Origin of the sequence: Streptomyces sp. NPDC048479 (assembly GCF_040651435.1) — a bacterium.
GTDB lineage: Bacteria > Actinomycetota > Actinomycetes > Streptomycetales > Streptomycetaceae > Streptomyces.
Genome location: NZ_JBEZKA010000004.1, coordinates 1 through 113886 on the forward strand (window position 1 = coordinate 1; position 113886 = coordinate 113886).

Consider the following 113886-nt stretch of genomic DNA (forward strand, 5'->3'; position numbering starts at 1 on the left):
GTTGATAGGCCAGATGTGGAAGCCGGGCAACCGGTGAAGCTGACTGGTACTAATAGGCCGAGGGCTTGTCCTCAGTTGCTCGCGTCCACTGTGTTAGTTCTGAAGCAACGAACTGTCGAGTCCCCCAGGGGGATTCCGGGTCGTACATCTTCATAGAGTTTCGGTGGTCATAGCGTTAGGGAAACGCCCGGTTACATTCCGAACCCGGAAGCTAAGCCTTTCAGCGCCGATGGTACTGCAGGGGGGACCCTGTGGGAGAGTAGGACGCCGCCGAACAATCATTGTGGGAAAGCCCCGCACCGTCATGGTGCGGGGCTTTTCTGCGTTTAGGGTCAAGGTATGCGCTATGACCTCGTCATCTTTGACAACGACGGTGTGCTCGTCGACAGCGAGCCGATCTCCAACACCATCCTGGCCGGCTATCTCACCGAGCTCGGGCATCCCACCTCGTACGAGGACTCCCTCCGTGACTACATGGGCGCCGCTGTGCACCGTGTGCACGACCTTGTGCGGGAGCGGACCGGGCAGGCGTTGCCCGCGGACTTCGACGAGACCTTGCACGCTCGCGTATTTGCCGCTTTCGAGCGGGAGTTGGTCGCCGTCGACGGTGTGACCGAGGTGCTGGAAAAGCTGGTCGCGGACGGGGTGCCGTACTGCGTTGCCTCCTCCGGGAGTCATGAGCGGATCCGAGTCGGGCATCGGAAGACCGGGCTGGACCGGTGGTTCGAGGACGCCACCGTCTTCAGCGCGCAGGATGTGGGGCGCGGGAAGCCGGCGCCGGATCTGTTCCTCCACGCCGCCGAGCGGATGGGGGTGGCGCCGGAGCGTTGCGTCGTCGTGGAGGACAGTCCCCTCGGGGTGGCGGCGGCCAGGGCGGCCGGGATAGATGTGTACGGGTTCACGGCGATGACGGCTGCCGAGAAGCTCGATGGGGCCAAGTGGTACTTCGACGGGATGGCGGAGTTGTCTGCATTGCTCGCGTGATCGATCTACCCATGGGTAGATCGGCGGCCTACGCTGTGCGGCCATGACAGATGCGCGTTTGCGGTACGGGCGGGCCTCCTTGGCGTTGAGCTTCTTCGCGCAGGGGGTGGCCTTCGCCCTGCTCGTGACGCGTATCCCCGCCATCCAGGACCGGTACGGGATATCCGACGGCCTGCTGCCCGCCTTCCTGGCCGCAGTACCGATCCTCGCCGGTGTGGCGAGCGTGATCACCGAGCGGCTGGTGAAGCGGGTCGCGCCGAGTGCGGTGCTGCGATGGGCTCAGCCCTTGGTTCTGCTGGCGCTCCTCGGAGTGGCGGCCGGTGGCGAGATATGGCAGGTGGCCGTCGCGTTGGGCGGGTTCGGGCTGGCGGTGGGGGCGCTGGACGCGTCCATGAACATGCTCGGGGTCAGCCTGCAGCGGGCGTACGGGCGCAGCATCATGCTCGGCTTCCACGCCGCGTACAGCCTCGGCGGGATCGCGGGTGCCTCGCTCGCCTGGGTCGGCGCGCACTGGGACCTGTCGCTGCTCATGTCGTATCTGCCGGTGGTGCTGGTGCTGTTGCCGACGGCGCTGGTCGGGAGTCGGTGGTACGCGGACGGGGAACGGGCCGAGCGGAACGCGGAGAAGGGTCGGGACGCGGAGACGGGTGCGGGGGAGTGGCAGGCGGGCGCTTTCAAGCTGCTGCTGCCGCTCTGTCTGGTGATGACCTTCGCTTACATCGGGGACTCGACCGTCTCGAATTGGAGCGCGAAGTACCTGCAGGACGTGCTGGGGAGCTCGGAGGAGCTCGCGACCGTTCCGTACAACGCCTATATGGTCACCACGCTGCTGGGCCGGGCCGTCGGGGATCTCGGCGTGCGGCGGTTCGGGGCGGTGGCGGTCGTGCGGTGCGGGACGGTGCTGGCCGCGGCCGGGTTCGGAGTGGTGGCCGTGGCACCGGGGGCCTGGGTGGGGATGCTCGGGTTCACCATGCTGGGGCTCGGGCTGTGTGTGATCGTGCCGCAGACATTCGCGGCGGCGGGGCGGTTGTTCCCGGGGGCGAGTGACGCGGCGGTGGCGCGGCTGAACGTCTTCAACTATGTGGGGTTCTTGATCGGGTCACCGTTGGTGGGCGCGCTCGGCGATGCGTGGAGCTATCGGTGGGCGATGGTCGTGCCGATGGTGTTGGTGCTGGTGACGTTGCGGTACGCCAGATCGTTCGGGGCGGATACCGCCCGGTACGGTGGCGTGCATGAGCGGCCGCGGGTTGTTGATGTGGGACGAGGCGGTAACGAAGTATGACTTCGGGGACGGCCATCCGATGGATCCGGTGCGGCTTGCGCTGACCATGGGGTTGGTGCGGGCGTACGGACTGGATCGTGCGGTGGATGTGGTGGCCGCGAAGCCGGCCGGGGACTCGACGCTCAGACTCGTACACCGCGAGGACTATGTGGCGGCGGTTCGGGCCGCGTCTCTCAACCCTCGGGCGGCCGATCAGTCGTACGGGTTGGGGACGATGGATGATCCGGCCTTCGCAGGAATGCATGAGGCGTCGGCGCTGATCGCCGGGCAGTCGGTGGGGGCCGCGGAGGCGGTGTGGCGGGGTGAGGCCGAGCATGCGGTGAACTTCGCGGGCGGGCTGCACCATGCGATGCCGGGGTCGGCTTCCGGGTTCTGTATTTACAACGACGCGGCGCTGGCCATTGCCCGGTTGCTGGAGCTGGGCGCGGAGCGGGTCGCGTACGTGGATGTCGATGTGCATCACGGGGACGGGGTCCAGGCGGCGTTCTGGGAGGATCCGCGGGTGCTGACGGTGTCGCTGCACGAGCATCCGTCCACGCTGTTTCCGCAGACGGGGTGGCCGCAGGAGACCGGGGCCGCCGGGGCGGGTGAGGGCAGTGCGGTGAATGTGGCGCTGCCGGCCGGGACGGGCGACGCGGGCTGGCTGCGGGCCTTTCATGCGGTGGTGCCGGAGCTGCTGGCGGACTTCCGGCCGCAGGTGCTGGTGACGCAGCACGGGGCGGATACGCACTTCGAGGATCCGCTGGCGCATCTGGCGGTGTCGCTGGACGCGCAGCGGGCGGTACAGGCGTCATGTCATGCCCTGGCGCACCAGTACGTGGAGGGCGGTCGCTGGGTGGCGCTGGGGGGCGGGGGTTACGAGGTGGTGGATGTCGTACCGAGGTCGTGGACGCATCTGGTGGGGATCGCGGCGCATGCTCCGGTGGAGCCGGAGTCGGTGATTCCGTCGTCGTGGCGGGATGAGGTGTATGCGCGGACGCGACGGGTGGCGCCGGGGCGGATGACGGACGGGCGGGAGCCGGTGTGGCGGGAGTGGGAGGAGGGGTACGACCCGGCGGATCGGCTGGACCAGGCGGTGCTGGCTACGCGGCGGGCGGCGTTTCCGTTGCGGGGCTTGTTGGCGTAGGCGGCGAGGCGTCTCGGGTACCGGGCCGGGGTGTTGGGGCAGCACCGGGGCGCAGGTCATAGCACCGCGCCGTGCGGCCATGCGGCTGTTACGCCAACTGTGGGTGGTATCCGGGCTTTTGGTCCGGGACCAGTACCGGTGCGGGAGCATCGACAGAGTGTTGAGCACCGGAGCGCTGCGGGCGCATCTGCTGGCGGCCCGGTTGGCCGGGACCGTGGCCACATCGCGGGAAGCGAGTCTGCGCAGCTATCGGCTCTTCGCCGCCAGAGATCCCCGGGTGACTCTCGGGCTTGATCCCGAATGGGCCTGGAGCGAGCGGGATTTGATCGCGCTGATGGCTGACAAGTGTGGGGTTTCCGGTGATCCCGAGCATGTCACCGGGCCCGATGTCATCGATCCGGAGCGGACGTTGGGCGGGCTCGCCGCGTTTGCCGAACGGCTCGGGGAGGTGGCCGCGCGTCGGGCGCCCGTGATGTTCGGAACAGGGCATCCGCATCGGCTCCTCGGGTTCTACGCAGGGCTGGCAGACGCTTTGTCGGCGGCAGGTTGCCTGGTACTCACCCCCGCGCAGGGGCGATGTGTCGACATAACGACCCGGTTCGGGGTACGCACGTACAACCTTGACTACGTACGAGGAGTCGCGCTGGTGCGGGAACCCGGCGCTCGGGGCGCCGGGAGTGCGACCGGCGCGCATACCCATTCACCGCTCCCGGTTCGGGTCGCCCTGGAGGGTGCGATGGAGGGTGGCGGGCCGCTGCCCGAGCTGGTGGTCGGGGACCACGGCTGGGTCTGCGGGGCAGGTCAGCTGGGGATTGAGGCGATCGGCCTGGCAGATACGGACGACCCCGCCCTCTTTGTCGGCGAGGCCGAGGGGCGCGTGTCCGTCGTCGTTCCGCTTGATGACGCAGTGCGGTCTGATTACTACCGACCGCTTACTCGCTATGTACTCAATCGAGCGTGTCTGTCACAGTAGGCGGCCGATGGCTGCTCCTCTTCCCCACTCGCACCACACGCCCCTAGTCTGGGGAGTGAGCGCACAGCGACGAAGAGTCACCGGAGGGGAAGCCGGTGCGCGTCGGGTGCGGAAGGTACAGGTGGGTCATGGCTGCTGGCAGCGAGAGGCCTCTCAACGAGGTCAAGTTTCTCACCGTGGCGGAAGTCGCCTCGGTGATGCGAGTGTCGAAGATGACCGTGTATCGATTGGTACACAGTGGTCATCTGCCGGCGATCCGGGTGGGCAGGTCCTTCCGGGTGCCGGAGCAAGCGGTTCACGAGTATCTCCGCGAATCATTCGTGGGGGTGGAATCCGCGTAGCCGGAGCCGGGCGAATCCCCTCGGATTACGTCCCTCACTCGGCGGCAGGTAGGCTAGGCCGACGTAGGTCGTGTGGGCCCAGACGCCCCGCACCGAGTGAAGAGAAGTGAGCGAGGGTAGTCGTGGGCTCTGTTATCAAGAAGCGGCGTAAGCGGATGGCCAAGAAGAAGCACCGCAAGCTGCTCAAGCGCACCCGCGTTCAGCGTCGCAACAAGAAGTAAGCGATCGCTGCACGTGTCTCTGCGGCCCTTCCACCTGCACGGTGGGAGGGCCGCGGTGCGTTTCCGGGTGGCCAAAGGAGCGGTCGTGGCAAAAGTGCGCCGTGCGGTCATCACAGCGCAACACGTAACCGCTACGGTGACGCTTAGGAGTGGACCTAGGCGGACCTGCGGACCTAAGGAAGGCGCTGATCTTGGGGAAGGTCGTGCTCGTCACCGGAGTGGCCCGGCAGCTCGGAGGCCGACTCGTTCGGCGTATCCAGCGGGATCCCGAGGTGGACCGGGTGATCGGGGTCGATGCGGTGGGGCCCGAGCATCATCTTGGCGGGGCCGATTTCGTCCGTGCTGATATCCGCCAGCCCGCCATCGCGCGCGTGCTTGCCGAGCATGCCGTCGACACCGTCGTGCACATGGATGTCACCGGTACGCCGCTGGGCACCGGCGGCCGTGCGACGGTGAAGGAAACCAATGTCATCGGCACCATGCAGCTGCTGGGTGCCTGCCAGAAGTCGCCGACCGTGAAGCGGCTGGTCATCAAATCCAGTACGAGTGTGTACGGCTCCGCGCCCCGGGACCCGGCGGTCTTCAACGAGACCACGCCGCCCAAGTCGCTGCCGAGCGGTGGGTTCGCCAAGGACACGGTCGAGGTCGAGGGGTACGTACGGGGCTTCGCACGGCGGCGGCCGGATGTGGCCGTGTGCGTACTGCGCTTCGCGAACATCCTCGGGCCGTGCGCCGACTCTCCGCTCGCCGAGTTCTTCTCGCTGCCCGTCATGCCGACTGTCTTCGGCTACGACCCGCGGCTGCAGTTCGTCCACGAGGACGATGTGATCGATGTGCTGCGGATCGCCCTGCACGAGCCGCGGCGCGGCACGCTCAACAGCGGCACGTTCAATGTCGCGGGTGATGGTGTGCTGCTGCTCTCGCAGTGTTCTCGGCGGCTGGGGCGGCCGACGATGCCGATTCTGCTGCCTGCGGTCACCTGGGTCGGCTCCGCGCTGCGTACGATCGGCATCACGGACTTCTCGCCCGAACAGATCCGGCTGCTCACGCACGGCCGGGTGGTGAGCACCACTCAGATGCGCGACACACTCGGGTTCGTGCCGAAGTACACAACAGCGGAGACCTTCGCGGACTTCGCACGCAGCCGCGGGCCGGGGCTGCTGCCGCCGGACGCGCTCGCCAGGGCTGTGGACCAGGTGGCCGCGGTACTGCCGTTGGCAGGCAGTACGAGCACGACGGCCGCGGGCAAGGCGCGGGACTAGGGCGATCGATCAACTCGATCGAGTAGGACGACCATGAAGACGACTCAGAGCGACGCCGAATAAGGAGCGCAGCCAACGATGGCGGACGCCAAGGTCATTCCGTTCGACGACGACCGTTCGCGCGGCAGCGCGCAGCGCTCGGCGCGGCGGCGCCCCGCGGGGGGCAAGCGCCGGAAGGCCGAGCCCGCGGCGGTGCGGGAGGTTCCGGTCAGCCCGCTGCCGGGGCAGCAGAAGGACGGGGAGCGCCGGGGATCGGCGCGGGCCGCCGAGGCGGGCCAGGAGCCTCTCACGAGCCAAGAGCCGGCGGCCGGAGGCGGCTGGGAGCGGCGGATCGCCGGCGGCCTGGCGTTTCTGCGGCGGCGTGTCACCGGTGACTACGAGGTCGACGAGTTCGGTTACGACAAGGAGCTCACCGACCAGGTCCTGATGTCGATGGTCCGGCCGCTGTACGAGAAGTACTTCCGGGTCGAGGTGAAGGGCATCGAGAACATCCCGTCCGAGGGCGGGGCGCTGGTGGTGGCCAACCACTCCGGAACGCTTCCGCTGGACGGGCTGATGATGCAGGTCGCCGTCCACGACAACCATCCGGCCAACCGGCATCTGCGGCTGCTCGCCGCGGATCTGGTCTTCATGCTGCCGGTGGTCAACGAACTGGCTCGCAAGGCCGGGCACACCCTGGCGTGCGCGGAGGACGCGGAACGGCTGCTGCAGCGCGGCGAGGTCGTCGGCGTGATGCCGGAGGGCTTCAAGGGCATCGGCAAGCCGTTCAGCGACCGTTACAAGCTTCAGCGGTTCGGGCGGGGCGGGTTCGTGTCGACGGCGCTGCGGGCAGGGGCGCCGATTGTGCCGTGCTCGATCGTCGGGGCCGAGGAGATATACCCGATGATCGGCAACGCGAAGACGCTGGCGCGGCTGCTCGGGTTCCCGTACTTCCCGATCACGCCGACGTTTCCGTGGCTGGGGCCGCTGGGCGCGGTGCCGTTGCCGACGAAGTGGACGATCCAGTTCGGCGAGCCGATCCCGACGGACGGGTTTCCGCCGGAGGCGGCGGAGGACCCGATGCTGATGTTCAATCTGACGGATCAGGTACGGGAGCAGATTCAGCACACGCTGTACAAGCTGCTGGTGCAGCGCCGGTCTGTGTTCTTCTGACGTGGTTTTTCTGACGCGGTTCTTCTGAAGATACGTATCAGCTGATTGAACAGACGTACGAAGGTGGGCACCCCTTCCCAGGGGTGCCCACCTTCGTACGTGCCGACCTGCTAATCGTCCTCGCTGTTGAGTCCGAGGCCCGGCAGGATCCCCGGCAGCAGCGGTGGGATCGTGACGTCCGGCGTCGGCTGTGTGGAGTTGTTGCCCGTCGGGGACGGTGTGGTGCCGCTCGACGGGTGCTCGAACAGGCCACCCGTGTTCCCACCGAGCAGGCCGTCGTCCGCCGTGCTGCCCGAACCGGACGGACGAGGATTGCCGCTGTCTCCCGCACGGCCGTCGCCGGTCGCCGGTGAGGACGGTGTCGTACGGCCCGGGCCCCAGCTGTTGCTGGAGCCCTGGGTGGCGCCGGGGCGCTGGGAGCCGCGGCCGCCCTTTTCCGGGACGCGTGGCAGCAGCGTCTCCAGCGGGCCGACCTCCTGGTCTATGGCGTCGAAGACAGAGCTCACTTCGTCGCCGACGTCGGTCAGCTGGGCGGGCAGCCGGTCGCGGAGCCCGTTCCAGGCGTCGCGGTGGGACCGGGAGAACGAATCGAGCCTCGCCATCGGGCCGAGGGAGCCGTCTCTCTCGTACGCCTCGTGGAGCAGGCGGTGGCCCTCGGTGGCGTCGTGTCTCATGCCGTTGAGCGCGCGGCGGACCTCGCCCAGCGACTCGTGGTCCATGGCGCCCGCCCGGCCGCGTTCCATCAGTCGGCGAGCCTCGCTGAGTCGGGTGGAGGCATGGTCGAGGTAGAGCCCGCCGCGGTCGGAGTCGTCGTCCGCCATGTCGAGCTTGAAATCTTCCATGCCACGCTTCAGCCCGTACAGCGAGTCACCGGGAAGGGCGTCGGAGCTGGCAGCGGCCACTCCGCTGAAGGCTCCCGCGGCCACACCGACGGTGAGACCACCGGCTGCGAGGCCCTTGGACCAGCGGGAGCGTGGTCGCATTTTCCGGAGCGGGGAGGCCCGATGGGCGCCGCGGCCGGCTGTCCGCTGCTCGGGCACCGTAGGGCCCGCGGACGCACCCCCCGCGGCGAACATCGCTTCCATGGCGGCCACGAGCTGTGCTCGCTGCACCACTTTGACCTCGGGGTCCATCTCCGGTTTCGGCAGCTCGCCGAGTCCGTTCGCCAGAGCCAACAGCCGTCCGTGCTCGGTCGGTTCGACCGACTCTTCGGGCTGCTCGGCCGCCTGATCTTCCAAAGCCTGGGCGAAGGCGTTCGCCCGCCGGCGCGCCGAAACGTTCGCGATCACTGGCGGCACCTCCTCTCGTCATGACGATCGACTCCCCTGGGGGTCCGGATGGTTGCACGCCTTGAACACATCCACACGATCGAGTGAGTGGCTGTGGGCGTGGCGTGACCACAGGGAGCCTGCATCCCGAACAACGAGCGTCGCGGCACTTGGGTTACGCACGAAGGATGATGTGACCAGTGCGTCATCAAGGCGTCACCGATGGTGAGTTGGGGGTCGGTCAGCGGGCGTCGTCGGGGAGGAGCCGGGCCAGTGTGCGCACCGCCCGGTACTGGAGGGTCTTGATCGCGCCCTCGTTCTTGCCCATCACCCTGGCCGTCTCGGCGACCGAGAGGCCCTGCAGGAAGCGCAGGGTCACGCATTCCTGCTGCTGAGGGTTGAGCTTGCGGACCGCGTCCAGCAGTGCGGCGTTCGACAGGGACTCGAGGACCGAGTCCTCCGGGCTGCGCTCGACCTCATTGGCGTCGAGCATCTCTCCGGTGGTGACTTCCAGCCGGAAGCGGCTGGACTTGAAATGGTCGGCCACCAGATTGCGGGCGATCGTGACCAGCCAGGCGCCGAAGTCGCGGCCCTGCCAGGTGAAGGTGGAGATACGGCGCAGGGCGCGCAGGAAGGTCTCGCTGGTGAGGTCCTCCGCCGTCGCCTTTCCGCCCACGCGGTAATAGATGTAGCGGTAGACGGTGTCGCTGTACTGGTCGTAGAGGCGGCCGAAGGCGTCGGCCTCGCCCGCCTGGGCGCGCTCGACCAGGTCCATCATGCGGGCGCTGTCGCTGTCGGCGCTGGGCCGACGGGCGGTGGTCGAGGAGCCGGTGGCGCCCCGACTGCCCCGTCTGCCGACCTCGCGCCCGTCGCCCGACCTCCGCCCCTCAACGACGGCGCTGCGCCCCGGCATCTTCTCGATGCCGTCGGCCAGGGCATAGCAGGGGGCGGCCGGGCCGCTTGTGGCAAGGCGGGGCATGGCGAATGCGGGGACGGCGTACGCGGTGGGGACGAAGCCGCGCAAGTGGTCGAGGACCGCTGCGCGCAGCGTAGCCAGGCCCGAGGCGTCAACCCCGACGTGTGGGTACACGGGACTCCCAGAGGCAGAGCTTGCATCACGTGCAGTGCGGGACCTTTCACCCGTCGTGGGGACTGGTGGGGTCCGTCATGCGTCTGAGGAGAATAACGCTTCGTACAGGCGTTGCTACACCCAGTTGCTCAAATCGTCGTTTCCGTCGCTTCTGTTACGCCTAGGCGACGGATCAAGTCGCATATTGTGAGCACTTGTTGATCGAATTGCTTCGTGATCTGTCGTGTCGCGCGGTGGATTGTGCCCGACACGCGGCAACAGGACTGGCGGGAGCGCCCAGGGGTAAGAGGCAGGATTGCCCGCGGAAAGGGCTGTCGTCGCCGTACGGGTCAGCGTCGCTGTACGTGTCGGCGCCGTGCAGGAGTCGCAGGATCGCAGGAGTCGGTGTCGGCGTCGGAGCGGCGGCGGCGTGCGAGCCCTGCGTCAACGGCGGCGGCGGTGCAGGGCGACCGCGGCCGCGGTGCCGCCCGCGATGGCGCCCACACCGGCTGCCGCCGGGATGCCGACCTTGGCGGCCTTGCGGCCCGTCCGGTAGTCGCGCAGCCGCCACTCACGCGCTCGCGCGTACTTGCGGAGCTTGGTGTCCGGGTTGATGGCGTACGGATGCCCCACCAGTGACAGCATCGGGATGTCGTTGTGCGAGTCGCTGTACGCCGCGCAGTGGGTCAGGTCCAGGCCCTCGGCGGCGGCCAGTGCGCGTACGGCCTCGGCCTTTGCGGGGCCGTGCAGCGGCTCGCCCACGAGCTTTCCGGTGTACACGCCGTCGAGGGACTCGGCGACAGTGCCCAGCGCGCCGGTCAGGCCGAGGCGGCGGGCGATGATCGTCGCGGTCTCGACGGGGGCGGCGGTCACCAGCCAGACCTTCTGCCCGGCGTCGAGGTGGGCCTGGGCGAGAGCGCGGGTTCCGGGCCAGATGCGGTCGGCCATGTACTCGTCGTAGATCTCCTCCCCGATCGACATCAGCTCGGAGACGCGGTGGCCCTTCACGATGGACAGGGCGGATTCGCGGACGTCCTGCATATGTTCCGGATCCTCGACTCCGGCGAGCCGGAACCAGGTCTGCTGCCAGGCGAACCGGGCCAGTTCACGGCGCTGGAAGAACTTCCGCTTGTACAGGCCGCGGCCGAAGTGGAAGATCGCGGCGCCCTGCATCACGGTGTTGTCGAGGTCGAAGAAGGCGGCGGCCCGGTCGTCCCCGGCGACGGGGAAATCCGGTTCGGCGGCCGGGGCAGTGTCGTCCTGCGCTTCGAGTGCCTCGAGTGCCTCGAACTGCTGCGACGACTTGCGCGCTGCCTCGGCTGCTGCCTCGCCTGCGAGCACGCTCCGCGCGGTGGCGGAGCGCCTACGGGGGGTGAGCCATCCCAGTGCGGCCATGTCGTGAGCATAGCCAGTCTGTTCGGTACTTCCCGACCCCCCGGGATGCGTTGACGTGAACTCTCCGCGACCAGCCCGTTAAACAGGCGATTCGGGCGTACGGGACGCGTGCCGTATCTCTCCGGTGCGGGCGGAGAATGGGCACATGAGTCCTGTGCTGCGACGAACGAAGAAGAAGGCCGGCGAGCGGGTGGTGACGCTGATCGGGAAGCCCGGGTGTCACCTCTGTGACGACGCGCGGGCCGTGGTCCAGGAGGTGTGTACCGAGACCGGTGCGTCCTGGGAGGAGAAGGACATCACCCAGGACGAGGCGCTGCACCGGGCGTACTGGGAGCAGATTCCGGTCGTACTGGTCGACGGCGAGCAGCACACGTTCTGGCGCGTGGATGCAGGACGACTGCGCCGCGCACTGGGGGCGTAACTGCGACGCCGGAAACCATCGGGGTCGTTTTGCTCGGGCTTTCCGACGCGGTCCGGGCTCTATCGGGACGCGATGCGGACAGGGCACAGTAAGCGGTCTCGGGGGCGTATTCGTGAGGAGTGTGTACGGCTTTGCCCCCTTCGGGTCTCCAATGGACCGGTGCGGTCCGCGGTTCCAGGGTCGCGCGATCGGATGGCGTGACCCCGGTCACTTTGCACGGACAAAACGGACACCATCTTTGTGCACGCGTTCACAAAGACATAGCCTGCATTCGACGGGGCGGTCCTGTGTCATACGGCCGCCTGCAGCCTCGCTCATCCCGCAGGAGCACCGTGGCAACTGGCCGAAATCACCGACCGGCGACCCGTAGCCGAGGAATCCCCGAGGCCACCGTCGCCCGACTTCCGCTGTACCTGCGCGCCCTGACCGCGCTGTCCGAGCGGTCCGTCCCCACGGTCTCGTCGGAGGAACTCGCCGCCGCCGCCGGAGTCAACTCCGCGAAGCTGCGCAAGGACTTCTCCTACCTGGGCTCCTACGGGACACGCGGTGTCGGCTACGACGTCGAGTACCTCGTCTACCAGATCTCGCGCGAGCTCGGTCTGACGCAGGACTGGCCCGTGGTCATCGTCGGTATCGGTAACCTCGGCGCCGCGCTCGCCAACTACGGCGGTTTCGCCTCCCGGGGTTTCCGGGTCGCCGCGCTGATCGACGCGGACCCGGAGATGGCCGGGAAGCCGGTCGCCGGGATGCCCGTCCAGCACACGGACGAACTCGAGAAGATCATCAGCGACAACGGAGTGTCGATCGGTGTCATCTCGACGCCCGCCGGCGCCGCGCAGCAGGTGTGCGAGCGGCTGATCGCGGCCGGTGTCACCTCGATCCTCAACTTCGCCCCCACCGTCCTCTCGGTGCCCGACGGCGTCGATGTGCGCAAGGTCGATCTCTCGATCGAGCTGCAGATCCTCGCCTTCCACGAGCAGCGGAAGGCCGGCGAGGAAGCCGAGGCCGCAGGCCGGAAGGGACCCGACGGGGACATGCCCGCCGTGATGCCGGCATGAGTCTCCTGGTCGTCGGGCTGAGCCATCGCAGTGCGCCGGTGAGCGTGCTGGAGCGGGCCTCGCTGTCCGCTGATGCGCAGGTCAAGCTGTTGCAGGACACCCTCGCCGCGGAGCCCGCGGCCGAGGCGGCGGTGCTGGCCACCTGTAACCGCATCGAGCTGTACGCGGACGTGGACAAGTTCCACGCCGGTGTCGCCGAGCTCTCGACCCTGCTCGCACAGCACAGCGGGGTGGGGCTCGAGGAGCTCACTCCGTATCTGTATGTGCACTACGAGGACCGGGCCGTGCACCACCTCTTCTCGGTGGCCTGCGGTCTGGACTCCATGGTCGTCGGCGAGGGTCAGATCCTCGGGCAGATCAAGGACGCTCTCGCGCTCGGGCAGGACCTGCACACCGCGGGCCGGCTGATCAACGACCTGTTCCAGCAGGCCCTTCGCGTCGGCAAGCGCGCGCACAGCGAGACCGGGATCGACCGGGCCGGGCAGTCGCTCGTCACCTTCGGTCTCGAGCAGCTGGCTGCGGGCGCCACCGTCGAGGCATGGGCGGCGGACAAGCGGGTGCTGGTCATCGGCGCCGGCTCGATGTCCTCGCTCGCCGCGACGACGCTGGCGCGCCTGGGTGTCCGTGAACTCGTCATCGCCAACCGGACGCTGGAGCGCGCGGAGCGACTGGCCGCGGTGCTGACGGAGCCGGGCGGGGTGAGCGTGCACGCCGTGTCCATGGCCGATGTTGCCGACGAGCTGACACGTGCCGATGTGGCGGTGTCCTGCACCGGTGCGACGGGTCTGGTCCTGACGGCCGAGTCCGTTGCCGCGGCGCTCGCGGAGCACGTGGTGCCGGTGGCGTTCCCGGTGGCGGGTAGCGATCTGCGGGCGCCGGACGGCAGTCTGGTGGCCCGTCTTGCCGCGGCCGCGGCGCGCGACGGCCGCGTGGCCGACAAGTCGGCTGCGGGGGGCTCGGACGCGGCGGACCGCGAACCGTCCGCCCGGATCACGGACCCGGCCGGCCCGGTCGGCGCGGATGCGCCGGGCGTGGGTGGTCCGGCCGGCCTCGGCGCCGCGGTGGACCTCGACGAAGCCGCCGGGGCGTGCCCCGTCGGGCTCGGCGACGGGCCCGGGCCCGATGCGCTTGCGCAGCACCAGGCGTGGGTCGACAACGCGCCCCGGGACACCCGGGTCGCCGGAGCCGTGCACGCGCGGGGCGCCACAGCCACCGCGCCCGTCCGGCTCGCGCTGCTCGACCTCGCCATGCCCCGTGACATCGACGGTGCCGTCCACCGGCTCGCCGGCGTACGGCTCGTCGACATCGAGTCGCTCGCCGAGGCCTCCGCCGACGCCCCGATGGCCGCCGACGTGGACCAGGTGCGCGGCATCGTCTCCGACGAGGTGGCCGCCTTCGGCGCCGCCCAGCGCGCCGCGCACATCACTCCGACCGTCGTCGCTCTGCGCACCATGGCCGCCGATGTCGTCGCCGGCGAGGTCGCTCGGCTCGAGGGCCGCCTACCCGACCTGGACGACAAGGAGCGCGCCGAGATCACCCAGACCGTGCGCCGCGTCGTCGACAAGCTCCTGCACGCGCCCACCGTGCGGGTGAAGCAGCTGGCCAGCGAGCCCGGTGGCGCCGGGTACGCGGACGCGCTGCGGACACTCTTCGACCTCGACCCGGAGACGGTCGCCTCCGTCAGCCGGGCCGACCTGAATGACGCCGACGTCAAGAACCGAGGGCGAGTATGACCGAGAGGGCACTGAGGCTCGGGACCAGGCGCAGCAAGCTGGCCATGGCCCAGTCCGGGCAAGTGGCTCAGGCGGTGCGCCAGTTGACCGGCCGTGCCGTCGAGCTTGTCGAGATCACCACGTACGGGGACACCTCCCGTGAGCATCTCGCGCAGATCGGCGGTACGGGGGTCTTCGTCACCGCATTGCGGGACGCCCTGCTGCGGGGTGACGTCGACTTCGCCGTTCACTCGCTGAAGGACCTGCCGACCGCGCAGCCCGACGACCTGGCGCTGGCGGCCGTGCCGCTGCGCGAGGACCCGCGGGACGTGCTGGTCGCGCGCGACGGACTGACGTTGGACCGGCTGCCGAACGGCGCCCGGATCGGCACCGGTTCGCCGCGCCGGATGGCGCAGCTCAACGCGTACGCGCGCAGCCATGGCATGGCGATCGAGACTGTGCCGATCCGCGGCAATGTCGATACGCGGATCGGATATGTACGGAGCGGGGAGCTCGACGCCGTGGTTCTTGCCGCGGCCGGGCTCAACCGCATCGGCAGGATCGACGAGGTCACCGACTTCCTGGCGGTCGACTTCGTCCTGCCCGCCCCCGGCCAGGGGGCATTGGCGATCGAGTGCGCCGCGGTCAACGCGGACCTCACCGCCGCACTCGCCGAGCTCGACGACCCGTACACCCGGGCCGCCGTGACCGCCGAGCGTTCCCTGCTCGCCGCCCTGGAGGCCGGCTGCACCGCACCTGTGGGTGCGCTGGCCGACCTGCTGGCCGACGGACAGGTTGTCACCGAAATGCGCCTGCGCGGCGTCGTCGGCACGACCGACGGCTCGACGCTGGTGCAGTTGTCCACCACCGGTCCTGTACCCACGTCGCACAGCGACGCCGTCGCGCTCGGTCGCGAACTCGCGTCCGAGATGCTCGCCAAGGGTGCGGCCGGTCTTATGGGGGAGCGAGCACGTTGAGCCCCACCAACCTTCCGGCCCTTCCTGCACACGGACACGGGCACGTCACCTTCCTCGGCGCCGGACCCGGCGACCCCGGACTGCTGACACTGCGCGCCGTCGAGGCGCTCGCGGGTGCGGACGTACTGATCGCCGAGCCAGATGTGCTCGACGTGGTACGCAGCCATGCGCGAGCGAGCGTAAGCACGCCTGAACTGACGGTTGTTGACGACGCGTCAACAGCCGCCGGGATCCCCGTCCTCAGGGATGCGGCCAATCTTGTCATGGAGGCCGCAAGGGTCGGCAAGCGGGTCGTCCGCGCAGTCTCCGGCGACCCTGGCCTCGACGGAAACGCAGGTCAGGAGATGCTCGCGTGCGCCGCGGAGGGGATTCCCTTCGAGGTCGTGCCGGGTGTCGCCACGGCGGTGGGCGTGCCCGCTTACGCCGGTGTGCCGCTGCGCGACGCGCAGGGCGCCGACGTCCGTTTCGTCGACGCCCGTAGCGCGAGTGAGCGGTGCTGGACCGAGGTCGGCGCGAGCGACGGCACGGTCGTCGTCTCCGCGACGCTGGAGACGGTTGCCGCGGCGGCGGCCGAGCTGGTGGCCGCGGGCCGCAAGCCGGACACCCCGCTGACCGTGACTGTCGCCGGTACGACGACGCGGCAGCGGACCTGGTCCGCGACGCTGGGGACGATTGCGCAGGTCCTGAAGCAGGCGAAGGTACTGCCCTCCCCGCAGGGTCACCGGCCGGTCATAGCGGTGGTCGGTGAGCGCAGCTCCGCCGCCCAGCGGGACCAGCTCTCGTGGTTCGAGTCCAAGCCGCTCTTCGGCTGGAAGGTGCTCGTGCCGCGGACCAAGGAGCAGTCGGCTTCGCTCTCCGACCAGCTGCGGAGCTATGGAGCCGTGCCGCACGAGGTGCCGACGATCGCCGTCGAGCCGCCGCGGACGCCCCAGCAGATGGAGCGTGCGGTCAAGGGCCTGGTGACGGGCCGCTATGAGTGGATCGCTTTCACGAGCGTGAACGCCGTGAAGGCGGTGCGGGAGAAGTTCGAGGAGTACGGGCTCGACGCGCGCGCTTTCGCGGGGATAAAGGTCGCCGCGGTGGGCGAGCAGACCGCTGCCGCGCTGGTTGATTTCGGTGTCAAGCCTGATCTGGTGCCGAGCGGGGAGCAGTCGGCCGCCGGTCTGCTGGAGGACTGGCCGCCGTACGACCCGGTCTTCGACCCGATCGACCGGGTCTTCCTGCCGCGTGCGGACATCGCCACCGAGACGCTGGTGGCGGGCCTCATCGAGCTGGGCTGGGAGGTCGACGACGTGACCGCGTACCGGACGGTGCGGGCGTCGCCTCCGCCGGCGGATACGCGCGAGGCCATCAAGGGCGGTGGGTTCGACGCGGTGCTGTTCACGTCGTCGAGCACCGTGCGGAATCTGGTGGGCATAGCCGGCAAGCCGCACAACGTGACCGTGATCGCATGCATCGGTCCGGCGACCGCCAAGACGGCGGAGGAGCACGGGCTGCGGGTGGACGTGCTGTCGCCGGAGCCGTCGGTGCACAAGCTGGCGGAGGCGCTGGCGGAGTTCGGCGCGCAGCGTCGGGCGGCGGCGGTGGAGGCGGGCGAGCAGGTGACGCGTCCGAGCGAGCGGCGTCCTGGCGGTCGCAGGCGCCGTACGACGTAGTTCGGTGCGGGGGCGGGGTGCGGATCGCCTTCGGGGCGTTTCCCCACCCCGCCCCTTCCCGTAACCGGGGGCAGCCCCCATACCCCGGTACGGCCTTCGGCCGTGTCCTCAATCGCCGGACGGGCCGGGTTTCCCGGACATCCCAGCCCCTCCGGCGTTTGAGGAGCGGGGCTTGGGGCGGAGCCCCAACAAGGAGCCCCGCCGGTGTTTGAGGCCCGGGGGCCGGGGCGGAGCTCCGGCAGGGCCCGGGCGGGCCCGACACCCTGTCGGCAATCGCGCGCCCCCACCCGGCGTAGCGTTGCCCCTATGACTGCGTACGGATCCTTTCCCGGCGCGCGGCCGCGGCGGCTGCGCACGACCCCCGCGATGCGGCGCATGGTTGCCGAGACGCGGCTCCACCCCGCCGATCTGATCCTGCCCGCCTTCGTGCGGGAAGGGATCAGTGAGCCCGTGCCCATCTCCGCGATGCCCGGCGTCGTGCAGCACACCCGCGACACCCTGCGGAAGGCGGCCGTCGAGGCGCTTGAGGCCGGGGTGGCCGGGATCATGCTGTTCGGGGTGCCTGAGGACGTGAAGAAGGACGCCGCGGGGACCGCGGGGACGGATCCGGACGGGATTCTGCAGGTCGCGATCCGGGATGTGAAGGCCGAGGTCGGTGACGAGCTCGTGATCATGTCCGATCTCTGTCTGGACGAGTACACCGATCATGGGCACTGCGGGGTGCTGGACGCCGAAGGGCGCGTCGACAATGACGCGACGCTCGAGCGGTACGCCGAGATGGCGCAGGTCCAGGCGGACGCGGGCGTCCATGTCGTCGGGCCCAGCGGGATGATGGACGGCCAGGTCGGCGTCATCCGTGATGCGCTGGACCAGACGGGACACGAGGACGTCTCGATCCTCGCGTACACCGTCAAGTACTCCTCCGCCTTCTTCGGGCCGTTCCGGGAGGCCGTCGGGTCCTCGCTGCGCGGCGACCGCAAGACGTATCAGCAGGACCCGGCCAACCTCCGGGAGTCCCTGCGGGAGTTGGCGCTGGACCTGGCCGAGGGCGCCGACATGGTGATGGTCAAGCCCGCTGGTCCGTATCTCGATGTGCTGGCGAAGGTCGCGGACGCCGTGGACGTGCCGGTCGCCGCGTACCAGATCAGCGGTGAATACGCGATGGTCGAGGCCGCCGCCGAGAAGGGCTGGATCGACCGGGACAAGGCGATTCTGGAGACCCTGACCGGTATCCGGCGGGCCGGTGCGCAGATGATCCTGACCTACTGGGCGACGGAGGTCGCGCGCACGCTCTGAGCCGGAAAATGGTGCGGCTGCGGGCCGGGGGACTGTTCTCCCCGGCCCGCAGCCCGTTTCCGGGGTTGTCAGCAGTACAGGTTGCCGCCGGGGGCGACGCCGAGGATCTGGGTGAACGACTGGTAGCTGTTGACGCGGCTCTGGACCTGCGCCGGGTTCTTGCCGTCGCACTCCAGGGAGCCGTTGATGGAGCGGATGGTCTGGCCGAAGCCCGCCTGGTTGACCATGGCGTTGTGGGGGGTCATCGTGCCCGGGCCGTTCTGGGTGTTCCAGTACCAGAGGCCGGTCTTCCAGGCCACCGCCGCGTCGTTCTGCACAAGCCAGGGGTTGTTGAGCAGATCGATGCCGAGTGCGTCGCCCGCCGCCTTGTAGTTGAAGTTCCAGCTGAGCTGGATCGGCCCGCGGCCGTAGTACGCCGCCTGGCCGGCCGGGCAGCCGTAGGACTGGCTCCAGTCACAGTAGTGCGGGTAGTTGGCCTGGTTCTGCTCCACGACGTAGACCAGGCCGCCGGTCTCGTGGCTGACGTTCGCGAGGAAGGCCGCGGCCTCCTGCTTCTTGACGGTGTCGCTGCCGGTGTTCGCGAAGCCCGGGTATGCGCTCAGTGCGGCCTTCAGTCCGCTGTAGGTGTAGAACGAATTCCGGCTCGGGAACATCTGGTTGAACTGCGCCTCGCTCACGACGAAGCCGGTCGGGGACGGGTCCCCGCCGCCGCTACAGGTGTACGGGTCCCAGAACCAGGTGCTGATGGTGGGGTCGTATCCCGGGTTGTCGTGCTCGGCTATGTAGTACTTGCCGTCCGTGTACTTGACAACGTTGCCAGTGACGTACGAAGTACCGGCGGACCAGTTCGGCGCGGACGTGCAGGCATCCGCGGAGGCGGCAGACGCGGCGGGCATGAAGGCTGCCGCCACTCCGCTTCCGACGAGGATCGCGACGAGCAACGCCATGATGCGGTGTCTCAGCACTCGCTGACTCCTTTACGCGGCAACGGCCTTGTCCGGAGCGACAGTTGCCGTCCGGACAGGCCGCGGTGGGGGGCTGTGCCGCACACTCAAGCGCGTTGTCGTGATCGAGTCAAGGTATAGACCAATGTGACGGAAGTTCAGCTGAAAATGTCCGTCAGTCCCACCAGAAGGTCCAGTGCTGTCGGCCGAGGAGAGCCTCCGCCGCGTACTCGCGGATCGTGTCGTACCCCTGCCATACGTTGTCCGGGCAGAACGCGTGGTGCTCGGCGGCGACGGCGAGGGCCTCCGTCATCGTGCGGGGCGGTGCCGCGACGGAGACGTCCAGGCGGTCGAAGTGGAGCGCGACGACCCGTATGCCGAAGCGGTCCTCCCACGAGCGCAGCACGGCGGACAGCAGGCCGATGTCCGCGTGATTGCGGGCGCCGGTCCAGCCCAGCGCCGCGGGTATGTCCGCGCTGCGGCGCACGGGGATCAACCCTGCCCGGGCGTCCCCGAGTTGCCCGGCCTCCAGCAGCCCGGCGGCGACGCGGGCGGCCGTGACGTCCGGGTCGGCCTCCGGCTCGCCTGCCGGGGCGAGGCCGGGCCACTCGGTCGTGAAGGGCGCGATGGTGTCCGCGTCGTCCTCGTCGCCGTCCTCGGCCTGGACGTAGTCCCACAGGGCCGGCAGAACCTCGGCGGCGTCGTGGTCGTCCGGATCCGACACTTGGCCGAGTCCGAGATCCCGGTCCCAGGTGTGGTCCTTGCCGTTCACAAGCAGCACAGGGTGCATGCCCGACGCCTCCCGTGCGGGCAGGAGTTGCGCCCAAGTGTTGTCCTGCGCGGGCTCGTTCGCGTACCAGAGGGACGGCTGGACGCGCATGGCACCGGGCGGCAGATCGAGGCCGAGTGCGTTCGGGTTGATCACCATGCAGGCGACTTTAGGGGCGGCCACTGACAATCGGCTCAGAGCAAGGATCGTGTGGTGCGAGTTCGCCGTCACTTCCTGAGCAGGTCGGCGATGCGGGACAGGCCGTCGGCTTCGTAGCCCTCCGCCATCGCGCGGTCCAGGATCGCCTGGAAGGGCTCGAAAAGATCAGTTCTGACGCCCTGCTCGCGGAAGGCGGCGAGGAAGTTGGGGAAGGCCGCGTGGTTCACGGCGAGGCTGGAGACGTCCGTGAGGTGCCGGCCCGAGTCGATCGCTTTGGCCCACTGGGGCGCGCCCGCGAGCATTGCGTTGATCCAGGGGACCAGGAGCTCGGAGAACTCGGTGGCCGGGATGTCCTCCGTACGCACGAGGGCGTAGGCCTGCATCACGCCGAGGACCATGCCGTACATGCCGGTCAGCAGCGCCAGGTCGTAGAGAGCGGCGAGGCCGGGGTCGGTGCCGACGTAGTTTGTGCCGCCGAGGGCGGACAGCGTCTCGCGGTGGGCGTCGAACGTCCGCTGAGGGCCGCTGTAGAGGACGTACGCGTGCGGGCCCGCGATCATCTGCGGTACGGCCATGATGCCGCCGTCGAGGTAGTCCGCGCCCTGTTCTGTAGCCCAAGCCGCCAACTCCCGTGCCTGGGCGGGGGTTCCGTTGGTGACATTGACCAGCGCCCTGCCCGCGAGGTCGTCGCCGAGGGTGGCCAGGAGTTCCTGGACGTTCTCGTTGGTCAGCAGGCAGACGACGACGAGCGGGCTCGAGGCCACGGCGTCCACCGGGGTTGCGGCGGGGAGTGCGCCCTGGGCGACCAGCGGACCGGTCCTGGCGGCGGATCTGTTCCAGACGGTGACGGGGTGCCCGGCCTTCAGAAAGGCGGCGGCGAGGGCAGAGCCCATCAGGCCGAGGCCGAGAACGGATACGGCGGGCTTGGGCGCGGACATGGAAGGGCTCCTTGGATGGGACGTAAGGGATCTCCCCCGATCCTCATGCCGCGCTGGAATGCCCACAAGTACCGACTATTTGGTCAGCTACTGACCTGAAGGTGAGTACGAGGCCGCCAGGCCTGGGCACACTCGCATCCCGGCTGGGCGGGCCCGAAGTCATCGACTAGTGGTGATCTGCGCTCCGGCGGCGCACTCTGGAAGAGGTACCGGAGGTGATCCGCCATGCAGACACTCGTCGGATGGCACGTAGAGATGGAATTCAGCGAGGAAGGCGACCGGACCAGGTCGGCCGCCATGGTGAGGCTGGGCGACGGCACGGAAATACGCGGCCACGGTAATGCCCAGCGTCACCCTTCCGATTCGGAACAGCTGCGGGTCGGCGAGGAGATCGCCGGCGCACGAGCGCTCATGGACATGGCCTCGCAGCTGCTGCAGAAGGCCCACATGGAGATCGACGAGTCCTCGGGCAGAAAGTCGCACGCACTGATGTGACGGGATGCGGTGCGGCCCCCGCCGGGGTTTCCGGCGGGGGACGCACGCGTGCGCCCTACGCGTATACGCGGGCTGGGCGCCTTGCACGCCCTACGCGCCTTAGTAGGTGAGTGCGTCCTCCATGCTGCTCTGCCAGTAGCTGACAGCGGTGGTGGAGTCGGCGTATGTGCCCGCCGGCAGAGCGAGTCCGACGGGGGTGCCGGTCGAGCCCGAGCCGCTGCGCGGCGCGAAGTGGACGGTCAGACGCTTGGCCGTGTAGCCGTCCTTGCCGCTGCCGTCGGCGCTCGACAGCAGGATGGAGGCGTACGCGGACTCACCGGGGGCGAGGGTGGTGACCGCCTGCGGCCGGCTGTCCTCCATGACCTGCGTGACGGCCTGTGCGTCGTCGAAGCGGAGCAGCGGTGCATGGTAGGCGTTGCACGCCTTGGAGCCGGTGTTGGTCACGGTGAGCAGCAGGTGGTTGATGGGGCGGGTCACCTTGCTGACGGTGACCTTGGTGTTCGCACCGCTGCAGGCGTCGGTGACGGGGCCGGGGTCACTGTTGCCCTTCCCCTTACTCTCGTCCTTGTCCTTGTCCTTGCTCTTGCCGTCGCCGGCCGCCGAGCCGCTGCTGCTGCCGCCGTTGCCCTTGCCGCTGCCCGCGGGGGTGGACGTGGGGTCGGCCGCGGGCTTGCTCCGGTCGGCGGTGGGACTCACGGATGCGCCCGGGTTCTTCGCGTCGTCGTCGGACTGGCACGCCGTCAGCGAGAGGGCGGCCAGCAGAGCGGTGGCGGCGACGGCGGTGGTGCGGATGCGGGTGTTGCGCATGGTGTTCGGTTCTCCCCGTGTGGATCGTCTGTGGTTCGTCCGTGGATCAGAAGTGGCAGATGAGGGCCGTGACGACCGCAGTCGCTGCGATCAGTACAAGCACGGCCGTGACATCGATGAGGCTGTTGCGGATGCGGGTTCGCATGGCTGCTTCCGGTTGCTTCCCGGTGGGCTGTGCGGTGCGATCACAGACTGCGCGGCGGGTGATTCCGGCCGCAACAGCCCCTGAACCATTGGGGATGCTGGAACGCTTGCGCGTACGGTGACCTGGGGGGATATCCCGTCCCTGGAACGGCGTTCCGGGACAGTCGGCAAGGCTTACGAGGGGGAACACAGCACGTGGCGACGCTGGAGGCCGAGGAGTTCGCGGCCCTGCTCAGGGAACTCAAGGACCGCTCGGGACGCAGCTACGGGGTCCTCGCGGGCAAGCTGCATGTGAGTACGTCCACGCTCCACCGGTACTGCAACGGCGATGCCGTCCCCACCGAGTACGCCCCCGTGGAGCGGCTCGCCCGGCTGTGCGCGGCGACGCCGGACGAGCTCGTGGAGCTGCACCGGCGATGGATCCTGGCGGACGGCGCGCGGCGGCGCGCGCGGGCCGAGGGCGCGGCGCCCGACCCCGTGCCCGAAGTGGCTGTGCCGGAGGTGGTGCCCGGGTCGGCCCTCGTGCCGGAAGCGCCTGAGCCGGAGGCGGTGCCCGAGGCCGCGGTCGAGCCTCGCGCCCGCCACCCCAAGAGGCTGCGGATCGCGCTCGCCGCAGGCGCCGTTGTCGCCCTCGCCGTGCCGGCCGCCTTCGTCGCGAGCCACGCGGCCACGCGGGACCAGGACGGCAAGGGGCAGTCCCACGCCGTCGCCGGGGCCAGTGCTCCGCCCGGCACCGCCGCGCCCCGGTCCGCGTCACCGAGCGCCTCGCCGAGCGGCAGCCCCGCCCCCAGCACCTCGCCCAGCGGGAGTCCGGCGGCGACACGGTCCAAGGGCGTGGCCTCCACGGCTCCGGCTCAGGCCGGCGGAGTACCGCTGCGGGTGGGCGTCAGCTCGTACAACTGGGAGGAGCCGTGCGGTCAGTACTACCTACTCGACCAGGCCCCCGACGCGGTCCCGCCGCCGCCCGCGCCGCAGGACAACCGGAGTTGGGCCCGTGCGCTGGGCGGGGTGGACGGCGGCCACATGCTGCTTCAGCTGACCGCGACGGGCAAGACGGCGGACTCGGTGGTGCTGAACGCCGTGCATGTACGGGTCGTTGCGCGCAGCGCACCCCTCGACTGGAAGGCGTACTCGATGTCCTACGGCTGCGGTGGCGGCATCACACCGCAGGCCTTCGACATCGACCTGGATGCCGGGCAGCCGCTGGTGAAGCCCGTGGCGGGGCAGGACGGCGACACCGTCGTGCCCGCCAAGGACTTCCCGTACAAGGTCGCGTCCAACGATCCGCAGGTGCTCAACCTCGACCTCCACACCGAGGGACACGATGTCAGCTGGTACCTGGAGCTCGACTGGAGCAGCGGGGACCGGCGGGGGACGGTACGTGTCGACGACGACGGGAAGCCGTTCCGTACGAGCGCGATCAAGGGACGGACCGAGTACGGGTACTGGCCGGACAAGAGCGCGTGGGTCGCGCAGCCCGCGCCCTGAGGGTCTCTGTCGTACGACGAGACCCTCAGGGGACTGAGGGTCAGAGGCGCTCGGGGGTGCGGATGCCGAGGAGCGCCATGCCCTGGTGGAGCGTGCGGGCCGTCATGTCGCAGAGCAACAGGCGGTTCTCGGCGACCTCACGCGGAGGCGCGGGCTTGATGACCGGGCACTGGTCGTAGAACGTCGTGAACAGCGACGCCAGCTGGTAGAGGTACGCGGCCAGCTTGTGCGGCTCGTACGAGCCCGCGACCTCCGCCAGCGTCTCGCCGAACTGGTCCAGGTGCAGACCCAACGCTCGCTCCGCCGCAGCCAGTTCGAGCTCCGGGTGCGCGGCCGGCTTGACCTCGCCCGCCTTCCGGAGGATCGACTGGATACGGGCGTACGCGTACTGCAGGTACACGGACGTGTCGCCGTTCAGCGACACCATCTGGTCCAGGTCGAACTTGTAGTCCCGCGCCGCCGACGTCGACAGGTCGGCGTACTTGATCGCGCCGATGCCCACCTGCGTACCGCGCTCCGCGATCTCCTCCTCGGTGAGCTGGTTCTGGACGTCCTTCTCGCGCACGACCGCCGTCGCCCGCTCCACCGCCTCGTCCAGCAGGTCCACCAGCCGTACCGTCTCGCCCTCACGGGTCTTGAACGGCTTGCCGTCCTTGCCGAGCACCGTGCCGAACGCCAGCTGGACGGCCTTGACCTCGTCGTTCAGCCAGCCCGCCCGGCGCGCGGTCTCGAAGACCATCTTGAAGTGCAGGGACTGCCGGGCGTCCACGACGTAGATGAGCGTGTTCGCCTTGAGGTTCTGCACCCGGTCGCGGATGGCGGAGAGGTCGGTGGCCGCGTAGCCGTAACCGCCGTTGCTCTTCCTGACGATGAGCGGGGTCGGGTTGCCGTCCGGTCCCTTCACGTCGTCGAAGAACACGCACAGCGCACCCTCCGAGCGAACCGCCACGCCCGACTCCTCCAGGAGGCGGCAGGTCTCGTCGAGCATGTCGTTGTAGCCGGACTCGCCGACGATGTCGGGGTCGCGGATCTCCATGTCGAGCTTGTTGAAGACCGAGTAGAAGTAGATCTTCGACTCGTCGACGAACCGCTGCCAGTGGGCACGCGTCTCGGGGTCCCCGGCCTGCAGGTCCACCACCCGGTTACGGGCGCGGTCCTTGAATGCCTCGTCGGAGTCGAAGAGCGCGCGCGAGGCCTTGTAGATGCGGTTCAGGGAGGACATCGCCTCCTCGCCGGTGACCTCCTCGGCGCCCTCGTGGTCCAGCTCGTGCGGGTGCTCGATCAGGTACTGGATGAGCATGCCGTACTGGGTGCCCCAGTCGCCGATGTGGTGGCGCCTGATCACCTTCTCGCCCGCGAACTCCAGGATCTGGACCATCGCGTCGCCGATCACCGCGGAGCGCAGGTGGCCGACGTGCATCTCCTTGGCCACGTTCGGCTGGGCGTAGTCGATGACCGTGGTGCCCGGGTTCTGCGCGTACGGGACGCCGAGCCGGTCGTCGGTGGCGCGCGCGGCGAGGGTCTTCACGATCGCCTCGTCGGTGAGCGTGATGTTGAGGAAGCCGGGGCCCGAGACCTCGATCTCCTCGATCAGGTCACCGGTGGGCAGGCCCGCGACGACCTTGGCCGCCAGCTCGCGCGGGTTGCCCTTCAGCTTCTTGGCGAGCGCCAGGATGCCGTTGGCCTGGAAGTCGGCCCGGTCGCTACGTCGCAGCAGGGGGTCGGCGGAACCGGCCTCCGGCAGAGCTGCCGAGAGGGCGTCCGCGAGGCGCTGCTGCACGGTCGAAGCGAGGGAAGGGACCGAGGCCATGAGCTTCCGTTCTTGTCGAGTCTCGTCGAGAGGTCTATTTCGGTTGTCAAGTGTCCCACGGGGCGGCAGCCTCTCTCTCCCGAGTTTCTGCCCGGTTTCCGTCCGGGACGAGCAACCTCCGAGTGGGGCGTTCCGTCTGGGACAATGACGTACGACGCCTGTCGAGAACCCCAAGAGAACCCCAAGCATTCAAGGACGTGCCGATCGTGGCTCAGAGCAGCACCGAGACCGACTGGGTCTCCCGTTTCGCGGACGAGGTCATCGCCGAGTCGGAGCGACGTGCGCCTGGCAAACCGGTCGTCGTCGCGTCCGGTCTGTCGCCGTCCGGCCCGATTCACCTGGGCAATCTCCGTGAGGTGATGACCCCGCACCTGGTCGCGGACGAGATCCGGCGGCGCGGGCACGAGGTCCGGCATCTGATCTCCTGGGACGACTACGACCGGTACCGCAAGGTGCCGGCCGGGGTCCCCGGCGTGGACGACTCGTGGGGCGAGCACATCGGCAAGCCGCTCACCTCGGTGCCCGCGCCGGCCGGGTCGGCGCACCCGAACTGGGCCGAGCACTTCAAGGCCGCGATGGTCGAGGCGCTGGCCGAGCTGGGTGTCGAGTACAACGGCATCAGCCAGACCGAGCAGTACACCTCGGGTGTCTACCGCGAGCAGGTCCTGCACGCGATGAAGAGCCGGGGCAAGATCGACGCGATCCTCGACCAGTACCGGACCAAGAAGGCTCCGGCGAAGAAGTCGCAGAAGCCGGTGGACGAGGCGGAGCTGGAGGCGGCGGCGGGTTCCGGCGCGGCCGCCGAGGACGACGGCAGCGGCGGTGCCGGCGGCTACTTCCCGTACAAGCCGTACTGCGGCCAGTGCGAGAAGGATCTGACCACCGTCACCTCGTACAACGACGAGACGACCGAGCTCGTGTACACCTGCACGGCCTGCGGCTTCGGCGAGACCGTGCGGCTGAGCGAGTTCAACCGGGGCAAGCTGGTCTGGAAGGTCGACTGGCCGATGCGCTGGGCGTACGAGGGCGTGATCTTCGAGCCGAGCGGTGTCGACCACTCCTCGCCGGGATCCTCGTTCGTCGTCGGCGGGCAGATCGTGCGCGAGATCTTCGACGGCGTCCAGCCGATCGGCCCGATGTACGCGTTCGTCGGAATCTCCGGGATGGCGAAGATGTCGTCGTCCCGGGGCGGTGTGCCGACGCCGGCCGATGCGCTGAAGATTATGGAGGCGCCGCTGCTGCGCTGGCTGTACGCGCGCCGCAAGCCGAACCAGTCCTTCAAGATCGCCTTCGACCAGGAGATCCAGCGGCTGTACGACGAGTGGGACAAGCTGGAGGCCAAGGTCGCGGACGGGACCGCGCTGCCGGCGGACGCCGCGGCGCACTCGCGGGCCGCGCGGACGGCCGCGGGTGAGCTGCCGCGTACGCCGCGCCCCCTGTCGTACCGGACGCTCGCCTCTGTCGTCGACATCACGGCGGGGCACGACGAGCAGACGATCCGGATCCTGAGCGATCTGGACCCGGCGAACCCGCTGTCCTCGCTGGACGAGGCCCGGCCGCGGCTGGACCGCGCCGAGAACTGGATCACCACCCAGGTCCCGGCCGACCAGCGCACCCTGGTCCGCGAGGAGCCGGACACGGAGCTGCTCGGCTCGCTGGACGACCAGGGGCGCGAGTCGCTGCGGCTGCTTCTGGAGGGGCTGGACACGCACTGGTCGCTGGATGGTCTGACGACGCTGGTCTACGGCGTACCGAAGGTGCTGGCGGGCCTGGAGCCCGACGCCAAGCCGACGCCGGAGCTGAAGGCCGCGCAGCGGTCCTTCTTCGCGCTGCTCTACCACCTGCTGGTCGGCAAGGACACCGGGCCGCGACTGCCGACGCTGCTGCTGGCGGTGGGGGCGGAGCGGGTGCGCAAGCTGCTCGGCGCGTAGCTGCTGCCGCGGCTGCCGCTGTGGCTGCCGCTGTACGGAGGGCCCTCGTCCGGGGATCGGACGAGGGCCCTCCGGCGTTGCCGCGAGCTTTGGTTACGCGATGTGTTCCGCGTCCGCGTCCAGTTCCGTCTGGTAGCGGTAGCGGAAGTCCCGCAGATAGCCCCTGAGCGAGCTCTCGCTCAGCGGGCCGCCGGTGCGGCCGGTGATGCCGTAGAGGTCCATCAGATAGAGGCCGAACTGCCGGGCGTTCGGGAAGTCGCCGTGCTCACTGACGTACTTGCGGAAGGCGTTGAAGTACGCCTCCTCGCGCGTGAGGTCGTCGGGCAGACCGGACACCGGAAGTTCCTCGGCCTCCGACTCCGGGTCGGCGTACTCCTCGGCCGGCGGACCCTGCCCGGCGGCCGGGCGGGGCTCGGCGTACTGGGCCTGGGTCCGGTCGTCCGTGCGCTGGCCGGGGACGACGCCGCCGAGGGGGCGGGTGCGGCCGGGGCCTGCCGGGACACGCACCGGGGTGGGCTCCAGGCCCTCGACGTACGTCGGGTTGAACGCACTCTCGTACGCGTCCTGCGGCACCTGCGGAGCCGCGAACCAGGGGCTCTCGTGGTTCTCCTGCGGGTACTGCTGCTCCGCGTACTGCTGGTCTCCCTGGACCTGGACCTGGCCACCCGGGATCTGGCCTTGGCCCCGGCCGTCGTACTGCTCGTATTCCTCGTGCTCCTGGGGCCACTCCTGGCCGCCGGGCGCCTGGCCCTGCGCCCGCGGCAGCTGGGGCTGGGGCTGCGGTGTCGGCGGGAGCAGCGCCGGCTCGATGCCCGCCGCGGCCAGCCCAGCGGGAGCAGTCTCCGCCAGGGGTACGCCGTACTTCGCGAGGCGCAGCGGCATCAGCGACTCCACCGGTGCCTTGCGGCGCCACGCCCGTCCGAAGCGGGCCTGAAGGCGGGCCTGGTAGATCAGCCGGTCCTGCTCGAGCTTGATGACCTGCTCATAACTGCGCAGCTCCCACAGCTTCATCCGGCGCCACAGTTTGAACGTGGGTATCGGGGACAGCAGCCAGCGGGTGAGACGTACACCCTCCATGTGCTTGTCGGCCGTTATGTCCGCGATCCGGCCCACCGCGTGCCGCGCCGCCTCGACCGAGACGACGAACAGGATCGGAATCACCGCGTGCATGCCGACGCCGAGCGGGTCGGGCCAGGACGCCGCGCCGTTGAAGGCGATGGTGGCGACGGTGAGCAGCCAGGCCGTCTGGCGCAGCAGCGGGAAGGGGATGCGCAGCCAGGTCAGCAGCAGATCCAGGGCGAGGAGGACGCAGATACCTGCGTCGATGCCGATCGGGAAGACGAGAGAGAAGTTGCCGAAGCCCTTCTTCACGGCGAGCTCGCGTACGGCGGCGTACGACCCCGCGAAGCCGATCGCGGCGATGATCACCGCGCCTGCGACGACGAGCCCGATGAGTATGCGGTGCGTGCGTGTCAGCTGCATCGCGGCCACCCGCGATCCCCTCCCGTTTTCGAATCCAGCGGGCACAGCCTGGCACATGCTTGCGGAGCCCGTCCCTCCGGGGAGCGACGGGCCCTGGCAACCGGCCCGGTGCGGAACCTACTTGGCGGTACCTACTTGTTGGCGGCGGTGACCGAGGCCACAGCCTCCTTCGTAGCCGTCACGGCGTCCTCCATCAGGTCGGAGGCGGACGGGCTCTTTGCGCCCGCGTAGCCGGTGCCGTTGTAGGTGAGCGTGATCACGACATTGCCGGTGCGCGCCACGATCGTCGCGTAGGTGAAGTCCTCGCCGGTCTTCTTCAGCTCGTAGCCGACGGCCGTCGCCGCTTCGCCGACGCCGGTCGCGGGCGAGCTCCGCACGTTCTTGGCGCCCTCCGTGGACTTCGCCTTGGAGATCTCCTTGGCGTAGCTGTCCTCGGCGCGCTTCTCGCCGCTGACACCGAGGGACGACTCGGACGCGTACCGGAGGAAGGAGACATCGAGCCAGCGGTACTGCGAGCCCTTGACGCCGTTGTCATCCAGACCGTTCCAGGAGCAGCTGCCGCGGTTGGCGGTGTCCGTGGAGTTGCCGGCGGTGCCCGACTTGACCTTGGTCTCCGGCACCAGCTGCTCGATCGTCTTCGCGGAGATCGTCTTGCAGGGCTCGGGAAGCCTGGAGTACTTCGCGGGTGCGACGGTCGCCGGCTTCTGCTTCTGCGCGTCCGGGGAGGAGGCGGAGGAGGACGAGTCCTTCTTGGTGTCGCCGGCGGAGTCCGACGAGCAGCCGGCGACGACAAGCATCACCGGGACGGCTGCGCAGGCGAGTATGCGGGTGAGTCGCGGGGCTGAACGGTGCATGGTTCCTTCAGTCGATTGTCGTACGGTCCGGTCGGCGAGGCCACGGTACGCGGACATGGCCCGTCCACGGGCGTGTCTCCGGATACGTACGTGCGTCTGCGGACCCGCTCAGCCGGTGAACTGCTCGACGAGTCCGCGGGCCAGACTCTGTGCCTTTTCCTGCAGTTCCTTGCTGTCCGGAACCTCTGTCGTCACGGCCGGCTGCTCGGCGTACACGATGGTCACGATGACGTTCGATGTGCGGAAGACCACGCTCACGGTGCGGCGCTGGGCGGTGGAACCGGCCCCGGCCCCGGTGAGGACGTCGTCGAGGAAGGCGGCGTCGCCGAGGCTCTCGAGCACGCGCGGCTCAAGTCCGTCGGCGGTGCCGGTGCCCGATGGCGTTCCTGTGCCCGCCGGTGTGGATGGTGTCGCCGGCGGAGTCGCGGGTGCCGTGGACGTCGTAGGTGCCGCAGGTGTCGCCGGTGTCGTGGACTTTGTGGGGGACGCCGTGGGGGCCGTGGACTCCTGCCCCTTCTCGTCACGGGGGTCGACGGCGACCGGCAGCGAGGCCCCGGCCTGCTTCTCCGCGAAGACCTCCTGCGCCCGGTCCTCGTCGCTCACCACCCCGTCGTAGGAGACGACGCGCTCGAAGTCGACCGTGAGGTGATGGGAGGCGTACGGGGCGTCGGCCTTCCAGCTGCAGCCGACGCGGCGGTCGGTGTCGTAGGTGACGGCGGCCGTACCGCGGTACACGTTCTGCTGCTGTTCCTCGGGCAGCTCGGCGGCACCGGGCAGCAGGTCCTTGAGGGCGGAGCGCTCGACGGAGCGGCAGGGCTCGCGGAGGGTGCGGTACTTGCCCGGGGGTGCGGCGGAGGACTTGGCCCCGCCCGCCTTGGAGTCGGTGGCGGAGCCGTCGGTGCCGGTGCCGGCGGTGCAGCCGGCGACGAGCGCAACGAGGAGCGCCGCCAGGCCGGGTACGTACGCCTTTCGTTGCACGGTCCCAGGCTCCCTTCGGGAAGAAAAACGGTTGCCGCCCGATGGCGGCCGCTGGACACAATGTCTATCGCACACGCTGCCGTGGATGCCGGTCCGTTGAGTCTTTTACGGTCCTTGGTGCCGGATTTTGCGTTTTAGACTTTTACGGGGGAATCGAGGAGTTATGTCGTATGTAGAGGTGCCGGGCGCCAATGTCCCGATCCGGATGTGGACCGACCCGTCGAAGGTCGAGGGCGGCGCGATGCAGCAGCTGCAGAACGTCGCAACCCTCCCCTGGATCAAGGGCCTGGCCGTGATGCCGGACGTCCACTACGGCAAGGGCGCGACGGTCGGCTCGGTGATCGCGATGCACGGGGCGGTCTGCCCGGCGGCGGTCGGAGTCGATATCGGCTGCGGCATGTCGGCCGTGAAGACATCGCTCACCGCGAACGACCTGCCCGGTGACCTTTCCCGGCTCCGCGCCAAGATCGAGCAGGCGATTCCGGTCGGCCGGGGGATGCACGACGACCCGGTGGATCCGGGCCGGATACACGGTTTTCCGACGGGGGGATGGGACGACTTCTGGAGCCGGTTCGATGGGGTGGCCGATGCGGTCAAGTTCCGTCAGGCTCGGGCGACGAAGCAGATGGGAACGCTGGGATCCGGGAACCATTTTGTCGAGTTCTGTCTCGACGAATCGGGTTCGGTCTGGCTGATGCTGCACTCCGGATCCCGGAACATCGGCAAGGAACTGGCCGACTTCCATATCGGCGAGGCGCAGAAGCTGCCGCACAACCAGGGTCTGGTAGACCGCGACCTGGCGGTTTTCATCTCGGACACCCCGCAGATGGCGGCGTACCGGAACGACCTCTTCTGGGCGCAGGAGTACGCGAAGTACAACCGCGCGATCATGATGGGGCTCTTCCAGGAAGTGGTCCGCAAGGAGTTCAAGAAGGCGAAGGTGACCTTCGAGCCGGTGATCTCCTGCCACCACAACTATGTGGCGGAGGAGCGGTACGAGGGAATGGACCTGCTGGTCACCCGGAAGGGCGCTATCCGCGCCGGTAGCGGGGACTTCGGAATCATCCCGGGCTCGATGGGCACCGGTTCGTACATTGTGAAGGGGCTCGGGAACGCCAAGTCCTTCAACTCGGCTTCGCACGGGGCGGGTCGGAAGATGAGCCGGAATGCTGCGAAGCGACGGTTCTCGACGAAGGATCTGGAGGAGCAGACACGGGGTGTGGAGTGCCGTAAGGACTCCGGCGTCGTGGATGAGATTCCGGGTGCGTACAAGCCGATCGAGAAGGTGATGGAGCAGCAGCGGGACCTGGTGCAGGTGGTCGCGAAGCTCAAGCAGGTCATCTGCGTGAAGGGCTGAGGGGCAGCACTCCACCGGAACGACGGGCCCCGGACTGACGAGGTCCGGGGCCTGCAGTCTTCGGTTCAGGTCGCCGGGCGCGACGCTTCGGCCTCCTGGGGTGGCCACAAAACATCTCCACGATTTCCTGGGGATGACGACCCGACGGACTGGACCATCACGTGGGTACCTCGCGGGCACAGGTGGCCGCAAGACATGACCACCGACGACAGGAAGCGGGACAGGGAACACCGGCTCGCTCCAAGCCTCGGCATGGGCGACGAGGAGCAGCACGACCGCGACGACGTGACCGGACCAGCTGAGTCAGGCTGGTAAGTTCCGCGGATCCGGGCGAGCACGCCGATGCTGCTGTTTTGTCCGTGACGAAGTTGGGCGTAACCGTGACGTCGGGGGCCATCTCCATCGGTTCAGTGGAGTCGGCGCGAAAATGTCTGCCAACCGGTTGATCTCCGAGGCGGGTCGAGGATCAGTCCGCCGGGGCGCTGGCACGATGCGCCCCATGACATCCAGGGCGGGCACGGCGAGTTCGACAAAGGCAGGACTCGTCCTGCTGACACTCGCGGCCGGACAGTTCCTGATGGCGCTGGACAGCTCCGTCATGAACGTCTCGATCGCGACGGTGGCCGACGACGTCGGCACAACGGTGACCGGGATCCAGGGTGCGATCACGGCCTACACGCTCGTGATGGCGATGTTCATGATCCCTGGCGGCAAGGTCGGCGTGCTCGTCGGCCGTAAGCGCGCGTTCATGATCGGCTGCGTCATCTACGGCTGCGGATCCCTGACGACGGCGCTCGCCCCGAACCTGCCTGTTCTCCTGCTGGGCTGGTCGTTCCTCGAAGGCGTCGGGGCGGCGCTCATCATGCCCGCGATCGTGGCGCTCGTCGCCGGCAACTTCGCCGCGGAACGCCGCCCCGCCGCCTACGGACTCGTCGCGGCCGCAGGAGCCGTGGCGATCGCGGTCGGGCCGATCATCGGGGGTGTCGCAACGACGTACTTCTCCTGGCGCTGGGTCTTCGCCGGTGAGGTCGTGATCGTGCTCTGCATCCTGGTGCTCGCCCGCCGGATCGCCGACGTGCCGACCGACCGACGCCATCGCATCGATCTCGTCGGCGCAGCGCTCTCCGCCCTCGGGCTCGGGATCTTCGTCTACGGCGTACTCCGCTCGGACGAGTGGGGCTGGTTCCAGCCGAAGCCCGACGCACCCTCCTGGCTGGGGATCTCGCTGGTCGTGTGGCTGATGCTGGCGGGTCTGCTCTTGATCTGGCTCTTCCTGCGCTGGGAGGCCCGTCTGGTGGAGCAGGGCAAGGAGCCCCTCGTGGACCCGGCGCTCCTGCGGAACAAGCAGCTCACCGGCGGCCTGACGATGTTCTTCTTCCAGTACCTCGTGCAGATGGGCGTGTTCTTCGTCGTACCGCTCTACCTGTCGGTCGCACTCGGCCTGTCCGCGCTCAAGACCGGGGCACGCATCCTGCCGCTCTCGCTGACACTGCTCGCCGCCGCGATCCTGATCCCGCGTCTCCTTCCGAACGTCTCACCGCGGCGCGTGGTCCGGCTCGGGATCCTTGCGATGCTCGCGGGTGCGGTGGTCCTCATGGCCGCGCTCGACGCAGACGCCGGTGCGGAAATCGTCACCATCCCCCTCCTGCTGATCGGGCTCGGCATGGGCGCGCTGGCGTCGCAGCTCGGATCGGTCACCGTGTCCGCAGTACCGGACAAACAGAGCGCGGAGGTCGGAGGCATTCAGAACGCCGTCACCAACCTCGGCGCCTCGATCGGTACAGCACTCGCCGGGTCGATCCTGATCGCCGCGCTGACGGCCTCGTTCCTGACCAGCGTCGAGCAGAACGAGGCGATCCCGGCCGACGTCAAGAGTCAGGCGACCGTCGAACTCCAAAGCGGCGTGCCCTTCCTGTCGGACGCCCAGCTCAAGGGCGCCCTCGACGAAGCGGGCACGAGCAAGGAAGTGACCCAGGCCGCGCTCGACGCGAACGAGGCAGCCAGGCTCGACGGCCTGCGCGCCGCACTCGCCATCCTTGCTCTGACCACCCTCCTCGCGATGTTCTTCACCCAACGGATCCCGACCACCCAGCCCCGCTCGACGGAACCGTAGCGTCGGGCAAACGCCGTCAGGAGCGGCGCACTCGCTCTCGGCGCCTGATGCAGACCTGCCCCGGCACACCCGCTTCCAGCTCAGTCGGCGTCGTCCGAATCGGGGTCATCGTCCCGACCGAGCATGCCGCCGGGAACTCCTCCCAAGGAGCAGGTCAGCTGTAGTCAGCAGGAGGATGCTGAAGGTCAGATGAGGACCGTCGAGTACCGCCCTGGTGTGATCAGCTGCCATCACAATTATGTCAGTGAAGAGCGGTACGAGGGGATGGATCTGCTGGTTACCCGTAAGGGCGCTATCCGCGCCGGTAGCGGGGCTTCGGAATCATCCCGGGGTCGATGGGTACCGGTCCGCGGTCTGGGTAACCCGATGTCGTTCAACTCGGCTTCGCACGGGGCGGGTCGGAAGATGAGCCGGAGTGCTGCGAAGCGTGAAGGGAATCGCTCATGCCTCCGTCCTGTGCGGCTCCCCACCGGCCTCGCACGGTGGACGTTGGCACTCAGCCACCAAGTGTCGGTTCACCCCCGACCACTTGCGGGCGCTATCAGGTAGTGGCAGTCCTCGGTCCATACATAACACAGTCGAACTGAAGGCCACCGGTCCTCATCGGGCGTGACATGCCGCCTTTGGAGTAATGGGTTCGATGGGCCCGTCGGCGGTGTCAGCCTGTGTGGGTTCATCACGGACGTCACAGGCGCCACGGGTCGCGGGCGTGGCCATCGAGCCGATCCTTCGGTGGCCACCGGAGAGATCCGAGTGTGTCGGGGCGTGCGTCGGCTCTGGGAGTCACGGTGAGCCAGTCGTGGGCCTGGGGCGTTGACATAGTCGGCATGCGAGGGGAGGAAGAAGCCGCCCCTCATCCAGTCCGGCGCCGACTCCTACCGCCTCAAGCCCGATGCCGAGCATCAGGACGCCCGCTCAGTGGAAACATCCCGGAGACACCCCGCCCAGTGAGTTCCCCCGAACCAGCGGGACGAAGGGATACAGGCAGCGGCTATGGAGAGCGAGCGAAGGCCGAGCGAGATCGGGGTGGACCGATCGGAGGGGTTCGGTGAGCGATTGCTGGGTGTGCTGCTGGATCGGGCACACGAAATGCCGCCGCAGCTGATTGCCCCGCTCGTCGCGGAAGAAGTGGCCAGGGTCGGTGGCCGGGACCTCTCCATCCTCCTGCAGGACTACGAACAAATGTGCCTGGTGCCGTTGCCGGGCCGACGGCTGACAGTCGGTGAACCCGAACCGATCGAGGACTCCCTCGCCGGCAAGGCGTTCCTGAGCCGCAGCGCCCTGGAGGTGCCACAGGGCGGCACTGTGCGAATGTATCTGCCGCTGCTCGACGGCAGTGACCAGATCGGGGTCATGGCTGTCACCCTGGACAACGTCGACGACGACGACCGGCGGCTGTTGCGCAGGCTCGCCGGACTGGTCGCCGACATGATCGTCACCAAGGACGCCTACACCGACCAGTTCTTTCAGGCCCGCCGTCGCGCCCCGATGAGCGTGGCCGCCGAGATGCAATGGTCTCTGCTGCCCCCGCTGTCGATGGTCGTCCCGCAGGTTGAGGTGGCCGGAATCCTGGAACCCGCCTACGACGTGGCTGGCGACAGCTTCGACTACGCCCTTAACGACGACATCCTGCACGTGGCCATGATTGACGCAATGGGCCACGGTCTGGACGCCGCGACCATGGCGACGGTGACCATCGGCGCCTACCGCCACAGCCGGCGCGCCAACACCGAGCTGTCCCAGGTGTATACGTTCATGGACATGGCCATCAACGACCAGTTCGGGCCCGACCACTTCGTCACCGCGCAGATGATGTGCCTGAACATCGCCACGGGCCATCTGCAATGGGTCAACGCCGGCCACCCGGCACCACTGCTCATCCGCGACCGCGCCGTGGTGGACCGGCTGGAAAGCCCGACCACGCTGCCCGTCGGCTTCGGCGGCGAGCAACCACAAGTCAGCCGGCGGGTGCTGCAACCTGGGGACCGGCTGCTGTGCTTCACCGACGGTTTGTTCGAGGAGCACCAAGCCGGCGGAGAACAGTTCGGCGAGGAACAACTCATCGAATGCACCAACCGCATCGTCCGTGACCACACTGCGGTGCGGGTGGTAGCGCGCGCGTTGTCCCACTCCCTGAAACAGGAACGCGGCGGCATCACCAGCGACGACGCAACCCTCTTCCTCATCGAGTGGCGGGGAGGCGACGCCGATCACCTCGCCGCCCTCGATTGAGCCCATGGCTACCCGTCCCTGACGGAGCCGAGGGCGCAAAGGTGACCCCGCAACACCAGTCACGGATCCCGTCCCTGGCGCGACAACCTCCGACCGGGCCGGGCCCCGACCCGTTGCCGGGGGCGAGAAACCGTTCCACAGCTGCTCGTTGGGGAGCAGCGGAACCCGGTCGACCCTCACCTGCCTGCCCTCAGGCGTCGGGGTTCTTGCCCTCGGTCGTCTTCTTGATCCGGTCGATCTGGAGCTTGGCGAAATCGGCGTAGGGCCGGCCTTCCCGGAGGTCCTCGCTCTCCACCCGGACCAGGGCTCCGCCGATGCGCATGAAGATCTCAGTGGTGCGGCCGGTGAAGGCATCCGTCTCGTCCGCGCCGGCCTTCACCTCCAGAGGTGTCCCCACCCGCTGGTTGCTCGACATGTGCGCATCGCGCCCCTGCCACACGCTGTAAGCATGACCAACGATGCTCAGGAGGCGTTCCACCCCGCCCCCATCGTCGTCCTCGGCGTCGTGCCGGGCGACCCGCCGTATCGCCTGGTGGAGATCAACGGGGAGGTGGCCGGGCCCGCCTACAACATGCTCGATGTGATCAGGCTGGCACGCCAGGCGGGGCTGACCCATCTCGACCTTGACGATCCCGCCGTCGTGAGATGGGTCGGCGGAGGCAAGTACAAGTGGGCCCCGTGAGCGGGCGGTTTTCGGCGAGTAGGTCCGTCGGAGTCCGACCGAGATCGCCCCCGTAAGGGATGAGATTCAGCACTCGATCTGATCGGTGGGCCGCAACTGACAGCGGCCCGGGGTCTTGTGCTGAACCCGGGTTGTCAGTCCTCGGTGGATCTCGAACGACACCGCGGCCGTACCCCCGGCGGCGTGGCCGTCCGCGTCCTGCAGCGCATCCCCGCGCTCACCGCCGCCATCTTCACTGTCGCCGTCAAGCCCCGCCCCGGCACCCGCCCTCCCGTCCACCGAGCCGCCCGCGCCGCCCGGTCCGGGGCCGCGCGGCGTTTCATGTCCGCCGTGGCCGCGGGCAAAGGGGAGCCGATCGCTGTGTATTCGACGTACCCGTGATCGGCGAAACCCACCCGCTCGCTCCGCTAGCATGTTCGAGCTCGCAGTGATCACGTTGAAATATAACAAATCGGCTGAAAATTGATATCTACGGTAACGCGAGGGTTTTCGCGAATAGGCGGCAGCCTTCGGTTGGCTGCATGGCGTCAACCACGCGTCATGCTGTGGGTCGCGGTGAGTGTGGTGGGCCTCGGATTCCTCATTGCACTGGAGATCGCCGCGCGTCGGTACGGCGAGCCGGGGCCGATCACCGACCAGGCGCGAGAGGTGGTATTCGCCCCCAAATCGGGGACGGTGCTGTACGTCAGTATGGCGTTGATGATGGTGGTGCTCACCTGGCGGCAGCGGTTCATCGCGGTCGGCGCTGCGATCGGCATCGACGTCGTCTTCTGGCTTGTGCGGTGGGCTGTTGACGCCGAGATGATGTACGGCAACGGCGCGTTGTGGGTGACTTTGGCCTGTGCCGTCATCGCCGTCACGCGCCGCACCGGCCGGGACCGCGTCCTGCTGCTCAAAGGCGTCGGACTGGCTTTGCTGCTGGTGGCCGGCCGCAAGACCGGCTACACCTGGCTGCTGATCACGTCGAAGACCCGCCCGGCGGTGCTCGACCAGTACATGGCAACCGCCGATCACGCGTTGGGCAATCCGTCGTGGCTGGTAGGCCGGATTGTCGAGGCCACCGGCACGGTCGGCGCCCAGGTTCTCAACTGGGTCTACGTTCAGCTCGCGGTGGGCGCGGTCATCGTCGCGTTGTACCAGCTGCGCAATGTGGCGGTCGAGCGCCGCTTCCCGGGCCATCATCTGGTGCGCACGTTTCTGGTCATCGGCCTGCTCGGGCCGGGCATCTACATGATCTTCCCGGTGGTCGGACCGATCTTCGCCTACGGTGCCGACGGGGGGCACTGGGCGGTGGCCAACCTGTGGCCGGACACGCCGCCGCCGGTCAGTACCCCGCATCCGATGCCCTTCGACCAGGTCACCCCGCGCAATTGCATGCCCAGTCTGCACACGGCGTGGGCTGCCGCGATCTTCATCCATTCCCGCAAGGGTCCGTGGGCTCTGCGACTGCTGGGCGCGTTCTGGCTGATCGCCACGCTCGGCGCAACGCTGGGCTTCGGCTACCACTACGGCGCGGACATCGTCGCCGGTGTGGTGTTCACGCTCACGATCGAGACGGCGCTGCGCTCGCTCGACCGCGGCTGGGACCGGCCGGGAATCCAGCTGGTCGTCTACGGCGCCGCGGTCTTCGCTGCGCTCCTGGCGTCGTATCGCTATCTGCCGATGGAGATGGCCGAACATCCGTGGGTGTTCGGGCCGCTGCTCATTCTGGCGATGAGCTCAGTGGTCTACGGCTACGTACGGACCACCAAGCTGTGGGAACGGAAGCCCGCGTCGGCGCATCTGCCGGAACCGCGACGCGAACCGCAGCCCGAACTGGTTTGAGTCATGTTGCAGCGGGTCGTGGGCTGAGCGCCTCCCGGGTGGGGTCGGCAATGTGGTTGGTTCTGACCACTCTGTGCATCAGGGTTGGCTGCAGGACACAGGAGCTGAATCACGGCATGAGGGTGCGTTGCGGTGACATCAGCACGCCCGTGAGCTGACGCGTCAACCCGCCTCGACCCATCACAACCAAGAGGCCGCTGCGAAGCTGAAGCGGGTCATCTGCGTCAAGGGCTGAGTTCCAGCACACCACGTGATCGACAGGCTCCGGACCCAGTAATGGTCCGGCGCCTTCCGCTGTGAGCGTGTCGGAGCCTGGTGTCACAGCTCGCCTGTCCGGCCAGTCGCGGAGTTCTGGAGGCTGAGCGGGCCCCGCGCCTCGGTCGGCGTACGTCGGCCTGCGCTGGCCAGTGATCACCAGTTGCGGTCACTTTGCGTAGGAGGCAGCCCGGCCTCCGCTGCGAGATGCTGATTGCACAGACAGCCGTGCTGGGTTCGGTGGCGAAGGAGGCCCTTACGGCATGCACCCCGACTACGCCGAGGCACTACTCCACACGCTGTTCACCCAGCCCCCGATAGGCCTGCACGTACTGGACCCCGATCTGCGGATCGTGCGGTTCAACGTCGCGGCGCCGGGCGCACAGGGCCTCAGCGAGAGTGAGGCCGTGGGTCGTAGCTTTCGGGACCTCGGGTTCGTTGCGGACGACGTCGAACGCATGCTCCGCGGGGTGCTGGCCACCGGGGAATCGGTCAGCAACTTCCAGTACGAGGGCCGTCTGCCGCGTGGTCCCGATGGAGTGCGGGTGCTGGCCGTCTCGGCATTCCGCCTCCAGAGCGCCGACGGCCGCACCCTGGGGGTCGCCGCCACGGTGGTCGACATCACCGAGCAGCATCGCGCCCAGCGACGGCTGGAACTGGTGTACCGCGCCGGTGAACGGATCGGGACCACCCTGGACGTGTTCCGTACGGCGCAGGAGCTCGCCGGCGTCGCTGTGCCCGGCCTGGCCGACGTGGTGGCGGTCGACGTTCTCGATTCCGTGCTGCACGGCGATGCCCCCGCTCCGGGGCCCTTGCTCAACCAGGTCGCCCTGCGACGGGCGGGCTTCCAGGCGGCGGCTCCGGAGGCGGTCCGCAGCTCGTACGAGGTTGGGGATGTCAGGCTGATGCGGTACGGCACCCCGTATGCCCAGTCCCTGACAGACCTGCGGCCCCGTCTCATTCGCGGACTGGGAAAGGACGAAGGGTGGCCGACCAGCGACCCGGTTCAGGCCCAGATGCTGCGGGAGGCGGGTGCGCACTCATTCATGGCCGTGCCGCTGGCGGCGCGTGGAGTGGTCCTCGGGGTGGCGGCCTTCTTCCGCACGAAGCGTTCACCGCCCTTTGAGGAAGCCGACGTGAGTGTCGCCGCTGACCTGGTGGCCCGTGCCGCGGTATGCATCGACAACGCCCGCCGCTACACGCGGGAGCACACCCTCGCCCGACTCACTCAACGGTCATTGGTGCCCACCCGGCTGCCCACGCACACAGCCGTGGAGACGGCGTACACCTATTTGCCGGTGGCCTCCGGCGGCGCCTGGTACGACGTCATCCCGCTGTCCGGCGCGCGGGTCGCGCTCGTGGCGGGCGATGTGTGCGGGCAGGGCATGGGGGCCGTGACCACCATGGGACGGCTGCGCACGGCAGTCGCCGCCTTCGCCGCCATGGACCTGCCGCCCGACGAGCTTCTCGAACGCCTCCACAGCCTGACCGAGGAACTCTCACGCGACTACCCGCCTGTGCAGGACGAGCGCTGGTCAGCGCTGACGGCGACCTGCCTCTACATCGTCTACGACCCATCCGACGGCAGTTGCGTCCTGTCCCGGGCCGGTCACCCTCCGCCCGTCCTTGCCCTGCCCGATGGCACGGTCCGGATCGTTGAAACCCCGACCGGCCCCGTCCTGGGGCGAGGAGCCTCCTCGTGCACCAGTACGAGCGTGGATGTGCCCGAGGGCAGCATCCTCGCCCTCCACAACACCGGGCTCCTCCAGGGCACCACAGAAAGCCGGCTCCCCGTCTACCGGAAAGCCCTGGGCAGAACCACGGGAACCCTGCAGGACACGTGCGACGCTCTGGCTGCCTCGCTGCTCCCGGAGGCCCCCGACGACGACGCCCTGCTGCTACTCGTACGTACCCGCGCACTTGGCCCGGACAAGCTGGCCTCCTGGACGCTGCCCAACGCCCCGGAGAGCGCCGCCGAGGCCCGCCGTCTGGTCAGCGGACGGCTGGCGGAATGGGACCTCACCGACCTCGACTTCAGTACCGGGCTCATCGCCAGCGAACTGGTGACCAATGCCGTCCGCTACTCCGACGGGCCGATCGAGCTCCGCCTGATCCACGACGCCGTTCTGACCTGCGAGGTCGTGGACTTCAACAACGCCTCCCCACATCTGCGACACGCCGAGGACGACGACGAAGGCGGCCGCGGCCTGTACCTGGTCTCCCAGTTCACCCAGGACTGGGGCACCCGACGCACGACGAGAGGCAAGACCATCTGGACGGAGCAGGCGCTCCACTGACGCAAGCACACCGGGGCTGAGCAGTTGGAGAGGCGGTGGGCGTGGGGCAGCCCTCAGTGCTCGCGGTGCACCTTGGAGTTGGAGGCCTGGGCACGGGGGCGGACCACCAACAGGTCGATGTTGACGTGGGAGGGGCGGGTGACGGCCCAGGTGACGGTCTCTGCGACATCGTCGGCGGTGAGGGGCTCGGCCACGCCCGCGTAGACCTTCCCGGCCTTCTCCTCGTCACCGCGGAAGCGGGTGGTGGCGAACTCCTCGGTCTTGACCATGCCCGGGGCGATCTCGATCACGCGGACCGGGGTGCCGACGATCTCCAGGCGGAGGGTCTCGGCCAGGACGCGGGCGCCGTTTTTGGCGGCGACATAGCCGGCGCCGCCCTCATAGGTGGCGTGGCCCGCGGTGGAGGAGAGGATGACGACGGTGCCGTCGCCGCTCGCGGTGAGCGCCGGGAGCAGGGCCTGGGTGGTGTGGAGCGTGCCGATGACATTGACCTCGTACATCGTGCGCCAGTCTGCGGGATCGCCGGTGGCGACGGGGTCGGCGCCGAGTGCGCCGCCGGCGTTGTTGACGAGGACGTCGCAGCGGTCGAGGGAGGCGGCGAAGGTGTCGACGGCCTGGCGGTCGGTGACATCGAGGGCGTACGCGGTGGCCTGGTAGCCCGCGCCGGTGAACTCGGCGGCGAGTGCCTCGACGCGGTCCTTGCGGCGGGCGGTGAGGACGACGTGGTAGCCGGCGGCTGCCAGTTGCCGTGCCGTGGCGGCTCCGATGCCGCTGCTGGCTCCGGTGATGACGGCGACGGGGGTCCCAGCGGCGGTCATGTCGTACTCCTCGCGCGTGTGATCTATTACGGCCAGGATAGGCGGCCTTGTGCGGGTCGCGGAGTCAGCGGCCGCGGGGGGCGTACATGATCACGGCCATGCCCGCCAGGCAGACCATGGCTCCGATCACGTCCCAGCGGTCGGGGCGATAGCCGTCGGCGACCATGCCCCAGGCGATCGAGCCCGCCACGAAGACTCCGCCGTACGCGGCGAGGATGCGCCCGAACTCGCCGTCCGGCTGGAGAGTGGCGACGAAGCCGTACGCACCGAGGGCGATGACTCCTGCGCCGATCCAGATCCAGCCCCGGTGCTCCCTGAGCCCTTGCCAGACGAGCCAGGCTCCGCCGATCTCGAAGAGGGCGGCGACGAGGAAGAGAGCGGCGGAACGGGCGACGAGCATGGATACAGGCTGTCATGCAGGAGGCCGGAGACTCGCCGGAGCTGATGAATAATCAGGTTCAATGGGGATTAATCGGTATCTTCTGACTATGTGTGCGATGCGCAAGGCGCTGTGGGCGGTGTCCGCCGCGGCGGTGATGGTGGTCGGTTCGGGGGCGAGCGCGGCCGCGGGCGACCGGGTGATCGCGCCGGAGTCGGATGTGGCGCACCACGGCCATGTCTCGCTGACGGACGGGTGGCTGGCGGTCTGGCTGCTGAGTGAGAGTCACGGCCCCTCCAGCCTCACGAACGCGACCGTGCGGCTGTCCTTCTCGGTGCCTCTGGCCGGAGCGCAGGAACTGCCGGCCGGGTGTCTGTGGGCCGAAGACCGGGTGGTGTTCTGTGCCACGGGCTCGCTGCCGGCGGGCGGGGTCGGACGGCAGCTCGCGCTCGATCTGAGGACGGTGGGCACACCGGACGAGGTCGTCGTGACCGTCGGTACGCAATGGAACGGCGGCGCGACCGACCGGAACCCGCAGAACAACGAGCACCGGGTGCTGGTGCCCGCGACCGGGGACCGGTACGTCTTCTGAGCGGGTGCCTTCCCGGCGGGCTGCTCAGCGGTCGGCTGCCCAGGCGATATAGCCGTCGGGGCGGATCAGGAGCGCGGTGCGGCGGTCCGTCGTCCAGTGCGCCCGTATGACACGGCCGGGGGCGGCTGGGGCCGCGGGTGTCTCGCCTGCCGGGCCGACCAGCACGAACTCGCCCTTGCGCAGCAGTTCGTAGAGCCGGCCCTCAGTGAGATCCAGGTCCGGTGCGCGCCTGCCCGTGAGGCGGTGGGCGCCGCGCGTCGCGCCGTACGAGACGCCGATCCCGGAGATCATGCCCATCGCTCTGTCGGCGGCGGGACGGACCGCGTTCAGGAACCGGGATGCGAGGGAGCGGGCCGTGCGCTGAAGCGGAGTGTGGGCCATGGCGAGGCGGACGATTGCGCCACTGCTGCGCAGCACCATCGCGCCGACGCGGTGCCGCTCGGTCTGGTAACTGTCGAGCAGGGCCTGAGGGTCGGGGGCGTCGCCGTGGAGGACCGAGGCGAGCTTCCAGGAGAGGTTCGCCGCGTCCTGGAGGCCGGTGTTCATGCCCTGGCCGCCGGCCGGGGAGTGGACGTGCGCCGCGTCGCCGGCGAGGAAGACGCGACCGGTCCGGTAGGCGGGGACCTGGCGCTCGTCGCTGTGGAATCGGGAGATCCAGCGGGGGTCGTGCATGCCGTGGTCGGTGCCGAGGGCGAGACGGGTGATCTCGCGCACCTCCTCGAGGCCGACGGGCTCGCTGTCGGGGACCTGGCGCTTGCGGTTCCAGCCCATGACCCGGTACCAGCCGTCGCCGAAGGGGGCGATGAAGGCGAAGGCGTCTCCCGTGCCGTTGACGGTGAGCAGGTTTTCGGGCTCCTCGGTGAGCTTCACGTCCGCAAGGACGATGGACCGGATCACGGAGACGCCCGGGAACGGCAGGCCCAGGGACTTGCGCACGGCGCTGCGCACTCCGTCGGTGCCGACCAGATAGCGGGCCCGGAGGGTGGTCCGCACGCCTTGGGCGTCCTGGATCTCGGCGGTGACCGAGCCCGAGCCTGCGTCCGAGCCCGAGCCTGCGTCCGCGTCGGTGGACTGGTGCAGGCCGAGCAGTTCCATCCCGTACCGGAAGTCGACGCCGGTGGACAGTGCCCGGCGCTCCAGCAGATGCTCCACCTCGTACTGCGGGGTGATCAGCAGATAGGGGAAGCGGGACGGCAGCCGGGACAGGTCCAGCGAAAGCCGGCCGAACAGCCGCAGGCCGGTGATCGGGGTGCCCTTCTTGACCAGCTCGTCGGCCAGGCCCCGGGCGTCGAGGAGCTCAAGCGTGCGGGCGTGCACCCCGAAGGCGCGCGTCATATTGCTGGTCTCGTGCGGACGGCGTTCTATGACCGTGACCGAGATGCCCGCTGCGGCGAGGTCGCCGGCGAGCAGCATCCCGGTGGGGCCCGCGCCCACGACGAGGACGTCAGTGATGTCGCCCGCTGCATCGGCTGCGCGGGATGTTCCGTTGGTGCTGGGCTTGCCGGTCATGGCTTTGCCTCCTGAATGCCAACGTTTGTTGGTCAACGCTTGTTGGCAAATGTAGAGCCAGCAGCGCTGGCATGTCAACACCTGTTGGCCTACAGTTGTTGGCATGACGACGGAAGCCCCCAGCGGTCCACGCCGCTCCGATGCCACCAAGGCCGCGATCCTCGAAGCCGCCCGCGAGCGCTTCGCGGCCGACGGGTATGAGCGCGCCACCATCCGTGCCATCGCGCGCGACGCCGGCATCGACCCGTCGATGGTCATGCGCTACTACGGAAACAAGGAGGGGCTGTTCGCCGCCGCCTCCGAATTCGACCTGCGGCTACCGGAGTTGGGTGCTCTGCCCCGCAAGCACATAGGCGCGGTACTCGTCTCCCACTTCCTCGACCGGTGGGAGCAGGACGAGGTGCTGACCGCTCTGCTGCGGGCCAGCGTCACCAATGCGGCGGCAGCCGAGCGCGCGCACCAGATCTTCAAGGGGCAGCTCGGGCCCGTCGCCGTCGGCGTCTGCCCGGACCCCGCCGAGGCTCCCCGCCGGGCCGCACTTGTCGCCTCGCAGATCCTCGGCATGGCGCTTGCGCGCTATGTGCTCCACTTCCCGCCTGCCGTCGAGATGACCCGTGAGGAGGTGGTGAGCTGGCTGGCCCCGACCGTGCAGCGCTATCTGACGGACGAGCGACCGTAGCTGGTGCCGTTGAGCCTGGGTCGTTGGGGAGGACTTGGGCCGTCGAGCCTTCGCCGAGTTGTGCAGAGTTGCACCGAGACTGCGCCGTACAATCTCTGCATGACGCAGAAGAGTACGGAGGGCCGCAGCGGGCTGATGGGCGAGCTGTCCACCGCGTCGCGCCGCTATATGGCCTCGTACGCCCTCTTCAACCAGGCGCTCGCCGAACATCTGCAGCTGCACCCCACCGATCTGCAGTGCCTCAATCTGCTCAGCCTGGAGCCGGAGCCCGTCACCACCGGTCGGGTCGCCGAGCTGACCGGGCTCACCACCGGGTCCGCGACGCGGCTCGTCGACCGGCTGGAGAGGGCCGGTTATGTCACGCGTGAGCGCGACACCGCGGACCGGCGACGGGTGCTCGTGACCCTCGTGCCCGAGCGCATTGCGGAGTTCGGTGCTGTGTGGCAGAAGCTGAATGGCGCCTGGTTCGCGATGTTCGATGCGTACAGCGACGACGAGATCGCCCTGCTCACGGCTCATATGCGACGGACTGTGGAGCTCAGCGCCGCGCAGGTCGAGCGGCTGCGCGGCGGGCAACTCTGAACTACGGCACCACCGCATTTTTCAGGCACGGCCCCGCGGCCCCACGGCGCTGACGCACTACGCGGCAGCGCCGCCGAATTCGCGCAGCGCGTCCTCGACGATCGCTTCCAGCCGTGCGTGGTGCGCGCCCCGCCAGTAGACGCGCTCGCACGCCGTGCACTGCGCGAAGACGTCGTACGAGCGCTGTGTGCCCTGCTCAAGATGCGCCTGGACCGAGTCCTTGTCGGTGTCGGTCAGCCGGCCGTTGCATGCCGTGCAGCGGGTCCATGGCGCGAGCACCGGCGCGAACCGCCCCAGTACGTCCCGGAGTTGGTCCTCGGGCCGGTCGCTGTAGATGTACGCCCCCGCCCAGAGCTCCCGCCGCCGCAGCAGCCCGCGGTCCCGGGAGAGCAGTACCCGCCGCTCCTCCGCCGAGAGCGCGGCCAGGGCGGGGTCGCCGATGTCCTCGTTCTCGTACGCCGCATCGACGCCGAGGAGCCGCAGCCGCCGCGCCAGTGTGCCGAGGTGGACGTCGAGCAGAAAGCGCAGCGGCGCACCGGGCACCTGCTGCGGCCGCTCGACGGAGCGGACCTCGACGTTCTCGCCCGCGCGCGGGATGTGGGACACGGCGACCTGGCGGCCGTCGACGAGCAGCCGGCCCGCCTCGGTGAGCGGGACGCCGAGTGACTCGACGACATGGCCGAGTGTCGAGGAGCCGTCGGTGACCAGGGTCGTACGGCCCGCGCGGCGCTCCGACGGGACGAAGAGACGCAGCTCAGGGGCGACGCTGAGGGTGATTTCCGGTCCGTTCACGCGGCAAGCATGTCATCGGGCGGCGCGCGTCAGCCAGGGCCTTCCGGTCCGGCGGGATCCGCGGGGTCCGGCGGGTTCCTGCGGGATCCGCGGGGTCCGAGCGGGTTCCTGCGGGCTCCTGCGGGCTCCTGCGGGATCCGCGGGGTCCGGCGGGCCTGATGGGGTGGAGCTGCGGCCGACCGGTCCGGCCGGGTCCAGTGCGGCCCGGTGGGATCCGGTCAGGCGCGGAAGGAATCCGCGTTCTCCTCTGCCCACTCGGCGAAGGTCCGGGCCGGGTGCCCGGTCAGCTCCTCGACGTTGCTGGTGAGAGGAGTGGGTGAACCGTTCGTCGAGGCCCAGTAGTCGAGCAGCCCGTCCGCGAAGGAGGCGGGTATGTAGTCGGCCATGGACTCCTTCCAGGCCTCGCGTGTCACGGTGTTGAAGGGGATGGTGCGGCCCGTGGCGTGCTCGAGGATCGCGATCTGCTCGGTGAAGGTGAGGGACTCGGGACCGGTCAGGTGGTACGTCGCGCCCCGCAGCAGCGGCCGTGTGAGGACCGCGAGCGCGGCTTCGGCGATGTCCCGCTCATGGATCGGATCGCCGTAACTGCCCGGGTACGGAAGGTCGATCGCGCCCGTGGACCGCAGTGCCCACAGCCACGGGCGCGCGTTGCTCGCGAAGGCGCCGGGCTGCAGGACGGTCGTTTCGAGGGGTGAGGCCGCCAGCGCCTGCTCGACCGCGAGATGGGACGCGGCGACCGGGTTGTCGGCGGCGCCGGGGTCGAGGACCGAGCTGGAGGAGAGCAGCACGATGTGCTCGACCCCTGCCTCCGCGGCTTCTTCGAGGAAGGCGCCGATCTGCGACGGCTCGGCGTAGAGGAAGACGGAGGTGACCGATTCGAGGGCGGCCGGGAAGGTCGCGGGGTCGTCGAGGGCGCATTTCACGGCCCTGACGCCCGCGGGCAGGCTGAGCTTCTCGGGGCTGCCGGATGCGGCGCGGACGTCGACTCCCGACTCGTGCAGGAGCGTTATGAGGGTGGAGCCGACCTGGCCGCGGCTTCCGGTGACGAGGATGGGCATGAAGGGATTCCTTCGTAACTCGGAGAGGGGCAGCCGCAAACGAAAATATTCTACGTTGCACAGAAGCTGCGTGACGCAGATAAATATCCGCGAAAGGGGCCCGCTCGTCAAGCGGGCCCCGCCCTCCTAATCCATCAGGCTGATGCGCCAGTCGTTGGACCGCAGGATCTGGCCGGGCGGGTACTCGAAGTCGCACTCGCCCACCAGTTCGAATCCTGCCTTCCTGCACACCGCGTTGGAGGGGCCGTTGGCCACGGACGGGAAGGCATGCAGATGGCGGTGCTTGTGCTCCGCCCGCGCCATCGCGACGACCGCCAGCGTGCCCGCCGTCGCGATGCCCCGCCCCTGGAACCCGGGCAGGACACTCCACCCCGTCTCGTACACCTGCCCCCCGTCCCACGTCTGCTCCCAGAAGCCGACGGTGCCGACGACCTCCTCGCTCCGCGCCAGCACAATGCGGAACATCCGGCCCTTGCCCGTCCGGTCCGCGCTCAGATCGACATACCGCTGGTGCCGCTTGATCAGCTGCTCTTCCGTCTCCGGGCCCCCCAGGTGACCCATCAGCTCCGGTGCGTTCGCAGCGCGGAGCAGGTCGAAGTCGCCTTCGGACCATGGCTCGATCCGTACCGTCGATGCTTTGATCTCCATGCCACGCACTGTAGGACGAGGGTCGGACAACCGGGGGTCGGAAGATGAGCTTCACCGGTGTATGGGCGGTCGGCGCCGTTCCCGACGCCGAAGTCGCCGCCCTGCCCGGACGGTTCGTCCATCTGACGGGAGACCTCGCGGGGGAGTGGACCACACCTCCCGGCTACGCCGAGGATCTGACCTGGTGGCTCGGCGGCGGCGACCGCGAGCCGTACTTCACGCCCGAACCCACCCACGCCGCCCTCCGTTTCGCCGCCTTCGCACGCAGCGGCGGCCCGAGCTCCCCGGCTGTCGCTGCCATGAAAGAGGCCGGCATGGCCATGCTGCGCGATGCGGAAGGGAGCGCCACGTTTGTTGCCTCGGCGCGCAAGGGCGACCCGGCCGGCGCTCTCTGCTACGGGCTAGGGGCGGAGGCCGCAGCCCGACTGCCGGGCTGGTTCGGCGACTTTCTGCTGACCGCCGCCGAGGTACGCGCCGTCCTCCCGCACGCCGAGTCCGCACTCGCCGTCACCGGGCCACGCCGCACCGAGGCCCTCGCCCGCATCGACGCCTGGATGTCGGCCATGAGCGACGCCCCGGAATTCGATGCGCGCACGCTGCTGGACGGGCCGTTGCGGGTGCTGCGGTACGCGGCGGCCAATGGCTCGGGCGCGGTCGGCGTCACCGAGAGCTACTGAGAGTTGCCAAGGGGCGGGCGCGCGTACGCGGTCGGCGGGACGCCCACCGTCGCCGTGAAGTCCCGTACGAGATGCGCCTGATCGCTGTACCCGAGCTCAGCGGCGAGCGCTGCCCAGTCAAGACCGCCTCCCGAACGGTCGCCGTCGCCCGGGCCCTCACCCATCGGGCCTTCACCCGCCGGGCCCTCGCCCGACTCGGCGCGCTCCAGCGCCTCGTGGATGCGATAGCGCAGGATGACCCACTTGGGACCGACCCCGACGTACGCGGCGAACAGCCGCTGCAGCGAGCGCGCCGACACTCCTTCCGCGGCCGCCAGCTCGGCGACCCGCCGGATCGAGCGGTCCGTACGCACCAGATCGACCAGCGCCATCGCGCGCAGCGCCTGCGGGTCGGCGTCCGGCTCGAGCCCCAGCAGGAAGGCGTCCAGCGCGGCGACCCGCGCGTCCTCCGACTGGGCCTCCGACTGGGCCTCCGACTGGGCCTCCGCCCCCGCCTGGCCCTGTACCCCCGGCCGCCCTTCCTCCGCCGCTCCCGGTCCGAGGATCCCGAGGACGGTGTCCTGGTCCGCGCCCGGCAGAACGTCCGCGATCGGCAGCCGTTGTCCCGTCCAGTCGGACACCGGCCGGTCCGGCGCGAACGGCCGGAAGCCGCCGGGGCGGTACTGCACCCCGCACACCCGGCCCCGCCCCTCCAGTTTCTGTGTGAAGAGCCGCAGGCCGATGCCCGCGACCTCGCCCCAGCCGGCCTTGTCGCCGTACCGCTGGAAGACGACGTTCACGGACGGATGGGGCACCACATGGGAGGCGTACGGCTCCGTCAAGTCCCAGTCGATGAGCCAGTAGTGCTCGAGATACGGACGCAGTGCCGGGGCGGGCTCGCGGCGGCGGAATCGTACGCGCGCGAAGAGCTCTTGGGCTTCGACGATGCCCCGGGTGTCGCGTCGCGGACCTGCCATGCCGGGATCCTATGTCGCCTTTGTTCAATACGCAGGACGTCGGCCGCGCCTACCGTCGAACCATGACGAACAGCATCAGTGACCTGCTCGAATCCGCCGTGGAACGTGCCGTACCGGTGGTACGCGGCATCGCCGACGACCGGCTGGCCGACCCGACCCCCTGCACCGAGTACGACGTACGCGACCTGATCGATCACCTCCTCCAGGTGGTGATCAACTTCCAGGCCCTGGCGGCGCGGAAGGATGCCGACTTCGCCTCCGTGCGGCACTACACCCACGGTGACTGGCGAGGCCGGTTCGCCGACGAGGCCGCCGCGCTCGTCGCGGCGTGGGCGGTTCCCGGCGCCGAGGAGGGCACGACGGGGACCATGGGCCTGCCGGCCAGGACCGTGGGGCAGATGGTGCTGGGCGATCTGACGGTGCACGCCTGGGACCTGGCCCGCGCCACCGGGCAGGAGTTCACGCCGGACCCGGTTGTGATCGGTGAACTCGGGCCCTCGCTCGCGGAGATGGCGCCGATGGCGCGTAAGGGAGGCGTGTTCGGCGAGCCGTTCCCGCTGGCGGAGGGGGAGCGGGCATCGGAGTTCGACCGGGTGCTGGCCCTGACCGGCCGGGATCCGCACTGGCAGCCGTAACAGGAGGAAGCGGTGCTACCGCCTCGTCGGCGGACTCCCGTCGCGGCCGCCCGGTTGCTTGCCCTGGCGGCGGGCCTGGCGGGTCAGGCGGCCCCGGTTCTCCCGCTGGTAGCGCCGCTCCAGGCGGGCCTGGTGGTCGCGGCGGTCGCGGTACTCCCGGTACTCCATGTCGCCCCGGCCTCCGGGACGGCTGCCGCCGCGACCGTAACGGACATGGCCGAAGACCAGCACAGCCGCGGCCACCCACAGGACGGGCTCCATGAACCCGAAGCCGATCAGGGCCACGACGACGAGCATCAATACAGGGTTCACGGTGGACCTCCGCGCGTGGACAGGAAGTTCACGCTGCCGAGGTCTCGGGCGGCCGCGCTGTCCAACCTAGCCCTGCCCGCGCGCCCGGAGAAGACACCCGACGAGCATTCCGGCAGGCACTCCCTGGACGAGCGTGAGCAGCAGAAACAGCGGCGAGGTCACGCTCGGGACGCTGTGTGTCGCCCGGAATCGTATGGCTGTCCGGCGGGGCGGACGGCGTCGGCGTACGGCAGGCGCTCCCGATGTCACATCGCGAGCGGCTGTGTCGTCATGGAGACATGAGGATCGCAATTGCTGGAGGAACAGGAACGCTGGGCCGACGCGTGGCCGCTGAGCTGCGTTCGCGAGGCCACGACGTACGGGTGCTCAGCCGGAGCTCCCCGGAGTACCGCGTCGACCTGACGACCGGGGAGGGGCTGGCCGACGCGCTTGTGGGCTGCGATGTCGTGGTCGACGCGAGCAACAGCCAGTCGTCGGCGAAGCAGGCTGCGCAGACGCTCGTCGAGGGCTCACGACGGCTGCTGGCCGCGGAAGAGGCCGCGGGCGTGGGCCACCATGTCTGTGTGTCGATCGTCGGCTGCGACCAGCTGCCGATGGGCTACTTCAAGGTCAAGGCCGACCAGGAGGCAGTCGTGGAGCACGGGCCGGTGCCGTGGACCGTTGTACGCGCCACGCAGTTCCATGAGCTGATGGACATGGCGTTCACGGCGGGCGCACGGTGGCGGGTGCTGCCGGTGCCGCGGGGGCGGCTGCAGACAGTGGCGTGTGCCGAGGTGGCCCGGGCGGTCGCGGACGTCGCCGAGGCGGCGCCGCGGCACGGACGCTTCGAGGTGGCCGGACCGGAGACCGTCGACGTGCGGGCGCTGGCCCGGCGCTGGCGCGCGCTCACCGGCCGGCGGGCGCTGCTGCTGCCGTTGCCACTGCCGGGGAGGACGGGACGGGCGCTGCGCGCGGGTGTGGCTACGTCGGAGCGGCCTAGACTCGCCGCCCACCATCCCGAGGGGAGCCTGTGGACGTGCCTGATGTGTCCCGACCGCGTGTGGGTGTGGCCGTACTGACGAGGGGCACGCGGCCCGCCGAACTGCGAGCCCTGCTCGACTCGGTGGCCCGGCAGGACTGCCCCGCGACGCGCGTGGTGGTCGTCTGCAACGGCTCGCCGGTCTCCGAACTGCCCGAGCTCCCGGACCGCGCGACCGCCGTCGAACTGCCGGAGAACCTCGGCGTGTCCGGCGGCCGCAATGCCGCCATGGCCCGACTGCGGGAGTTCGGGGACGTGGACGTCCTGGTCGACCTCGACGACGACGGGCTGCTGATCGCGGCGGACGTCTTCCGCCGGATCGGCGACCTGTACGCCACCGATCCGGAGTTGGGCATCGTCAGTTTCCGTATCGCCGACGAGACCGGCTTCACCCAGCGGCGGCACGTGCCCCGGCTGCGCTCCGGCGATCCGATGCGCGGCGGCCCGGTAACCACGTTCCTCGGCGGCGGCCACGCCCTGTCGATGACGATGCTCGACCAGATCGGCGGCTGGCCGGACGACTTCTTCCTCACGCACGAGGAGACCGACCTGGCCTGGCGTGCTCTGGACAGCGGCTGGAAGATCGTTTACGCGCCGGAGCTGGTGCTGCAGCATCCGCGTACGTCTCCGGCCCGGCACGCGGAGTACTACCGCATGACCGCCCGCAACCGGGTCTGGCTGGCGAAACGCCATCTTCCGGCCCCGCTCGCGCCGGTCTACCTGGGAACCTGGACCGCGCTCACGGTGCTCCGTACGTGGTCGGCGCCCGGCCTGCGCGCCTGGTTCGGCGGTTTCGCGGAGGGAGTCCGTACGCCGTGCGGGAAGCGGCGGCCGATGCGCTGGAGCACTGTGTGGCGGATGGCCCGCCTGGGACGCCCGCCGGTCATCTAGCCAGCCGCAGCCGCAGCCGCCGCCGCAGTAGCCACGGCCGAAGCGGCAGAGACGGCCGCAGCCGAAGGCTCCTGACGGCTCAGGGCCACACCAGGCAGTACGGCTGGTGCCCCGCCTCGTGGAGCCGCACCGAGAAATCCTGCCACTCGTGCAGCAGTTGGTAGACATTGAAAGCGTCGCGCGGACCGCCCCGGTCCGGGACCGTCGACCAGATGAAGGCGGCCGCGCCCACCGACTCCTCGCCGATGCCGCGCAGCGGGTCGACCACCGTCATCGGAAGCTTGACCACCGCATAGTCGGGGTGGAGAACCACCAGCTCCAGCGGCGGCACCTTGTTCAGCGGCATGCCCTGGATACCCGTGAGCACCATGGCGGCTATGGTCTCCGGCTTGATCTTGGCGAACATTCCGCCCATGCCGAGCTCGTCGCCGCCCAGCTCCTCAGGGCGCATCGAAATCGGCACCCGAGCGGCAGTGGCCCCGTCAGGTGCGCCGAAGTATTTGTAGGTCACCCCCACTCGGCCGCTCCTGCTTCCCATGGGTTCATCCGCACCGGCATCGCCTCGCCGGTGCTTTCCCCGCCGGGCAGGCTCAGGACCCAGGTCGTCGGTCCCCTCGCCCAGTCCGCCACCGCGATGCATATCTCCACCCGACCACTCGCAGCCCCCGCCGCGCAACCCGATCATCGTGACAGTGACCTCCCCCACGAAAGTGCTGTGAAACACCGGTCCGCAAGAACTTCGGGGCCTCTGACACCATGGATTCCGTGAGCTTTCCCTATGTCGCCCCAGTTTCGCAGACGCGAGAGGGATGACGCCCTTTTGTAATACGAGGAGATCGCCCCATCCGCTCACCGGTGGCCGAGATCATCTGTCCCGGCCCCTCGACCGCCCGCATCGCAGATCAGGACCAAAGTGTCGTATTCATACGAAGCCCCAGTTTCGCAGGCGCTTTTCGACCGCGCGTCACTCGTGACGCCCGGCGGCGTGAACTCTCCCGTCCGTGCCTTCCGCGCCGTGGGCGGTACGCCCCGGTTCATGGTGTCCGGTACCGGCCCGTACCTCACTGACGCGGACGGGCGCGAGTATGTCGACCTCGTCTGCTCGTGGGGTCCGATGATCCTCGGGCACTCCCACCCGGCCGTCATCGAGGCGGTGCAGGCCGCGGTCGCCCGCGGCACCTCCTTCGGTACGCCGGGCGAGGGCGAGGTCGCCCTCGCCGAGGAGATCGTGGCCCGCGTCGAGCCGGTGGAGCAGGTACGGCTTGTTTCCAGCGGTACGGAAGCGACGATGTCCGCGATCCGCCTCGCCCGCGGTTTCACCGGCCGGGCCAAGGTCGTGAAGTTCGCCGGCTGCTACCACGGACATGTGGACGCGCTGCTCGCCGCGGCCGGCTCCGGGGTGGCGACCTTCGGGCTGCCGGACACCCCGGGGGTCACGGGCGCGCAGGCCGGCGACACCATCGTGCTGCCGTACAACGATCTCGAAGCGGTGCACGAGGCCTTCCACAACCACCCGGGCGAGATCGCGTGCGTGATCACCGAGGCCTCGCCGGGCAACATGGGCGTCGTACCGCCGCGGCCGGGCTTCAACGAGGGGCTCAAGGCGGCCTGCGCCAGGAACGGCGCGCTGTACATCTCCGACGAGGTCATGACCGGCTTCCGTACGTCGAAGGCCGGCTGGTACGGCGTCGACGGCGTCGCGCCCGACCTGATGACCTTCGGCAAGGTCATGGGCGGCGGCTTCCCGGCCGCCGCGTTCGGCGGCCGCAAGGACATCATGGAGTACCTCGCCCCGGCCGGCCCCGTCTACCAGGCGGGCACCCTCTCCGGTAACCCCGTCGCCACCGCCGCCGGCCTCGCACAGCTGCGGCTGCTCGACGACGCCGCGTACGAGAAGATCGACGCCGTCTCGGCCGCGATCCAGACGCTGCTGACGGACGCGCTCGCCAAGGAGGGCGTCGCCCACCGGCTGCAGACCGCGAGCAATATGTTCTCCGTCTTCTTCACGGACAGGGACGTCAGGAACTACGAGGACGCGAAGAAGCAGGAGTCCTTCCGCTTCAACGCCTTCTTCCACGCGATGCTCTCCCAGGGCGTCTATCTGCCGCCGTCCGCCTTCGAGTCCTGGTTCGTCTCCACGGCCCACGACGAGCGGGCGATCGAGCGGATCGCCGCCGCACTTCCCTCCGCCGCCCGCGCCGCCGCCGAGGCGACGGAGGTGTCCGCATGAGCGAGATCACCGTCGTCCATCTGGTGCGGCACGGCGAGGTCCACAACCCCGACGGGGTGTTGTACGGCCGCCGTTCCGGCTACCACCTCTCCGAGCTCGGCCGGCAGATGGCCGACCGGGTCGCCGAGCATCTCGCGGGCCGCGACATCACCCATGTGGTGTCCTCGCCGCTGGAGCGCGCGCAGGAGACCGCCGCGCCCGTCGCCAAGAGCCACGGACTCACCCTCGACACCGACGAGCGGCTGATCGAGGCAGGCAATGTCTTCGAGGGCAAGACCTTCGGAGTGGGCGACGGCGCGCTGCGCAAGCCGGCCAACTGGAAGCATCTGACCAACCCGTTCCGCCCGTCCTGGGGTGAGCCGTACGTCGATCAGGTCGTACGGATGATGGGTGCGCTGAACTCCGCGCGGGACGCGGCCCGCGGGCACGAGGCCGTCTGCGTCAGCCATCAGCTGCCGATCTGGATCGTGCGGAGCTTTGTCGAGCGGCGCCGGCTCTGGCACGATCCGCGCCGCCGGCAGTGCACTCTCGCGTCCCTGACCACCTTCACGTATCAGGACGACAAGATTGTCTCGGTCGGCTACACCGAGCCGGCACGCGATCTCGTACCGGCGCATCTTCTGGCGGGAGCGAAACCCGTGAAGGGCAAGTCCAAAGCATTCGGTGCGTAGTTGCTCACGAAAATAGTTGGGCACCCTTCGGAACCTCCGCCTTCCACCCGGCATCTAAGTCGGTGCCGGTGTGGATGGGCTCTCTGGACCAAGAGAGAGCGCGGATGGGGACGATATGCGCGACGTCAGTCGAAGGGGTTTGCTCGGGGCGGGACTTGGGGCGGCGGCCGCGATCGGGATCGCGGGCTGCGGCTCCACCGGCCAGGGCGGAGCGGGACAGGCCGGGTCCGGCAAGGGCGGCGGCAAGGGCGGCAAACCCTCCAAGATCGAAGGGCGGCCGATCGGCGACGGTTCCACGGCCGACACCGGAAAGCAGCCGCATCAGCCGCCGAAGCCCGTTCCTCTCGAACCGGGCCAGACGCCGCCGCAATTCGTGATCTTTTCCTGGGACGGGGCGGGCGAGGTCGGCAACGGCCTCTTCCCGCGCTTCCTCGAACTCGCCAAGAATCACGATGCGGCGATGACCTTCTTCCTCTCCGGGATCTATCTGCTCCCCGAGTCGAAGAAGACGCTCTACCGCCCTCCGAACAACGGCATCGGCGCGTCCGACATCGGCTATCTCACCGACGACCACATCAAGGCGACGCTGAAGTACATACGCCAGGCATGGCTCGACGGCCATGAGATAGGCACGCACTTCAACGGGCACTTCTGCGCCGGTTCCGGAACGGTCGGCAACTGGTCGCCCGCGGACTGGCAGAACGAGATCGACCAGGCTGTGAAGTTCGTCACCGAGTGGCGTACGAACACCGGCTGGACCGACATCGACCCGCTGCCGTTCGACTACCGCAAGGAACTGGTCGGCGCCCGCACCCCCTGTCTGCTCGGCCAGGACAAGCTGCTGCCCACCGCGAAGAAGCTCGGCTGGCGCTACGACGCGAGCTCACCCGGCGGCCGCCAGATGTGGCCCGAAAAGCGACAGGGCCTCTGGGATCTGCCGCTGCAGCAGGTGCCGTTCCCCGGGCACTCCTTCGAGGTGCTCTCGATGGACTACAACATCCTCGCCAATCAGTCGAAGAATTCGACCAAGGGCATGCCCGAGCGCTATCCCGGCTGGAAGAAGCAGGCCACCGAGGCCTATCTCGCCGGATTCAAGCGCGCCTACGAGTCGAATCGCGCGCCGCTCTACATAGGCAACCACTTCGAGCAGTGGAACGGCGGCATCTACATGGACGCCGTCGAGGAAGCACTCAAGGGCATGGCCGGCAAGAAGGACGTACGGCTGGTCTCCTTCCGGCAGTTCTGCGACTGGCTCGACGTCCAGGACCCGAAGGTGCTCGCCAAGCTCCGTACGCTCGAGGTCGGTCAGTCCCCGGCCGGCGGCTGGAACACATTCCTTAAGGCAGCCTGACAAGGGGCTATCCGGGCACCCCGGGGGGCGCGGAAAGATCCCCGGAACGGCCATGCGAAACTTTTCACATGAGCCTTAGCCGTGCCTCCCGCGCCGCCCTGCTGACCGCCGTGGTCGCAGTCGGCGCGCTCAGCCTGTCGGCCTGCAGCGGTGACTCCAACGGCAAGTCCGGCGGTGGCGGCAACACCAACTTCGTCACCGACTCCGGCGGTATCTCCACCGTCGCGAAGGGGAAGCGCACTGCCCCCAACAAGCTGTCCGGCGAGACCCTCGAGGGCAAGCCGCTCGACATCGCCGACCTCAAGGGCAAGGTCGTCGTGATGAACGCCTGGGGCTCGTGGTGCCCGCCCTGCCGCGCCGAGGCCCCGCATTTCGCGAAGGTCTCCAAGGAGACGAAGTCGAAGGGTGTGGAGTTCGTCGGGATCAATACCCGAGACCCCAACAAGGGCCCGGCGCTCGCCTTCGAGAAGGATTTCGAGATCGGGTACCCCAGTCTGTACGACCCGGTGAGCAAGCTGATCGTCAATGGCTTCCCCAAGGGCAGCCTCAATCCGCAGGCCATTCCCTCCACGATCGTGCTCGACCGCGAGGGAAAGATCGCCGCCCGCTCCCTCAAAGCGCTCGACGCCACGGCACTCCGCAAGATCATCGACCCGTTGATCGCGGAGAAGTGATCCTGTGGAAGCTGTGACGCCGTGCTCCTGGGGTGAGCCCCAGTGAACGAGACGGTCTTCAGCGGGGCGCTGCTGGTCGCGCTGCCCATCGCCGTACTCGGTGGCCTCGTCTCCTTCTTCTCGCCCTGCGTACTGCCGCTCGTACCCGGCTATCTCTCGTACGTCACCGGGGTCAGCGGCAGCGACCTGGCCGAGGCCAAGCGCGGCCGGATGGTCGCCGGAGCGTCCCTCTTCGTCCTCGGCTTCACCGCCGTCTTCGTCTCCGGCGGCGCGCTCTTCGGCTACTTCGGCGCGACCCTCCAGGGCGAGAAGGAGACCCTCTCCAAGGTTCTCGGCGTGCTGATGATCCTGCTGGGCGTCTTCTTCATGGGGCTGATGCCCTGGCTCACCCAGCGCGAATTCCGCCTCCACAAGCGGCCGGTGACCGGTCTGGCCGGCGCACCGCTGCTGGGCGCGCTGTTCGGCGTCGGCTGGACGCCCTGCATCGGCCCGACGCTCGCGTCCGTGAACGCCCTCGCCGCCGAGCAGGCGAGCGCGGGCCGTGGGGCCATACTGACGGTCGCGTACTGCATCGGCCTCGGCCTGCCGTTCGTCCTCGCCGCGGTGGCCTTCCGCAAGGCGCTCGGCGCGTTCGGCTGGGTCAAGCGCCACTACGCCTGGGTGATGCGGATCGGCGGCATCATGATGATCGCGACCGGTCTGCTGCTGCTGACCGGTGTCTGGGACAGCCTGGTGCAGGGCATGCAGGGCTGGACCAACGGCTTCACGGTGGGGATCTGAGTTCCATGAGCAAGACAGCGTCCGACGAGCAGAGGGACAGCCAGGACGGCAAGGACCTCGGAGCGGCCGGAGCCCAGCTCTCCACCGCTCCCAGGGAAGAGCTCATCGCCGGTCCCTCCCTCTCCGTCCTCGGCTGGGCCCGCTGGTTCTGGCGGCAGCTGACCTCCATGCGGGTCGCGCTGATCCTGCTGTTCCTGCTCTCCCTCGGCGCGATCCCCGGCTCCCTCATCCCGCAGAACAGCGTGGACGAGCTGAAGGTGCAGACCTTCAAGGAGGCGCACAGGACGGTCTCGCCGCTCTACGAGAAGCTGCAGTTCTTCGACGTATACAGCTCGGTGTGGTTCTCGGCGATCTACATCCTGCTGTTCGTCTCCCTCATCGGCTGCATCGTGCCGCGCACCTGGCAGTTCGCCGGCCAGCTCCGCGGCCGGCCGCCGGGCGCCCCCGGCCGGCTGACCCGGCTGCCCGCGTACACCACGTGGCGCAGTGAGGCGGAGCCCGAGCAGGTGCGCGCCGCCGCGCTCGCGATACTGAAGCAGCGCCGCTTCCGCGCCCACACCGTCGGCGACGCGGTCGCCGCGGAGAAGGGCTATCTGCGCGAGGCAGGCAATCTCCTCTTCCACATCGCGCTGATCGTGATGCTGGTCGCCTTCGCCGTCGGCCAGCTCTTCAAGTCGGAGGGCGGCAAGCTGATCGTCGAGGGCGACGGCTTCTCGAACAGCCTCACCCAGTACGACGACTTCAAGTCCGGCTCGATGTTCAGTACGGACGAGCTCGCACCGTTCAGCTTCACGCTGGACAAGTTCACGGGCACGTACGAGAAGAGCGGGCCGCAGCGCGGCACGGCGCGCACCTTCGAGGCCGACGTCAGCTACTCCCAGGGCGACGGCCCGGACAAGAAGTCCGTCATCCAGGTCAACAAGCCCCTGGTCGTCGACGGCACCAAGGTCTATCTGCTGTCGCACGGATACGCGCCCGTCGTCACCGTCCGGGACGGCAGGGGCAAGGTCGTCTTCAACGGCGCGGTGCCACTGCTGCCGATCGACAACAACATCACATCGACCGGCGCGATCAAGGTGATGGACGGCTACCGCGACAAGAACGGCAGGAAGGTCCAGCTGGGCTTCCAGGCGTTCTTCGTGCCGACGTTCGGGGGCGCGGGCAAGGGCACGATGTTCTCGCAGTTCCCGGGTCTCGAGTTCCCGGTGCTCGCCCTCACCGGCTACCACGGCAGCCTCGGCGTCAACGCCGGTCTGCCGCAGAACGTGTACCAGCTCGACACCCGCAAGCTGACGCAGTTCAAGGACGCCAAGGGCCAGATCCTCAAGGCACGGCTGCTGCCCGGCGAGAAGATGACGCTGCCGGACGGCGCGGGCTCCATCACCTTCGAGAAGGAAGTGAAGGAGTGGGCCAGCTTCCAGATTTCGCAGCAGCCCGCCAGCGGCTGGGCGCTGACCGGCGCGATCGCCGCCATCGGGGGCCTCGTCGGCTCGCTGTTCATCCAGCGCCGCCGGGTCTGGGTCCGGGCCGTGGCGGGGGAGGACGGCGTGACCGTCGTCGAAATGGCGGGGCTCGGCCGCAGCGAGTCCCCGAAGCTTCCCGAGGAGCTGGCCGATCTGGCGGGCACGCTCCATGCAGAGGCGCCGACCGCGCCAGATCCCGATCCCGCAGATGTACCTGCCGAAGGGGCTGAGAAGTGACTCTCGCCGCCGCAACCACCAACGAAAATCTGGCGCACATCAGCAATGTGCTGATCTATTCGTCGATGGCCGTCTACACGCTGGCCTTTCTCGCCCATATCTCCGAATGGGTCTTCGGCAGCCGCAGCAAGGTCGGCCGTACCGCCTCCGCGCTGACCGGCACCGGCACCGCTGCGGCGGCCGGCTCGGTGAAGGTCCAGGTGAAGCAGCAGGGCGGCGGCACCGCCGTACTGGACAAGCCCAAGGTCATCACCCGCTCGGCGGCCGGCACGCGTGACGTCCCGGACGGGCCCGGTGCCGCGGGCGGCACCGAGAAGGGCGATCTGTACGGCCGGATCGCCGTCTCGCTGACCGTCCTCGGCTTCTTCATCGCGGCGGGCGGCGTCGTCGCCCGCGCACTGTCGGTGCAGCGGGCCCCCTGGGGCAACATGTACGAGTTCTCCATCACCTTCTCCACGGTGGCGGTCGGCGCGTATCTCGGCTTCCTGCTCGCCGGGAAGAACGTCCGCTGGATGGGCCTGCTGCTGGTCGCGACCGTGCTCGCCGACCTGGGCATCGCCACCACCTGGCTGTACACCGACAGCGACCAGCTGGTCCCGGCCCTGCACTCGTACTGGCTGTGGATCCACGTCTCCACGGCGATCTTCTGCGGTGCGGTCTTCTACCTCGGCGCGGTCGGCACGCTGCTCTATCTGTTCCGTGACAGCTACGAGAACAAGCTCGCCCGCGGCGAGCAGCCCGGCGCCTTCGCGACCTCGGTCCTGGAGCGGCTGCCCGCGGCCGCATCGCTCGACAAGTTCGCGTACCGCATCAACGCCGCGGTCTTCCCGCTCTGGACCTTCACGATCATCGCGGGCGCGATCTGGGCCGGCGACGCCTGGGGCCGCTACTGGGGCTGGGACCCCAAGGAGGTCTGGTCCTTCATCACCTGGGTCGCGTACGCCTGCTATCTGCACGCCCGCGCCACCGCAGGCTGGAAGGGCCGGAAGGCGGCAACCCTGGCGCTCATCGCCTTCGGCTGCTGGCTCTTCAACTACTACGGCGTGAACATCTTCGTCACCGGCAAGCACTCCTACGCCGGCGTCTGACCGTTACGCACGCGTCCGACCGTCGCCCACGCCCCTGGCGGCGCAGGCGTGCGGAACGGCTGAGTGCGCGCGAGGCTGGTGCCATGACCGCAACCATCGACCAGGGCACCAGCCGGAGCGAGGGAGACACCCACACCCTTCACTTCGAGCTCCGCCTCCCCCACCCCGTGGACCGGGTCTGGGCGGCCGTGGCCACACCCGGGGGCCTGCTGGGCTGGCTCGCGGCCGCCGATGTGCTCGAGCCCCGGCTCGGCGGCGTGGTCACGCTGCGCCGGCCGGACACGGATGCCGAGGGACGGCACACGGTCGTCGAGGGCCGCATCACCGCCTGGGACGTCGAGCGCGTCGCCGAGTACACCGTGGAGACCCTCCCCGGCCGGATGCGCTTCCATCTGGAGCCGGCCGGCAGCACCGGCACGACGGTCCGCTTCACCAACGAGTTCAACGGCGACGACGAGCTGCGTCTGGACTCCCTGGCGGGCTGGCACAACCACTTCGAGTACCTCGTCGACGCGCTCGACGGGCGGCCGAAGGACTGGTCCGGCTGGACTCCGGAGCGCCGGCAGGAGCTGCGCGAGGCGTACGTGGCCCGGGAGCGCGACGTCAGCCGGCCGTGATCGCGTCGAGCTGAGCCCGCAGGTAGGTGTGCGAATCGATGCCCCGGACCTCGGTGCCCGGATCGCACTCGTAGAAGTAGACGAGCGAGATCAGCTCCTCGGCCGGTACGTCCGCCGGCGGCGGCAGCACCCGGTGGCGGCCCGAGCGCCAGCGGTCGCCCGTCCAGCGGGCCATCAGATCCCCGATGTTGATGGTGAACGCCTCGGGGTCGTACGGCGCGTCCTCCCAGCCGCCCTCGTCGGTGAACACCTGCAGCCCGCCCTTGCCCGCCTGCCGGTCCAGGACCGTGACCGTGCCGAAGTCGGTGTGCGGGCCGATGCGGAACTGGGCGGGCTGCGGCTCGCCGACGGTGTCCGTCCCCGGGTACCAGTTGATGTTGAAACCCCAGGTGGGATGCCCGGTGTGCCGGGTGAAGAAGTCCTCGGCCTCGCCCAGCGCGACCGCGAGAAGCTCCAGCAGCAGATCGGAGAGCGCCCGCAGTTGCCCGAGATACGTCTCCACCCGCTCCTTCAGTCCCGGCACCTCGGCCGGCCAGGTGTTGGGCAGGAACCACTCGGCGTCGACCGCCGGGGCGCCGGTGGGGTCCTCGGCCGCGAAGGACAGCGACTCCTTCAGGTCCGGTGGAGTCTCGGTACCCTCGGCGTACCCGTTCGCCTCGGCGCCGGGTCCCAGCCAGCCGCGTCCGCCGACCTTGACCGCGTATTGCTCCTTGACGCCGGACGGCAGCCGGAAGAACTCCCTTGCCACCTCCCGGATCTCGGCACGCAGCCCTGGGTCGATTCCGTGTCCTGTGACCAGGAGGAATCCGGCGGTCCGCAGGGCCTGGTCGACGGTCGCCGCGATCTCCGCGCGGACGGCCGCATCCCCGGTGAGCCAGGGGCGCAGGTCGATGCTGGGAATCCCGGAATCAGTCACCGATGTCCTCGTTCCACAGTTCGGGGTTGGCCTTGATGAAGTCACGCATCAGGCTCCTGCACTCGGCGTCGTCCAACAGCACGATCTCCACGCCGTGTTCGGCCAGCCAGTCGTGCCCGCCGTGGAAGGTGGCCGCCTCGCCGACCACCACCCTGGAGATCCCGAACTGCCGGACCAGACCGCTGCAGTACCAGCAGGGCGAGAGGGTCGTCACCATCGTCGTACCCCGGTACGAGCGCTGCCGGCCGGCCGCCCGGAAGGCCGCGGTCTCGGCATGCATCGACGGATCGCCGTCCTGTACGCGCCGGTTGTGACCGCGGCCCAGCAGCGAGCCGTCCGCGCCGTAGAGCGCGGCCCCGATCGGAATCCCGCCCTCGGCCAGCCCTGTCCGCGCCTCGGCCACGGCTGTCGCCAGCCACTGCTCGTACTGCATGTCAGGACTGCTCGGGGCCGTCGCCGTTCTCGCGGCGCTTGAGCTCCTCCTCGCGGCGGCGCAGATCCGCCTCCCAGTCCTTGAGGAGTGCCTCGTCCTTCACATCTTTGGAAGGTGCGGCCTCGTCTTTCAGGGACTTGAGGAAGTCGGGGTTGTCGTCGGGTGCGACCCACTCCGTGCGGTGGTTGCGGTGCCACTGGGAGGGTGTGCCGCCGTCGGCGGAGACCTTGCGCGCCCGGCCGGCGACGAGCCAGGCGACCGGGCCGATCAGCACCTCGCCGAAGAGCAGCACGATGATGATCCACACCACCTTGGGGAGGTGTTTGACCTCTTGCTCAGGGGTGTTGAGGCAGTCGATGAAGGCGTAGATCCACAGCGCCAGGACCAGCAGGAAGGGCAGATACCGGAGCATGGTGGTGCGATCCCCCCGGGGGAGCGGTGGCGGGGCGCCGTAGGCCCCGGTGACGGGTACAGGGTAGTGGGTGGCCGATACTGGTTGGCATGGCTTACGACGATCTTCGCTCCCTGCTCCGGGCGCTGGAGCGCGAGGGAGACCTCAAGCGCATCAAGGCCGAGGTCGACCCCTGTCTGGAGGTCGGGGAGATCGTCGACCGCGTGAACAAGGCGGGCGGTCCCGCGCTGCTCTTCGAGAATGTGCGCGGATCCGCGATGCCGCTCGCGATGAACGTCTTCGGTACGGACCGCCGGCTGCTCAAGGCGCTCGGCCTGAAGTCCTACGCGGAGATCAGCGACAAGATCGGCGGGCTGCTCAAGCCGGAGCTGCCGCACGGCTTCGTCGGTGTGCGCGAGGCCTTCGGGAAGCTCGGCACGATGGTGCACGTACCGCCGAAGAAGGTGAAGGACGCGCCGGTGCAGGAGGTCGTCCTGCACGGCGACGACGTGGACCTGGACCAGCTGCCGGCGCTGTTCACCTGGCCGGAGGACGGCGGTTCCTTCTTCAACCTGGGCCTCACGCACACCAAGCATCCGGAGACGGGCGTACGCAACCTCGGTCTCTACCGCCTGCAGCGCCACGACAGGCGCACCATCGGCATGCACTGGCAGATCCACAAGGACAGCCGCAACCACTACCAAGTGGCGGCCAAGCGTGGTGAGCGACTGCCGGTCGCGATCGCCTTCGGCTGCCCGCCGGCCGTGACGTACGCGTCCACCGCGCCGCTGCCCGGTGATATCGACGAGTATCTCTTCGCGGGCTTCGTCCAGGGCAAGCGGATCGAGATGGTCGACTGCAAGACGGTGCCGCTGCAGGTCCCGGCGAACGCCGAGGTCGTCATCGAGGGTTGGCTGGAGCCCGGCCAGATGCTCCCCGAGGGTCCCTTCGGCGACCACACCGGCTTCTACACCCCGCAGGAGCCCTTCCCGGCACTGACCATCGACTGCGTCACGATGCGCAAGCGCCCGCTGCTGCAGTCGATCGTGGTGGGCCGGCCGCCGACGGAGGACGGTCCGCTGGGCCGGGCCACGGAGCGGTTCTTCCTGCCCCTGCTCAAGATCATCGTGCCGGACATCGTGGACTACCACCTGCCCGAGTCCGGTGGCTTCCACAACTGCGCGATCGTCTCGATCGACAAGAAGTACCCGAAGCACGCACAGAAGGTCATGCACGCCATCTGGGGCGCGCACATGATGTCGCTGACGAAACTGATCGTCGTCGTGGACGCCGACTGTGACGTCCACGATCTGCACGAGGTCTCGTGGCGGGCGCTCGGCAACACCGACTACGCCCGTGACCTGACCGTCGTCGAGGGCCCGGTCGACCACCTCGACCACGCCTCGTACCAGCAGTTCTGGGGCGGCAAGGCGGGCATCGACGCGACGAAGAAGCTCCCCGAGGAGGGGTACGTACGGGACGGCGGCTGGCCGAACATGGTCGAGTCCGACCCGGAGACGGCGGCGAAGGTCGACCGCCGTTGGAAGGAGTACGGCCTGTGAGCAGTGCCGCCGCCGCAGTCCCGCAACCCGGTGGGACCAAGGCCTTTCTCCGGCTGGTGATGATCGAGCACTCGGTCTTCGCGCTCCCTTTCGCCTACATCGCCTCGCTGACCGCGATGTTCCAGCTGGACGGGAACATCCACTGGGGGCGGCTGCTGCTGGTGACGATCGCGATGGTGGGTCTGCGCACCTTCGCGATGGCCTGCAACCGCATCATCGACCGCGAGATCGACGCCCGTAATCCGCGTACCGCGGGACGCGAGCTGGTGACCGGCGCGGTGTCGGTGAGGTCGGCCTGGACCGGCGCACTGGTCGCCGTGGTCGTCTTCCTCGGGGCGGCCGCAGCGCTGAACCCGCTGTGCCTCGCGCTCGCCCCCATCGCGGTGATCCCGATGGTGGTCTATCCGTACGGCAAGCGGTTCACGAACTTCCCGCACGCCATCCTCGGACTCGCCCAGGCGATGGGGCCGGTCGGCGCATGGATCGCGATCACCGGCCAGTGGTCCTGGGACGCGGTGATCCTCGGTCTCGCGGTCGGCGTCTGGATCGGCGGCTTCGACCTGATCTTCGGCTGCCAGGACGTCCAGGCGGACCGTGCGCACGGCGTGATGTCCGTCCCGGCCCGCTTCGGCATCCCGGCCGCGCTGTACGGCGCGCGCGTCTCGCATGTCGTCACCACGGTCCTGCTGGTCTGGTACGCGCTGGCCACGGATGCGGGCGGGTTCTTCTGGCTGGGCCTGGTGATCGTCGTGGCGGCGTTCCTGTACGAGCACACGATCGTGACGCCGCACGACCTGTCCCGTCTCAACCGTGCGTTCTTCACGGTCAACGGCTTCATCGGGATGGCTCTCTTCGCGTGTGCGTTGCTCGATCTGCTGGTGCGCGGCCTGACCGTGTAGCCATGGCGCAGGTGACGGCTGAAGACCGCGAGCCGCCGGATATGGTCAGAGGTGTGGAGCCTGTGGAAGTGAAGAGCCGTCAGCCGTGGGTGGTGGGGGTCTCCGGCGCGTCCGGGACGCCGTACGCCGCCGCTGTACTGCGCGGGCTGCTGGCCGCGGGCGAGAGTGTGGACCTGGTGGTCAGCCGCGCCTCGCGGCTGACGCTGCTCGACGAGACCGGGATCGCCTTCCGCGACGCGTACTGGCGCGAGGATCTGCGGGAGTGGCTGGCGCGCGGGGCCGACGGGAAGCCTGGCACCTTCCGGGTCGATGTCGATGCCGTACGGCACTGGGCCGCGGGGGATCTGGCCGCCGGGCCTTCGTCCGGTTCGTATCCGGTGAAGGGGATGCTGATCGTGCCGGCGTCCACGGCGTGTGTGGCCGGGGTGGCGCTCGGGCTCTCGAAGGACCTGCTGCAGCGCGCGGCGAGCGTGACGCTCAAGGAGCGGCGGAAGCTCGTGGTCGCGGTGCGGGAGACCCCGCTGAACGGGCAGACCCTCAAGCATCTGGTGACACTGGACGAGGCGGGCGCCGTGGTGCTGCCCGCCTCTCCGGCGTTCTACGCGGGGGCGACGCACATCCAGGATCTGGTGGACTTCGTCGCCGGGCGGGTGCTGGACGCGGCAGGGGTGTCGCATCAGCTGTACCGCCGTTGGGAGGGAGAGCTGGGTGGCCCTCGTGCGGATTAGCCCGGGTTAGCGCTTCTTGGCGCGGCGAGCCGTGCGGGTCTTGTCGATCCGGTGGGCGGCAGCGGGCTGATGGGCACGCGAGCGGTTGGCCAGCTCCTGCAGCTGTCGCATGTGGGCGTAGGCCATCTCGATCGAGTACACGGTGCCACTCCTGAAGTTTCGAAGGATCATTGCTGAACGTCTGAAAGATTTGCAGGGTGTAGACCCTGCATGCCTTAGATTCTATACGTAAACTTGCGAGATCGCTGAACAATGGAAGGGTCCAGGCATATGGACGCGGTGGACAGGCAGCTCATCCAGGCGCTCAGGGAGAACGGCCGGGCTTCGTACGCCGAGCTCGGCCGGCTCGTCGGGCTCTCGGGGCCCTCCGTCACCGACCGCATCAACCGCCTCGAGGCGGCAGGTGTCATCACCGGCTACCGGGCCACCGTCGACGCCGCCTCGCTCGGTCTCGGTGTCACGGCACTGATCGGGATCTCGCTCTCCGACGCGGCCGACCATGAGGATGTGGCGCGCCGGCTGAAGGACCTCGCCGAGATCGAGGACTGCTGGTTCATCGCGGGCGACGACTCGTACATGCTCAAGGTGCGGGCCGACAACGTGGACGGTCTGGAGAAGACGATCCGTCGGCTCTCCGGCACGAGGGGCGTCTCCCGTACGCGTACCACGATCGTGCTCTCCACCAAGTGGGAGAACCGGGTCGGCGATCTGCCCGAGGAGGGCTAGGCGTACGGTGGTGGAGCCTCCGGGGGTCCCGGGGGTGTCCCCTCGGGACAGCACGGCGCAGACATATGAGAGGCGGCCTAAGTGACTGCATCTATTCAAGATGTGGGCCTCAAGCGCGAGCTGGAGGAGAAGGTCAGGGCCGGGGAGCGGCTGACCCGCGAGGACGGCATCGCCCTCTACGAGTCGGACGACCTGGCATGGCTCGGCGGACTCGCGCACGAGGTGCGGACGCGCAAGAACGGTGACGTCGTCCACTTCAACGTCAACCGCCACCTCAATATGACGAATGTGTGCACCGCGTCGTGTGCGTACTGCTCGTTCCAGCGCAAGCCGGGCGAGAAGGACGCGTACACCATGCGCATCGAGGAGGCCGTCCGTCTCGCCAAGGCGATGGAGGGCGAGAACCTCACCGAGCTGCACATCGTCAACGGACTCCACCCCAACCTGCCGTGGCGGTACTACCCGCGCTCACTCAGCGAGCTCAAGAAGGCTCTGCCGAACGTCTCCCTGAAGGCCTTCACCGCCACCGAGATCCACCACTTCGAGACCATCTCCGGGATGTCCGCCTCCGACATCCTCGACGAGCTGATCGAGGCCGGTCTGGAGTCGCTGACCGGCGGCGGCGCGGAGATCTTCGACTGGGAGGTCCGGCAGCACATCGTCGACCACCGCACCCACTGGGAAGACTGGTCGCGCATCCACCGCCTCGCGCACTCCAAGGGTCTCAAGACCCCGAGCACGATGCTGTACGGCCATATCGAGGAGCCCCGCCACCGCGTCGACCATGTGCTGCGGCTGCGTGAGCTGCAGGACGAGACCGGCGGTTTCCAGGTCTTCATCCCGCTGCGCTACCAGCACGACTTCGTGGACATGCAGGACGGCAAGGTCCGCAACCGGCTGCAGGCACGGACGACGATGGCGACCGGTGCCGAGGCGCTGAAGACCTTCGCGGTCTCGCGGCTGCTGTTCGACAACGTGCCGCACGTCAAGGTGTTCTGGGTGATGCACGGTGTGCAGACCGCGCAGCTCGCGCTGCAGCACGGCGCGGACGACATGGACGGCTCGGTCGTCGAGTACAAGATCACGCACGACGCGGACAACTACGGCACGCCGAACAAGCTGACCCGCGACGATCTGCTGGACCTGATCCGCGATGCGGGCTTCCGTCCGGTGGAGCGGAACACGCGTTACGAGATCATCCGCGAGTACCCGGGCCCGGACGCGGATCGGCGCGAGTCGCCGCAGCCGATGCGGGTCTGACCCCCGCTCCCAACTCCCCAACTCATCGGGAAGCCCCGGCCGCAGGCCGGGGCTTCCCGCGTTGTGGACACGGCTTGAGTATCGCCACTTGTAATGGCTAGCCTCACCACATGGGCCTTACCTTTGAGCTGGATCCACCGATCGACCGTCCCCTGCGGGACGGGGTCGTCTCGCTCTGGGCCGACGTGTCCAACACCGGCGGCGCCGTCGGCTTTGTGCCGCCGGTGACCGACGACGCCGTGCGGCCCGAGTTCGTGAAGCATCTCGTCGCGATGGCCGAGGGCCGCACCCGGCTGCTCGTCGGCTACGACGACGAGGGCGCCGTCGCGGCCACCGCCTTCTTCACGTACAACACGCACCGGCTGATGCTGCACTGGGTCTGGCTCTACACGGTGATGGTGCACCCCAAGCACCAGGGCAAGGGGTACGGGCGCGAGCTGATGGCCGCGGCCGCCGAAGCCGCCCGGAGCTTCGACGGTATCGAGGCGATACGGCTCACCTGCCGCGGTGGCACAGGAGCCGACCACTTCTACGCCGCCTGCGGCTACAAGGAGGTCGGACGCGTGCCCGGCGGGATCCGGGTCGCCGAGGGCGACGACCGGGACGACATCGTGATGCTGCTGCCGCTGATCTGAACCCCCTTGAATCGGACAGGACGGGGCGTGCTTCACTGGACGGGCACGACCTGTCGTACGAAGAGAGAAGGCCCGCCGTGTCCGCTGCCAAGTCGAGCGCCGCGATCCGGTACACCACGATGCGCCTCGCCATCTTCATCGGCTGCTTCGTCCTCGTGGGCACCCTGGTACAGGTCGGCGTACTGCCCAAGGGGCTTGGCGACTCCAACTTCGTCTGGGTGATCCTGCTCGCGCTCGTCGTGTCCGCGCCGCTCAGCTTCATCCTGCTGCGCAAGCAGCGTGACGCCATGTCCGAGCAGATCGTCGGCAAGGTCGACCAGGCCAAGGCCAGGCTCGAGGCCAACCGATCGCAGGAGGACGGCGCCGTCCAGTAGACGCCGCGTCAGCTTCTTCACACTCAACCCGCGCCCCGGCAGGAGCAGTCGCTCCGCTGCCGGGGCGTCGGCGTTCCCGGCGTGCCAGGCCCGCCTCGGACCCAAAGGGGAGCTTTGAGGTTCTCAAAGTTCAAGTGTTAACGTGTTCGATGTGAAGACAGCAGTGCGCCACCACGACGCCGTGAGCATCCCGCTCGTGGCGCGCCTGCATGTCGATCTGTGCCGCTGTATGTCCGCGGTCTGTTGCCGCTCGGTCTGATCCCGGCATCACAGCGGCGCTGCGCACTGCGCATGGGCGCCGCACCCCCGTCCCCGTATGTCTCCGATACGCCATATCTGGAGTGTGTCCTCCGTGTCCGCGAACACCGCGTCCACCACGGCCGGAAAGCCCTCGGGCTCCGGTTTCCGTATACCCAAGGTCCCCTTCTGGGCCCAGATCGCCGCCGGTCTGGCGCTCGGCGTCCTGCTCGGCTGGCTCGCCCGCAGTCAGGACATCGGCTGGCTGAAGGACACGCTCGACCAGGTCGGCTCGATCTTCGTCCAGCTGCTGAAGCTGGCCGTCGCGCCGCTCGTCTTCTTCGCGATCCTGGTGTCGATCACCAACCTCCGTAAGGTCAACAACGCCGCCAGGCTGGCCACCCGCACGCTTCTGTGGTTCATGATCACGTCGCTGATCGCGGTCGCCATCGGCCTCGCGATCGGCCTGCTCACCAACCCGGGCGCGGGCACCGGGCTCACGCCGAAGGACGGCAAGGCCCCCGAGCACCACGGGACCTGGATCGACTTCCTCACCGGAATCATCCCGACGGACATCGTCACGCCGTTCGCCACGCTCGAGGTTCTCCAGATCGTCTTCCTGGCCGTCGTCGCCGGTATCGCCGCGCTGGCGCTCGGCGAGAAGGCCAAGCCGATCCTCACGCTCAGCGAGGCCGTGCTCGAGCTGCTGCAGAAGGCGCTGTGGTGGGTCATCCGACTGGCGCCCATCGGTACCGTCGGCCTCATCGGCTTCGCCATCGCCGACTACGGCTGGAACCTGATCAGCAAGTACGCGACGTTCACCGCGGACGTCTACATCGGCTGCGCGCTGGTGCTGTTCGGCGTCTACCCGCTGCTGCTGGCGACCGTCGCCAAGGTCAACCCGGTCCAGTTCTTCAAGGGCGCCTGGCCGGCCATCCAGCTGGCCTTCGTCTCCCGCTCCTCGGTCGGCACGATGCCGGTTACCCAGAAGGTCACCGAACGTCTCGGCGTACCGAAGGAGTACACCTCGTTCGCCGTTCCGTTCGGCGCGACGACCAAGATGGACGGCTGCGCCGCGATCTATCCTGCGCTCGCCGCCATCTTCATCGCGCAGATCTTCGATGTGCAGCTCGGTGTCCAGGACTACCTGCTGATCGCCTTCGTCTCGGTCGTCGGCTCGGCGGCCACCGCCGGACTGACCGGCGCGACGGTCATGCTGACGCTGACTCTCTCCACGCTGGGTCTGCCGCTGGAGGGTGTGGGTCTGCTGATGGCGATCGACCCGATTCTGGACATGATGAGGACTGCCACGAACGTCGCAGGCCAAGCGCTGGTTCCGGTCATCGTCGCGGCCCGCGAGAAGATCCTCGACCACGACGCGTACAACGCGGCGACGTCCTCGCCGATCGACGAGTACGACGTCCGCGAGGCCGAGCAGAAGGTGGCCGTGCCGGTCGCCGCCCAGGTCACAACGGTCTGAGACACCTGTGCCCGCACCCGGACCTCCGGGTGCGGGCACAGCCGCTGTCGCGGGGCCGCCGTTCCGCAACGCGGGCTTTCGGTCGTTCTGGGCTTTCAGTCTTCCTTCGAGCCCGCCCGCAGCGCCTTTGGCATCTGAACCGCGGCGGTCGGTTCAGGGATCGTGGCCACCCGCTTCGCGGCGAATTTGCGGTTGGCGACCGTCTGCTTGCGATAGGCGTCGGGAAGGTCGGGCATCGCCAGAAGGCGGTCGCACGCCTGGAGCGAGCCGGCGTAGTCGCCCACCCAGTAGGCACTGATCGAGAACTCGAACAACAGTCCCCACTGGTACACCCACGGCTGGATGAACAGCAGGTCGTCCGGCGGCTCCTGGCCCAGCCCGGCACGGACGATCGCGTGCGCGGCATGATGGCGGCCCAGTTTGCGCAGCCGCGCGGAGAGTTCGTAAGACGCTTCGAGCCGCTGTGGACGCGACTCCCAGGCGCGGGAGAAGGCGTCCATCGCTCCCGGCCAGTCGTCGGAACCGTCCTTGAGAATCCCGACCTGCAACAGCGAGTAGTACACCTCTTCGACCCAGCCTCCCATCGCGGCGCGGCGCTCGTACAGGGTGATCGCCTCGTCGGTGTTGCCCATGTCGCGCATGGTCTGTGCCAGGTAGAAGACCGTGCGGGTATTGGCGGGGTCGCGCTCCATCTCGGCGCTCAGCAGGCGCGCGTCGCGCTCGAACTTGTCGTGCCGTGAGCCTCCGTCGTGGAAGTCCTCGATGACGAGCGCGTCGAGATTCTCCTGGTCGTGCCGCTGGTCGGCGGTGAGGTACTCGTGGGTGACGCCTTCGTACCGCCAGGCGATGTCGCCGCGGACCAGGCGCCTGATGCGGTACTCGGTCGGGCCTTCGTGCCGCAGCATGTAGGCGTCGGCGGTCAGCCGGGGCAGCGGGCCGTCCCGGCGGATCACGAGGTCGGCGTCGAGGAGGAGCAGATAGTCGGCCTTGCGGTGGGCGTGCCTGATGTTCAGGGTCCGGTTGTGGCCGAAGTTGACCCAGGGCTCCTCGTGCAACTCGCCCGGGATGCCGTGCATTGCCGTACGGATCAACTCCTGGGTTCCGTCGGTCGAACCGGTGTCGGAGATCACCCAGGTGTCCACCAGGTCACGCACTGAGGCGAGGCATCGTTCGATGACTCTCGACTCGTTCTTGACGATCATGCACAGGCACACGGACGGCTTCACTGCATCACCACTTCCGGCGGGTCGGTCCGGCGGCGACCCTATGCAGCGGACTCAGCGGCGCGGAGACGGCACGCCGACGGCCCGTGCCGGTTCGCTGCCGCGTACGCACCCATTGGTGTGTCGCTCATAGGCCATTGCGTTGATAACTCTGCAGGGCTCTCAAGGCGTTGCGTCCGCGAACCGATGATGCCGAAGGAAGCCCGAACTCGCTTCCGGAGCGTCACTCGAACTGGTTCAAAAAGGAGCAGTGTATGAGTCCTGAACACAGGACCAAGTCCCCGCTGGGCCCGCTTCCAAGGCGGCGTGCCTGGCTGACCGGCGGCACGATCGCGTCGATCGCGCTCGTGCTTACGGGGATGGCGAGTCCCACGATTGCCGCCGCGCAGGCCACCAAGGCGAACTCTGACGTTGTCGCGGCCGGCCAATCGGACAGAGACAGATGCGACAACAGAACGAAGGCGCAGCCCAGGGCGGAGACAGCGCCGCAGGCAGTGGGCGGCAAGGACAAGTGCAAGGTGGGCCCCACCGGGCCTACGGGTCCCAGAGGGCGCAAGGGGGCCACGGGGCCCACCGGGCCCACGGGGGACCGGGGTCCCACAGGTCCGACCGGGGCCGATGGTCTGGACGGTGCCACCGGTGACACCGGGCCGACGGGTGCCAGGGGCGACACGGGTCCGACCGGGCCCGCTGGTCTGGACGGTCTGGACGGCGCCACGGGCGACACCGGGCCGACGGGTGCCCCGGGTGACACGGGTCCGACCGGGCCCGCTGGTCTGGACGGTGCCACGGGTCCGACCGGGCCGACGGGTGACATCGGGCCGACGGGTAACACCGGGCCCACCGGGCCGACGGGTGACATCGGGCCGACGGGTGACACCGGTCCGACCGGGCCGACGGGTGACATCGGGCCGACGGGTGACACCGGTCCGACCGGGCCGACGGGTGACATCGGGCCGACGGGTGACACGGGTCCGACCGGGCCGACGGGTGACATCGGGCCGACGGGTGACACGGGTCCGACCGGGCCGGCGGGTAACACCGGGCCCACCGGGCCGAGGGGTAACACCGGGCCGACCGGGCCCACCGGTCCCAAGGGTCACTGCAGTGACACCGAGGGCTACACCGTCACGCTCACGGCAGGTGGCACGGTCGAGCACCACATCGTGCTCATCGACGGGATTGCGTACGACCTGAACGTCGCGACAGGTACCTATACCAACATCAGCGCCGCCCCCATCCTCGGCTTCCCGCTGGATGTCTGCGGCGTCGACGTCGAGGTGAACGGCCTCACTGTCACCGTCAGGGTGGTGGCCGGGGACGGGAGTGTTTGGGTGATCACCGGCACCATCGATCCGATCACGGGTGGCGTGACGTTCGTTGGCCCGTGGGTCCAGGTGGCACTGCCGCCGCCGCTTTTCCGGACGACCGAGTTGAAGGGCCCCCTGCCTGCCGACTCCGAGATGAACTATGGCCTGATGGGTATGGACCGACCCTGACCCTGTCGGGATCGTGACGACGCGTGCTGTGCCCGTTCTCGGGTACAGCACGCGTCTTCTTGTGCGGCTCCAACTAAACCTACGCGCAGGGCAAGCGCTCACCGCGTTGCTCTCGGCCTTGCTCACCTCCGCGTCACCGCCGCTGTGAAGGGGCCGTAGGCTTACCGCGGAGTTGGGGTGTGGGGCGGGGAGGATGTCTGACATGGGTGCTGTGAAGGGCGTGAAAAGCAAACGCATGCCGCGCGCCGTGCGTGAGCGGCAGATGATGGACGCGGCCGTGCAGACCTTCGGGCAGCGCGGCTACCGGGCAGCCTCGATGGATGAGATCGCGGAGCTGGCCGGGGTCTCCAAGCCGCTGGTCTATCTGTACTTGAACTCCAAGGAAGAGCTCTTCACGGCGTGCATCCGGCGCGAGGCGGAGGCGCTGATCGTCGCCGTGCGAGCGGGAGCCGAGCCGGGGCTCGCGGCGGACCGTCAGCTGTGGTCGGGGCTCGCGGCGTTCTTCACGCACACCGCCGAGAACCCGGACGGCTGGGCGATCCTGCACCGGCAGGCGCGCACGCACGGAGAGCCGTTCGCCGCTGAAGTGGCGGCCATGCGGGACGAGATAGTGGTCTTTGTGACCGGGCTGATCGGGGCCGCGGCACGCGAGAGGCAACACAACCCCGAGCTGGCCGGCCGGGATGTCGGGGGGCTGGCGCAGGCGCTGGTGGGCGCGGCGGAGTCGCTCGCAGGATGGGCGAACGAGACCGAGGGCGTCTCGGCGAAGGAAGCGGCGGGGACGCTGATGAACTTCGCCTGGATGGGGCTCGGGGACCTTTTGAAGGGTCAGCGCTGGTCTCCCCGGTGAGGTGGACACGGTCGCCGCTGCGGAGTTGGAACGCCGAGCCGGCGGCCGCGTATGTCACGGTCGTGGGGAGCGGTACGGGTGCCTTGAACTCCGCTCTTACGTACGTCACTTGATCCGGATCGGCCTCGGCGAGGCAGCGGGCGAAGGTCCACATGCCGTGCGCGATCGCGCGTGGAAAGCCGAAGAGCTTCGCCGTCAGCGGATGAAGATGGATGGGGTTGCGGTCGCCGGACACCGCGCCGTAGCGGCGTCCCAGGCCGGCGGGCAGCCGCCACTCGGCGACCGGGGGCAGGTCCGGTACGGGAGTGGCCTCGCGAGGAGCGTCGGGACGGTCGTACGTGGTGCTGTGCCGGGCGAGATAGCCGCTCCGTGACTCCCACACCAGCTCGCCGTCCAGTCGCGCCTCCGTCACCATGGTGACTTCGGTGCCGCGCCGGTGTGGCGTCAACTTTTCGGCGTACACGGTCAGTCGTGGTTTTCCTTGGCATGTGTCGCTCGGTGCCGGGTGATTTCGATGCGTGTGTGGACCAGGCCGAGGAGGGGAAGCGGGAAGTGCCGGTCCGCCATCAGCCGCATCGCGAGCGGGAATCCGAGTATGTGCGGATATGGGAGGGGCAGCGGGTCCGTCTGCCGGAAGCCGCAGATCTCTGCGTACGCGACGAGGCGGGCCGGGCTGATCCGTACACCCCGCTCCACCAGCCGGGTTGCGGGCAGCCGGGCCTCCGCCTGGACGTTCCGCTTCCATGGCGAGGTCAGTGCCCCGCGGGCCAGGGTCAGCGCCGGCAAAAGCCCTTCCAGGGAGCGGTGTTCCGGGCTCCAGCGGTGCAGCGGTGCCGGCCCCGGCCGCCGGTGCGGGAAACGGCCGGGCGCTGTGCGGGAGAAGTGCGGATGGCGGTCGGCCATTGTCCAGGCTCCCTGCGCGGTCGTGGATTTACTCCGAAGTAAGGTTACTCGGGTGTCAGGAACTGGTCGAGATGGTGCACGCGGTCGGCGAGTTCGGGGCGGGGCGGCGCCGTCCTGAAGCACGGCCGGGACGTCAACCTCGCCCGGGAGGCGACCGGGAATCGAGCTGAGCGGCGCGCCGCAACGCGGTCGACGCGGCCAACCGCCCGGTGTCACGGGCTCAAGAGGGCAGCGTTGGTACGGGACTTCGCGGCGGAGATCGAGGCGATGTGCGCGAGGCCGACCCGGTGACCTTCTGAGAAGGCCCGGTTGCCCAGAGTGCGGACGAAACGGGGCGGCCGACGAGTGCGGTTCGCCACAATCGGGCCTCCGGGGCCGGGTCGTACGGTGGTAGTGAGGACGGCTCCAGTGACGGTCCTGAGCAGGATCGATGCGATTCGACCAGGAGCCGCGCGGCCTGATGCGGTCCGGTGGGCTGTGCCGCGTACAACACGCGAGTTGGGTCAACGCTGGATAAACTCCTCGTTTGCCGTGCGCGGGATGGGGATTCGGCGCGCACTCCACACGACCGACGGAGAGTGAGAGATGCGTACGAGCCAGCCTGGCATCCACCGGAGCCAACCCGCATGGAGCGACCTGTCGGCCGACGACCGGTGCGCTGTATGACTATGGCCCCGGAGTCCCCGGCACTCCTCGATCCGCTGCTCGACGAGGCGCCGGCGCCCGCGCTCTTCACCGCGGGAGGTGCCGCCTCCGAGCGCACTCTGATCGACATCCTCGACGAGACCGCACGCCGTCACCCGGACGCACCAGCCGTCGACGACGGTGACGCGCCGCTCACGTACCGCGCGCTGCTCGACGAGGTCGAGTCGCTGCGACTGCGCCTCGCCGCCGCCGGGATAGGCATCGGCGACCGGGTCGGCGTACGCGTGCCGTCAGGAACCGCCGACCTGTATGTCTCGATCCTCGCGGTGCTGGCGGCGGGCGCCGCGTATGTCCCGGTCGATGCCGAGGACCCCGACGAGCGGGCAGAGCTGGTCTTCACCGAGGCGGCGGTGAGCGCCGTGATAGGCGCGGGCCGGGCCATCGAGCCGTGCGGCACCGCGGCGGGTGCGGCGGGTGCCGGCGCTGGGCCGGAGGGTGCCCCTGGTGGTGCCGCCGGCAGTCGTCCCGGCCCGGAAGGCTCCCCGCGCGGTGCCGCCGGCAGTCGGCCGGGCCCGGACGACGATGCGTGGATCATCTTCACCTCGGGCTCCACCGGCAAGCCCAAGGGCGTCGCCGTCAGCCACCGCAGCGCTGCCGCCTTCGTCGACGCCGAGGCCCGGATCTTCCTGGCGAAGGAGCCTCTCGGCCCGGACGACCGGGTCCTCGCCGGGCTCTCCGTCGCCTTCGACGCCTCCTGCGAGGAGATGTGGCTCGCCTGGCGGCACGGCGCCTGCCTCGTCCCCGCACCCCGCTCCCTCGTACGTACCGGCCTCGACCTCGGCCCCTGGCTGGTCGAGCAGCGCATCACTGTCGTGTCGACGGTCCCCACGCTCGCGGCCCTCTGGCCCGCCGAGGCGCTCGACGACGTACGACTGCTGATCTTCGGCGGTGAGGCCTGCCCGCCCGAGCTTGCCGAGCGGATGTCCGTCACGGGCCGTGAGGTCTGGAATACGTACGGCCCGACCGAGGCCACGGTCGTCGCCTGCGCTGCACCGCTGACCGGCGAAGGGCCGGTACGGATCGGGCTGCCGCTGGACGGTTGGGAGCTCGCCGTCGTGGACGGCGCCGGTGACCTCGTCCCCATGGGCGAGACCGGCGAGCTCGTCATCGGCGGCGTCGGCCTCGCCCGCTACCTGGACGCCGACAAGGACGCCGAGAAGTACGCGCCACTGCCCGCACTCGGCTGGGCGCGCGCCTACCGCAGCGGCGACCTGGTCCGGGCGGAGGAGGACGGCCTGCTCTTCGTGGGCCGGGCGGACGAGCAGATCAAGCTCGGCGGCCGCCGTATCGAACTCGGCGAGATCGACGCGGCGCTGCAGGCGCTGCCGGGCGTCGCGGGAGCCGCGGCTGCCGTACGTACGACGGCCGGCGGGCATCAGCTGCTGGTCGGCTATGTGGTGGCGAGCGAGCCGGCCGCCGGTCGGCCGGCCGCTGGCGACCTGTCGATCGCGGACACCGCGGACACCGCGGACACCGCGGACACCGCGGACACCGCGGGCTCTGCGGCCCCTGGCCTCGTCGACGGCCCGGTGGCCGCCCCGGTGGCCGACGCCGACGTGCCCGGCATCGGTGCCGTTGCAGACCGCGCCGACAGCGCACACGCCTCCAGCGACGCGAGCGTCGGCGCTGCGCCCGGCAGCCGGTCCGGCCTTGTGTCCGAGGTGGGCAGGGGCGCCGTGTCCGGCGTCGGCGTGCCGGATGGTGTGGGCCTTGCGGCTCGCAGTTTCGTGGGCGATGCGGTCGGCCGGCCGGTGGACTCTGGTGCCCGCGGCCTTGTGCCTGAGGTGGGTGTGGGCCTTGCGGCTCGCAGTTTCGTGGGCGATGCGGCCGGCCGGCCGGTGGACTCTGGTGCCCGCGGCCCTGTGCCTGAGGTGGGCAGGGACGCCAATGCCGGCGCGGCCCTCGCCGCCGCAGGCGGCACCCGCCCCGCCGACGCACCCGACGTCGTCGCCGAAGCGCTGCCCCTCGACGCGGATTCCTTCGACCAGGCCGACGCCCTCGCGCGACTGCGCAAGGAACTGCCCGCCGCTCTCGTGCCGCTGCTCGCCGTCGTGGACACCCTCCCGACCCGTACGTCGGGCAAGGTGGACCGGGCCGCGCTGCCGTGGCCGCTGCCCGCTCTGGACATTCCGGCCACCCATCAGGCCGAGCTCACGGCCACCGAGACCTGGCTGGCCGAGCAGTGGACCGATCTTCTCGGGGCGCCGGTGAACAGCCCCGACGCGGACTTCTTCGCGAGCGGCGGTGGCAGTCTGGCCGCCGCGCAGCTGGTGTCCCGGATCCGGGAGCGGTACGCCGCCGGATCGGTCGGCGACATCTACCAGAACCCGACCCTCGGCGCGCTCGCCCGGACGCTGGAGGCGCCCTCCGCGGGCGCGGCGCCAGAGCGGGACGTGCGGCCGGTGCCGCGCCTGACCGGTGTCGCGCAGGTGCTGCTGATGCTGCCGCTGCTCGGCGTCGCCGGGCTGCGCTGGGGCGTGGTCGCGGCCGCGGTCAGCAATGTCATCGGGCTGCCGTGGGCGCCGACGGTGTCGTGGTGGTGGGTGGCGCTCGGCTGGCTGCTGCTCGTCAGCCCGCCCGGACGGATCGTGATCGTGGCGGGCGGTGCGCGGCTGCTGCTGCGCGGGCTGCGCCCCGGCACGTATCGGAGAGGCGGCAGCGCGCACCTGCGGCTGTGGACGGCGGAACGTCTCGCCGGGCTGAGCGGCGCGACCAGCCTCGCCGGGGCGTGGCTCACGTACTACGCACGGGCGCTGGGCGTCCGTATCGGCGAGGGCGTCGATCTGCACGCCCTGCCGCCGGTGACCGGCATGCTGCGGCTCGGCAAGGGCTGCGCGGTCGAGCCCGAGGTGGATCTGTCCGGGCACTGGCTCGACGGCGACCGGCTGCACATCGGCGCCGTCCGTATTGGTGCCGGAGCCACCGTCGGCGCCCGCACCACGCTCTTCCCCGGCGCGCGGATCGGCAAGCGGGCGGAGATCGCCCCCGGGTCGGGTGTGACGGGCGCGGTTCCGGCCGGCGAGCGCTGGGCCGGCGTGCCGGCGGCCCGCAAGGGCAAGGCCAACCGCCGTCTGCCCGACGGCCGCCCGCTGCGCAAGCGCCGCTGGACGGCGGTCTACACGCTCACCTCGCTGGTCCTCGGGCTGCTGCCCGCGCTCGCGGCGCTGCCCGGCCTGCTGGTGGTCGGCCTGTTCGTGCACGGCCGGACCGGCCTCGGCCAGGCGCTGACGGCTGCGCTGACCGCCGTACCGCTCGCGACGGTCGTCTCCATGATCACGTACGCGCTGGTCATTCTTGCCGGTGTGCGCCTGCTCAGCATCGGGCTGCGCGAGGGCTACCACCCCGTCCACGGCCGGATCGCCTGGCAGGCGTGGGCGACCGAGCGGCTGATGGACATGGCCCGGGTGCACCTCTTCCCGCTGTACGCGAGCCTGTTCACGCCCGTGTGGCTGCGGGCGCTGGGCATGAAGGTGGGCCGCGGCGTCGAGGCGTCGACCGTGCTGGCGCTGCCCGCGATGACGACGGTCGGCGACGGCGCGTTCCTCGCCGACGACACGATGGTCGCCTCGTACGAACTCGGCGGCGGCTGGCTGCGGATCGCCGAGGCGCGGGTGGGCAAGCGGGCCTTCCTCGGCAACTCCGGTATGACGGCCGCGGGCCGCTCCGTGCCCAAGCGCGGCCTGGTCGGCGTGCTGTCGTCGACCCCGAAGCGGGCGAAGGCGGGCAGCTCCTGGCTCGGTATGCCGCCGATGAAGCTGCCGCGGGCTGCCGAGGGAGGCGATCAGAGCCGTACCTTCGACCCGCCGAAGCGGCTGAAGTGGGCACGCGCGACCGTCGAGATCTGCCGGATCGTGCCGGTCATGTGCAGCGTGGCGCTCGCCGTACTCGCGCTCGCCGCCTTCGAGCTGCTGGCCGACCGCCTCGGCCTCGCGCTCGCGGTGCTGAGCGGCGGCGCGGTGCTGCTCGTCGGCGGAGTGGTGGCCTGTGTCGTCGCGATCGTGGCGAAGTGGCTGCTCGTCGGCCGCTTCCGGGCGGTGGAGCACCCGTTGTGGTCGTCCTTCGTATGGCGCAACGAGCTCGCGGACACCTTTGTGGAGGTGCTCGCCGTGCCGTGGCTGGTCGGCGCGACCGCCGGCACACCGCTGATGAACCTGTGGCTGCGCGGGCTCGGCGCCCGCATCGGCCGCGGAGCCTGGTGCGAGACGTACTGGCTGCCGGAGGCCGACCTGGTCACCGTCGGCGTCGGTGCGAGCGTCAATCGCGGGTGTGTTGTGCAGACGCACCTCTTCCACGACCGGATCATGCGCATGGACAATGTCGTTCTCGGAACGGGCGCGACGCTCGGTCCGCACGGGATCGCGCTGCCCGGCGCGGTCATCGGCGCCCGGGCCGCGGTCGGTCCGGCGTCGCTCGTGATGCGTGGGGAGCGGGTGCCCGCGGGCACCCGCTGGCTGGGCAATCCGATCGCGGCGTGGAAGCCGTAGCACGTAGAACACGCGCAAGACGCGCAAGACGGGCGAGACAGGCAAGACGAGCAAGACGCAGAGGACGCACAAGGGTGACGGATTCGTACCTGCCGCAGCACGGCGACAGCGGCTACCGGACGACGGAGTACGACCTGGAGCTGGACTACCGCCCGCACGCAGGCCGGCTCTCCGGCCGGGCCAGGATCACTGCCGTCGCCCAGCGCGCACTGTCCGAAGTCGTCCTGGATCTGGGCCCGTTCCGGATCAACCGCGTCATGGTGGACGGCGCCCGCCCGGCCCGGTACACGCACCGCGCCGACAAGCTGCGCGTACGGCCCGCCAGGCCGCTGCGCGCCGGGGCGTCCTTCACCGTCGAGGTGCGCTACACCGGCGTCCCCCGCCCCGTCCGCACGCGCGACTGGGGCGACCTCGGCTGGGAGCAGCTGGAGGAGGGGGCGCTGGTGGCCTCCCAGCCGAGCGGTGCGCGGTCCTGGTTCCCGTGCAACGACCGCCCGGACGACAAGGCCGTCTACCGGATCGCGGTGACCACTCCGTCGCCGTACACCGTGGTCGCCAACGGCTCCCTCGTCTCCCGGACGATCAGTGCCTCCACCACCACCTGGGTGTACGAGCAGTCGGCGCCGATGGCCAGCTATCTCGCGACCGTCCAGATCGGCCCGTACGAACTGGTCGACGTGGCGCATGCCGGGCGGGTGCCGCAACCGGCCGCCGTGCCCCGCGGGCTGCTCGAGCGCTTCGAGTACGACTTCGCCCGGCAGCCGCAGATGATGACGGCCTTCACGGACCTCTTCGGCCCCTACCCCTTCGACGACTACGCGGTCGTGGTGGTGGACGAGGAACTGGACGTGCCCGTCGAGGCGCAGGGCCTGTCGATCTTCGGCGCCAACCATGTGGACGGGAGGCGCGGCAGCGAGCGTCTGGTCGCGCACGAGCTGGCCCACCAGTGGTTCGGCAACAGTCTGACCGTCGCCGACTGGCGGGAGATCTGGCTCAACGAGGGCTTCGCGAAGTACGCGGAGTGGCTGTGGTCCGAGGTGTCGGGCGGGCCGTCGGCGGCGGCTCTCGCGGCCAAGTCCCGGGCCCGACTCGCCCTGATGCGGCAGGACATCAAGATCGGCGATCCGGGCCTGCGGCGGCTGTTCGACGACCAGGTCTACGAGCGCGGCGGCCTCACGCTGCACGCGCTGCGTACGGTGATCGGGCACGCGGCCTTCGTGGCGGTGCTGCGCGAGTGGACCGCGACCCACCGGCACGGCACCGTGACCACCGAGGAGTTCATCGCCCTCGCGCAGCGGCACTCGGCACATCCGCTCGACGGGCTCTTCAGGATGTGGCTGTACGACGAGAAGCTCCCGGCCCTGCCGCAGCCGCGGCGCTGAGGGGTTGGGCGGTCCGGGTCGCCCTGCGGCGGACTCCCGGGCCGCGTACGCCGGCGGGACACATCAGCCTCGCCGGCGATTGAGGCGCGGGGTCTGGGCGGCGGAGCCCCGGTTACGGACGGGCCGCGCGCCAGTCGCGTACGACAGCGTCGACGTCGAAGGGCGTGAGCCCCAGCGGCGGGCCCGGCGGCGGGCGGCGGACCGCCGCCTCGATCTTCTCGTTGACCTCGGTGAGGATGCGCCGTACCTGGGCTTCCGTCGCGGCGCTGTCGACCGCCTCCCGCGCATCCTCGGCCTCTTTGCGCAGGGCGAGCGTCGGAGGCAGGACGGAGACGCCCTCGCGGTGCAACTTGCCCTTGACCCACCACAGTTCGTCGTAGGGGGCGGTGTCGTCCGGCAGCGGCTTTCCGAAGCCGGCCAGGGACGAGAAGTCGCCGCGGTCGGTCGCTTCCCGGATCTGCCTGTCCACCCACGACTCGAAGCTGACGCCGGGGGGTTTGCGCTCGGTCACGGTCGGCTCCTCGCGTCTCGTCCTTCCATCGTAGGAGCGGAGCAGTGCGGTTGCCGGAAAGGCTGCCCCCGGTATATCCCGGGTACAAAGGCAGGAGCCCCGATCCATACGGAACGGGGCTCCTTGGTACTGCTGAGTCGTGCGCGATCGCCGACCCTGGCTGACTAGGCCGGGGTGACGTTCTCCGCCTGCGGGCCCTTCGGGCCCTGGGTGACGTCGAAGTTCACGACCTGGTTCTCCTCGAGAGAGCGGAAACCAGACGCGTTGATCGCGGAGTAGTGGACGAAGACATCCGGGCCGCCGCCGTCCTGGGCGATGAAGCCGAAGCCCTTTTCAGCGTTGAACCACTTGACGGTTCCGGTAGCCATAAGCCCTCCTTGGGCCAAAGGGTTGCCCTGCTCCAGAACCTGCAAGAAGTCTGAAAACTACAAAAGCCTGCGGGTTACATGCTCCGCAGGCTCTGTACTGCAAGGGAAACCAAACTGCAACTTGCGTCGAGCCTAGCACGCAGCGTGTGCGCAGCGGTAGAGGGAAAGATCACGTCACCCGTGAGTTTGATGAGACCCAAATCGGCTGACGGTGCAGCTCGGACGGGGGGCGGGAAGTCGTACGGTTTCGGCCCGGCCCCGGCGCAGTCAACGGCGGGCCGCGGGTCTAGCCTCGCGATGTGGACAGTCTTGGAGAAAGCACAGCAACCGACCACCGTCGCAGCCGGCCCCGTGTCGGCCACATCCAGTTCCTGAACTGTCTGCCCCTCTACTGGGGGCTGGCGCGGACCGGAACTCTCCTCGATTTCGAGCTGACGAAGGACACCCCGGAGAAGCTCAGCGAGAAGCTGGTGCGAGGCGACCTCGACATCGCGCCGATCACCCTCGTGGAATTCCTGCGCAACGCCGATCAACTGGTCGCCTTCCCCGACCTCGCGGTCGGCTGCGACGGGCCTGTCATGTCCTGCGTGATCGTGTCCCAGGTGCCGCTGGATCAACTCGACGGGGCGCGGGTGGCGCTCGGTTCCACCTCGCGCACGTCGGTACGGCTGGCGCAGCTGCTGCTCGCCGAGCAGTACAAGGTGACGCCCGACTACTACTCGTGTCCGCCCGACCTCGGCCTGATGATGCAGGAGGCGGAGGCGGCCGTGCTGATCGGGGACGCCGCGCTGCGCGCTTCGCTGCACGACGCCCCGAAGCTCGGCCTCCAGGTCCACGACCTGGGGCTGATGTGGAAGGAGTGGACGGGACTGCCCTTCGTGTTCGCGGTGTGGGCGGCGCGCAAGGACTATCTGGCGCGCGAGCCCTTCGTCGTACAGAAGGTGCACGAGGCCTTCCTCGCCTCGCGGGACCTGTCCCTGGAGGAGGTCACCAAGGTCGCGGAGCAGGCGGCGCGCTGGGAGATCTTCGACGCGGAGCTGCTGGAGCGCTACTTCACGACGCTGGACTTCCGCTTCGGGGCCGAGCAGCTCGCCGGCGTACGGGAATTCGCGCGCCGGACCGGGCCGACGACCGGGTTCGCGGCGGATGTGACGGTCGAGCTGCTCGGCGGCTGACGGTCTGCTGGGTGGGACCGTCCGCGGGGTGGAACTGGGCCGGGCAGCCTACGAGGTGGGGATGGGCGCCTGCATGTGCTCGCTGATCCACTGGATCGTCCCGTCCCCCATGCCCGTCACATAGGTCTTGGCGTTGTGCTCGCCGCCCTGGATGATCTGCAGCCGGGTCTTCACCGGGCCCTTGCCGTAGTTCCGGATGAAGTGCTTGAGGTTGTTCATCCCGCGCTCCTTGGTGCCTATCTGGAACGCGAGACAGACGTCCTTGTCCTTGCCCGCGGGCGTGGTGGAAAGGGCCTTCGCGAGCTTCTCCGGGTTGTTGGCCGCCTTCTCCTTCGTGTGGCTGCCCCAGAGCGGGGAGTCGGGCACGGTGTCCGGACCGGAAGCGATCACGGCCTTGAACTTGTCCGGGTGCTGCAGTACGGATTTCAGGCCGACGAACGCGCCGGACGATGAGCCCATGAAGGCCCAGCCGTCGCGGGACTTGAAGGTACGGAAATTGGCCTTCACGAAGTCGGGAACGTCCTCGCTCATCCAGGTACCCATTTTCGGCTGCCCCGGTATGTCGCTGCCGTCGTAGTAGTACTTGGCGTCCGGATTGAGTACCGGCATCACCACGATGAACGGGAGGCTCTTGCCTTCCTTCGACCACTTGCTGATGCTGCTCTGCAGCTTGAGGTCGGTGCCCATCCAGTAGTTCTTGGGATAGCCATTGCCGCCGGGCAGGGCTATCAGTACGGGGAAACCGCTGTTCGCGTACTGAGGGTCGAAGTACTGCTTCGGCGCCCACACCCATACCTTGCCCGTGAAACCGGACTTGGCGCCTTCCAGCGTGGTGACGCCGATCTTCGTGCCGTCGTCCAGGGTGTTCTGCGTGGTGAACGAGGCCTTCGGGCCTGTCGGCATCAGGGTCTTCGCGGAGGCTTCGTTCGCCGCCGTGCCGCCGTTGCTGTCCTGTGCGCCGCCGCCCGACTGCCCGGCGGCGGGGGCCTTGGCGCTGGGGCCGTCGAAGGAGACCGGATCGCCTTCGTCGGAGCAGCCGGCGACGAGCGCGACAGAGCCGATGGCGACGGCGGCTATGAGGGCCTTGGACAGGCGTTTCATGGAAGGCTCCGAGGTTTTGGCACCGTCGGCACGGACGGTTTCGGACAACACGTGTGAATTACGCCCAGGGAGACGGCGGTTGGCTCTGTTCGGTTGGCTCCGCGTCGGCGGGAATCCTCGTGATGCGGCACACGGCGGGCCCTAGGCTGAAGCACAGCACGCGCAATACAAGGCTGAAACGCGAGGTAATCGGGGGAGTGCAGATGCAGCCGCTGGACCCGGGCGATCCGCAGAACATCGGTGCGTACCGGCTGCTCGGCAGGCTCGGAGCGGGCGGAATGGGCCGCGTCTATCTGGGTCGCAGCGCCGGCGGCCGTACGGTCGCGGTGAAGGTCGTCCATCCGCATTTCGCGCTCGACGAGGAGTTCCGGGCGCGGTTCAGGCGTGAGGTGGAGGCGGCGCGGCGGGTCGGCGGGGAGTGGACGGCGCCGGTGCTGGACGCCGACCCGGAGGCGTCCGTGCCGTGGGTCGCCACCGGCTATGTGGCCGGTCCGGCCCTGTCCCAGGCGGTGACCTCGCACGGTCCGCTGCCCGTCCGTTCGGTACGGGTGCTGGGCGCCGGCCTCGCGCAGGCGCTGGCGGCCGTGCATGCGCTGGAGCTGGTGCACCGGGATGTGAAGCCGTCCAATGTGCTGCTCACGCTGGACGGTCCGCGGCTGATCGACTTCGGGATCGCCCGGGCCACCGACGGCACCGCCTCGCTCACCTCCACCGGGGTCTCGGTCGGCTCGCCCGGCTATATGTCGCCGGAGCAGATCCTCGGCAAGGGCGTCACGGCAGCGGCCGATGTCTTCTCCCTGGGCGCGGTCCTGGCGTACGCGGCGACGGGCGAGGCACCCTTCCCGGGCGACTCGTCGGCCGCGCTGCTCTACAAGGTGGTGCACGAGGAGCCCGAACTGGGGTCTCTCGAGGGTGACTTGCGGGAGCTGGTCGCCGACTGCCTCGCCAAGGAGCCGACGGCGCGGCCCGCGCCGGCCGAGATCGCGAGCAGGATCGCGCCCGGTGGGGCGGCCGGACCGCTCGGGGCCGGGTGGCTGCCCGGACCGCTGGTGGAGCAGGTCAGCAGGGCGGCGGTGACGCTGCTGAACCTGGAGCCTTCGGCGGACCCGGTGGTGTCGGGGCCGGTGGCGTTCAGCAGCCCGGCGGTCGGGGTCTTCGGCCCGCCGCTGGAGCCGCCCCAGGACGCGCCGCCGAAGACGGAGGGCGCCTCCAACGGGCGGCTGTCCCTGTCGGTGACGGCCGACTCCGTACCGACGGAGTCCGCTGCTCCGGGCGCACGCCGGGGCCGGAAGGTGAGCTGCACGGTGGCCCTGGCGGTGGCGGGCGCGCTCGCCGGCGTGACGGTGGGCGGCGCGGTGCTGTTCGATCTGCTCCCGGGCGAGAACGACAAGGGCAGCGACACGGCGGCCCGACCGCCGGCCAGTAGCCCGTCGGCGCCGGACGGTTCGTCGGCGGAGCCGGGCGAGTCGGTGAAGGAGGTGCCGAAGGCCTTCATCGGCGCCTGGAAGGGGCCGTTCGACCTGGAAGTCGCCGGCAGCAGGATCAGTGCCGGGACCTTCAGGGTCGTGATCGGCACCGGGAAGGCCGGCGCGAAGATCGGCACGGTCACCCAGTTCGACCTCCTGGGGGAATTCGGCTGCGAGGACAACCTGGTGCTGCGGAGCGCGACCGCGACGGAACTGGTCGCCGACGGCAAGTCCAGCGGCAAGGCCGGAAACCACTGCACGCCGGGCACGCACACGGTGAAGCTGCGACTCGCCGGAGCCCGCCTGCAGTACACGTCCCAGGAACCACGGGCGGGCGACCCGCGCGCGCTGCTGGACCGGGAGCAGTGACCGGGCGGGCTGACCGGCCGGCCCCCGGAGCGGTGACCGGCGGTCGTGCCTCCCGACCGCGCCCGCGGATCGCGACAACGGCTGGCGTAGGCTGGATCGGCCCGCAGATGCTCTGACACACCGCCGAAAGGTGACGCCCGGTGACCGAGAAGGCCGACCTTCAGTCCGTGCTGGACCGTGCTGCCGAGGGGGGCCGGATCACCCCGGAGGAGGCGCTCGACCTCTACCGTTCCGCGCCGCTGCACGCGCTGGGCGCGGCGGCGGACGCCGTACGGCGGCGGCGGTACGCCGGTACGGAGCACATCGCGACGTACATCATCGAGCGCAACATCAACTACACCAATGTGTGCGTCACGGCGTGCAAGTTCTGCGCCTTCTACGCCCCGCCGAAGGATGTCGAGAAGGGCTGGACGCGCGACCTCGACGACATTCTGCGGCGCTGCGCCGAGACCGTGGAGCTCGGCGGCACGCAGATCATGTTCCAGGGTGGGCACCACCCGGACTACGGCGTCGAGTACTACGAGAAGCACTTCGCCGCGATCAAGAAGGCGTACCCCCAGCTGGTCATCCACTCCCTCGGCGCCTCCGAGGTCGAGCACATGGCCCGTATCTCCAAGGTCTCCGTCGAGGAGGCGATCCAGCGCATCCACGCCGCCGGACTCGACTCCTTCGCGGGCGCCGGCGCCGAGTTGCTGCCCGAGCGGCCGCGCAAGGCGATCGCGCCGCTCAAGGAGTCCGGCGAGCGCTGGCTGGAGATCATGGAGGCCGCGCACCGTCTTGGCGTCGAGTCCACGTCCACCATGCTCATGGGCACCGGCGAGACCAACGCCGAGCGGATCGAGCATCTGCGGATGATCCGCGAGGTGCAGGACCGGACAGGCGGCTTCCGGGCCTTCATCCCGTACACGTACCAGCCGGAGAACAACCACCTCAAGGGCCGTACGCAGGCGACGCTCTTCGAGTACCTGCGCATGATCGCGATCGCGCGGCTCTTCCTCGACAATGTCGCGCACATCCAGGGTTCCTGGCTGACCACGGGCAAGGAGGTCGGCCAGCTGTCGCTGCACTACGGCGCGGACGACCTGGGCTCGATCATGCTCGAGGAGAATGTGGTCTCCTCGGCGGGCGCGAAGCACCGGTCGAACCGGATGGAGATCATCGACCTGATCCGTAAGTCGGGCCGTGTCCCGGCGCAGCGGACGACGACGTACGAGCACATCGTGGTGCACGACGACCCGGCGAACGACCCGGTCGACGAGCGCGTCGCCTCGCACATCTCGTCGACGGCGATCGCGGGGGGTACGGCGCATCCCGAGCTGAAGCTGCTCGCGTCCAACTGAGGCTGTTTTGCTGACTATTCACGCCACGCCGCTGGTTCTGCCGGTCGGCGCGGCGCCGGTGCCGGACGGTGCGGTCGTCGTCGACGGCAACCGCATCGCGGCCATCGGCCCGTACGAGGAGCTGGCGGCGGACCGTCCGCAGGCCCGCGTCCGGCGCTGGCCCGGCGTACTGACGCCCGGCCTGCGTCAGTGGCACGGCACCTGGCTGCTGAAGCGCTGCTACCACCCCGACCCGCGGGAGGCCGGCCAGCTCGGTGAACTTCCGCTGTCCGGAGCGGATCTGGAGGCGCTGGAGCTGGACGGTGCCCGCTGGGCGGGCAGCGTGCGCCGCGGTCTGCAGCGGATGCTGCGGCACGGCACCACGGCGCTGGCCGTCACGCTGAACGACCCGGTCGTACGGACCGCGGTCGTCCGCTCCGGGCTGACCGTCGTCTCCGCGGTGGGCGCCCCGGGAATCCTCGCCGAGGGTCCGGATCTCGACCCCTTCGTGGCGGGGTATGACCTCGCGGGCTCCGTGCACGCCCCACTGGCCGTCGGCGCCCGGGCCGACTTCGCCGTGTTCGACGTGGCGGACGAGGCCGCTCTGCAGGCCACCGGCGCCGGGAGTTGCGTGGCCACCGTCCTCGGCGGGCGGCTCGTCCACCGGACGCGCTGACTGATCACCGAGGACAACTGGATGTTCCCGCCGCAGAGGGCTGGGCCGTCGACCGGGTGAAGGACTTGGACCCGGCCGCCCTGCGCGAACCCTGATCCCGCCCGACCGGCACAATGGAGCCGTGACCCGAGCATCCCTGGACAAGCAGCCGCACGAAGTCGCCTCGATGTTCGACGACGTGGCGGCGAACTACGACCTCACCAACGATGTGCTCTCGCTCGGCCTGGACAGGCTGTGGCGCAGGGAGGTCGCGAAGGCGGTGGACGCCCGCCCGGCGCAGAAGGTCCTCGACCTGGCCGCCGGCACCGGCACCTCCTCGCTGCCCTTCACCGTCACCGGCGCGTATGTCGTGCCGTGCGACTTCTCCCTCGGCATGCTGCGCGAGGGCAAGAAGCGCAACCCCTGGCTGCCGCTCACCGCGGGCGATGCGACGAAGCTGCCGTTCCGCGACGATGTCTTCGACGCCGTGACGATCTCCTTCGGGCTGCGCAATGTGCAGGACACGGACACGGCGCTGCGCGAGCTGTACCGGGTGACCAAGCCGGGCGGGCGGGTCGTGATCTGTGAGTTCTCGCAGCCGACCTGGGCGCCGTTCCGGACCGTGTACACCGAGTATCTGATGCGGGCGCTGCCGCCGGTGGCGCGGGCGGTCTCGTCCAACCCCGACGCGTACGTCTATCTCGCCGAGTCCATCCGCGCCTGGCCCGACCAGGCGGGACTGGCGAAGCGGCTGCAGCAGGCCGGCTGGTCCAAGGTCGCGTGGCGGAACCTGACGGGTGGGGTGGTGGCGCTGCACCGCGGCACCAAGCCCACGACCCCGTCCTCGTCCGAGCCCGCGAGCCCGTCCGTGTCCCAGTCCCAGTAAGCCCCGATGAACTACCAGTCCGTCCTGGAACGGATCGCGCAGGACGTCACACAACAGGTCGGCAGCGGCAGGCCCGCCGAGTACATCCCGGCACTCGCCTCCGTCGACCCGCACCGCTTCGGCATGGCCCTCGCGGATGTGGACGGCAAGGTGTACGGAGTCGGGGACTGGCAGCGCCCCTTCTCCGCCCAGTCGATCACCAAGGTCTTCACGCTCGCGCTGGCGCTGGCCCAGGGCGGCGACAGTCTCTGGGAGCGGGTCGGCCGTGAGCCCTCCGGCAACCCCTTCAACTCGCTGGTCCAGCTGGAGTACGAGAACGGGATCCCGCGCAATCCCTTCATCAACGCGGGCGCGCTCGTCGTCACCGACCGCCTGCAGACCCTGACCGGCGACGCGAGCAGCGAGCTCCTGGAATTCCTGCGGCAGGAGAGCGGGAACCCGGAGCTGGCCTTCGACGCGGAGGTCGCCGAGTCGGAGTCCGCGTTCGGTGACCGCAACGCCGCCCTGGCCCACTTCATGGCCTCCTACGGCAACATCACCAACCCCGTCCCCACCCTCCTCGAGCACTACTTCTGGCAGTGCGCGATCGAGATGAGCTGCGCCGATCTGGCCCTGGCGGCCCGCTTCCTGGCCCGCCACGGGCTGCGCGCCGACGGCTCCCGCCTGCTGACCCGCAGCGAGGCCAAGCAGATCAATGCCGTGATGCTCACCTGCGGTACGTACGACGCGGCCGGAGAGTTCGCCTACCGGGTCGGACTGCCGGGCAAGAGCGGCGTGGGCGGCGGGATCGTCGCGGTCGTGCCGGGGCACTGCACGCTGTCCGTGTGGAGCCCGGGCCTCGACGAACGCGGCAACTCGGTGGTGGGCGTGGCGGCGCTGGACCGCTTCACGACGCTGACCGGGCTCTCGGTCTTCTAGGGCGCCGCGGCGAAGGACCGGAGACCGGGGCTCGTGCCCCGAATCGGCGTGTACGAGCGGCGAGTTGACGGGAACCGGCGGGCGGGGAAGATGAGTCAGTTGTTTATGGCTTTCTTATCTCCCCGTCCCCGCCTGTCACCTCGGAGTGCTCCCCATGGCGTCGTACTGCCCGCATTGCGGAAACCCATCCCCGGATGAGGCGCGCTTCTGTATGAAATGCGGGCGGGAGCGGCTGCCGGAAGCCTCGGCGGCGCCGCCGCCCGCGATGCCTCCGGTGGCCGCGCCCGCCGCGCTTCCGGCTCTTCCCCCGGCCCTGCCCGCAGCTCAGCCGGCCGCGCCCGCCTACGCGACGGCGCCCGCTCAGCCGTCGCCCGTCGGGGCGTTCCTCGGCCGGGCGTTCCGCGGTGACTGGCTCGCCTCGGCGAAGGCCGCCGCCTGGCCGGCCGGACTGCTGCTGGCGCTCGCGGTGGCGCTCGCCATCCCCTCGTACGGTCAGGACGACGAGGTCGTCGTCGGCTGGAGCGACCGGCTGCGGATCGCGCTCGCGATGCTGCTGCAGGCGTTCGGCGGCGGCTTCGAGGTGAAGGCCACGGACAGCTCCTCGCCGTTCGGCTCCGGCGGCTCGGGCTCCGGGTCCTTCGGCGGCGGTTCCTCGGACGGGATGTACGGCGACGGTTCCGGATTCCCCGGCACCTCCGGCGGCTCCGGTTCCGGCTCCTCGGGATTCTCCGACTCGGGCATGGACGCGATCGCACAGGGCAGCGCCTCGCTCTCGCTGGTGCCGCTGACGGTGACCGTGCTGTGGATCGGCGCGCTCTTCCTGGGTGCGCGGATGCTGCGTACGAGGGGTGCCGGGCTGGAAGCGGCCGTCCGGATCTCGGTGTTGGCCACCGGCGTGGTGCTGGTACTCGGCCTGTTCGCGCAGCCGAACATCGAGGGCGTGGAGATCTCCTCGTCGCCGCTGCTTGCCGCGCTCGGCGCGCTGGCGATCTCGCTCGCGGTGACCGCCGGGGTGCTCCAGCGCGACGACCTCGCCGCGTGGCTGGCGCAGCGGCCCGCCGCCCGGTCGACGGTGCGCGCCCTGGGGACGGCGGTGCGGGCGCTCGGCGTGGTCGTGGCTCTGTGCTCGCTGGTCGGCTTCATCGCGTACGCCAACGCGGACGGCGTGGACGGTACGGGCCTGCTCATCGCGCTGCCGATCCTGCCGAACATCGGCTTGGCGGTGCTCGGGCTGAGCTGGGGCGTACCGGTGAAGTACGACGTCCAGGGCCGGTTCAGCCTGATCGGCTCCGGCACGGAGCACGGCAGTTTCGGTCTTCCGGAGATCAGCGATGTGTGGGGCGGTGGCGCGGTCGCCGGGGCGGTGGCTCTCGGTGTGGTCTGCGCGCTGACGCTCGGCGTCTGGGCGGCCCGCCGCTCGGCGGACCGTCGCGAACAGCTGCTGGCCGGAGGCTTCTCGCTGGGCCTCGTCCTGCTGTTCACGGGCGTGAGCGGAGTCTCCGCCGACATGGCGGGCGGTATGTCGGACTGGGGCGGCCAGGGCACATCGGAGTTCGCCCCGAGCGTTCCGGATGCGTTGCTGTTCGGCCTGCTGTGGGTGGGTGCGGCGACGTTCCTGGGCCCGTATGTGCTGCGGATGGTGGGTCAACAGGCGGCGGCGGTGCCGCTGCCGGCGTACGGGCCGGGCCCGGCGTACATGCCCGGCGCCCCGGCCGCTCCCGCTGCCCCGGCTGCCCCCGCGGCCACCCCGTTCGTGGCTGAGGCGCCCGCCCCGCCCGCGCCTTCTCCGTACGTCCCGCAGCCCCAAGTCCCCGGCGCGTACGACCCGCACACCGTGCAGCTCTCCGCTTCACCGTCCGCTGCCGCGGCTGCCTCACCGGCAGCCGCCGCCCACGATCCCGCCGCCGCCGCCGCGGCAGCCGCCGCCGAACGCAAGCGCAAGGTCCTCGTGTGGACGGCCACCCTCACCGCCGCGTTCGTCATCGGCGGTGGCGCGACGGCCGGGGCGCTGCTGCTGAAGAACAAAGACGCGTCCGACGAGGCGAAGAACAAGCAGCCGGCCGCATCGCAGTCCCCTTCCCCGAAGCAGGACCCACAGGCCCCGGCGTCCTCGTCCGCAACCCCGTCCGGCAGCCCCTCCGCCACCCCCTCCACGAGTCCGTCGACACCTCCGCCGGGCGGTGCCACGGTCCCGGAAGGCTTTGTGCTGAAGCAGGACCCCGCCGGGTTCACCGTCGCGGTGATGGACGGCTGGAAGCGCCGGCAGTCGGGCAGCCAGGTCTTCTACGAAGCGCCCACGGGCGGTTCGTATGTCCAGATCGGCGTCATCAAGAACACGCTGACGACCTCGTACGAGAACTTCCTCACCCTGGAGAAGAAGCACCTGGAGACTCCCGAGACCCAGTACGAGCGCACGCAGCTGATCCAGAACACGTATCAGGGACGGCCGGGCGCGCTCTGGGAGTTCACCCATATCCCCGAGCCGGACGAGGGCAGCCTGAAGCGCCATGTCATCGACCAGGCGTTCGTCGCGGCGGACGGCACGGAGTACGCGATCCTTGCCGCCGGCCGCGCCGATCTCTGGGACCCGGCCAAGGACGTGGTCTTCTCGACCGCCCTCAACACCTTCAAAGTGAGCCAGTGAGCCAGTGCCAGTGAGTCAGTGAGCTAGGGCTGCTGGAGCTCCAGCCGGAAGCGGTATCCCTTCTGCTGGGACACCGGCGTCGTGAACGTCTCGGCCAGCTCCATCCCCAGCCGCCGGATCACCGCGATCGAACGCTCATTGCGCGCGTTGACCATCGCCACCACCCGCTCCACCCCGGCCGCCCGTACCCGCTCCAGCGTGGTGCGGGCGGCGGCGGTCGCATACCCCTTGCCCCATGCGGCCCGCGCCAGCCGCCAGCCGATCTCGATCTCGCCGACCGGGCCGAAGGTCTCGTGCGGCCAGGGCTGCGCCCCGGTGAAGCCGATGACCTCGCCGTCCTCGTCGAGCATGGTCCAGAAGCAGAAGCCGTGCTCGGCGTCGTGTCTGCGCTGCCGGGCGGTCAGCTCCTCGTAGACGGACAGCTCCGCCGCCTTCCCGCCGTGGAACTCCATCACCTCCGGATCGTTGAAGACCCGGTGCCAGGCCAGGGCGTCCTCGTCGGTGGGCACACGCAGCTGTACGGCGGGGAGCGGCCTGCTCATAGGGGGGAGCCCTTCAGTTTGTGGATCAGTACGCCCCCATAGACTGCACATGTCCTGTGCCATTCGGTACGCAATATCGAGTCTTCGGGAGAACCCGCCGTGACCGAGCCCCTCTCCGAACACACCGCCGATGTGATCGTCGTCGGGGCAGGCCCGGCCGGCTCCACGACCGCGTACTACCTGGCCAAGGCGGGGCTCGACGTCCTTCTCCTCGAGAAGACGGCCTTCCCGCGCGAGAAGGTCTGCGGTGACGGCCTCACCCCGCGTGCCACGAAGCAGCTGGTGGCGATGGGTATCGACATCTCCGAGGAAGCCGGCTGGCTGCGCAACAAGGGCCTGCGGATCATCGGCGGCGGCGTGCGGCTCCAGCTCGACTGGCCGGATCTCGCCTCTTTCCCGGACTACGGACTCGTACGCAAGCGCGACGACTTCGACGAGCAGCTCGCCAGGCAGGCGCAGAAGGCGGGCGCGCGGCTGTACGAGCGGTGCAATGTCGGGGCCCCGATCATCGACGAGCGGACCGGCCGCATCACCGGCGTCAACGCCAAGCTGGGCGAGGAGAAGACCCCGGTCGCCTTCCACGCGCCGCTCGTCGTCGCCGCCGACGGCAATTCGACCCGGCTCTCCCTCGCCATGGGGCTGCACCGTCGCGAGGACCGTCCGATGGGTGTCGCCGTACGGACGTACTTCACCTCGCCGCGCCACGACGACGACTATCTGGAGTCCTGGCTGGAGCTCTGGGACCGCCGCGGCCCGCAGGACCGGCTCCTCCCCGGCTACGGCTGGATCTTCGGCATGGGCGACGGCACCTCGAACGTCGGCCTCGGCGTACTGAACACCTCCGCCGCCTTCAAGGAGCTGGACTGGCGAGAGGTGCTGAAGGCCTGGTGTGCCTCGATGCCGGAGGACTGGGGCTACACCGAGGAGAACATGACGATGCCGATCCGCGGCGCCGCGCTCCCGATGGCGTTCAACCGTCAGCCGCACTACACCAAGGGCCTGCTGCTGGTCGGCGACGCGGGCGGCCTGGTCAACCCGTTCAACGGCGAGGGCATCGCGTACGCCATGGAGTCCGGCCAGATCGCCGCCGACGTGATCGTGCAGGCGCATGCCCGGCAGACCCCGGCTCAGCGGGAGCTGGCGCTGCACCGCTACCCGAAGATCCTCAAGGACACGTACGGCGGTTACTACACCCTGGGCCGCGCCTTCGTGAAGCTCATCGGCAACCCGAAGGTCATGAAGATCGCGACGCAGCGCGGTCTGACGCACCCGCTGCTGATGAAGTTCACGCTGAAGATGCTGGCCAACCTCACCGACCCGACGGGCGGCGACGCGATGGACCGGATCATCAACGGGCTCTCGAAGGTGGCCCCGAAGGCCTGACGTACGCACGGGCATGAACCTGGCGTTCATGGAGGGCGCCAACGAAGCGGCCCGGAACGCCGTCAACGCCCTGCTGGACGTCGACGCCTCGGGCGCTGGGCGCTGCACCACCTCTGGGGCCACTACCGGCCGCCGGAGCCGGCCCCGCTCAAGCGGGGCCCGGCGGCCGCGGCACGCCGCGACCGGCGGCACACCCGGGAACGGACGAAGGGCCGCGGCTCCACCCCCGAGCGGGGGAGCCGCGGCCCTTCGAAGCGTGCCGGTCGGTGTGCGGGGCGGTCAGAGAACGCGGACCGCGCCGCTCGCCGGGTAGCCCGACAGGTCCTGGATCACGACGCCCTTGCCGGGGTTGGCGGCGTCGAGGTACTGGCCGTCGCCGATGTAGACACCGACGTGGTACGCGGAACCGGCGCCGCCCCAGTAGAGGATGTCGCCGATCTGGAGGTTGCTGGTGCCCACCTGGGTGCCGGCCACCGACTGGTCCTGGGAGACGCGGGGCAGGTCGACGCCGACCTGTCGGAAGGCTGCCTGGACGAGGCTGGAGCAGTCCCACGAGTTGGGTCCGGTGGCGCCCATGACGTAGGCGTCACCGAGCTGTGCCTTGAGGAAGGCGACGACGGTCGCGGCGGAGCCCGTGGCGTTCGAGGTGTTGGAGGAAGCGGAGAGCGTGGTGCGCTCGGACGACCGGGAGGCGCGCTGTGCCTCGGCGTCGGCGCGCTTCTTCGCCTCGGACTTCTCCTTGGCCTCGGCCTTGCGGTCCGCCTCGGCCTTGGCCTTCTTGGCGGTCTGCGCGGCCTTGACGGCGGCGGCGTTCTCCTGGGCCTGCAACTCGAGGTCGAGCGCGATCTCCTGCGTGGCCTCGGCGGACTGCGAGACGGCGGCGGAGAGCGAGGGGCCGGACGTGAGCGTCGGCATCTCGATGGTCTCGGTCACCGGCTCGGCGTTCGCCGGCCCGGCAGCTCCGGCCACCGCGATGGTGCTGAGGACGCCACCGGCAACTCCGGCCCGAAGCGCCAACTTCGAGGCACTGCGGCGGGGCTTCCGGTGGCTGGGTATGTGAGCGGTGTGGGACATGAGTACAACCGGTATCAAGTACTCACGGTTCCCTTCAAGAAACGTGTGTTGCGCCACAGTTGTGAGCGGAACGTCTGAATCCGCTCTGCTCCGGCCTTTATTGACGCCGTAACGGGCAATTCGGGCACCCAAGATCACGGCTGTGATCATGGGCTTTCCGTAAAAGGTCCGAATTGCCTGGCACTTACCATCCCTTCACGCCGATGGCCAAGCCCCCTTTTATTGATGAACGAAGCGAGTGGCGCAGGTCACAGAAAGGTCAACGTCCTGGCGTCCGGCCGCTCGTGAATGCGAGCACGTGTCCACCCGGATCCGCGCGGGTCCCTCGGGTGGGTGATGCAGAGTCCACTATCAGCCGATGCGGCCCATTGCCAATTTGCCTGTACGGGCCACCACTTGATAGAGCGCATGCCCTCCGACCAGCGGTAACACCACCGGATGTCACGTCTGGTAACCACTCGGGCGCTTCGCGTATGAAGATCACCGCTCATCCGGCTTCATGATCGTTCGCCGGGTGGTGGAGATCACAAAGACGTTGTCGTACCCCGTGTCGCAGATCACAGACCGGCAGGCATAGGATGCGGAGCAGTCGGGCTTGTGAACTGCCTCACATGTACACGATCTTCGCGAGGCAGCGAGGCGGATGCCCGGTGCGGTCCAACGGTCAAGGACGACTGGAAGGAGCGAGGAGGGTGAATGCTTACGCGCCCATCCTTGTGCTCGGCGCCCTCGGGGCAGGGTTTGCGATCTTCTCCGTGGTCATGGCCACGCTTATCGGCCCAAAGCGCTATAACAGGGCAAAACTAGAGGCGTACGAATGCGGCATCGAGCCGACCCCTACGCCGGCCGGAGGCGGCCGCTTTCCCATCAAGTACTACCTGACGGCGATGCTCTTCATCGTCTTCGACATCGAGATCGTCTTCCTCTACCCCTGGGCGGTCACCTTCGACGCCCTGGGGCTTTTCGGGCTCGTGGAGATGCTGCTCTTCGTGCTCACCGTCTTCGTCGCCTACGCGTATGTATGGCGGCGCGGCGGCCTGGAATGGGACTGAGGGGCTGAGGGGCACACCAATGGGAATCGAAGAGAAGCTGCCGAGCGGTTTTCTGCTGACCACCGTCGAACAGGCCGCGGGCTGGGTGCGCAAATCATCCGTCTTCCCGGCGACCTTCGGTCTGGCCTGCTGCGCCATCGAGATGATGACGACCGGCGCCGGCCGCTACGACCTGGCCCGCTTCGGCATGGAGGTCTTCCGCGGATCGCCGCGCCAGGCCGACCTGATGATCGTCGCCGGCCGGGTGAGCCAGAAGATGGCTCCCGTCCTGCGGCAGGTCTACGACCAGATGCCCAATCCCAAGTGGGTCATTTCCATGGGCGTTTGCGCCTCATCGGGCGGAATGTTCAATAATTACGCGATTGTGCAGGGTGTTGATCACATTGTCCCCGTCGACATCTATTTGCCTGGCTGCCCGCCGCGTCCCGAGATGCTGATCGACGCGATTCTCAAGCTGCACCACAAGATCCAGACCTCCAAGCTCGGCGTGAACGCGGAGGAAGCGGCCCGCGAGGCGGAGGAGGCGGCCCTCAAGGCGCTCCCCACCATCGAGATGAAGGGGCTGCTCCGGTGAGTGAGAACAAGAACACCAACGGTAACAACGTCCCTGCGCCACGGGACGATTCCGGCGACGTCATCGGCGTACGCAAGGGCATGTTCGGCGCAGGCAACGGCGGCGATACGAGTGGCTACGGCGGTCTCGTCAGGACGGTGACCTTGCCGGGCGCCTCCCACCGTCCCTACGGCGGCTACTTCGACGAGGTCGCCGACGAGCTCGAAGGCGCACTGGAGGAGCAGGGCCTCGTCCCCGAGAACGCCATCGAGAAGACGGTCGTCGACCGCGGCGAGCTCACCTTCCACATCGCCCGCGAGCATCTGCTCACGGTGGCGCAGACCCTGCGCGACGACCCGGCCCTGCGCTTCGAGCTCTGTACGGGCGTCTCCGGCGTCCACTACCTCGAGGACAAGGGCCGCGAGCTGCACGCCGTCTACCATCTGCGCTCGCTCACCCACGGCCGGCTGATCCGCCTCGAGGTCTCCGCACCGGACAGCGACCCGCATGTGCCGTCCCTGGTCGCGGTCTATCCGACCAACGACTGGCACGAGCGCGAGACGTACGACTTCTTCGGGCTCGTCTTCGACGGCCACCCCGCCCTCACCCGGATCATGATGCCGGACGACTGGCAGGGCTTCCCGCAGCGCAAGGACTATCCGCTCGGCGGCATTGCCGTCGAGTACAAGGGCGCCCAGATCCCGGCTCCGGACCAGCGGAGGTCGTACAGCTGATGTCTGCTTCACAGGGAACTTCCCCCGCTTCCGCCCGCGAGACCACCGAGGGGACTGTATATACGGTCACCGGCGGCGACTGGGACGAGGTCGTCCAGTCCGCGGCCAAGGCCGACGACGAGCGGATTGTCGTCAACATGGGCCCGCAGCACCCCTCCACGCACGGCGTGCTCCGGCTGATCCTGGAGATCGACGGCGAGACGGTCACCGAGGCCCGCTGCGGCATCGGCTATCTGCATACCGGCATCGAGAAAAACCTCGAGTACCGGACCTGGGTGCAGGGCACCACCTTCGTCACGCGCATGGATTATCTGACGCCGTTCTTCAACGAGACGGCGTACTGCCTGGGCGTGGAGAAGCTGCTCGGCATCACCGACGAGATCCCGGACCGGGCGACGATCATCCGCGTCCTGCTGATGGAGCTCAACCGGCTCTCCTCCCACCTGGTGTGCATCGCCACCGGCGGTATGGAGCTCGGCGCCACCACGATCATGATCTACGGATTCCGGGATCGTGAACTGATTCTCGACATCTTCGAGTTGATCACCGGCCTGCGGATGAACCACGCGTTCATCCGGCCCGGCGGACTCGCGCAGGACCTGCCGCCCGGCGCCATCGACCAGCTTCGCGAGTTCGTGAAGACGATGAAGAAGAACCTGCCGGAGTACGACAAGCTCGCCACCGGCAACCCCATCTTCAAGGCCCGTATGCAGGACATCGGCTATCTCGATCTGAGCGGCTGCCTGGCGCTCGGCGCGACCGGACCGATCCTGCGCTCCGCCGGTCTCGCCCACGATCTGCGCAAGACCGACCCCTACTGCGGTTACGAGACGTACGAGTTCGACGTCCCGACCGCCGACAGCTGCGACGCGTACGGCCGCTTCCTCATCCGCCTGGAGGAGATGCGGCAGTCGCTGCGCATCGTCGAGCAGTGCCTGGACCGGCTCGAGCCCGGACCGGTGATGGTCGCCGACAAGAAGATCGCCTGGCCTGCGCAGCTCGCCCTCGGCCCCGACGGGCTCGGCAACTCCCTCGACCACATCAAGAAGATCATGGGCACCTCCATGGAGGCTCTGATCCATCACTTCAAGCTGGTGACCGAGGGCTTCCGGGTCCCGTCCGGACAGGCGTACGCCGCGGTCGAATCGCCCAAGGGCGAACTCGGCGTACATGTCGTGAGCGACGGCGGCACCCGCCCCTACCGGGTCCACTTCCGTGACCCGTCCTTCACCAATCTGCAGGCCATGGCGGCGATGTGCGAAGGCGGCCAGGTCGCCGACGTCATCGTCGCCGTCGCGTCCATCGACCCCGTGATGGGAGGCGTCGACCGGTGACAGACATCAGCTTGGGGATGCCACAGCTCCCCGCCCCCGACTACCCGGCCGATGTGCGTGCCAGGCTCGAAGCGGACGCGAAGGAGATCATCGCCCGTTACCCCGACAGCCGGTCCGCCCTGCTGCCGCTGCTGCATCTGGTGCAGGCGGAGGAGGGGTACGTCACCCGCACCGGCGTCCGGTTCTGCGCCGAGATGCTGGAGCTGACCACTGCCGAGGTCACCGCGGTGTCCACCTTCTACTCGATGTACCGGCGCAAGCCCTCCGGCGACTACCAGGTCGGGGTCTGCACCAACACGCTCTGCGCGGTGATGGGCGGCGACGCCATTTTCGAGGAGCTCAAGGAGCACCTCGGCGTCGGCAACAACGAGACGACCGAGGACGGCAAGGTCACCCTCGAGCACATCGAGTGCAACGCGGCCTGCGACTTCGCCCCTGTGGTGATGGTCAACTGGGAGTTCTTCGACAACCAGACGCCGGAGACAGCCAAGCGGCTCGTCGACGATCTGCGTGCGGGACGGCAGGTCCAGCCCACCCGCGGCGCTCCCCTCTGTACGTACAAGGAGACCGCGCGGATCCTCGCGGGCTTCCCCGACCGGCGCCCCGGCGCCGTCGAGGCGACCGGCGGGGCCGGACCCGCCTCGCTGATCGGCCTGCGCCTCGCCAAGGGCGAGCAGCAGGCCGCCCGGGTGGTCGCCCCGCGCGGTGAGGTCGCCCGCGATGCCCCGCAGCCCGGGTCCGAGCACCTCAGCTCACACGACGCGCCACAGCAGACCTCGGACTCCGACCCCGCGCACCCGGCCGGGCCCGCAGCCGAGGAGGGGGAGTGATGACCTTGGCACCCGAGCTCAACGAGACGAGCCCCGAGAAGCTCCTCGCGCCCGTTCTCTCCGCCTTCTGGGACGAGGCGGAGCCCTGGACGCTGGACACCTACCGGCGGCACGAGGGGTACGAGGGGCTGCGCAAGGCGCTGGCCATGGCGCCCGACGACCTCATCGCGTACGTCAAGGACTCCGGACTGCGCGGCCGCGGCGGCGCCGGCTTCCCCACCGGAATGAAGTGGCAGTTCATTCCGCAGGGCGACGGAAAGCCGCACTATCTTGTTGTCAACGCCGACGAGTCGGAGCCCGGGACCTGCAAGGACATCCCGCTCCTCTTCGCCAACCCGCACTCCCTCATCGAGGGGATCGTGATCGCCTGCTATGCGATCCGGTCGAATCACGCGTTCATCTATCTGCGCGGTGAAGTCGTCCCCGTACTGCGACGGCTGCACGAAGCCGTACGCGAGGCGTACGAGGCGGGCTACCTCGGCCAGAACGTTCTCGGCAGCGGACTCGACCTCGAACTCACCGTGCACGCGGGCGCGGGCGCGTACATCTGCGGTGAGGAAACCGCGCTGCTGGACTCCCTGGAGGGCCGTCGCGGCCAGCCCCGGCTGCGACCTCCCTTCCCCGCGGTCGCCGGTCTCTACGCGTGCCCCACTGTGGTGAACAACGTCGAGTCCATCGCCTCCGTTCCCGCGATCCTCCAACGCGGCAAGGACTGGTTCAAGTCGATGGGCAGCGAGAAGTCCCCGGGCTTCACGCTCTACTCGCTCAGTGGCCATGTCACCAACCCCGGCCAGTACGAGGCCCCGCTCGGCATCACACTGCGCCAGCTGCTCGACATGAGCGGCGGGATCAGGGCCGGGCACCGCCTCAAGTTCTGGACCCCGGGCGGCTCTTCGACCCCGATGTTCACCGACGAGCACCTCGATGTCCCGCTGGACTACGAGGGCGTCGGCGCGGCCGGTTCGATGCTCGGCACCAAGGCGCTGCAGTGCTTCGACGAGACCACCTGTGTCGTACGGGCCGTGACGCGATGGACCGAGTTCTACGCCCACGAGTCCTGCGGCAAGTGCACCCCTTGCCGCGAAGGCACGTACTGGCTGGTGCAGCTGCTGCGCGACATCGAGGCCGGCAAGGGCGTCATGTCCGATCTCGACAAGCTGGGCGACATCGCCGACAACATCAACGGCAAGTCCTTCTGCGCGCTGGGCGACGGTGCCGCGTCCCCGATCTTCTCCTCGCTCAAGTACTTCCGCGAGGAGTACGAGCAGCACATCACCGGCAAGGGCTGCCCCTTCGACCCTGCCAAGTCGACCGTCTGGGCCGACAAGCACCTGGAGGTGAACGCATGACTGAGGCGTATGCGCCGAGCCCCGGCCGCGGCTTCGCGGCCCACCGCCCTGCGGGCGGAGCACCGCAGTCCGACTCACCTCGTGCGGAGGTACGGGCATGACCGTCACGACGTCCAACCCCGCCGGAGGCGGCAGCGCGGCCGTTCCGCCGGAAGACCTTGTCTCGCTGACGATCGACGGCATCGAGATCTCCGTCCCCAAGGGGACGCTGGTCATCCGGGCCGCCGAGCTGCTGGGCATCGAGATTCCGCGGTTCTGCGACCACCCCCTCCTCGACCCGGTCGGCGCCTGCCGCCAGTGCATCGTCGAGGTCGAGGGCCAGCGCAAGCCGATGGCGTCCTGCACCATCACCTGCACCGACGGCATGGTCGTCAAGTCGCAGCTCACCTCGTCGGTCGCCGAGAAGGCCCAGCGCGGTGTGATGGAGCTGCTGCTGATCAACCACCCGCTGGACTGCCCGGTCTGCGACAAGGGCGGCGAATGCCCCCTGCAGAACCAGGCCATGCAGGTGGGCGACCCGGACACCCGCTTCGAGGGCCGCAAGCGCACGTACGAGAAGCCCGTGCCGATCTCCACACAGGTGCTGCTCGACCGTGAGCGGTGCGTGCTCTGCGCCCGCTGCACCCGCTTCTCCAACCAGGTCGCGGGCGACCCGATGATCGAGCTGATCGAGCGGGGCGCCCTCCAGCAGGTCGGCACGGGTGAGGGCGACCCCTTCGAGTCGTACTTCTCCGGCAACACCATCCAGATCTGCCCGGTGGGCGCGCTGACCTCGGCGGCGTACCGATTCCGCTCCCGCCCCTTCGACCTGGTCTCGTCGCCGAGCGTGTGCGAGCACTGCGCCGGCGGCTGCGCGACCCGCACCGACCACCGGCGCGGCAAGGTCATGCGCCGCCTCGCGGCGGAGGACCCCGAGGTCAACGAGGAGTGGCTCTGCGACAAGGGGCGCTTCGGCTTCCGTTACGCGCAGAAGCCGGACCGGCTCACCACCCCTCTCGTACGCAATGACGAAGGCGTCCTGGAACCGGCGAGCTGGCCGGAGGCGCTGCAGGCGGCGGCCCGCGGGCTGAGCGCGGCCCGCGGCCGGGCCGGTGTCCTCGTGGGCGGCCGGCTCACCGTCGAGGACTCCTACGCGTACGCCAAGTTCGCGCGGGTCGCCCTCGACACCAATGACGTCGACTTCCGGGCGCGCGTGCACAGCAGCGAGGAGGCCGACTTCCTGGCCGCCCGCGTCGCCGGGCAGGGCCGTGATCTGGACGGCAGCGGCGTCAGCTACACCTCCCTGGAGAAGGCCCCGGCCGTACTGCTGGCCGGGTTCGAGTCCGAGGAGGAGGCGCCCGGCGTCTTCCTGCGGCTGCGCAAGGCGCATCGCCGGCACGGCCAGCGCACCTTCGCGCTGGCCACACACGCCACCCGGGGTCTGGCGAAGGCGGGCGGCACGCTGCTGGCCGCCGCCCCCGGCACCGAGACCGAGTGGCTGAACGCGCTGGCGGCCGGCACCGGTCTGGAGGGCGACGGCGCGAAGGCGGCCGAGGCGCTGCGCTCCGCAGGCGCGGTGATCGTGGTCGGCGAGCGGCTCGCGGCCGTGCCCGGCGGACTTACCGCCGCCGCACGGGCCGCCACCGCGACCGGTGCCCAGCTGGTGTGGATCCCGCGCAGGGCGGGTGAGCGCGGCGCCATCGAGGCGGGCGCGCTCCCCTCGCTGCTGCCCGGCGGCCGCCCGGCCACCGACCCGCGGGCCCGTGAGGAGACCGCGGCGGCCTGGCGCGTACGCGAACTCCCGCACCGCTACGGCCGCGACACCGGCCAGATCGTCGAGGCCGCGGCCACCGGCGAACTGGGCGCGCTGCTGGTGGCGGGCGTCGAGGTCGCGGACCTGCCCGACCCGGCACGCGCACGCGCGGCACTCGACGCGGTCGGCTTCCTGGTCTCTCTGGAACTGCGGCCGAGCGAGGTCACCGAGCGGGCGGACGTGGTCTTCCCGGTCGCGGCCGTCGCCGAGAAGCCGGGCACGTTCCTCAACTGGGAGGGCAGGGCGAGGCTGTTCGAGGCCGCGCTCAAGCCGGAGCAGATGGCCCGCCGCCTGGCGCCGACCGACGCACGGGTGCTGCACATGCTCGCGGACGCGCTCGACGTCAGCTTCGGGCTGCCGGACCTCAAGTCCGTACGCACGGAGCTCGACCGGCTCGGCGGGTGGCAGGGCCCCCGGGCCACTGAGCCGACGGAGTCCGCGCAGTCCCTGCCCCGACCGGGCGAGGGCGAGGCGGTCCTCGCGGGACACCGGTTGCTGCTCGACCAGGGTCTGCTGCAGCAGGGCGACGAGGCGCTGGCGGGCACTCGCCATGCGGCGGTCGCCCGGCTCTCCGCGGCGACAGCGGCCGAGACGGGCGTCAAGGACGGCGACGTCCTGGCCGTCAGCGGCCCGGCCGGCTCGGTCCGGCTCCCGCTCCAGGTGAGCGAGATGCCCGACCGGGTGGTGTGGCTGCCGCTGAACTCCGTGGGCGGCGGCGTCACTTCGGACACCGGTGCCGTCCCCGGACAGCTCGTCCGCATCGGCCCGGCAGCGCCGGAAGCCGTCCCCGCTGACGCACCGGAGGTGCAGTCGTGAACCCGACCCTCCTCGCCGCCGAGGACCTGTCGATGTTCGGGCACGACCCGTGGTGGCTCGTCGTCATCAAGGCAGTGTTCTGCTTCGCCTTCCTGATGATCACCGTGCTCTTCTCCATCGTGTGGGAGCGCAAGGTCGTCGCCTGGATGCAGCTGCGCATCGGCCCCAACCGGCACGGGCCCTGGGGCATGCTCCAGTCCCTCGCCGACGGCATCAAGCTGATGCTGAAGGAAGACGTCATCGTCAAGCGCGCGGACAAGGTCGTCTATGTCCTCGCGCCGATCGTCGCCGCGATCCCGGCCTTCATGGCGATCGCCGTGATCCCCTTCGGCCCGGCCGGCAACGAGATCTCGATCTTCGGTCACCGCACCACGATGCAGCTCACGGACCTGCCGATCGCGATGCTCTACATCCTCGCGGTCGCCTCGGTCGGCATCTACGGCATCGTCCTCGCCGGCTGGTCGTCGGGCTCGACGTACCCGCTGCTCGGCGGACTCCGCTCCTGCGCGCAGATGATCTCGTACGAGATCGCCATGGGCGCGGCCTTCGCCTCCGTCTTCCTCTACTCCGGGTCGATGTCGACCTCGAAGATCGTCGAGGCGCAGGCGGACCGCTGGTACATCATCCTGCTGCCGGTCTCCTTCATCATCTACATCGTCACGATGGTGGCCGAGACCAACCGCGCCCCCTTCGACATGCCGGAGTCCGAGGGCGACCTCGTCGGCGGCTTCAACACCGAGTACAGCTCGATCAAGTTCGCGTTGTTCATGCTGGCCGAGTACGTCAACATGGTCACCGTCTCGGCGGTCTCGGTCACCCTCTTCCTGGGCGGCTGGCGGGCCCCGTACCCGGTCTCCACCTTCTGGGAGGGCGCGAACCACGGCTGGTGGCCGATGCTCTGGTTCGTCATCAAGGTCCAGCTGCTGCTGTTCTTCTTCATCTGGCTGCGCGGCACGCTGCCCCGGGTCCGCTACGACCAGCTGATGAAGCTCGGCTGGAAGGTCCTGATCCCGGTATCGGTGGTCTGGCTGATGCTGGTGGCGACCGTACGGGCGCTGCGGAACGAGAACTACGACTTCCAGCAGATCGTGCTGTACGTCGGCGGCGCGGTGATCGCGGTGCTGCTGCTCTCCTTCGTCGCCGACATGTTCCGCGGCAAGAAGGAGAAGGAGGCGGAGGCCGCCAAGGGCGAGCCGCCGGCCTTCGACCCGATGGCGGGCGGTTTCCCCGTACCGCCGCTGCCGGGACAGACCCTGCCGCCCGTGCCCCGTCGACGGCCGCGCCGCGAGCGCGAGTTGATTGTCAGTGGTGGATCAGATACTGCGAGTGATGGTCCTGGTGACGGAAAGGAGGCTGACGGTGTCTGAGGAATCCGAGAACAAGTTCGAGAATCCGGTTGCCGGCTTCGGCGTGACCTTCAAGGCCATGTTCAAGAAGCGGCTGACCGAGCAGTACCCGGAGCAGCAGAAGGTCACGGCGCCGCGCTTCCACGGCCGGCACCAGCTCAACCGCCATCCCGACGGGCTCGAGAAGTGCATCGGATGCGAGCTGTGCGCCTGGGCCTGTCCGGCGGACGCGATCTATGTGGAGGGCGCGGAGAACACCGACGAGGAGCGCTACTCCCCGGGTGAGCGCTACGGCCGCGTCTACCAGATCAACTACGCCCGCTGCATTCTGTGCGGACTGTGCATCGAGGCCTGCCCGACCCGGGCGCTGACGATGACCAACGAGTTCGAACTGGCCGACAGCAGCCGGGAGAACCTCATCTATACGAAGGAGCAGCTGCTCGCCGGACTCGAGGAGGGCATGGTCGACTCCCCGCACTCGATCTTCCCGGGCACGGACGAGCAGGACTACTACCGGGGCCTGGTCACCGAAGCCGCCCCCGGCACGGTCCGGCAGGTCGCCGTCTCCAAGGGGGAGAAGGGCGAGGAGGTGGACGTATGAACACGCTTGCCGCCTCCACCACTTCGACGGGTGAGGCCTTCCAGTTCTGGGTCCTCGGCACCATCGCCGTCCTCGGGGCGCTCGGCACGATCCTGATGAAGCGGGCCGTGCACAGTGCGCTGAGTCTCGCCGGAACCATGATCGTCCTGGCGGTCTTCTACCTCGCCAACGGCGCGTACTTCCTCGGTGTCGTCCAGATCATCGTCTACACCGGCGCGATCATGATGCTGTTCCTCTTCGTCGTCATGCTGGTCGGTGTCACCGCGGCCGACTCGCTCAAGGAGACGCTGAAGGGCCAGCGCTGGTGGGCCGCCGCCTGCGGGCTCGGTTTCGGCGTGCTGCTGATCGCCGGAATCGCCAATGCCTCGCTGAAGACCTTCAACGGTCTCGGCGCGGCCAACAGCGCACACGGCGGCAATGTCGAGGGACTGGCCCGGCTCATCTTCACCAAGTACGTCTTCGCCTTCGAGATCACCGGCGCGCTGCTGATCACGGCGGCCGTCGGAGCGATGGTGCTCACGCACCGGGAGCGCACCGAGCGCGCCAAGACACAGCGGGAGATGTCCGAGGAGCGCGTACGCGGCAAGCAACTGCCGCCGCTGCCCGCGCCCGGTGTCTACGCCCGGCACAACGCCGTGGACATCCCCGGTCTGCTGCCGGACGGCACCACGTCCGCGCTCTCCGTCAGCAAGACGCTGCGGGAGCGCGGCCAGGTCCGCGATGTGTCGAGCGACGCGCTGAACGACCTCAAGGCGCTGGAGCAGCGCTCGGAGGAGCGGCTCGGACGGGACCAGGAATCGCCGGAACCGCCGGAATCGCAGCAGTCGCAGCAATCGCGCGAAGGGAAGGTCGCGAAGTGAATCCCGTCAACTATCTGTATCTCGCGGCGCTGTTGTTCACCATCGGCGCGGCCGGGGTGCTGATCCGGCGGAACGCGATCGTGGTCTTCATGTGCGTCGAGCTGATGCTCAACGCCTGCAACCTCGCGTTCGTCGCCTTCTCCCGGATGCACGGCAATCTCGACGGCCAGATCATCGCCTTCTTCACGATGGTCGTCGCCGCCGCGGAGGTCGTGGTCGGGCTTGCGATCATCGTGTCGCTGTTCCGCTCCCGCCACTCGGCCTCGGTCGACGACGCCAGCCTGATGAAGCTGTAAGGGGTCGCTGAATCGTGGAGAACCTGATTGCGCTGCTTGTCGCGGCGCCCTTGCTCGGAGCGGCGGTCCTGCTGTGCGGCGGGCGGCGGCTCGACCGCAGCGGCCACTGGATCGGCACGCTGCTCGCGGCCGCGTCGTTCGTGATCGGCGTGGTGCTCTTCGTCAACATGCTGGGCAAGGGCGCGGAGGAACGCACCCTGCACAGCACGCTGTTCAGCTGGATCCCGGTCGGGAGTTTCCAGGCGGACGTCGCCTTCCAGCTCGACCAGCTGTCGATGACGTTCGTCCTGCTGATCACCGGTGTGGGCTCGCTGATCCACCTCTACTCCATCGGGTACATGGAGCACGACGAACGGCGGCGCCGCTTCTTCGGCTATCTGAACCTCTTCCTCGCGGCGATGCTGCTGCTCGTCGTCGCCGACAACTACCTTCTGCTGTACGTCGGCTGGGAAGGCGTCGGCCTCGCCTCGTATCTGCTGATCGGCTTCTGGCAGCACAAGCCCAGCGCGGCGACCGCGGCGAAGAAGGCCTTCCTGGTCAACCGCGTCGGCGATATGGGCCTGTCGATCGCGATCATGCTGATGTTCACCACCTTCGGGACCTTCGCCTTCGGGCCCGTGCTGCAGTCGACCGGTGAGACGAGCGAGGGCAAGCTGACGGCCATCGGGCTGATGCTGCTGCTGGCAGCCTGCGGCAAGTCCGCCCAGGTGCCGCTGCAGTCCTGGCTCGGGGACGCGATGGAGGGCCCGACTCCGGTCTCGGCCCTCATCCACGCGGCGACCATGGTGACCGCCGGCGTGTATCTCATCGTCCGGTCCGGAGCGATCTTCAACGCCGCGCCCGACGCCCAGTTGGTGGTCGTGGTCGTCGGTGCGGTCACGCTCCTCTTCGGTGCGATCGTCGGTTGCGCGAAGGACGACATCAAGAAGGCGCTGGCCGGTTCGACGATGTCGCAGATCGGCTACATGGTCCTGGCTGCCGGTCTTGGCCCGATCGGGTACGTCTGGGCGATCATGCACCTGGTGACGCACGGCTTCTTCAAGGCCGGGCTGTTCCTCGGCGCCGGATCGGTCATGCACGGCATGAACGACGAGGTCGACATGCGCAAGTACGGCGGCCTGCGGAAGTACATGCCGATCACCTTCGTCACCTTCGGTCTCGGCTATCTGGCCATCATCGGCTTCCCTGGTCTGTCCGGCTTCTTCTCCAAGGACAAGATCATCGAGGCGGCCTTCGCCAAGGGCGGCACGGAGGGCTGGATCCTGGGCGGCGCGGCGCTGCTGGGCGCGGCCATCACCGCGTTCTACATGACCCGCGTGATGCTGCTGACCTTCTTCGGCGAGAAGCGCTGGCAGCCGGCCCCCGATCCGGACAAGACGCCCGGCATCGAGCCCGGCGTCGAGGTGCACCCCGGCGAGCTGCCGCATCCGCACGAGTCCCCGAAGTCCATGACAATCCCCATGATCGTCCTGGCCTTCGGATCGGTCTTCGCCGGCGGGTTCTTCAGCATCGGCGACCGGTTCCTGAACTGGCTGGAGCCCGTCACCGGGCACTCCCACGGAGACTCCCCGGTCAGCGCGACGACGGTCACCCTCGCCACGATGGTGGTGCTGGTCATCGGTGTCGGCATCGCCTGGGGGATGTACGGACGCCGGCCGGTGCCGGTACTCGCGCCGCGCGGCTCGCTGCTCACCCGGGCCGCCCGCCGCGATCTCCTCCAGGACGACTTCAACCATGTGGTTCTGGTCCGCGGCGGCGAACACCTCACCCGCTCCCTGGTCTACGTCGACCACACCCTGGTCGACGGCGTGGTCAACGGAACGGCCGCCTCGTTCGGCGGCCTTTCGGGCCGGCTGCGCAAGCTGCAGAACGGCTACGCCCGCTCGTACGCGATCTCGATGTTCGGCGGTACGGCGATCGTCATCGCCGCGACCCTGCTGATGAGGGCGGTCTGAGATGTTCTTCCCGATCCTGACGGCCACGGCGGCGATCCCGGCGATCGGCGCCATCGCCACCGCCGCCGTGCCGGCCGCGAGGCGCACCGCCGCCAAGTGGCTGGCGCTGCTCTTCTCGCTCGCCACGCTCGTACTGGCCGCGGTCGTGCTCGTACGATTCGAGCCCGGCGGCGCCCGCTATCAGCTCACCGAATCCCACACCTGGATCAAGGACTTCGGCGTCCGGTACGAACTGGGCGTGGACGGCATCGGGGTGGCGCTCCTGGCACTGACCGCGCTGCTGATCCCCTTTGTGATCCTGGCGGGCTGGCACGACGCCGACCCCCTGGAGACAAAGAGTTCGCGCTGGCGGCCGACCCAGGGCTTCTTCGCCATGATCCTCGCCGTCGAGGCGATGGTGATCCTCTCCTTCGAGGCCACCGACGTCTTCCTCTTCTACATCCTGTTCGAAGCCATGCTCATCCCGATGTACTTCCTCATCGGCGGCTTCGGGGACCGGGCGCACGCGGGCGGCGACGAGGCGGCGGCGACCCAACGGTCGTATGCGGCCGTGAAGTTCCTGCTCTACAACCTGGTCGGCGGCTTGATCATGCTGGCCGCGGTCATCGGGCTCAATGTCGTCGCCGGGAGCTTCTCGCTCACCGAGATCGCCGCGGCGCGGGCGAACGGCTCGCTGGACATGGCGACCAACACCGAGCGGCTGCTCTTCCTCGGCTTCTTCTTCGCCTTCGCGATCAAGGCGCCCCTGTGGCCGCTGCACACCTGGCTGCCCAACGCCATGGGCGAGGCGACCGCGCCGGTCGCGGTGCTGATCACCGCGGTCGTCGACAAGGTCGGCACCTTCGCGATGCTGCGCTTCTGCCTCCAGCTGTTCCCGGAGGCGTCGAAGTGGGCGACGCCGGTGATCCTGGTGCTCGCGCTGATCAGCATCGTCTACGGAGCGCTGCTCGCGGTCGGCCAGCGCGATATCAAGCGGCTGGTCGCATACGCCTCGATCTCGCACTTCGGCTTCATCGTCCTGGGCATCTTCGCGATGACCACCCAGGGGCAGTCGGGCGCGACGCTCTACATGGTCAACCACGGGATCTCGACCGCCGCGCTGATGCTGGTGGCCGGCTTCCTGATCTCCCGGCGCGGCTCGCGACTCATCGCGGACTACGGCGGAGTGCAGAAGGTCGCCCCGGTGCTCGCCGGCACCTTCCTGATCGGCGGTCTGGCGACGCTCTCCCTGCCGGGCCTCGCGCCATTCGTGAGTGAATTCCTGGTCCTGGTCGGCACGTTCGCGCGCTATCCGGTGGCCGGGATCGTCGCCACCACCGGCATCGTGCTCGCCGCGCTCTACACCCTCGTCCTCTACCAGCGGACGATGACGGGCCCGGTGAAGGCCGAGGTGTCGAAGATGCCGGACCTCAGGGCGCGGGAGCTGGTGGTGGTCGCGCCGCTGATCGCGCTGCTGCTCTTCCTCGGCGTCTTCCCGAAGCCGCTGACGGACATCATCAACCCGGCGGTGGAGCACACGATGTCCGACGTACAGAAGAAGGACCCCCAGCCCGAGGTGGAGGCGGCCAAGTGAGCACAACAGTTGTCCACAGCCTGTGGACGACGGCGGCCGAGCCGATCGACAAGATCCCGGCCCCGAGTGTCGAGTACGCCCAACTGGCACCCGCCCTGATCGTTGTCGGCGCCGCTGTCGTGGGTGTGCTCGTGGAGGCCTTTGTCCCGCGCAAGGCCCGCTACTACGTGCAGGTGTTCCTCACTGTCGTCGCCCTGGTCGCCGCTTTCGCGGCGGTCGTCGGGCTCGCGGCCGGCGGATACGGCACCACCAAGGCGCATATCGCGGCGATGGGCGCGATCGCGGTCGACGGTCCGGCGCTCTTCCTGCAGGGCACGATCCTGCTGGCGTCGCTGGTCGCCGTCTTCACCTTCGCGGAGCGCCGGCTCGACCCGGAGGCGCACGGCAACCGCATCGACTCGTTCGCCGCGCAGGCAGCGTCCGTACCCGGCAGCGACAGCGAAAAGGCCGCGGTCAAGGCCGGGTTCACCACCACGGAGGTCTTCCCGCTGGTGCTCTTCGCGATCGCCGGCATGCTGGTCTTCCCGGCCGCCAACGATCTGCTGACGCTGTTCGTGGCGCTGGAAGTCTTCTCGCTCCCGCTCTACCTCCTGTGCGCCGTCGCCCGCCGCAAGCGGCTGATGTCGCAGGAGGCCGCGGTGAAGTACTTCCTGCTCGGTGCCTTCTCGTCGGCCTTCCTGCTGTTCGGTATCGCGCTGATGTACGGGTACGCGGGCTCCGTCTCGTACGCGAAGATCGCGGGCGTCGTCGACGGCAGCGTCCGCACCATCGACCCGGCGCTCGCCGACACGATGGGGAACGACGCGCTGCTGCTGATCGGCGGCGCGATGATCCTGACGGGGCTGCTCTTCAAGGTCGGCGCGGTGCCGTTCCACATGTGGACGCCGGACGTCTACCAGGGCGCGCCGACTCCGGTCACCGGCTTCATGGCCGCGGCCACCAAGGTCGCCGCCTTCGGCGCGCTGCTGCGGTTGCTGTACGTCGTGCTGCCGGGGATGAGCTGGGACTGGCGGCCGGTCATGTGGGCCATCGCGATCGTCACCATGCTGGGCGGTGCGATCGTCGCGATCACCCAGACCGACATCAAGCGGCTCCTCGCGTACTCCTCGATCGCGCACGCCGGCTTCATCCTGGCCGGTGTCATCGCGACGACGCCCGACGGTGTCTCGTCCGTTCTCTTCTACCTGGGTGCGTACTCCTTTGTGACGATCGGCGCGTTCGCGGTGGTCACGCTGGTGCGGGACGCGGGCGGCGAGGCCACGCATCTGTCCAAGTGGGCGGGGCTGGGC

Annotated in this window: 105 protein-coding genes, 1 rRNA gene and 1 pseudogene (1 of these 107 only partly in view); 75 read left to right on the forward strand and 32 right to left on the reverse strand. The window is 69.1% G+C overall.

The genetic code is table 11. The annotated features are described in order from the left end of the window. Nucleotides 1–159 precede the first annotated feature (159 nt). The 9 genes from rrf to AB0D12_RS07540 all read left to right on the forward strand — a co-directional run bounded on the left by rrf (nt 160) and on the right by AB0D12_RS07540 (nt 7341). Nucleotides 160–276 (forward strand): 5S ribosomal RNA (gene rrf / locus AB0D12_RS07500). Nucleotides 277–339: 63 nt separating this feature from the next. Further along, nucleotides 340–984, forward strand: coding sequence for an HAD family hydrolase (locus AB0D12_RS07505; protein ID WP_362678032.1), 645 nt, complete (start codon nt 340–342; stop codon nt 982–984). Between the two features lie 43 nt (nt 985–1027). Beyond that, complete coding sequence (locus AB0D12_RS07510) at nt 1028–2266, forward strand: MFS transporter (RefSeq protein WP_362678034.1); 1239 nt, start codon at nt 1028–1030, stop codon at nt 2264–2266. After that, entirely contained in the window at nt 2217–3392 is a 1176-nt protein-coding gene (locus AB0D12_RS07515; protein WP_362678036.1) for an acetoin utilization protein AcuC, read from the forward strand. The genes AB0D12_RS07510 and AB0D12_RS07515 overlap by 50 nt, the downstream gene beginning before the upstream one ends. A gap of 157 nt (nt 3393–3549) precedes the next feature. Next, nucleotides 3550–4365, forward strand: a complete 816-nt coding sequence (locus tag AB0D12_RS07520; RefSeq protein ID WP_362678776.1) for a phosphatase — start codon at nt 3550–3552, stop codon at nt 4363–4365. 128 nt (nt 4366–4493) lie between these two features. Beyond that, complete coding sequence (locus tag AB0D12_RS07525) at nt 4494–4706, forward strand: helix-turn-helix domain-containing protein (RefSeq protein ID WP_014046653.1); 213 nt, start codon at nt 4494–4496, stop codon at nt 4704–4706. Between the two features lie 122 nt (nt 4707–4828). Continuing rightward, nucleotides 4829–4927 (forward strand): AURKAIP1/COX24 domain-containing protein, encoded by a 99-nt coding sequence (locus tag AB0D12_RS07530; protein WP_003948845.1) that lies wholly within the window; start codon nt 4829–4831, stop codon nt 4925–4927. A 191-nt stretch (nt 4928–5118) separates the two neighbouring features. Next, complete coding sequence (locus AB0D12_RS07535) at nt 5119–6189, forward strand: NAD-dependent epimerase/dehydratase family protein (protein ID WP_362678038.1); 1071 nt, start codon at nt 5119–5121, stop codon at nt 6187–6189. A gap of 78 nt (nt 6190–6267) precedes the next feature. Beyond that, nucleotides 6268–7341 (forward strand): lysophospholipid acyltransferase family protein, encoded by a 1074-nt coding sequence (locus AB0D12_RS07540; protein WP_362678040.1) that lies wholly within the window; start codon nt 6268–6270, stop codon nt 7339–7341. Nucleotides 7342–7451: 110 nt separating this feature from the next. Here AB0D12_RS07540 and AB0D12_RS07545 read toward each other — a convergent pair whose 3' ends face one another. The 3 genes from AB0D12_RS07545 to AB0D12_RS07555 all read right to left on the reverse strand — a co-directional run bounded on the left by AB0D12_RS07545 (nt 7452) and on the right by AB0D12_RS07555 (nt 11073). Next, on the reverse strand, nt 7452–8630 hold the full coding sequence (locus AB0D12_RS07545; RefSeq protein WP_362678042.1) for a DUF5667 domain-containing protein: 1179 nt from the start codon (nt 8628–8630) through the stop codon (nt 7452–7454). A 220-nt stretch (nt 8631–8850) separates the two neighbouring features. Continuing rightward, complete coding sequence (locus AB0D12_RS07550) at nt 8851–9699, reverse strand: ECF subfamily RNA polymerase sigma factor, BldN family (RefSeq protein ID WP_362678044.1); 849 nt, start codon at nt 9697–9699, stop codon at nt 8851–8853. A gap of 423 nt (nt 9700–10122) precedes the next feature. Next, nucleotides 10123–11073, reverse strand: a complete 951-nt coding sequence (locus AB0D12_RS07555; protein WP_362678046.1) for an HAD-IB family hydrolase — start codon at nt 11071–11073, stop codon at nt 10123–10125. 145 nt (nt 11074–11218) lie between these two features. On the opposite strand from AB0D12_RS07555, the gene AB0D12_RS07560 reads away from it, so the two are divergent. The 6 genes from AB0D12_RS07560 to hemB all read left to right on the forward strand — a co-directional run bounded on the left by AB0D12_RS07560 (nt 11219) and on the right by hemB (nt 18192). Then, nucleotides 11219–11494, forward strand: a complete 276-nt coding sequence (locus AB0D12_RS07560) for a glutaredoxin family protein (protein ID WP_327325334.1) — start codon at nt 11219–11221, stop codon at nt 11492–11494. Nucleotides 11495–11826: 332 nt separating this feature from the next. Further along, nucleotides 11827–12552 carry a redox-sensing transcriptional repressor Rex gene (locus tag AB0D12_RS07565; protein WP_327325335.1) on the forward strand — a complete coding sequence of 242 codons (726 nt, stop codon included), beginning with the start codon at nt 11827–11829 and terminating at the stop codon, nt 12550–12552. After that, a complete protein-coding gene (locus tag AB0D12_RS07570; protein ID WP_362678049.1) occupies nt 12549–14285 on the forward strand; it encodes a glutamyl-tRNA reductase in 1737 nt (578 codons plus the stop codon). The genes AB0D12_RS07565 and AB0D12_RS07570 overlap by 4 nt, the downstream gene beginning before the upstream one ends. Continuing rightward, on the forward strand, nt 14282–15241 hold the full coding sequence (hemC, locus tag AB0D12_RS07575) for a hydroxymethylbilane synthase (RefSeq protein WP_362678051.1): 960 nt from the start codon (nt 14282–14284) through the stop codon (nt 15239–15241). The genes AB0D12_RS07570 and hemC overlap by 4 nt, the downstream gene beginning before the upstream one ends. Beyond that, nucleotides 15238–16896 (forward strand): uroporphyrinogen-III synthase, encoded by a 1659-nt coding sequence (locus AB0D12_RS07580; RefSeq protein ID WP_362678053.1) that lies wholly within the window; start codon nt 15238–15240, stop codon nt 16894–16896. The genes hemC and AB0D12_RS07580 overlap by 4 nt, the downstream gene beginning before the upstream one ends. 306 nt (nt 16897–17202) lie before the next feature. Further along, complete coding sequence (hemB, locus tag AB0D12_RS07585) at nt 17203–18192, forward strand: porphobilinogen synthase (protein WP_362678055.1); 990 nt, start codon at nt 17203–17205, stop codon at nt 18190–18192. Between the two features lie 68 nt (nt 18193–18260). Here the strand turns inward: hemB and AB0D12_RS07590 are convergent, their stop codons facing one another. The 3 genes from AB0D12_RS07590 to AB0D12_RS07600 form a co-directional block, all read right to left on the reverse strand. Further along, a complete protein-coding gene (locus tag AB0D12_RS07590; protein ID WP_362678057.1) occupies nt 18261–19157 on the reverse strand; it encodes a glycoside hydrolase family 19 protein in 897 nt (298 codons plus the stop codon). Between the two features lie 154 nt (nt 19158–19311). Then, nucleotides 19312–20064, reverse strand: coding sequence for a DUF4253 domain-containing protein (locus AB0D12_RS07595; protein ID WP_362678059.1), 753 nt, complete (start codon nt 20062–20064; stop codon nt 19312–19314). Nucleotides 20065–20132: 68 nt separating this feature from the next. Further along, nucleotides 20133–21002, reverse strand: coding sequence for an NAD(P)-binding domain-containing protein (locus tag AB0D12_RS07600; RefSeq protein ID WP_362678061.1), 870 nt, complete (start codon nt 21000–21002; stop codon nt 20133–20135). A 225-nt stretch (nt 21003–21227) separates the two neighbouring features. On the opposite strand from AB0D12_RS07600, the gene AB0D12_RS07605 reads away from it, so the two are divergent. Further along, nucleotides 21228–21497 (forward strand): DUF1876 domain-containing protein, encoded by a 270-nt coding sequence (locus tag AB0D12_RS07605; RefSeq protein WP_362678063.1) that lies wholly within the window; start codon nt 21228–21230, stop codon nt 21495–21497. 99 nt (nt 21498–21596) lie between these two features. On the opposite strand, the gene AB0D12_RS07610 is transcribed toward AB0D12_RS07605, so the two are convergent. After that, nucleotides 21597–22304: a DUF4232 domain-containing protein gene (locus AB0D12_RS07610; protein WP_362678065.1), complete on the reverse strand. Its 708-nt coding sequence runs from the start codon at nt 22302–22304 to the stop codon at nt 21597–21599. Between the two features lie 339 nt (nt 22305–22643). On the opposite strand from AB0D12_RS07610, the gene AB0D12_RS07615 reads away from it, so the two are divergent. Beyond that, nucleotides 22644–23936 carry a helix-turn-helix transcriptional regulator gene (locus AB0D12_RS07615; RefSeq protein WP_362678067.1) on the forward strand — a complete coding sequence of 431 codons (1293 nt, stop codon included), beginning with the start codon at nt 22644–22646 and terminating at the stop codon, nt 23934–23936. 40 nt (nt 23937–23976) lie between these two features. Here the strand turns inward: AB0D12_RS07615 and argS are convergent, their stop codons facing one another. Next, on the reverse strand, nt 23977–25746 hold the full coding sequence (gene argS, locus AB0D12_RS07620) for an arginine--tRNA ligase (RefSeq protein ID WP_362678069.1): 1770 nt from the start codon (nt 25744–25746) through the stop codon (nt 23977–23979). 197 nt (nt 25747–25943) lie between these two features. On the opposite strand from argS, the gene lysS reads away from it, so the two are divergent. After that, entirely contained in the window at nt 25944–27677 is a 1734-nt protein-coding gene (gene lysS, locus AB0D12_RS07625) for a lysine--tRNA ligase (protein ID WP_362678071.1), read from the forward strand. A 93-nt stretch (nt 27678–27770) separates the two neighbouring features. Here the strand turns inward: lysS and AB0D12_RS07630 are convergent, their stop codons facing one another. From AB0D12_RS07630 to AB0D12_RS07640, 3 genes are all read right to left on the reverse strand, one after another. After that, nucleotides 27771–29168 (reverse strand): DUF2637 domain-containing protein, encoded by a 1398-nt coding sequence (locus AB0D12_RS07630; RefSeq protein ID WP_362678073.1) that lies wholly within the window; start codon nt 29166–29168, stop codon nt 27771–27773. Nucleotides 29169–29290: 122 nt separating this feature from the next. Then, nucleotides 29291–30013 carry a DUF3558 family protein gene (locus AB0D12_RS07635; RefSeq protein ID WP_362678075.1) on the reverse strand — a complete coding sequence of 241 codons (723 nt, stop codon included), beginning with the start codon at nt 30011–30013 and terminating at the stop codon, nt 29291–29293. Between the two features lie 108 nt (nt 30014–30121). Next, nucleotides 30122–30991 carry a DUF3558 domain-containing protein gene (locus AB0D12_RS07640; protein WP_362678077.1) on the reverse strand — a complete coding sequence of 290 codons (870 nt, stop codon included), beginning with the start codon at nt 30989–30991 and terminating at the stop codon, nt 30122–30124. A gap of 163 nt (nt 30992–31154) precedes the next feature. Between AB0D12_RS07640 and AB0D12_RS07645 the strand changes: the two genes are divergently transcribed. The 4 genes from AB0D12_RS07645 (at nt 31155) to AB0D12_RS07660 (ending at nt 36693) form a co-directional block, all read left to right on the forward strand. Then, nucleotides 31155–32348 carry an RtcB family protein gene (locus AB0D12_RS07645; RefSeq protein ID WP_362678079.1) on the forward strand — a complete coding sequence of 398 codons (1194 nt, stop codon included), beginning with the start codon at nt 31155–31157 and terminating at the stop codon, nt 32346–32348. A 499-nt stretch (nt 32349–32847) separates the two neighbouring features. Continuing rightward, nucleotides 32848–34461: an MFS transporter gene (locus AB0D12_RS07650; protein ID WP_362678081.1), complete on the forward strand. Its 1614-nt coding sequence runs from the start codon at nt 32848–32850 to the stop codon at nt 34459–34461. Between the two features lie 189 nt (nt 34462–34650). After that, a complete protein-coding gene (locus AB0D12_RS07655) occupies nt 34651–35010 on the forward strand; it encodes an RtcB family protein (protein WP_362678083.1) in 360 nt (119 codons plus the stop codon). A 444-nt stretch (nt 35011–35454) separates the two neighbouring features. Beyond that, entirely contained in the window at nt 35455–36693 is a 1239-nt protein-coding gene (locus AB0D12_RS07660; RefSeq protein ID WP_362678085.1) for a PP2C family protein-serine/threonine phosphatase, read from the forward strand. Between the two features lie 190 nt (nt 36694–36883). Here the strand turns inward: AB0D12_RS07660 and AB0D12_RS07665 are convergent, their stop codons facing one another. After that, the gene (locus AB0D12_RS07665) at nt 36884–37108 is read right to left on the reverse strand and encodes a hypothetical protein (protein ID WP_362678087.1); all 225 of its coding nucleotides are present in this window, start codon (nt 37106–37108) and stop codon (nt 36884–36886) included. A 33-nt stretch (nt 37109–37141) separates the two neighbouring features. On the opposite strand from AB0D12_RS07665, the gene AB0D12_RS07670 reads away from it, so the two are divergent. From AB0D12_RS07670 to AB0D12_RS07685, 4 genes are all read left to right on the forward strand, one after another. Further along, complete coding sequence (locus AB0D12_RS07670; RefSeq protein ID WP_362678089.1) at nt 37142–37375, forward strand: hypothetical protein; 234 nt, start codon at nt 37142–37144, stop codon at nt 37373–37375. Nucleotides 37376–37558: 183 nt separating this feature from the next. Then, the gene (locus AB0D12_RS07675) at nt 37559–37756 is read left to right on the forward strand and encodes a hypothetical protein (protein WP_362678091.1); all 198 of its coding nucleotides are present in this window, start codon (nt 37559–37561) and stop codon (nt 37754–37756) included. A gap of 159 nt (nt 37757–37915) precedes the next feature. Beyond that, nucleotides 37916–39199 carry a phosphatase PAP2 family protein gene (locus tag AB0D12_RS07680; RefSeq protein ID WP_362678093.1) on the forward strand — a complete coding sequence of 428 codons (1284 nt, stop codon included), beginning with the start codon at nt 37916–37918 and terminating at the stop codon, nt 39197–39199. Nucleotides 39200–39717: 518 nt separating this feature from the next. After that, nucleotides 39718–41751, forward strand: coding sequence for a SpoIIE family protein phosphatase (locus AB0D12_RS07685; protein ID WP_362678095.1), 2034 nt, complete (start codon nt 39718–39720; stop codon nt 41749–41751). A 53-nt stretch (nt 41752–41804) separates the two neighbouring features. Here AB0D12_RS07685 and AB0D12_RS07690 read toward each other — a convergent pair whose 3' ends face one another. Beyond that, nucleotides 41805–42569 carry an SDR family NAD(P)-dependent oxidoreductase gene (locus tag AB0D12_RS07690; protein WP_362678097.1) on the reverse strand — a complete coding sequence of 255 codons (765 nt, stop codon included), beginning with the start codon at nt 42567–42569 and terminating at the stop codon, nt 41805–41807. 64 nt (nt 42570–42633) lie between these two features. Next, nucleotides 42634–42969, reverse strand: coding sequence for a YnfA family protein (locus tag AB0D12_RS07695; RefSeq protein WP_362678099.1), 336 nt, complete (start codon nt 42967–42969; stop codon nt 42634–42636). Between the two features lie 97 nt (nt 42970–43066). Between AB0D12_RS07695 and AB0D12_RS07700 the strand changes: the two genes are divergently transcribed. Beyond that, nucleotides 43067–43540 (forward strand): hypothetical protein, encoded by a 474-nt coding sequence (locus tag AB0D12_RS07700; RefSeq protein ID WP_362678101.1) that lies wholly within the window; start codon nt 43067–43069, stop codon nt 43538–43540. A 24-nt stretch (nt 43541–43564) separates the two neighbouring features. On the opposite strand, the gene AB0D12_RS07705 is transcribed toward AB0D12_RS07700, so the two are convergent. Beyond that, a complete protein-coding gene (locus AB0D12_RS07705) occupies nt 43565–45049 on the reverse strand; it encodes an FAD-dependent monooxygenase (RefSeq protein WP_362678103.1) in 1485 nt (494 codons plus the stop codon). 103 nt (nt 45050–45152) lie between these two features. Between AB0D12_RS07705 and AB0D12_RS07710 the strand changes: the two genes are divergently transcribed. Together AB0D12_RS07710 and AB0D12_RS07715 are read left to right on the forward strand one after the other, a co-directional pair. Next, a complete protein-coding gene (locus AB0D12_RS07710) occupies nt 45153–45728 on the forward strand; it encodes a TetR family transcriptional regulator (RefSeq protein ID WP_362678105.1) in 576 nt (191 codons plus the stop codon). A gap of 99 nt (nt 45729–45827) precedes the next feature. Then, nucleotides 45828–46310, forward strand: a complete 483-nt coding sequence (locus tag AB0D12_RS07715; RefSeq protein WP_362678107.1) for a MarR family transcriptional regulator — start codon at nt 45828–45830, stop codon at nt 46308–46310. Between the two features lie 57 nt (nt 46311–46367). Here the strand turns inward: AB0D12_RS07715 and AB0D12_RS07720 are convergent, their stop codons facing one another. The 3 genes from AB0D12_RS07720 to AB0D12_RS07730 all read right to left on the reverse strand — a co-directional run bounded on the left by AB0D12_RS07720 (nt 46368) and on the right by AB0D12_RS07730 (nt 48808). Continuing rightward, nucleotides 46368–47102, reverse strand: coding sequence for a Mut7-C RNAse domain-containing protein (locus AB0D12_RS07720; protein WP_362678109.1), 735 nt, complete (start codon nt 47100–47102; stop codon nt 46368–46370). 218 nt (nt 47103–47320) lie between these two features. After that, on the reverse strand, nt 47321–48160 hold the full coding sequence (locus AB0D12_RS07725) for an NAD(P)H-binding protein (RefSeq protein ID WP_362678111.1): 840 nt from the start codon (nt 48158–48160) through the stop codon (nt 47321–47323). 126 nt (nt 48161–48286) lie between these two features. Next, nucleotides 48287–48808 carry a GNAT family N-acetyltransferase gene (locus AB0D12_RS07730; RefSeq protein ID WP_362678113.1) on the reverse strand — a complete coding sequence of 174 codons (522 nt, stop codon included), beginning with the start codon at nt 48806–48808 and terminating at the stop codon, nt 48287–48289. 44 nt (nt 48809–48852) lie between these two features. Here AB0D12_RS07730 and AB0D12_RS07735 point away from each other — a divergent pair, with 44 nt between their 5' ends. Continuing rightward, nucleotides 48853–49485, forward strand: coding sequence for a hypothetical protein (locus tag AB0D12_RS07735; protein ID WP_362678115.1), 633 nt, complete (start codon nt 48853–48855; stop codon nt 49483–49485). On the opposite strand, the gene AB0D12_RS07740 is transcribed toward AB0D12_RS07735, so the two are convergent. Next, nucleotides 49479–50441 carry a helix-turn-helix domain-containing protein gene (locus AB0D12_RS07740; RefSeq protein WP_362678117.1) on the reverse strand — a complete coding sequence of 321 codons (963 nt, stop codon included), beginning with the start codon at nt 50439–50441 and terminating at the stop codon, nt 49479–49481. The genes AB0D12_RS07735 and AB0D12_RS07740 overlap by 7 nt on opposite strands. Before the next feature lie 62 nt (nt 50442–50503). Here AB0D12_RS07740 and AB0D12_RS07745 point away from each other — a divergent pair, with 62 nt between their 5' ends. Next, nucleotides 50504–51076: a TIGR03086 family metal-binding protein gene (locus tag AB0D12_RS07745; protein WP_362678119.1), complete on the forward strand. Its 573-nt coding sequence runs from the start codon at nt 50504–50506 to the stop codon at nt 51074–51076. Nucleotides 51077–51091: 15 nt separating this feature from the next. Here AB0D12_RS07745 and AB0D12_RS07750 read toward each other — a convergent pair whose 3' ends face one another. After that, entirely contained in the window at nt 51092–51388 is a 297-nt protein-coding gene (locus AB0D12_RS07750) for a hypothetical protein (protein ID WP_362678120.1), read from the reverse strand. A 278-nt stretch (nt 51389–51666) separates the two neighbouring features. Here AB0D12_RS07750 and AB0D12_RS07755 point away from each other — a divergent pair, with 278 nt between their 5' ends. Together AB0D12_RS07755 and AB0D12_RS07760 are read left to right on the forward strand one after the other, a co-directional pair. Further along, nucleotides 51667–52446 (forward strand): NAD(P)H-binding protein, encoded by a 780-nt coding sequence (locus AB0D12_RS07755; protein ID WP_362678122.1) that lies wholly within the window; start codon nt 51667–51669, stop codon nt 52444–52446. Continuing rightward, a complete protein-coding gene (locus AB0D12_RS07760) occupies nt 52413–53297 on the forward strand; it encodes a glycosyltransferase (RefSeq protein ID WP_362678779.1) in 885 nt (294 codons plus the stop codon). Before AB0D12_RS07755 ends, AB0D12_RS07760 begins: the two co-directional genes overlap by 34 nt. Before the next feature lie 79 nt (nt 53298–53376). On the opposite strand, the gene AB0D12_RS07765 is transcribed toward AB0D12_RS07760, so the two are convergent. Beyond that, on the reverse strand, nt 53377–53937 hold the full coding sequence (locus AB0D12_RS07765; RefSeq protein WP_362678782.1) for a hypothetical protein: 561 nt from the start codon (nt 53935–53937) through the stop codon (nt 53377–53379). A 273-nt stretch (nt 53938–54210) separates the two neighbouring features. Between AB0D12_RS07765 and hemL the strand changes: the two genes are divergently transcribed. From hemL to AB0D12_RS07805, 8 genes are all read left to right on the forward strand, one after another. Then, nucleotides 54211–55527, forward strand: coding sequence for a glutamate-1-semialdehyde 2,1-aminomutase (hemL, locus tag AB0D12_RS07770; RefSeq protein ID WP_362678124.1), 1317 nt, complete (start codon nt 54211–54213; stop codon nt 55525–55527). Beyond that, nucleotides 55524–56198 (forward strand): histidine phosphatase family protein, encoded by a 675-nt coding sequence (locus AB0D12_RS07775; protein WP_362678126.1) that lies wholly within the window; start codon nt 55524–55526, stop codon nt 56196–56198. Before hemL ends, AB0D12_RS07775 begins: the two co-directional genes overlap by 4 nt. 115 nt (nt 56199–56313) lie before the next feature. Then, nucleotides 56314–57549, forward strand: coding sequence for a hypothetical protein (locus AB0D12_RS07780; RefSeq protein ID WP_362678128.1), 1236 nt, complete (start codon nt 56314–56316; stop codon nt 57547–57549). Nucleotides 57550–57617: 68 nt separating this feature from the next. Further along, nucleotides 57618–58223, forward strand: coding sequence for a TlpA disulfide reductase family protein (locus AB0D12_RS07785; RefSeq protein WP_362678130.1), 606 nt, complete (start codon nt 57618–57620; stop codon nt 58221–58223). A gap of 42 nt (nt 58224–58265) precedes the next feature. Further along, complete coding sequence (locus tag AB0D12_RS07790; protein ID WP_362678132.1) at nt 58266–59003, forward strand: cytochrome c biogenesis protein CcdA; 738 nt, start codon at nt 58266–58268, stop codon at nt 59001–59003. A 5-nt stretch (nt 59004–59008) separates the two neighbouring features. Then, nucleotides 59009–60703 (forward strand): cytochrome c biogenesis protein ResB, encoded by a 1695-nt coding sequence (locus AB0D12_RS07795; RefSeq protein ID WP_362678134.1) that lies wholly within the window; start codon nt 59009–59011, stop codon nt 60701–60703. After that, complete coding sequence (ccsB, locus tag AB0D12_RS07800; RefSeq protein ID WP_362678136.1) at nt 60700–61791, forward strand: c-type cytochrome biogenesis protein CcsB; 1092 nt, start codon at nt 60700–60702, stop codon at nt 61789–61791. The genes AB0D12_RS07795 and ccsB overlap by 4 nt, the downstream gene beginning before the upstream one ends. A gap of 83 nt (nt 61792–61874) precedes the next feature. Further along, complete coding sequence (locus AB0D12_RS07805) at nt 61875–62408, forward strand: SRPBCC domain-containing protein (protein WP_362678138.1); 534 nt, start codon at nt 61875–61877, stop codon at nt 62406–62408. Here the strand turns inward: AB0D12_RS07805 and AB0D12_RS07810 are convergent. Genes AB0D12_RS07810 through AB0D12_RS07820 form a run of 3 tightly spaced genes read right to left on the reverse strand, consistent with a single transcriptional unit; the run spans nt 62395 to nt 64169 of the window. Further along, nucleotides 62395–63324 (reverse strand): 2-oxoglutarate and iron-dependent oxygenase domain-containing protein, encoded by a 930-nt coding sequence (locus tag AB0D12_RS07810; RefSeq protein ID WP_362678140.1) that lies wholly within the window; start codon nt 63322–63324, stop codon nt 62395–62397. The two genes, AB0D12_RS07805 and AB0D12_RS07810, sit on opposite strands and share 14 nt — an antisense overlap. Further along, nucleotides 63317–63757: a nucleoside deaminase gene (locus tag AB0D12_RS07815; RefSeq protein ID WP_362678142.1), complete on the reverse strand. Its 441-nt coding sequence runs from the start codon at nt 63755–63757 to the stop codon at nt 63317–63319. The genes AB0D12_RS07810 and AB0D12_RS07815 overlap by 8 nt, the downstream gene beginning before the upstream one ends. Before the next feature lies 1 nt (nt 63758). Then, nucleotides 63759–64169 (reverse strand): PLD nuclease N-terminal domain-containing protein, encoded by a 411-nt coding sequence (locus AB0D12_RS07820; protein WP_362678144.1) that lies wholly within the window; start codon nt 64167–64169, stop codon nt 63759–63761. Nucleotides 64170–64258: 89 nt separating this feature from the next. Between AB0D12_RS07820 and AB0D12_RS07825 the strand changes: the two genes are divergently transcribed. From AB0D12_RS07825 to AB0D12_RS07835, 3 genes are read left to right on the forward strand one after another with little or no spacing between them, the layout of a single operon-like run. Next, nucleotides 64259–65710 carry a menaquinone biosynthesis decarboxylase gene (locus AB0D12_RS07825; RefSeq protein WP_362678146.1) on the forward strand — a complete coding sequence of 484 codons (1452 nt, stop codon included), beginning with the start codon at nt 64259–64261 and terminating at the stop codon, nt 65708–65710. Then, the gene (mqnP, locus tag AB0D12_RS07830) at nt 65707–66609 is read left to right on the forward strand and encodes a menaquinone biosynthesis prenyltransferase MqnP (protein ID WP_362678148.1); all 903 of its coding nucleotides are present in this window, start codon (nt 65707–65709) and stop codon (nt 66607–66609) included. The genes AB0D12_RS07825 and mqnP overlap by 4 nt, the downstream gene beginning before the upstream one ends. A 41-nt stretch (nt 66610–66650) precedes the next feature. Beyond that, nucleotides 66651–67337 carry a UbiX family flavin prenyltransferase gene (locus AB0D12_RS07835; RefSeq protein WP_362678785.1) on the forward strand — a complete coding sequence of 229 codons (687 nt, stop codon included), beginning with the start codon at nt 66651–66653 and terminating at the stop codon, nt 67335–67337. A 6-nt stretch (nt 67338–67343) separates the two neighbouring features. Here AB0D12_RS07835 and AB0D12_RS07840 read toward each other — a convergent pair whose 3' ends face one another. After that, nucleotides 67344–67478 carry a hypothetical protein gene (locus AB0D12_RS07840; protein ID WP_362678841.1) on the reverse strand — a complete coding sequence of 45 codons (135 nt, stop codon included), beginning with the start codon at nt 67476–67478 and terminating at the stop codon, nt 67344–67346. A 129-nt stretch (nt 67479–67607) separates the two neighbouring features. Between AB0D12_RS07840 and AB0D12_RS07845 the strand changes: the two genes are divergently transcribed. From AB0D12_RS07845 to AB0D12_RS07865, 5 genes are all read left to right on the forward strand, one after another. Further along, on the forward strand, nt 67608–68063 hold the full coding sequence (locus AB0D12_RS07845; RefSeq protein WP_327325384.1) for an Lrp/AsnC family transcriptional regulator: 456 nt from the start codon (nt 67608–67610) through the stop codon (nt 68061–68063). Nucleotides 68064–68156: 93 nt separating this feature from the next. Then, nucleotides 68157–69323 (forward strand): aminofutalosine synthase MqnE, encoded by a 1167-nt coding sequence (gene mqnE, locus AB0D12_RS07850; protein ID WP_327328444.1) that lies wholly within the window; start codon nt 68157–68159, stop codon nt 69321–69323. A 110-nt stretch (nt 69324–69433) separates the two neighbouring features. Then, on the forward strand, nt 69434–69958 hold the full coding sequence (locus AB0D12_RS07855) for a GNAT family N-acetyltransferase (protein ID WP_327325385.1): 525 nt from the start codon (nt 69434–69436) through the stop codon (nt 69956–69958). Between the two features lie 77 nt (nt 69959–70035). Beyond that, a complete protein-coding gene (locus tag AB0D12_RS07860; RefSeq protein WP_362678150.1) occupies nt 70036–70332 on the forward strand; it encodes a DUF4229 domain-containing protein in 297 nt (98 codons plus the stop codon). 352 nt (nt 70333–70684) lie between these two features. Beyond that, on the forward strand, nt 70685–72049 hold the full coding sequence (locus AB0D12_RS07865; RefSeq protein WP_362678152.1) for a dicarboxylate/amino acid:cation symporter: 1365 nt from the start codon (nt 70685–70687) through the stop codon (nt 72047–72049). Nucleotides 72050–72144: 95 nt separating this feature from the next. Here the strand turns inward: AB0D12_RS07865 and AB0D12_RS07870 are convergent, their stop codons facing one another. Next, the gene (locus AB0D12_RS07870; protein ID WP_362678154.1) at nt 72145–73275 is read right to left on the reverse strand and encodes a glycosyltransferase; all 1131 of its coding nucleotides are present in this window, start codon (nt 73273–73275) and stop codon (nt 72145–72147) included. 251 nt (nt 73276–73526) lie between these two features. Here AB0D12_RS07870 and AB0D12_RS07875 point away from each other — a divergent pair, with 251 nt between their 5' ends. Together AB0D12_RS07875 and AB0D12_RS07880 are read left to right on the forward strand one after the other, a co-directional pair. Next, a complete protein-coding gene (locus AB0D12_RS07875) occupies nt 73527–74771 on the forward strand; it encodes a hypothetical protein (protein ID WP_362678156.1) in 1245 nt (414 codons plus the stop codon). A gap of 202 nt (nt 74772–74973) precedes the next feature. Further along, nucleotides 74974–75621 (forward strand): TetR/AcrR family transcriptional regulator, encoded by a 648-nt coding sequence (locus AB0D12_RS07880; protein ID WP_362678158.1) that lies wholly within the window; start codon nt 74974–74976, stop codon nt 75619–75621. On the opposite strand, the pseudogene AB0D12_RS07885 reads toward AB0D12_RS07880, so the two are convergent. Next, nucleotides 75614–76407 (reverse strand): annotated as a pseudogene (locus AB0D12_RS07885) (MaoC/PaaZ C-terminal domain-containing protein); the annotation flags it as partial. The gene AB0D12_RS07880 and the pseudogene AB0D12_RS07885 sit on opposite strands and share 8 nt — an antisense overlap. Nucleotides 76408–77192: 785 nt before the next feature. Between AB0D12_RS07885 and AB0D12_RS07890 the strand changes: the two are divergent. Together AB0D12_RS07890 and AB0D12_RS07895 are read left to right on the forward strand one after the other, a co-directional pair. Continuing rightward, nucleotides 77193–81713 carry a Pls/PosA family non-ribosomal peptide synthetase gene (locus AB0D12_RS07890; protein ID WP_362678788.1) on the forward strand — a complete coding sequence of 1507 codons (4521 nt, stop codon included), beginning with the start codon at nt 77193–77195 and terminating at the stop codon, nt 81711–81713. Nucleotides 81714–81787: 74 nt separating this feature from the next. Further along, nucleotides 81788–83095, forward strand: coding sequence for a M1 family metallopeptidase (locus tag AB0D12_RS07895; protein ID WP_362678160.1), 1308 nt, complete (start codon nt 81788–81790; stop codon nt 83093–83095). Between the two features lie 112 nt (nt 83096–83207). Here the strand turns inward: AB0D12_RS07895 and AB0D12_RS07900 are convergent, their stop codons facing one another. Together AB0D12_RS07900 and AB0D12_RS07905 are read right to left on the reverse strand one after the other, a co-directional pair. Continuing rightward, the gene (locus AB0D12_RS07900; RefSeq protein WP_362678162.1) at nt 83208–83606 is read right to left on the reverse strand and encodes a DUF1992 domain-containing protein; all 399 of its coding nucleotides are present in this window, start codon (nt 83604–83606) and stop codon (nt 83208–83210) included. 164 nt (nt 83607–83770) lie between these two features. Next, the gene (locus tag AB0D12_RS07905; protein ID WP_003967102.1) at nt 83771–83974 is read right to left on the reverse strand and encodes a cold-shock protein; all 204 of its coding nucleotides are present in this window, start codon (nt 83972–83974) and stop codon (nt 83771–83773) included. A gap of 299 nt (nt 83975–84273) precedes the next feature. On the opposite strand from AB0D12_RS07905, the gene AB0D12_RS07910 reads away from it, so the two are divergent. Continuing rightward, nucleotides 84274–85149 (forward strand): menaquinone biosynthesis protein, encoded by an 876-nt coding sequence (locus tag AB0D12_RS07910; RefSeq protein ID WP_362678164.1) that lies wholly within the window; start codon nt 84274–84276, stop codon nt 85147–85149. Nucleotides 85150–85197: 48 nt separating this feature from the next. On the opposite strand, the gene AB0D12_RS07915 is transcribed toward AB0D12_RS07910, so the two are convergent. Beyond that, nucleotides 85198–86250, reverse strand: coding sequence for an alpha/beta hydrolase-fold protein (locus tag AB0D12_RS07915; RefSeq protein ID WP_362678166.1), 1053 nt, complete (start codon nt 86248–86250; stop codon nt 85198–85200). Nucleotides 86251–86453: 203 nt separating this feature from the next. Between AB0D12_RS07915 and AB0D12_RS07920 the strand changes: the two genes are divergently transcribed. The 6 genes from AB0D12_RS07920 (at nt 86454) to AB0D12_RS07945 (ending at nt 94507) form a co-directional block, all read left to right on the forward strand. Then, nucleotides 86454–88085, forward strand: coding sequence for a serine/threonine-protein kinase (locus AB0D12_RS07920; RefSeq protein WP_362678168.1), 1632 nt, complete (start codon nt 86454–86456; stop codon nt 88083–88085). A 140-nt stretch (nt 88086–88225) separates the two neighbouring features. Next, nucleotides 88226–89425, forward strand: coding sequence for a cyclic dehypoxanthinyl futalosine synthase (mqnC, locus tag AB0D12_RS07925; RefSeq protein WP_327325397.1), 1200 nt, complete (start codon nt 88226–88228; stop codon nt 89423–89425). Nucleotides 89426–89432: 7 nt separating this feature from the next. Next, on the forward strand, nt 89433–90080 hold the full coding sequence (locus tag AB0D12_RS07930) for a hypothetical protein (RefSeq protein ID WP_362678170.1): 648 nt from the start codon (nt 89433–89435) through the stop codon (nt 90078–90080). 121 nt (nt 90081–90201) lie between these two features. Further along, nucleotides 90202–90945, forward strand: a complete 744-nt coding sequence (locus AB0D12_RS07935) for a demethylmenaquinone methyltransferase (RefSeq protein WP_362678172.1) — start codon at nt 90202–90204, stop codon at nt 90943–90945. A gap of 6 nt (nt 90946–90951) precedes the next feature. Further along, nucleotides 90952–91863: a glutaminase gene (locus AB0D12_RS07940; RefSeq protein ID WP_362678174.1), complete on the forward strand. Its 912-nt coding sequence runs from the start codon at nt 90952–90954 to the stop codon at nt 91861–91863. Between the two features lie 154 nt (nt 91864–92017). Then, nucleotides 92018–94507, forward strand: coding sequence for a zinc ribbon domain-containing protein (locus tag AB0D12_RS07945; RefSeq protein ID WP_362678176.1), 2490 nt, complete (start codon nt 92018–92020; stop codon nt 94505–94507). A 23-nt stretch (nt 94508–94530) separates the two neighbouring features. On the opposite strand, the gene AB0D12_RS07950 is transcribed toward AB0D12_RS07945, so the two are convergent. After that, nucleotides 94531–95049, reverse strand: coding sequence for a GNAT family N-acetyltransferase (locus tag AB0D12_RS07950; protein ID WP_327325401.1), 519 nt, complete (start codon nt 95047–95049; stop codon nt 94531–94533). Between the two features lie 99 nt (nt 95050–95148). Here AB0D12_RS07950 and AB0D12_RS07955 point away from each other — a divergent pair, with 99 nt between their 5' ends. Continuing rightward, complete coding sequence (locus tag AB0D12_RS07955) at nt 95149–96432, forward strand: geranylgeranyl reductase family protein (protein ID WP_362678178.1); 1284 nt, start codon at nt 95149–95151, stop codon at nt 96430–96432. 279 nt (nt 96433–96711) lie between these two features. Here the strand turns inward: AB0D12_RS07955 and AB0D12_RS07960 are convergent, their stop codons facing one another. Then, nucleotides 96712–97506, reverse strand: a complete 795-nt coding sequence (locus AB0D12_RS07960) for an NlpC/P60 family protein (RefSeq protein WP_362678179.1) — start codon at nt 97504–97506, stop codon at nt 96712–96714. A gap of 692 nt (nt 97507–98198) precedes the next feature. On the opposite strand from AB0D12_RS07960, the gene AB0D12_RS07965 reads away from it, so the two are divergent. The 14 genes from AB0D12_RS07965 to nuoN form a co-directional block, all read left to right on the forward strand. Next, nucleotides 98199–98558 carry an NADH-quinone oxidoreductase subunit A gene (locus tag AB0D12_RS07965; protein ID WP_030494815.1) on the forward strand — a complete coding sequence of 120 codons (360 nt, stop codon included), beginning with the start codon at nt 98199–98201 and terminating at the stop codon, nt 98556–98558. A gap of 19 nt (nt 98559–98577) precedes the next feature. Then, nucleotides 98578–99132, forward strand: a complete 555-nt coding sequence (locus AB0D12_RS07970; protein WP_327325411.1) for an NADH-quinone oxidoreductase subunit B family protein — start codon at nt 98578–98580, stop codon at nt 99130–99132. Then, on the forward strand, nt 99129–99845 hold the full coding sequence (locus tag AB0D12_RS07975; protein WP_362678181.1) for an NADH-quinone oxidoreductase subunit C: 717 nt from the start codon (nt 99129–99131) through the stop codon (nt 99843–99845). The genes AB0D12_RS07970 and AB0D12_RS07975 overlap by 4 nt, the downstream gene beginning before the upstream one ends. Beyond that, nucleotides 99845–101179 carry an NADH-quinone oxidoreductase subunit D gene (locus AB0D12_RS07980; protein WP_362678183.1) on the forward strand — a complete coding sequence of 445 codons (1335 nt, stop codon included), beginning with the start codon at nt 99845–99847 and terminating at the stop codon, nt 101177–101179. The genes AB0D12_RS07975 and AB0D12_RS07980 overlap by 1 nt, the downstream gene beginning before the upstream one ends. Nucleotides 101180–101196: 17 nt before the next feature. After that, nucleotides 101197–102009, forward strand: coding sequence for an NADH-quinone oxidoreductase subunit NuoE (nuoE, locus tag AB0D12_RS07985; RefSeq protein WP_362678185.1), 813 nt, complete (start codon nt 101197–101199; stop codon nt 102007–102009). Continuing rightward, a complete protein-coding gene (gene nuoF, locus AB0D12_RS07990) occupies nt 102009–103358 on the forward strand; it encodes an NADH-quinone oxidoreductase subunit NuoF (protein ID WP_362678187.1) in 1350 nt (449 codons plus the stop codon). Before nuoE ends, nuoF begins: the two co-directional genes overlap by 1 nt. A 97-nt stretch (nt 103359–103455) precedes the next feature. Next, complete coding sequence (locus AB0D12_RS07995) at nt 103456–105966, forward strand: NADH-quinone oxidoreductase subunit G (RefSeq protein ID WP_362678189.1); 2511 nt, start codon at nt 103456–103458, stop codon at nt 105964–105966. A gap of 32 nt (nt 105967–105998) precedes the next feature. Next, on the forward strand, nt 105999–107333 hold the full coding sequence (gene nuoH, locus AB0D12_RS08000) for an NADH-quinone oxidoreductase subunit NuoH (protein WP_362678791.1): 1335 nt from the start codon (nt 105999–106001) through the stop codon (nt 107331–107333). After that, complete coding sequence (gene nuoI / locus AB0D12_RS08005; protein ID WP_362678191.1) at nt 107296–107913, forward strand: NADH-quinone oxidoreductase subunit NuoI; 618 nt, start codon at nt 107296–107298, stop codon at nt 107911–107913. Before nuoH ends, nuoI begins: the two co-directional genes overlap by 38 nt. Beyond that, a complete protein-coding gene (locus AB0D12_RS08010; RefSeq protein ID WP_362678193.1) occupies nt 107910–108773 on the forward strand; it encodes an NADH-quinone oxidoreductase subunit J in 864 nt (287 codons plus the stop codon). Before nuoI ends, AB0D12_RS08010 begins: the two co-directional genes overlap by 4 nt. Further along, nucleotides 108770–109069, forward strand: a complete 300-nt coding sequence (nuoK, locus tag AB0D12_RS08015) for an NADH-quinone oxidoreductase subunit NuoK (protein ID WP_069927518.1) — start codon at nt 108770–108772, stop codon at nt 109067–109069. Before AB0D12_RS08010 ends, nuoK begins: the two co-directional genes overlap by 4 nt. Nucleotides 109070–109083: 14 nt before the next feature. Then, on the forward strand, nt 109084–111024 hold the full coding sequence (gene nuoL / locus AB0D12_RS08020; protein ID WP_362678195.1) for an NADH-quinone oxidoreductase subunit L: 1941 nt from the start codon (nt 109084–109086) through the stop codon (nt 111022–111024). 1 nt (nt 111025) lies between these two features. Further along, nucleotides 111026–112597 (forward strand): NADH-quinone oxidoreductase subunit M, encoded by a 1572-nt coding sequence (locus AB0D12_RS08025; RefSeq protein WP_362678197.1) that lies wholly within the window; start codon nt 111026–111028, stop codon nt 112595–112597. Continuing rightward, nucleotides 112594–113886 carry the 5' portion of an NADH-quinone oxidoreductase subunit NuoN gene (gene nuoN, locus AB0D12_RS08030; RefSeq protein ID WP_362678199.1) on the forward strand. The gene runs 357 nt beyond the window's last position, so 1293 of the gene's 1650 nt are visible here — the first part of the coding sequence; it begins with the start codon at nt 112594–112596; its stop codon lies off the right edge, out of view. The genes AB0D12_RS08025 and nuoN overlap by 4 nt, the downstream gene beginning before the upstream one ends.

Excerpts from the sequence above, each read along its gene's own strand:
- AB0D12_RS07700 (WP_362678101.1), top strand. The coding sequence starts at position 43,067 with ATGCGCAAGGCGCTGTGGGCGGTGTCCGCCGCGGCGGTGATGGTGGTC.
- hemB (WP_362678055.1), top strand. The coding sequence starts at position 17,203 with ATGACTGCGTACGGATCCTTTCCCGGCGCGCGGCCGCGGCGGCTGCGC.
- AB0D12_RS07815 (WP_362678142.1), bottom strand. The coding sequence starts at position 63,757 with ATGCAGTACGAGCAGTGGCTGGCGACAGCCGTGGCCGAGGCGCGGACA.
- AB0D12_RS07845 (WP_327325384.1), top strand. The coding sequence starts at position 67,608 with ATGGACGCGGTGGACAGGCAGCTCATCCAGGCGCTCAGGGAGAACGGC.
- nuoH (WP_362678791.1), top strand. The coding sequence starts at position 105,999 with ATGTTCGGGCACGACCCGTGGTGGCTCGTCGTCATCAAGGCAGTGTTC.
- hemC (WP_362678051.1), top strand. The coding sequence starts at position 14,282 with ATGACCGAGAGGGCACTGAGGCTCGGGACCAGGCGCAGCAAGCTGGCC.
- AB0D12_RS07505 (WP_362678032.1), top strand. The coding sequence starts at position 340 with ATGCGCTATGACCTCGTCATCTTTGACAACGACGGTGTGCTCGTCGAC.
- AB0D12_RS07525 (WP_014046653.1), top strand. The coding sequence starts at position 4,494 with ATGGCTGCTGGCAGCGAGAGGCCTCTCAACGAGGTCAAGTTTCTCACC.
- AB0D12_RS07735 (WP_362678115.1), top strand. The coding sequence starts at position 48,853 with ATGAGCTTCACCGGTGTATGGGCGGTCGGCGCCGTTCCCGACGCCGAA.
- AB0D12_RS07940 (WP_362678174.1), top strand. The coding sequence starts at position 90,952 with ATGAACTACCAGTCCGTCCTGGAACGGATCGCGCAGGACGTCACACAA.
- AB0D12_RS07685 (WP_362678095.1), top strand. The coding sequence starts at position 39,718 with ATGCACCCCGACTACGCCGAGGCACTACTCCACACGCTGTTCACCCAG.
- AB0D12_RS07875 (WP_362678156.1), top strand. The coding sequence starts at position 73,527 with ATGAGTCCTGAACACAGGACCAAGTCCCCGCTGGGCCCGCTTCCAAGG.
- AB0D12_RS07710 (WP_362678105.1), top strand. The coding sequence starts at position 45,153 with ATGACGACGGAAGCCCCCAGCGGTCCACGCCGCTCCGATGCCACCAAG.
- AB0D12_RS07680 (WP_362678093.1), top strand. The coding sequence starts at position 37,916 with ATGCTGTGGGTCGCGGTGAGTGTGGTGGGCCTCGGATTCCTCATTGCA.
- AB0D12_RS07890 (WP_362678788.1), top strand. The coding sequence starts at position 77,193 with ATGGCCCCGGAGTCCCCGGCACTCCTCGATCCGCTGCTCGACGAGGCG.
- AB0D12_RS07705 (WP_362678103.1), bottom strand. The coding sequence starts at position 45,049 with ATGACCGGCAAGCCCAGCACCAACGGAACATCCCGCGCAGCCGATGCA.
- AB0D12_RS07805 (WP_362678138.1), top strand. The coding sequence starts at position 61,875 with ATGACCGCAACCATCGACCAGGGCACCAGCCGGAGCGAGGGAGACACC.
- AB0D12_RS07765 (WP_362678782.1), bottom strand. The coding sequence starts at position 53,937 with ATGCATCGCGGTGGCGGACTGGGCGAGGGGACCGACGACCTGGGTCCT.
- AB0D12_RS07785 (WP_362678130.1), top strand. The coding sequence starts at position 57,618 with ATGAGCCTTAGCCGTGCCTCCCGCGCCGCCCTGCTGACCGCCGTGGTC.
- AB0D12_RS07795 (WP_362678134.1), top strand. The coding sequence starts at position 59,009 with ATGAGCAAGACAGCGTCCGACGAGCAGAGGGACAGCCAGGACGGCAAG.
- AB0D12_RS07945 (WP_362678176.1), top strand. The coding sequence starts at position 92,018 with ATGGCGTCGTACTGCCCGCATTGCGGAAACCCATCCCCGGATGAGGCG.
- AB0D12_RS07725 (WP_362678111.1), bottom strand. The coding sequence starts at position 48,160 with ATGCCCATCCTCGTCACCGGAAGCCGCGGCCAGGTCGGCTCCACCCTC.
- nuoF (WP_362678187.1), top strand. The coding sequence starts at position 102,009 with ATGACCTTGGCACCCGAGCTCAACGAGACGAGCCCCGAGAAGCTCCTC.
- AB0D12_RS07915 (WP_362678166.1), bottom strand. The coding sequence starts at position 86,250 with ATGAAACGCCTGTCCAAGGCCCTCATAGCCGCCGTCGCCATCGGCTCT.
- AB0D12_RS07970 (WP_327325411.1), top strand. The coding sequence starts at position 98,578 with ATGGGAATCGAAGAGAAGCTGCCGAGCGGTTTTCTGCTGACCACCGTC.
- AB0D12_RS07645 (WP_362678079.1), top strand. The coding sequence starts at position 31,155 with ATGTCGTATGTAGAGGTGCCGGGCGCCAATGTCCCGATCCGGATGTGG.
- AB0D12_RS07950 (WP_327325401.1), bottom strand. The coding sequence starts at position 95,049 with ATGAGCAGGCCGCTCCCCGCCGTACAGCTGCGTGTGCCCACCGACGAG.
- AB0D12_RS07655 (WP_362678083.1), top strand. The coding sequence starts at position 34,651 with ATGAGGACCGTCGAGTACCGCCCTGGTGTGATCAGCTGCCATCACAAT.
- AB0D12_RS08025 (WP_362678197.1), top strand. The coding sequence starts at position 111,026 with ATGTTCTTCCCGATCCTGACGGCCACGGCGGCGATCCCGGCGATCGGC.
- AB0D12_RS07605 (WP_362678063.1), top strand. The coding sequence starts at position 21,228 with ATGCAGACACTCGTCGGATGGCACGTAGAGATGGAATTCAGCGAGGAA.
- AB0D12_RS07775 (WP_362678126.1), top strand. The coding sequence starts at position 55,524 with ATGAGCGAGATCACCGTCGTCCATCTGGTGCGGCACGGCGAGGTCCAC.
- AB0D12_RS07600 (WP_362678061.1), bottom strand. The coding sequence starts at position 21,002 with ATGTCCGCGCCCAAGCCCGCCGTATCCGTTCTCGGCCTCGGCCTGATG.
- AB0D12_RS07995 (WP_362678189.1), top strand. The coding sequence starts at position 103,456 with ATGACCGTCACGACGTCCAACCCCGCCGGAGGCGGCAGCGCGGCCGTT.
- AB0D12_RS07555 (WP_362678046.1), bottom strand. The coding sequence starts at position 11,073 with ATGGCCGCACTGGGATGGCTCACCCCCCGTAGGCGCTCCGCCACCGCG.
- nuoE (WP_362678185.1), top strand. The coding sequence starts at position 101,197 with ATGCCACAGCTCCCCGCCCCCGACTACCCGGCCGATGTGCGTGCCAGG.
- AB0D12_RS07905 (WP_003967102.1), bottom strand. The coding sequence starts at position 83,974 with ATGGCTACCGGAACCGTCAAGTGGTTCAACGCTGAAAAGGGCTTCGGC.
- AB0D12_RS07570 (WP_362678049.1), top strand. The coding sequence starts at position 12,549 with ATGAGTCTCCTGGTCGTCGGGCTGAGCCATCGCAGTGCGCCGGTGAGC.
- AB0D12_RS07670 (WP_362678089.1), top strand. The coding sequence starts at position 37,142 with ATGACCAACGATGCTCAGGAGGCGTTCCACCCCGCCCCCATCGTCGTC.
- AB0D12_RS07825 (WP_362678146.1), top strand. The coding sequence starts at position 64,259 with ATGGCTTACGACGATCTTCGCTCCCTGCTCCGGGCGCTGGAGCGCGAG.
- argS (WP_362678069.1), bottom strand. The coding sequence starts at position 25,746 with ATGGCCTCGGTCCCTTCCCTCGCTTCGACCGTGCAGCAGCGCCTCGCG.
- AB0D12_RS07880 (WP_362678158.1), top strand. The coding sequence starts at position 74,974 with ATGGGTGCTGTGAAGGGCGTGAAAAGCAAACGCATGCCGCGCGCCGTG.
- AB0D12_RS07980 (WP_362678183.1), top strand. The coding sequence starts at position 99,845 with ATGTCTGCTTCACAGGGAACTTCCCCCGCTTCCGCCCGCGAGACCACC.
- AB0D12_RS07595 (WP_362678059.1), bottom strand. The coding sequence starts at position 20,064 with ATGGTGATCAACCCGAACGCACTCGGCCTCGATCTGCCGCCCGGTGCC.
- AB0D12_RS07690 (WP_362678097.1), bottom strand. The coding sequence starts at position 42,569 with ATGACCGCCGCTGGGACCCCCGTCGCCGTCATCACCGGAGCCAGCAGC.
- AB0D12_RS07715 (WP_362678107.1), top strand. The coding sequence starts at position 45,828 with ATGACGCAGAAGAGTACGGAGGGCCGCAGCGGGCTGATGGGCGAGCTG.
- AB0D12_RS07960 (WP_362678179.1), bottom strand. The coding sequence starts at position 97,506 with ATGTCCCACACCGCTCACATACCCAGCCACCGGAAGCCCCGCCGCAGT.
- AB0D12_RS07650 (WP_362678081.1), top strand. The coding sequence starts at position 32,848 with ATGACATCCAGGGCGGGCACGGCGAGTTCGACAAAGGCAGGACTCGTC.
- AB0D12_RS07730 (WP_362678113.1), bottom strand. The coding sequence starts at position 48,808 with ATGGAGATCAAAGCATCGACGGTACGGATCGAGCCATGGTCCGAAGGC.
- AB0D12_RS07510 (WP_362678034.1), top strand. The coding sequence starts at position 1,028 with ATGACAGATGCGCGTTTGCGGTACGGGCGGGCCTCCTTGGCGTTGAGC.
- AB0D12_RS07920 (WP_362678168.1), top strand. The coding sequence starts at position 86,454 with ATGCAGCCGCTGGACCCGGGCGATCCGCAGAACATCGGTGCGTACCGG.
- AB0D12_RS07745 (WP_362678119.1), top strand. The coding sequence starts at position 50,504 with ATGACGAACAGCATCAGTGACCTGCTCGAATCCGCCGTGGAACGTGCC.
- AB0D12_RS07835 (WP_362678785.1), top strand. The coding sequence starts at position 66,651 with ATGGTCAGAGGTGTGGAGCCTGTGGAAGTGAAGAGCCGTCAGCCGTGG.
- AB0D12_RS07635 (WP_362678075.1), bottom strand. The coding sequence starts at position 30,013 with ATGCACCGTTCAGCCCCGCGACTCACCCGCATACTCGCCTGCGCAGCC.
- AB0D12_RS07660 (WP_362678085.1), top strand. The coding sequence starts at position 35,455 with ATGGAGAGCGAGCGAAGGCCGAGCGAGATCGGGGTGGACCGATCGGAG.
- AB0D12_RS08010 (WP_362678193.1), top strand. The coding sequence starts at position 107,910 with ATGAACACGCTTGCCGCCTCCACCACTTCGACGGGTGAGGCCTTCCAG.
- AB0D12_RS07820 (WP_362678144.1), bottom strand. The coding sequence starts at position 64,169 with ATGCTCCGGTATCTGCCCTTCCTGCTGGTCCTGGCGCTGTGGATCTAC.
- AB0D12_RS07695 (WP_362678099.1), bottom strand. The coding sequence starts at position 42,969 with ATGCTCGTCGCCCGTTCCGCCGCTCTCTTCCTCGTCGCCGCCCTCTTC.
- AB0D12_RS07665 (WP_362678087.1), bottom strand. The coding sequence starts at position 37,108 with ATGTCGAGCAACCAGCGGGTGGGGACACCTCTGGAGGTGAAGGCCGGC.
- AB0D12_RS07855 (WP_327325385.1), top strand. The coding sequence starts at position 69,434 with ATGGGCCTTACCTTTGAGCTGGATCCACCGATCGACCGTCCCCTGCGG.
- AB0D12_RS07740 (WP_362678117.1), bottom strand. The coding sequence starts at position 50,441 with ATGGCAGGTCCGCGACGCGACACCCGGGGCATCGTCGAAGCCCAAGAG.
- nuoI (WP_362678191.1), top strand. The coding sequence starts at position 107,296 with ATGGTCCTGGTGACGGAAAGGAGGCTGACGGTGTCTGAGGAATCCGAG.
- AB0D12_RS07780 (WP_362678128.1), top strand. The coding sequence starts at position 56,314 with ATGCGCGACGTCAGTCGAAGGGGTTTGCTCGGGGCGGGACTTGGGGCG.
- AB0D12_RS07560 (WP_327325334.1), top strand. The coding sequence starts at position 11,219 with ATGAGTCCTGTGCTGCGACGAACGAAGAAGAAGGCCGGCGAGCGGGTG.
- AB0D12_RS07755 (WP_362678122.1), top strand. The coding sequence starts at position 51,667 with ATGAGGATCGCAATTGCTGGAGGAACAGGAACGCTGGGCCGACGCGTG.
- AB0D12_RS07515 (WP_362678036.1), top strand. The coding sequence starts at position 2,217 with ATGAGCGGCCGCGGGTTGTTGATGTGGGACGAGGCGGTAACGAAGTAT.
- AB0D12_RS07540 (WP_362678040.1), top strand. The coding sequence starts at position 6,268 with ATGGCGGACGCCAAGGTCATTCCGTTCGACGACGACCGTTCGCGCGGC.
- AB0D12_RS07610 (WP_362678065.1), bottom strand. The coding sequence starts at position 22,304 with ATGCGCAACACCCGCATCCGCACCACCGCCGTCGCCGCCACCGCTCTG.